Below are 115,343 nucleotides of genomic sequence, written 5' to 3' on the forward strand. Positions count from 1 at the left end.
ATGGACTACCACGTGTTCGTGGTGTCCCGGATCCGTGAGGCGCGGCTGCGCGGGCTGACGACGAAGGACGCGATCCGGCACGGTGTGGTCACCACGGCCGGGGTCGTCACGAGTGCCGCGGTCATCATGGTCGCCGTGTTCGCCATCTTCGGGACGCTGTCCATGCAGTCCATGAAGCAGATGGGCGTGGGTCTCGCGGCGGCGGTCCTCATCGACGCGACGATCATCCGGGGCGTGCTGCTCCCGGCGGTGATGGCCCTGCTCGGGGAGCGCAACTGGTACCTGCCGAAGTGGCTGCACCGGATGCCCGACCTCACGCACGACGAGGCGCCGCAGGCGGTCGCGCGGGCGGCGGCACGCGACGACGAGGGCGAACCGCTCAGGGTGTGAGGCGGAACCCTGCTGCGCGGCGGGTCCGTCCGGTTCACAGAACCGGACGGACCCGCTTCGGCGAACCGGCCGGTCCCGCTACGGCATGTTCCGTCAGGCGTGACGTACGCGCAGTTCCGCCTCGATCAGATCCGCCGCGCGCCGCGTGCCGCCCTCCCGGGCCGTTTCCGCCTGGATCTCCTTCAGGCGCCGGGCGACCTCCGGGTCGCCGACGAGGGCGAGGGCCGCTTCGCGCAACGCCTCTCCGGTCGCCTGCTCGGTCGGCAGGTACCGGGCGACGCCCAGCGCCTGGAGCATCTCGGCGTTGCCGAACTGGTCCACGGCCTGCGGTACGGCGATCATCGGCGTGGCCGTGGCCAGGCCCTCCTGGCTGCCGCCCGCGCCGGCGTGCGTGACGAACAGGTCCGCCTGCCTCAGCACGGCCAGTTGCGGCACCCAGGAGTGCACCTCGACGTTCGCGGGGACGTCCCCGAGGACGGCAGGGTCGATGTGCCTGCCGATGGAGAGCACCAGGTGCCAGTCCGGCAGGCCGCCGAAGGCCCGCACGCACTCCCGGTAGAAACCGGCCTGCTTGGTGAAGGCGGACCCGAGCGAGACCAGCGCGACCTTCCCGGCCCCGGCCGGCCGCCGCCAGTCGCCCTCGGCGGTGCGGTCGCCCTGGCAGGCGCCGACGAAGGAGTACACGCGCTCGTCGACCCGGTCCGCGTTCGGCTGGAGCGCCTTGGGGATCAGGACGATCGACCGGTCGGGCCGGCCCGCGAACGCGTCGGGGTGCAGCGCGATGCCGTTCTCCTCCAGCCAGGCGCCGAAACGGGCGTAGTAGGCGCGGCCGCGCTCGGTCTTCCTCGGCTCCTCCCACAGGGGCTCGGCGACCTCCTGCTCGTACCCCTCCCAGGCGACCATGGCCGGGGAGAGGGAGATCGCGGGCACGCCCCAGCGGTGGGCGAGCACCCGGCCCGGGTACGAGGCGATGTCGTGCAGGACGAGGTCCGGCTCATCGCCCTCGTACGCCTCGGCCAGCTGCGGGAGGGCCTGGATCGCGTCGTCGAGGAACGGCTCCACGTTGTCCAGCAGCGTGCTCCCCCACGCCTCGGGGTCGTCGTCGGGCGAGGGCAGCGTCGAGGTCCAGGGCTTCACCTCGGCACCGGTTTCGGCGACCTTCCCGGCGAACACCGGCGGGATCGCGTAGGTCACCCGGTGCCCGCGGGCCACGAGTTCGCGGATCACCTCCAGGCTGGGGTTCACGTGGCCGTGGGCGGCGATGGAGAACATGGCGATGTGCGCGCGACGGGTCATGCCGGAGACCCTAGGCGAGACGATACGTCTCGTGCAACCTGGTTTCCGCTCACGGGAGCAGCACCTCGTGCAGCCGCAGCCACCGTGCCGGGTCCACCTCGCCCACCAGCACGCCCCGATCCAGACCCGCCGCCCGAAAGGCGGCGTCGACCCGGCGTCGCGGATGGGTCCGGCGCAGCGACGCGTGCAGGGAGCCGCCGACCCCCGAGAAGCCGAGTTCGAACAGCGAGCGCCAGCCGGGCAGGGCGCCGGCGTCGAGCAGCGGGGCCGCCCGCCGCTCGATGCGCAGCACCCCGGCGTCCACACGCGGCACCGGCCGGAAACTGCGCCGGCCGATCCGGCCGAGCAGCCGCCAGGAGTGGCGGGGCCGGCTGCGGACCGTCAGCAGCGTCCAGCTGCCGTAGTCACCGGTGCGCCGGCGGGCGTACTCGAGCTGGGTGAGGAGCGTGGCATCGGTCAGGGCGGGGGCGCGCAGGCACCAGTCGACGACCTCGGCGGTCCGGGAGAACGGCACGTTCCCGGCGACCGAGAAGTCCGTACGCGGCGGCCGCACGGCCAGGAAGTCCCCGGCGACGACGTGGACGCCCGGGCTGCCGGAGAACCGGGCGCGCAGCCCCGGCACGAGCCGCGCGTCGATCTCGTACGCGCGCAGCTCGCCGCAGCGACGGGCGAGGGGCGCGGTCAACGCGCCCTTGCCCGCGCCGACTTCGAGCAGGAGCGGGACGGTTCCGGCGCGCGGGACGGCGAGCCGGGCGAAGCGTTCGGCGGCGGCGCGGTCGGCGAGGAAGTTCTGCGAGAGCGCGCGGGAGGACGGGGTGAGGGGGCGGCCCATGGGCTGCGGTCCTTGTCTTCCGGAGGGAGAAGGGCGGACGAGGGCCCTGACCGGAAGAAAGGTGGGAGGGAGAGATCGCGCGGCGCCGGGATCGGCGGCTCAGCGGCGGTCGGTGCTGCTCCCCGGGCCGGTCAGGGCTCCGGGGCGGCGGCGCGTCCTGGCGGCGTGCGCACAGCCCCGGCCGTGACCGGTGAGGTGGATGGCGTTGATACCCACGGACAGCACGCCAGGCCGGGCTCGGTGGGCGGACAACGGGTTTTCGCGGCAGGGGGAGCCGACCACCCGCCGGGAGACGCCGGGACCGGCCGGCAGGGCGGCGGGGCGGCGGGACGGCACCCGCCGTCGGGAGGGTCTCCCGCCGGGCAGCGGGGCGGGGCTCGCCGGGGCCGGGTCAGCGCTGGTACCGGGCGAGGACCAGGTTGCCGTCCCTCTCCAGCCGTCTGCGCACCTCGCCGAGGCCGATGGCCCCGCTGTAGTACTCCTGGAGTGCCGGTGTCGCCACCTTGTCCTTCCACTCCGGGTAGCCCCGGACCGTCTGCGCGGGAGCCGGGCGCAGGTGCCCGGCCAGGGCGGTGCCGGTGGCCCAGCCGTACCGGGTGGTGCGCAGCGCCGGGTGCCGCAGGGCCTCGGTGCCGGTCGGCAGCATCCAGTCGCCGAGGGCGAGACGGACCATGTTGTCCGGGCGCAGCAGGAAGTCCAGGAACGCGGCGGCCTCGCGCTTGTGCGGGCAGTCCTCGGCGATGGACAGGGTCTGGGGACTGACGCCCTGGGTGAGTCCGTCGGCGCCGGCCGGGGCGGGCAGCACCCGCCACGCGAAGCCCTTCGGTGCCTGCTGGACGATCTGCTGCCGGTAGGAGAAGCCCAGCGGGACCATGGCGTGGCGGCCGCCGAAGAAGCCGGGCAGGGTGTCCGAGCCGCCGCTGCCCAGGGTGGTCGGTGAGGCGCTGCGGTCGGTGTTCACCTGCTCGTGCACGGTGCGCGGCACGACCTGGTCGGCCTCGTCGAAGCGGACGGTGACCTTGCCGTCGGGCCCGCGGTGGAAGAGCCGGCCGCCCTCCGACAGCGAGAGGTTGAGCGTGGCGGAGACGGGCTCCTTGAGCGGCCAGGCGACGCCGTACTTCCCCGGGCCGCTCAGGCGCGCGGTGATCCGGCGGAATTCGGCCCAGCTCCACGGCCGTTCGGGCGTCGGGATGCGCACCCCCGCCCGCTCCAGCCACGCCGAGTTCGCGATCAGCACGCGCGGTTCCTGAAGGAACGGCACGCCGTAGACGCCGTCCCCGAACGTGGTGGTCGCCCAGCTGCGCCGCGGGATGTCCTCGGTGAGCCGGGCGGGCAGCAGACCGGTGAGGTCGGCCAGGTGGCCGCCGTAGGCGAAGTCCGCGAGGTCGTCGGAGGCGTCGTGGATGATGTCGGGCGCCTCGCCGCCCTCGAAGGCGGTGAGGAGCTGGTCGTGGACGCTGTCCCAGCTGCCCTGCACGTACTCGACGCGCACCCGGGGGTGGCCGGCGTTCCACTCCTCCACCAGTGCCTCGGTGGCCCGGACGGACTCCTCCTGCCAGGCCAGGGACTGGAAGCGGAGGGTGATGCGGCCGTCGTCGTCGCGGACGCCGCCGGCGGAGCAGCCCGCGAGGAGCAGCAGCGTCAGGACGAGGGGAAGAAGACGGGCGCGCATCAGCTCTTCACCGCCCCGGTGAGCATGCCGCCGGTGATGCGCCGCTGGACGATCGCGAAGACGACCAGGGAGGGCAGGGTCGCGAGGAACGCGGCGGCGGCCAGCGGCCCGAGGTCGGCGACGCCCTCCGCGCCGATGAAGTGGGTGAGCACGACCGGCAGCGTCTGCTTCTCCGGTGTCTTGAGCAGCACCAGCGCGAAGAAGAACTCGTTCCACGCGGTGATGAAGGCGAACAGCCCGGTCGCCACGATGCCCGGCGCGAGCAGGGGCGCGGTGACCGAGACCAGGGTCCGCATTCGGCCCGCCCCGTCGACGGCGGCGGCCTCCTCCAGCTCGGGCGGCACGGCCCGGACGTACCCGGTGAGCATCCACAGCGCGAAGGGCAGGGCCCACACCACGTACACCAGCACCAGCCCCGCCGCGGAGTCGATCAGCCGGAGGTTCTTCAGCACCAGGAACAGCGGGATGATCAGCAGCACGAACGGGAAGGCCTGGCTGACCACCACCCAGCCCGTCACCGCCCGGGCGAGCCGGGTGCGGCGCCGGGCGAGCACGTAGGCCATGGGCGTGGCGATCACGACAGCGACGACCGCCGCCGATGCCGCGGCCAGCAGGGAGTTGAGGGCGGCGTGCAGCAGCGGCTGCTCGTCGAAGGCCTGGCGGAAGTTGTCCAGGGTGGGGTCGCGCGGGATCCAGGTGGGGTGCAGGCTGCCCAGCTCGCGCGGCGGCTTGAACGCGGTGGAGACGAGCCACAGGAACGGGAAGGCCAGGAAGACGAGGTAGGCGAGCAGCGCGGTGTACTGGCCGGCGCGGGCCGGGGTGCTGGTCCTCACGTGCCGTCACCCGCCCTCAGGCGCCCGGCCAGGAACACCGCCAGCGCGATCGAGACGAGGGCCACCATCACGCAGCCCATCGCCGCCGCGTAGCCGAACTGCCCGTAGCGGAAGGCCTCCTCGTAGGCGAACAGCATCGGCAGGCGGGTCCGCCCGCCCGGGCCGCCGCTGGTGAGGACGTAGACCAGGGCGAAGGAGTTGAAGTTCCAGATGAGGTTGAGGGCCGTGACGGCCAGGGCGACGGGTCTCAGGGCGGGCCAGGTGACCGTGCGGAAGCGGCGCCAGGCGCCCGCGCCGTCGACCGCCGCGGCCTCGTGGAGTTCGCGCGGGGTGTTCTGCAGCCCGGCGAGCAGGGCGACCGTCGTCTGCGGCATGCCCGCCCAGACGCCCACGAGGATCACCGCGGGCAGGGCGGTGGCCAGGCCGCTGAGCCAGTCCCGCCCGCCGCCCAGCCCGACGTCGCGCAGGGTCTCGTTCAGCACTCCCGCGTCGGGGTGGTAGACCAGCCGCCACATGACGCCGACGACCACCTCGGGCATGGCCCAGGGGACGATCGCCAGGGCGCGGGCCAGCCAGCGGAGCCTGAGGTCCTGGTCGAGCAGCAGGGCGAGCCCCAGGGCGAGCAGGAACTGCGGCACGGTCACCCCGACCGCCCAGACCAGCCCGATCCGGAACGACTCCCAGAACAAGGTGTCGTGCAGCAGGTCGCGGAAGTTGAGGGCGCCGATCCACTGCGTGGCGCGGGTCCGGCCCGACTGGGCGTCGGTGAAGGCCAGCAGCACGCCGTACAGCAGGGGGCCGACGCTCAGGACGAGGATCGGGATCAGGGCGGGCAGCACCAGGAACCAGGCACCGTGGTCGACGGCCCGCCGGGACGGGGCCCGGCCGGGCCCGGGGCCCGCCTGCCGGCCCGGGGGCCGCGCCTCGGTCACGGACGTCACGGAATCAGCCCCTCTGTGCGGCTCGGCCGGCCCGCTCATGGTCGTGAAGGCCGTCCGCCTCGTCAAGGGAGCACACATGCCCTGTGACCTGTACCGATGCGACACTGTCGACGGCGGTGGCCGGAAAGGGCGGCCCCGGCACGGACGACGGAGGCGGACGATGGACGAGGCACGGGCGCGAGACGTACTGGCCGGGGCCGGGGTGCTGCCCGGCACGGCACGCGAGGCGCGGCTGCTGGCCCTGGGCGAGAACGCGGTGTTCGCCGCGGGTGACCTGGTCGTCAAGGTCGGCCGGGACACCGAGCTGCTGGACCGGGCCCGCCACGAACTGGAGGTCGCGGCATGGCTCGCCGGGGCCGGTGTGCCGGCGGTGCGGGCGGCCGAGCCGGAGGCGCTGCTCGTCGACGGGCACCCGGTGACGGTCTGGCACCGGCTGCAGGACGCCGTACGGCCCGCCGAGCCGCGGGATCTGGCCGAACTGCTGCGGATCGTGCACGCCACGCCTCTTCCTCCTTTCACGCTGCCGGCCCGGGACCTGCTGGGCGGGGTGGAGCGGTGGCTGCGGCTCGCCGGGGACGCGGTCGACCCGGTGGACGCGGCCTATCTGCGGGCCCGGCGGGACGGGTTCGCCGCGCAGGCCGCCGCCCTGACACCGCAGCTGCCGCCGGGGCCGATCCACGGGGACGCCCTGCCGCGCAACGTCCACGTCGGGCCGGACGGCCCGGTCCTGGTGGACCTGGAGACGGTCTCCGCCGACCTGCGCGAGCACGACCTGGTGGTGATGGCGCTGTCCCACGACCGGTACGGGCTGCCGGATGCGGACTACGCGTCCTTCACCCGCGCCTACGGCTGGGACGTGCGCGAGTGGGAGGGCTGTTCGGTGCTGCGCGGGGCGCGGGAGACGGCCAGTTGCGCATGGGTCGCGCAGCACGCGCCCGGCAACCCGAAGGCACGCGCCGAGTTCGAGCGGCGCGTGACGTCGCTGCGCGAGGGGGACGAGACCGTGCGGTGGTATCCGTTCTGACCGAGCCGCCCGGCCGTTCAGACCGGTTCGCCGGCCAACTCCCGCAGGGGCCACGCCCCGTCGACGCGGGCCGCCGGGTCGCCCTTGGCGCGCAGGAAGTCCTGGAAGTCCGCCGCCCACTGCGCGTGCCACTCGATCTGGCGGTGGTGCAGGTCCGCCGGGCCGAGCATCGCGATCTTGGGGTGGCGGTCGGCTATCGCGCCCGCCAGACGGGCCGCGGCCAGGGCGTCCGCCAGGGCGTCGTGCGCCGCGTCCAGGACGACGCCGTACTCCGCGCAGACCGCTTCGAGGTTGCGTTTGCCGCGGCGGTAGCGGTCGACCCGGCGGTCGATGGTGTACGGGTCGATGACCGGGGCCGGGTCGGCGCCGCCCAGCCGCTCACGCAGGGACGGCAGGCCGTGGCGTCTCAACTCGGCGGAGAGCAGGGTGAGATCGAAGGTCGCGTTGTAGGCGACGACCGGCACGCCCGCCTTCCAGTAAGAGGTGAGGACGTCCGCGAGGGCGTCCGCCACCCGGTCGGCCGGTCTGCCCTCGGCGGCCGCCCGCTCGCTGCTGATGCCGTGCACCGCCACCGCGTCCTCGGGGATCGGCACCCCCGGGTCGGCGAGCCACTCGCGGCGGCCCCCCGGCTCCCCGCCCCGGACCTCGATCACGGCCCCCGTGACGATGCGCGCCTCGCGCGGATCCGTGCCCGTCGTCTCCAGGTCGAAGCCGATCAGCAGCTCCCGGTGCCAGCCCATGGACGGGCCCCCCTTCTTGTGGTGCGTTCCCCCAGTGGTCCCCACCTTCCCACGCACCACTGACAATCGAAGGACCGCGCTCCGCTTCCACGGGGCCCCGCGGGCGGCCGCCTGGCGCCCGGGGGGCTCACGACACGGGTCGCGAATCCGCCCACATCACCTCGAACTCCTCGCGATAGGTGGGGAAGAGTCCGCTTTCGTCGCTCTCACCCGGCTTGACCACCCTGCCGCTGTTGCGCAGCACGAACACGGGCGCCTCCATGCCCCGGGTGCGGCGCAGGTAGTTCTGCACGACCGCGATGCCGTCCGCCCCGTCGCCGTCGACGAGGTAGGCGGTGAAGCGGGGCGTCTCGTCGAAGACCTGGATCTCGAAGGCCCCCGGGTCGCGCAGCCGCGCGCGCACCCGGCGCATGTGCAGGATGTTCATCTCCACGGCCCGGCCGAGCTCGCCGCGCTTGATGCCGAGCTCCCGCTCGCGCCGCTTGACCGCGCTGGAGGCCGGGTTGAGGAACAGCAGCCGGACGCGGCAGCCGGACTCGGCCAGCCGCACCAGGCGCCGGCCGGAGAAGTTCTGCACGAGCAGGTTGAGGCCGATGCCGATGGCGTCGAGGCGGCGGGCGCCGCCGAAGATGTCCTCGGCCGGGAACTGCCGCATCAGCCGCACACGGTCCGAGTGGACGGCGACGACGTCGGCGTAGCGGTCGCCGACCAGGTCCTCGACGGCGTCGACGGGCAGCCGCCGGGCGGAGGGCACGTCACCGCCCGCGCCGAGCATCTCCAGCAGGCGGGCCGAGGCGCGCTCGGCCTGGTTCAGCACCGCCTCGGACAGGGCCCGGTTGCGGGAGACGACGTTGCGGGTCACCTCGAGCTCGTCCAGGGCGAGTTCGACGTCACGCCGGTCGTCGAAGTAGGGCTCGAAGCAGGGCCAGTGCTGCACCATCAGCTCGCGTAGCTGGGGCAGGGTGAGGAAGGAGAGCACGTTGTCGTCGGCCGGGTCGAGCAGATAGCCCTTGCGGCGGCTGACCTCGCGGACCGCGACCGCCCGCTGCACCCACTCCTGGCCCGCCGGGCCGGCCGCGGCCACCACCCAGTCCTCGCCGTGGACGGGCTCGTAGACGGGACGCAGCACGGCGGCGACGACCGCGCGCAGCCGCTGCTCGACGAGGTTCAGCCAGATGTAGGCCCGGCCGGCCCGCTGGGCCCGGGTGCGGACCTCGCGCCAGGCGTCGGCGCCCCAGTCCAGCTCCGGGCCGATCGAGCCCGCCGCGTCCATCGGCCGGGCCAGGGACACGGCACCGGGCGGGACGTCTGCGGAGCTCCCCTCGTGACCCGCGTCACCAGGGGGCAGCTCCAGCCCTCCCGAGCCCACCCGCGCACCGCCTTCCGCTCCCCCGAGCTCTGCCGAGGGGCCCGGCGTCGCACGTCCCGGAGCCCCACCCAACGATCAAGGAAGGGTACTCCGGGAGCGGTCGGCGGTGCAGCCGGATGGGCGGCATCTTTCTCAACTGCGCGGCTGCCAGTGCCCGTTCTGCCAGTCGAGCTCGGCCGGGGTGAGCGGGTTCATCGCGGTGACGTCGCGCGGGGCGATGGAGAATCCCTGCCAGTGCACCGGCATGGGCTGCTGGTCCTCGTCCCGGGCTATGTGGTGAAAACCGATGTTCGTCCAGACCACCGGGTGGGTGAGGGTCTGCCCGTCGACCCACTTGTCGACGGACTTTCCGGCGCCGGCACCGCAGTTGCCGGGGTTGTGGCTGGCGAACAGTTCGCACTTGTTGTACTGGGTGACGTACACGTCGTGCTTGGTGTAGGCGCGGCCCGGGTATCTGGTGGACGGCCCCGGGACGATCTCGTAGGAGCGCGCGTGTCCGTCCTTGTTCTTGCCGGCCGCGCTGACCACGCGCCACCACCGGTAGTTCTTGCTGTCCCCGGCGAGTTCCTTGGTGACCTTGGTGCGGGTGGTCTTCGTGGTGGGGGCGCGCTGTCCCCGGGTGGGCGCGGTGACCGTGGAGTCGTACTGCTCGACGGTGTTCTTCGTGGAGCCGTCGAGGGCGAAGTCCAGCCGCCAGAACGCGTTGTGGCTGTGGCTGGTGGCCTTGGCCCTCGCGCCCTTGCCGATGGGCCAGCCGCGGCCGTCGCCGGCGTCGTAGTCGTCGTAGGACAGGCTGCCGGTGGCGCCGACGTTCATGGTGATCGTGCCGTCGTCCTGGAAGCGCCACTCGGACATGTACTCGTACCAGCCGACCTGGTTCACCGTGTAGACGAGGAGGTCCTTGCCCGCGGTCTGGAAGACCTTGTTCGCCGTGTCGCCCTGCATGCGGTAGGCGTGGCCGCGGGAGCGGGTGGTGGTGCACAGGCCCTTGACGTTCGGGTCCTCGTTCCAGGAGTCGGGGACCTTGACCGTCTTGATCGTGCCGCCCGGGCACTCGCCGGGGGCCAGGTTCATCAGCCCCTGGGCGAAGTCGAAGCCGGTCAGGTCGTCGTACTCGACCTTGCCGTCGTCGTAGGGGACGTGGATCTGGCCGAGCCGGGCGCTGTTCAGGACTTTGATCGGTTTGGCCTCCCCCTTGGGCTGGTACGTGATGTTCTCCAGGACGAGGCCGGCCTTGCCGTCGTAGCGCCAGCACATCCGCCAGGTGGTGCCGGTGGAGAGCTTCTGCTCGATGCGGTAGGCCGCGCTGCAGTCGGCGGCCGGTGCGGGGGCGGCCTGCGGGCGGGCGGCGGCCGGTCCGGCGCCGGTGGTGACACCGGCCGCCAGGGCGGCCACGGTCAGGCCCGCGGCCACGCGGGTACGGGCCGTGCTGGTGCTGTTCACACGCATGACGAGATGACTCCCTGCCAGGGAAGCGAGGTGGACGGGTGAGCGGAGGGAGCGGCTCAGTGGTCGAGCCGGGCGACCCTGCGGGCGCTCAGGTCGATCACGAGCGACCGGGCGTCGACCCACGGCCCGTTCTTGATCTTCGGGAACAGCCGGACGCAGCGGTGCTCGCCGCAGCGGTCCAGCGCGGCCGGCTGGGCGCCCGGCGCGGCCCGGTAGACGGCGCCGCTGAGCCGGAGCTGGTCGGCCGAGGTCAGCGGCCGTCCGGTGGCGTCCTTGTAGTCGGCCTTGAGATCCGCCCCGAGCGGGTCGGCGATGAGGAGGGCGGCGGCCTGGGCCTTCTCGGCGAGGCTGAGCGGCGGCTGCACTCCGTGCTGGGTGCCGGTCCGCACCACCTTGCCGGTGCCCAGTTCGACGGTCCGGGTGACGAGGGTGTCGTCCCGGTAGTCGTAGAACGTCACGTCGGCGCGCCGCGGCGCCGCCGGGTCGCCCACCTCGTCCGCCTCGGGCTCGGCGAGGTCGACGCCGAGCAGCTGCGGTCCCCGTTCGCCGTCCACGCCCTCGCCGCTGCGGAACAGCTGCCGGCTGAGGGCGATCTTCGCGACCCGTTGCGTCTCGTCGTCGGTCAGCGGGTCCCGGCCCGTGCCCTTCTCCCCTTCGGCCGGCGCCTGCTCGACGACCCCCGGCGCCACCGCCCGGCCCGCCCCGTCCGCGCCGGCTTCCTGTGGGACGGACCGCCCCGCCCCGGGCCGCGTCTCGTCCGCCCCCGCCGTGCCCGGGAGCGTGATCCCGATCATCACGGCGGTGCCGGCCACCGCGACGGCCGTCCCGGCCACCACCTTGCCCAGATGGCGGTGCACTCTGCTGCGCACGTATGTCCCCCTACTCCCCCAACCGCTCCGGGAGTATGTGATTGCCCCAACGTTTCGGCATACCGCGTATGCACTGGTCACACGGTAAGAGGGAGATAAGTCACAGGAGGTTCCCTCACTTTCGGGGAGACTCGGGACCTAGGCGTCCCCACCGGCGCCGCACACCTGAAAGAGTCGTAAGCATGCAGGTCTGGCCTGGAGAGGCGTATCCACTCGGTGCCACGTACGACGGCGCCGGTACCAACTTCGCGGTCTTCACCGAAGCCGCGGACCGAGTAGAGCTGTGTCTGCTGCACGACGACGGCTCGGAGACGGCGATCGAGCTCCGCGAGAGCGACGCGTTCGTCCGGCACGCGTACGTGCCCGGGATCATGCCGGGACAGCGGTACGGGTTCCGTGTGCACGGACCGTACGCGCCGGAGCACGGACTGCGCTGCAACTCCGCGAAGCTGCTGCTCGACCCGTACGCGCGCGCGATCAGCGGTTCCGTCGACTGGGGCGAGGAGGTCTACGGCTACCACTTCGACGATCCCGACCGGCGCAACGATCTGGACTCGGCGCCGCACACCATGACGTCGGTCGTGGTCAACCCGTACTTCGACTGGGGCGACGACCGGCGCCCGCGCACCGAGTACCACCACACGGTGCTCTACGAGGCCCACGTCAAGGGCCTCACCATGCGCCATCCCGGCCTCCCGGAGGAGCTGCGCGGCACCTACGCGGCCCTGGCGCACCCGGCGATCATCGAGCACCTCACCGAGCTCGGGGTCACCGCCCTGGAGCTGATGCCCGTCCACCAGTTCGTGAACGACCACCGCCTGGTCGACATGGGCCTGAACAACTACTGGGGCTACAACACCATCGGCTTCTTCGCCCCGCACAACGCCTACGCGTCCTGGGGCGACCGGGGCCAGCAGGTGCTGGAGTTCAAGTCGGCCGTGAAGGCCCTGCACGAGGCCGGCATCGAGGTGATCCTCGACGTGGTCTACAACCACACCGCCGAGGGCAACCACCTGGGCCCGACCCTGTCCTTCAAGGGCCTGGACAACCCGCGCTACTACCGGCTGACCGACGACCCCCGCTACTACATGGACACCACGGGCACGGGGAACTCCCTGCTCATGCGGTCCCCGCACGTCCTCCAGCTGATCATGGACTCGCTGCGGTACTGGGTCACGGACATGCACGTCGACGGGTTCCGCTTCGACCTGGCGGCGACGCTCGCCCGGCAGTTCCACGAGGTGGACCGGCTGTCGTCGTTCTTCGACCTGGTGCAGCAGGACCCGGTGGTCTCCCAGGTGAAGCTGATCGCCGAGCCGTGGGACGTCGGCGAGGGCGGCTACCAGGTGGGGAACTTCCCGCCGCTGTGGACCGAGTGGAACGGCAAGTACCGGGACACCGTGCGCGACCTGTGGCGGGGCGAGCAGCGCACCCTCGCGGAGTTCGCCTCGCGGCTGACCGGCTCCTCGGACCTGTACCAGGACGACGGCCGCCGTCCGCTGGCCTCGATCAACTTCGTGACCTGCCACGACGGCTTCACCCTGCACGACCTGGTCGCCTACAACGACAAGCACAACGAGGCCAACGGCGAGGACAACCGGGACGGCGAGAGCCACAACCGGTCCTGGAACTGCGGCGCCGAGGGCGAGACCGACGATCCGGACGTGCTGGCGCTGCGGGCGCGGCAGATGCGCAACTTCATCGCGACGCTGATGCTGTCCCAGGGCGTGCCCATGATCAGCCACGGCGACGAGTTCGCCCGCACCCAGGGGGGCAACAACAACGCCTACTGCCAGGACAACGAGCTGTCCTGGGTGCAGTGGCCGGAGGAGGGCGAGGAGGGCGAGGAGGGCTCCGGGGGCGGCCGGAGCACCGAGATGCTGGCCTTCACGCGCGCGATGGTGTGGCTGCGCCGCAACCACCCCGTCTTCCGCAGGCGGCGCTTCTTCCACGGGCGGCCCGTGGAGGGCACCCACGACGACCTGTCCGACATCGCCTGGTTCACGCCCGAGGGCGGGGAGATGACGCAGGAGGACTGGGACTCGGCCCAGGTGTCGGCGCTGACCGTGTTCCTCAACGGCAACGCCATCTCGGAACCGGACGCGCGCGGTGAGCGCATCAGCGACGACTCGTTCCTGCTGATGTTCAACGCCTCGCCCGAGCCGCTGGAGTTCGAGATCCCGGTCAATCACGGTCGGCAGTGGGAGGTCGTGATCGACACGGCCCGCCCGCGGGGCGCGCCCGCCGACACCGGCCTGAAGGTGCAGGCCGGGGACCGGCTGACCCTGACCGACCGGAGCATGACGGTGCTGCGCCGGCCCGTCTAGCCCCGCCGCGGCCCACGGGCCGCTCCGCCGCCGCGTCGTCCGGACGAAGCCACTCGTCCGGGCGACGCGCGGCGCACCCGGCGGCGCGGGAGGCACGAACCCCGGCGGTGCGGGTACGTAGGTCTGCATGACACCTGAGCGACCTGACCCGGTGGTGCCCACGGCCACCTACCGGCTGCAGTTGCAGCCCGATTTCCCGTTCGGAGCAGCCGAGGCCGCCGTGCCGTACCTGGCCTCGCTCGGCGTCTCGCACCTGCACCTGTCCCCCGTCCTGGAGGCGGTGCCGGGCTCGACGCACGGCTATGACGTGGTCGACCACGCGCGCGTGCGCGAGGAGCTGGGCGGCGAGGACGGGCTGCGGGCGCTGGCGCGCACCGCCGGGAGCCACGGGCTCGGCCTGGTGGTGGACATCGTCCCCAACCACATGGCCATGTCCCCGCGCCACAACCGCGCCCTGTGGGAGGTGCTGCGCGAGGGCCCGAAGTCCCCCTACGCGCGCTGGTTCGACATCGACTGGGAGGCCCAGGGCGGGCAGCTGCTGGTGCCGGTGCTCGGCGGGCCGCTGGGCGAGGTGCTCGACGAGCTGCGCGTCGACGGGGACGTCCTGCGCTACCACGACCACGTCTTCCCGCTGCGCGAGGGCACCGAGGACCTGGCACTGCCGCATCTGCTGGACGCGCAGTGGTACCGCCCGGTGTGGTGGCGGCTGGCCCGGACCGAGCTCAACTACCGGCGGTTCTTCAGCATCTCCGAGCTGATCGGCGTCCGGGTGGAGGACCCGGAGGTCTTCGAGGCCACCCACGACAAGATCCTCGAGCTGCTGCACGAGGGCGTGTTCGACGGGCTGCGCATCGACCACCCCGACGGGCTGGCCGACCCCGACGGCTACCTCACCCGGCTGCACGAGGCGACGGGCGGCCGCTGGACGGTCGTGGAGAAGATCCTCGCCGACGGCGAGCGGCTGCCGCCCTCCTGGCCCGTCGCGGGCACCACCGGCTACGACGCCCTTCGGCACATGGACGCGGTGTTCGCCGACCCGGCCGGCTGCGGGGACCTGCTCGGGCAGTACCGGCGCTTCGCGGCCCCGCAGACCGACCGGGGCGGCCAGTGGGAGGCGACCGTGCGGCGGGCCGCGTACAAGGTCCTCACGCACGAGCTCGCGACCGAGACGGACCGGCTGACGCGGACGGCGACCCGGCTGTGCGCCGCGTCGCCGGAACCGGCGCTGCGCGACCGCGCGCCCTGGGCGCTGCGCACCGCACTGCAGGAGCTGCTGGTGCGCATGGAGGTCTACCGGCCCTACGAGTCCACCGGCGCCGCGTCCGTGGTCACCGAGGAGGCGGCCGCCGAGGCCCGGCACGCCTTCGCCGTGCCCGAGGAGGCCGGGGCGGTGGACGTCGTGCGCGACCTGGTGCTGGGGCGGTACGGCGACGGGCCCGCGCACGTGGAGTTCCGCACCCGGTTCGCGCAGACCTCCTCGGCGCTGCGGGCCAAGTCCGTGGAGGACACGGCGTTCTACCGGTACGTGCCGCTGCTGTCGGCGACCGAGGTGGGCGGCGACCCCGGCCGCCCCGGCCTGACGCCGGAGGAGTTCCACGCGTACTGCGCGCGCGTGCAGCGCGACTGGCCGCTGACCGGGACGGTGACCTCCACGCACGACACCAAGCGCAGCGCCGACGTCCGGGCGGCGCTGAACGTGCTCACCGAGTGCCCCGAGCGCTGGGCCGACGTCCTCACGGAGGTCACCCGCGACGGTGCGGGCGTGCCGGACGCGCAGCTGGCCTGGGCGGCCTGGCAGACGGTGTTCGGCCTGGGGCCCGCGGAGCCGGAGCGGGTGCAGGGCGCGCTGCTGAAGCACGTGCGCGAGGCGGGCCTGTTCACCAGCTGGACCGAGCAGGAGCCGCCGTACGAGGAGGCCGTGGAGCGGTTCGTCGCGGCCGGGCCGTGCGGGGTGCCGGGCGAGCGGGTCGCCGCGTTCCGCGCGTCCCTGGAGGAGCACATCCGGGCCAACGTGCTGGGCACGGCCCTGGTCCATCTGACGATGCCGGGTGTTCCGGACGTCTACCAGGGCACGGAGGCCGAGTCCCGGGCCCTGGTCGACCCCGACAACCGGCGGGCGGTGGACTATCCGCCCCGTGAGCAGGGCGGCACGTCCGCGGCCAAGGCGGCGCTCACCCGCGCCGCGCTGGCGGTGCGGGCCCGCCGCCCGGAGGCCTTCGGCGACACGGCGACCTACCAGCCGCTGTCGGCCCAGGGCCCGGCGGCCGGGCACTGCCTGGCGTTCGCACGCTCGGGGCAGGTGGTGACGGCCGTGACCCGGCTGTCGCTGCGGCTGGCGGAGGCGGGCGGCTGGCGGGACACCTCGCTGACGCTGCCCCCGGGCCGCTGGTCGGACGCCCTGCGGCCGGGACGGGAGTTCACCGGTCACGTGCCTCTGGCGGAGCTGTTCACCGACCTGCCCGTGGCCCTGCTGGAGCGGGCGGGCGACTGAGGCCGGGCGGCGTGCCGGGTCACCGTCCGGGTGGCCCGGCACGCCGTCCCCCGGCAGGGTCGGCCGGTGCCTCCGGGCGCCCCCGGGAGCCTCCCCCGACGCGCCCTTGACTTCGCACCATGGCCGTGGGGTACTGCGAAGGCGAACTCGGGCGGATGTGACGGGGGTGAGTGTCCTGCCGGAGCTGCGCTACCCGACGGTGACCGAACTGGTGTCGGCCGCCCGGGCGTTGACCGCCCAGCGCCCGGGCGTGTGCACCCTGCGGCAGGTGGGTGCCTCGCGCGCGGGGCGGCCCCTGCACCTGCTGTCCGTGGGCCGTGCGCCCCGCGCCGTCCTGGTGGTGGCCGGCGCCCACGCCAACGAGCCGACCGGCTCCTGCACCCTCCTCGCGGTCGCCCGCCGGGTGCTGGAGCAGCGGGAGCTGCGCGACGGCATCTCCTGGCACTTCCTGCTGTGCGCGGACCCCGACGGGGCCAGCCTGCACGTCACGCCCGCGCCGCGCAGCCTGCACGACTACCACCTCGGCTTCTTCCGGCCCGCGGGACCCGAGCAGCCGGAGTGGGCCCCGTCCCTGCTGCCGCCGGACCGGCTGCCGCCCGAGACCCGGGCCCTGACCGGCGTCATCGACGAGCTGCGCCCCTACCTCCAGGTGACGCTGCACGGCACGGACCTGGGGGGCAGCTGGGTGCAGCTGACGCGGGACGTGCCGGGGCTGGCCGAGCCGTTCGCCAAGTCCGCGGCGGAGTTGCACATCCCGGTGGAGACCGGCGCCTCGGACGCCGCGGGCTGGCCCGCCTCCGGGCCCGGCGTGCACGTCATGCCCGCCCCCGACATCGGCCCGGCGTACCCGAGCCTGCCGGACGACGCGCGGCTCAGCACCTGGTACCACGCCCACCGCTACGGCGGGCTCACCGCGGTGGTGGAGGTGCCGATGTGGGCCAGCGACCTGGTCGACGACCCGGCTCCGCACCCGTCACCGGCGGCTGCCATCGGCCGGCTGGCCCGGCGCCTCCAGGCCGACGCGCTGGAGGTGACGCGCGTGCTCGACGGCGCGCTGCCCCGGCTCGCCGGGGTCGACGGGCCGCTGCTGCGGGCGGCCCGGTGGGGTCTGGAACTGGTGCCGGGCCTGGCCTCGGACCTGCTCCACACGCCGCCCCCCGACCTCACCCGGGCCTACGTCGGCAGCGTCGACGCGTTCGTGCGCCGGGTGCCGCTGCGGGCGGCGGCGATGCTGCTGCGGGTGCTGCGCGGCACCGACGAGCGGGCGGCGGCGCAGCTGGAGACGCTGGTCGCCACGTGGAGCGACGCGTTCGCCGAGCGTTTCCGGGCCCGCTGGGTACCGCTGGAGAACCAGGTCGAGCACCAGGCCCGTACGGTCGTCACGGCGGCGCTGCACGCGCGTGAGGAGACGCAGTAGCCGCTCCCGGCTCGTCCCCCGGGCCCGCGGCCGGGGTCGCCCGGCGGGCGCGGCGGGCGGCCAGTTCGAACGCCGAGAGCACCACGCGCGCCTGGTACTCGGCCTGCCGGGCGACCGGGACCCAGCGCGCCCGGCAACCGTCACGGTAGTCGGCGCACCAGGTGTCGATCAGCCGGTCCAGCTCGGGCAGCACGTCTGCCGTGTCGCGTCCGGTGGCCCGTACGAGCTGGTGCAGCAGCCCCGCCGTGCGCAGGGCCAGCCGGCGGCCGGAGATGCGCAGGGCGGCCAGGTGGGCGGAGGTCAGGGGCGGCATGCGGTGCGGCCCGTCGTCCGTGTCCGGGTCCCAGGCGTCGGCGAGGCCGGGGCACACCAGCAGGTAGTCGCCGACCGGGGCGAGCAGCCGGGCCGCGTCCGGCACACCGGCGAGCTGCGGGCGGATCCTGGCCAGCAGCAGGCGCAGCAGGTGCGTGTCGTGGCGCAGGGTGCGGCTGACCTCCCGCAGCACGGCGTCCCGCGCCGGGGGCGGGGAGCCGTCCGACACGGCCGCCACGCCCCACATGGGGGCCTCGACGACCGCGGTCACGGTGCCGTGGCGGTGCGGGTGGTACCAGGTCGACTCGACCGCGGCCTCCGTGATGGCGGCGGCGAGCCCGGCCCGTCGCGGCGGCGGTATGCGGTAGACGGCGGGTTCCAGACCGGGCCAGTACAGCGCGTCGTAGGCGCCGAGTTCGCGGGGGATCCCGAGCCGCGCGGCGGTGTGTGCCAGGCGCCGGCCGAGGCCGGGCAGGTCGTGGGTGAGCTCGACGAAGCCCCCGCCCACGTCGACGCCGTGCAGGGAGCACTGCAGCACGGGCCGCAGCTCGTCCTGGACGTCGAGCAGCGCCCGGGTCTCGGGCAGGGCGGCAGCGTCCGCGCCGTCGGGCAGCCACTCGGGCTGCTCCAGGAACCCGGGCCGGAAGAAGTGGCGGAAGTACTGGCCGAGGGTGTACGGGCCGGTCAGCCAGCCCTCGTTGCGGCGCAGCCCGTCCGGGTCGAGGCACAGCAGCAGGTTCCAGGTGGCGTCGGCGCCCTCGGTGAGCCGCGGGTCGGCCAGGGTCCGCTCGGCCAGGCGCAGCACGGTGGCCCCGCCCACGGGCTCGTTGGCGTGGGGTCCGGCGACGACGAGGGCGTGGCGCTCGCCGTGACCGATGGACAGCAGCCACAGCGGGGTCCCGGCCCGGGAGGTGCCGACCCGGCGCAGCCGGGCGTCCCCGGGGTGGCGGGCGACGAGGGCGGCGGCCCGGGCGCCGAGTTCGTCGACGGTGGGATAACGGGGCAGGGGCGGCAGGGCACACCTCCCCGATGCGGCGCCGTGGCTTCACCCCATGTGCAGGGCGTACGCACAGTCAGTCACGAGTTCGAGGGCGCGTCAACACCGTGGACAGCACCGGTATTTGAGCCAGCTCCGGTCGATCGACAACCGGTGCATCCCAGGCCAGGGCTGAGTGGTGGGGCGGTTTCCGGTCAGGGGGCTGCCCGGGGGCAGGCCGCAGTGGTGCGGACGCCTGGCCGTCGTGGCGCGCTGGGTGGGGGGTGTGCGTGTGTGGTGCCCGAGGGGGGGTGGGGGGCCGTTGAGCGGGGGTGCGGGGGCCGCCGGGCGGGGGCGCCGGGCGCGAGGCGGCCGGGCCGGGGGCGCCGGGCGCGAGGCGGGAGCCCTCCGGGACGTCAGGCCGCCGGGCCGATGGGCGTACGGGCTGCCGGGCCGATGGGCTTGTGGGCCGCCAGGCCGTCGGGGTCGGGCCGTCCGTCAGGCCGTCGACAGCCGGAACATCATGCGGCCGAAGCCCACCTGGTCGCCCTCGCGGACGACGGCCGCGCCGACGACCCGCCGCCCGTTCACGGTGGTGCCGTTGGTGGAGCCCAGGTCGCGCAGGACCCACAGGCCGCCCTGGTGCCGCAGCTCGGCATGCACCCGGGAGACCGTCTCGTGGCTGAGCCGCAGCCCGCTGGCGGGATCGCGGCCTATCCGCAGCGGATGGCCGAGCTGCGGATGCGGCAGCAGCAGCTTCGGCAGTCGCTCCGCCTGCCACGCCCGCCGCAACCGCACCGTGAACCCGGAGACCGCCTCGACGCTGCCGAACACCAGCCGGGAGAAACGGCTCTCCGTGGGCAGGTCGGCGGTGAGCACGGCCAGTTCGTCGGGACGGCGGGCGGCGAGCGCCAGTTCCATGCGGCGGACGAACGTGTCGTGGGACAGGCGGCCCATGGCGGCGCCGTCCCGGAGCACCTTCAACGCCCTGTCGCGCTCCGCGTCGGACAACCGCGCGGGGTACGTGTTGAACTCGAAGGACGACGTCACCCGGTGATTGTCGGGCAGCGCGAGCGGGCTGTCCAGGAAACGGGAGGACGGCCGCCCGGCACCCGGTACCGGCGAGACCCGCCGCAAATGGGTGGATGGGCCAGCGGATTGATCGAGTTTGACGCACCATGGACGGGCTACATCACGGTGAGCAGACGAAGGGGAACCGTCCGTGCAGTTCGAGGTGTGGGCACCGCAGGCCGACCGGGTGACGCTGGAGTGCGACGGCGTCACGCAGGCGTTGGAGCGCGATCCGGAGCGGCCGGGGTGGTGGTGGGGCGAGGCGGACGCGCACGAGGGGTCACGGTACGGCTTCGCACTGGACGACGGCCCGGTGCTGCCCGACCCGCGCTCGCGGCGGCAGCCGGACGGTCCGGACGGACTGAGCGCCGTCGTCGACCACGAGCGGCACACGTGGCGCGCGCAGTGGCGGGGACGCCCGCTGGCCGGTGCGGTGCTGTACGAGCTCCACGTGGGCACGTACACGCCCGAGGGCACGCTGGACGCGGCCGCGGAACGACTGGAGAACCTCGCCGAACTGGGCATCACCCACGTGGAGTTGATGCCGCTCACCCCCTTCCCCGGCACGCATGGCTGGGGCTACGAGGGTGTCTCGCTGTGGGCGGTGCACGAGCCGTACGGCGGCCCCCAGGCACTGAAGCGCTTCGTCGACCGGGCCCACGAACTGGGCCTCGGGGTGGTGCTCGACGTGGTGCACAACCACTTCGGCCCCTCCGGCAACTACCTGCCGGTCTTCGGGCCGTACCTCACCGACACCCACCACACGCCGTGGGGCGCCGCGGTCAACCTGGACGCGCCCGGCTCGGACGAGGTGCGCGACTTCCTGATCGGCAGCGCGCTGGCGTGGTTGCGGGACTACCGGCTCGACGGGCTGCGGCTGGACGCGGTGCACGCCCTGGTCGACACGCGTGCGCTGCACTTCCTGGAGGAGCTGTCGACGGCCGTGGACGCCCTGGCCGCCGAGGTCGGCCGGCCGCTGTTCCTGGTCGCGGAGTCGGACCTCAACGACCCGCGGCTGATCACCCCGCGCTCCGAAGGCGGGCTCGGGCTGCACGCGCAGTGGAACGACGACTTCCACCACGCCCTGCACACCACGCTGACCGGCGAGGCGCAGGGCTACTACGCGGACTTCGCGCGCGCCTCGCTCGGCGGTCTCGCCAAGACCCTCACCGGCGGCTACTTCCACGACGGGACGTACTCGAGCTTCCGTGAGCGGCACCACGGGCGGCCGCTGGACCGCGCCCGGGTGGCGGGGCACCGGCTGCTCGGCTACGGCCAGACGCACGACCAGATCGGCAACCGGGCGCAGGGGGACCGGCTCTCGGCCCTGCTCTCCCCCGGCCTGCTGGCGTGCGCGGCCACACTGGTCCTGACCGCCCCGTTCACGCCGATGCTGTTCATGGGCGAGGAGTGGGCGGCGGGCACGCCCTGGCAGTTCTTCACCGACCACACCGACCCGGAGCTCGCGGAGGCCGTACGGCAGGGCAGGCGGCGGGAGTTCGCGGCGCACGGCTGGAAGGAGGAGGACGTTCCCGACCCGCAGGACCATGCCACGCGGGACCGTTCCTGCCTCGACTGGTCGGAACCGGAGCGCGAGCCGCACGCGCGCATGCTCGCCTGGTACCGGCAGCTCCTGGCTCTGCGCCACGCGCAGCCGGACCTGACCGACCCCGACCTCGCCGACACCAAGGTCGCCTTCGACGAGGAACGGCGCTGGATCGCGTTCCGGCGGGGGGACGTCCTCGTGGCCGTGAACCTGGCCGCCGAACCGGCCGACCTGCCGCTCGGCGTACCGCACGCGCGCGTGCTGGCCGCGTGGGAGCCGGTGGACCCACCCGGGGAGGACGGGGTGGTGCGGGTCCCCGGCGAGTCGGGCGTGGTGCTGCTGCAGGCGTGACGGCCGGCGGCCCGGCAGCCCCGCGCCTCGCCGGCGACCCTTCCGTCAGAGGTACGGCAGAAACGGCTCCGGTGACGACGCGGCCCTCATCGACCGGAGGGCAGGGGCATGACGGTCACCACGTGCGTGGTGAAGACTGGGTGGATGCGACCTCATGCTCCAGGCGGACTCCTGTTCGTAGCGCTCGGTCTCATCCTTGTTGCCGCCGGCTACATCTGGAGAGGACGTGTCCTGCGTCCCCTCTCGGCGAAACGCGCCCAGGCAGCCGTGATGCGGGATCGTTCCAGAAATCTGCTGCGCTCCGCGGACATGGCAATCGCCGGAGCACGTCGACGGGCCGCACACGGCGAACCGGCCATCGTCACGGTCGCAGACGTGACCCGGGTGGCGCGCCGGCACTACGGGTACCTCTCTGTGGAGCGCGAAGAAGCAGCTGCCGCCCTCCGCCAGCGCTTCGAGGCTGCCGACTGCCGGGTGGACTGCATGACCGACGCTTTCAACTAACTACCCAGACACCGGAGTTGTTGCCTGACAGCTGCGTCGCTTCCGGCTACTTGCGCTTACGGACCTGTGTCACACCGAAAATGATGAAAGCCACGATCACGATTCCGAACGAGAGCCAGACAGGTACGCCATCAAGCCCCTTGTAGGCGAGCGACGTCGAAGCGATGTGTGAGTGCACGGTATCTCCTCCATGCAGCAGTTTCCGAGGGTTTCGACTGCGGGTCAGGTAGGTGCAGCCAGCTGTGAAAGCGGAGGATGCCGAACACAGCCAGGGCGCGGCAGCAGCTTCTCGCCGTGGCCTAGAAGCCGGACTATCGCCTGTCCGACTTCCGGTCCGACGCCAGGACAGTGAGAGGCACTGCAAGTGTGACGCCGAACAATGCACCGGCACCGTCACCGAACCGCCCACATCACTGCGACTGACGGCTCGGTGGCCTGGGGAGAGTACCCAGGCCACCGCGGTAGTTCTGCTCTACTAATTTCCGGTGGTGAGGGCCCCTCTATCAGGGAGGCCCTCACTCGTGTCCTTAGAGGGACTCAGCGAGGCCGTTTGGCATACATGACACCGACGAAAATCATGGCTGCGATGAACAAGCCGATGGCCAGGTAAGGAGACCAGGACGGCCCGTCGGGTCGGTCATTGGCGAGTTCAATAAGAGCAAGCATGCAGGTTCTCCCGAGCTGTCAGAAGGTGTATTTGGCCGCACCTGAGCACTTTCCGGTGCTGCTACCTGTACCCACGCCCTCGCTTCCATCAGTAGCCACTGACAATTCAAGCGGCCCGAAGCCACAAGCGACTTCACCGGTCCACCCCTTGTCAGCTGATCCGGACGCGAGACTTGCATCGAAGCTGCCACCAGGCGTGCCGACGCCAGCACTGACATAGGGATGAATGCCGCCGTCCTCGTTGACGCTCACACCGGCACCGCAGATCCAGAAACAGGCTTCGCCACCCACGTCGAGCGACAGCAGCCCGTTGGGGTCGATGCGGTTGACCGGGTCGCCCTCGGTGTAGAGGTAGGGGTTCTCCTCCTGGCCGGAGGGGTCGGGCTGGGTGAAGCGGCCGATGTCGGCGTCGTAGTAGCGCTGAATAATTCTGATCGGCCACCGCGTCGGGCCTCCGCTGTTCACGAACACCCGAACCGCATCGCCCGACAGTTGCTTTTCGATGACGCCTCAGCGCCGCAACCGAGGTGGCGAGGCTAACTGTTTCCCTTAGCGTGGCGAAGCAATAGCAAGCCGCAGCCCGCCGCAACCAGTGGGGCTGTGTGAATGACTGCGGGGCCGGCTCCCATGGCAAGCATAACGACGACCGACAAGGCCATTATGGATGCACATACAAGGAGGAAGTAGGCCAAGATGCGCAAAGACTGATTAGATCCATTTCTCACTACATGCCTCACTTCCGATGCCAACGGGCGACAGCAACCGTTGCGAACACAACGACCTTTCAGCAAGGGAGCAATGGAATTTCTCAGCCACCAGGCATTCAAGCTCCTCTTCCTGAAGCGGGGCCAAGCGCTGATGATGGTCAAGCCACCGAACCAGCAAGGAAATGCAGTCGATCGGGTCTTGCTCACGTAGCCGTGCCAACCGATTTCGATTGGGGTGGCACTTGTCGACGGGAGCCATCCCCACCACGTCCTGCACTTACCTGCTCTCCGGCGGGGAGGACGGCGCAGGAGTGCGCAGCAGCCCAATCAGGATAGATTCAGTGCCTCTGCTGGTAATGATCAGAGCCTCAAAACAGAATGGCGCTTGGCGATGACAGCGGGATGCCTGGACTCATTGGCCTTTGCCATCGCGCTCCTCGTCACCGAACGCACCTCACTTCTGCCGTCTACGATAGTAGACAACAATAGCGAATACGCACGCGACGGCAGCGACGAAAATCAGAGGCCCCCATCCTTCGGGAATCCACCATCCTTTACCCTCTGAGGCGATCTGAATCACGACTTCTCCTCGAAGTGAGCGGGGCGGCGCATGGTGACGCCGCCCCGTCTGGGACTATCTAGGACCAGGCTTTCACCGTCTGTTCCTCTGCGAAGGAACCGGCGTACTCGCCAGCCACCATGCAGGGAACGGCAGCAGCCGCTGCTCCGGCACCTCCTGTAAGGTATCCGGCGACACCGATGCAGGTTCCCTCGACCGATTTACCGAAGGCCAGACCGAAGGTGATTCCGGCGGCCCTGCCGTAGTCACCGTCAACAGCCGCATTCCATGCTTTACCCACGGTTGCAGCGTCGTTACCCAAAGAGATGGCGTCCAGAACCGGCCCGAACGACAGTGTTCCGTTGGGATCGATCCGGTTGACCGGGTCGCCCTCGGCGTAGAGGTAGGGGTTCTTCTCCTGGCCGGAGGGGTCGGGCTGGGTGAAGCGGCCGATGTTGGCGTCGTAGTAGCGGGCCTGGAAGTGGTACAGGCCGGTGGGGTCCTGGTAGCCGCCGGCGAAGCGGTAGGGCTGGGCGACCGGTTCGGACGACTGGGACAGGATGCGCACGCCGCGGGGGCTGTAGGCGTAGGTGTTGACCTTGTTGCCGTCACCGTCCGCCAGGGCGACCACGCTGCCGATGGCGTCCGTGAGGTAGTAGTACGTCTTCCCCCCGGTCGTCATGGAGTTCAACGTGCCCCCGGGTTCGCGGTTGAAGCCCATGTCCGCACCGGCAGTTGTCTTCGCGGACAGCCCCAGCGGGCCGTTGTGGAAGTAGGTGTCGCCAAGCTTGATGCGTTCACTCTGGTCGGTCGAACCGTACTGACCCGCGTAGGCCTTGCCGCCCACCGTGATCGACTTCAGCTGCGAGTGGTCCGTGTACGACTCCCCCGTGCGGGCGTACTCGTCCGTGGAGGCGCCGGCCGTCTCGTTGCCGATCGCGTCGTAGGACCAGGGGCCGCTCGTGGTGGACTTGGCCGTGAGCTGCTGGGCGTCGTTGTAGGTGTAGGTCGTGCCGCGCGGGCAGCCCTGGTCGGCTCCCTGGGAGGTGAGGTTGCCGGCCAGGTCGTAGCAGTACTGCCAGGAGTCCGTGACCGCACCGGACTTCTCCTCCTTGGCGTAGGAGAAGCGGCCCGCGCCGTCGTAGGAGTAGGTGCGCTTGGTGCCGCGGACGTTGTCCGTCGAGGTGCGGATCTTGGAGCCGTCGGTGCCGGCGTTCGTTCCGTAGCCGTAGGTATAGGCGAGGTCGACCAGGGTGCCCTGCGGGGAGGTCGCCTTGATGGTCTTGGGACGGCTGGAGTTGTCGACGTCGACCTTGTGCACCGTGCCGCCGGGGTAGGTCGTCGTGGTGCGGACGTCGTTGTTGTTGTACTTGTACGTCGTCACACGACCCTGCGGGTCCTTCAGCTCGGTGAGCTTGTTGACCTCGTTCCAGGTGTAGTCGGTCGTGCCGGCCGGGTCCCGGTAGTAGTCGACGTTGCCGGCCGGGGTGTAGGCGAGCAGGGTCTGGGAGCCGTCCTGCAGGTGGCGGACCGTCTCGCGCTGCAGCGGGTCGAACTCGTACTTCACCGTCCCCGTGCTGTCCGAGCGCTGCACGAGGTTGCCGTCGCCGTCGTACCAGTAGCGCACGGTGTCGTTGGTGGTGGACACCGTCGTGACACGGTCCAGCTCGTCGTAGACGAACACCTTCTTGATGCCGCGGGCGTCGGTGACGGTCTCGGTGCGGCCCAGCGCGTCGTAGGTGAACGTCGTCTCCCCCAGCGGCGCGGGGGCCTTGACCGACTTCAGGTTGCCCTTGGTGTCGTACTGGAAGTCGGTGGTGACCGTCTTGGTGGAGGTCATCTTCGTCTTCGCCTTGCAGCGCTGGCCCTCGAAGCCGCCGCAGGTGGGTGTGGCGGGGTTGTACTCGAAGGAGAGGTTGCCGCCGCCGGTTCCGGTCTGCGCCACCGAAGCGGTGTTGCCGGCCGTGTCGTAGGTGAAGCTGGTCTTCTCGCCGTCGGCGTTGGTGGAGTCCTTGGGCACGTCACCGCCGGCGATGGTCTGCCAGCTGTTGACCGTCTTGCCGCCGGTGGGCAGCGTGACGGTCTCGAGGTTGTTGCGGGTGTTGAAGCCGTAGTCGGTGACGTTGCCCGGGGTGGTGCCCGAGCCCATCGCGTCCGTGCTGGTGTCGATGTTGTTGTTGGCGTCGAACTTCGTCGACCGCTTGCGCTCCAGCGCGTCGAACACCTCGGTGACCCGGCCGTCACCGTCGTGGACGTACTTGGTGCCGTGCAGCTCCGGATCCTTGGCCGTGGTCGTCCCGGCGGCCGTCGGGGAGGCGGCGCTGTAGCTGTAGGTCCAGGTCGGGCCGGTGTGGCCGTCGCTGTTGAGGGCGGTGCCGCGCAGCATGGAGGTGACGCGGTTGGTGTCGTCGTAGGTGAAGACGGTGACGCGGCCCTCGGCGGTGGTGATCTTGTCGATGCGGCCGGAGGAGTCGTGGCGGAAGGTGACCGTCTTGCCCTCGGTGTCGGTGGTGGTGGCCAGATTTCCGTCGGCGTCGAGGTTGTAGACGGCCGTGCGGCCGGTGTTGTCCTTGGCCTGCCACTGCGAGGGGTAGGTCTTCACCAGGTCGATGAAGCGGCCCGAGCGGGTCTCGGTGAGCTTGAAGCCCTTGTTCTCACCGTTCTCGTCGTGCTGAGTGACGGTGATCGTGCCCTTGTTGCGGTCGGTGATCTTCGTCAGGGTCCCGTACTGGTTGTAGGTCTCCTTCGCACCCGACTTCCACTTGGTCAGCGTGTAGGTGCCGTCCGCGTTCTTCTTCAGGTCCTGCGAGTAGCCCTTGGGCGTGGTGAAGGAGCCGTCGCTGTTCTGGGTGAAGCGGACCGTCGCGCCGGAGGCGTCGTAGAAGATCACTTCCGAGGAGCCGATGGACAGGTAGCGCTCGTACTGCTGCCACCAGCGCTGCGAGACCCGGCCCCAGGGAGCGTCGAGGGAGTTGTAGGTGCGCGCCAGTTGCAGGCGCTGGCCGACGCCGGCGATGTCGAAGTCCGTCGCCGTCAGCATCAGATTGCCGGTCGAGTAGTCGATCTTCGCGGTCAGCGCGTCCGTGATCGCGAAGCTGGTGGAGCGGTGCCAGGGCACATTGCCCTGGCCCTCGGGGACGAGGCTCTGCGTGGAAGCGTCGGCGGCCGCGGACCGGGACGGCGCCTGCTTGCCGCCGCCCGCCTTGCCCGCGGGGCCCTTGACGCGTTCGCGCTGCTCGCGCTGCCAGGGCAGCAACGCCTCGTCCGTCGGATTCTCGGAGCGCTCGGACGCCACCGGCCGGTTCGCGCCGACCTTCACCGGCGGCATCTCGAAGTCCGGGCTGTCCTTGCCCCAGGCCGACACCGGCTTGTCGTCGGCCGCCGCCACGCCCGCGCCGGGCAGGACGGAGACGGCCAGGGCGATCGAGGCGATCGCCGCCAGGGAGACACCCGTTGCGGATCTCTTGCGGGCACGCCGGAACGGCATGCCGAAGGCACGCTCATGCATGGACTTCCCCCCACAGGAAGACGAGCACCGGCGACCCCAGCGGCCACCGGGCGCACACAAGTTGTCACAGGAGTCGCACAAACTTCCGGGCCGTTCCCGGCAATTCACCTGTCATACGGGCAGGAATCGGCCCCTCCCTTTTCGATCATGGAGGCTGAGAAATACGGCCGAACCGGGCAACCCGAACGCGCCCCGACGCGGGAGGAGTTGGGTGGGGGTTCCGGCGCATCAGGCCGAAAATCGCCGTACGGCAAGGGTCGTTACGGGACGTCCTCGGGGGCTCCCAGGTCCGTCACCCGTTCCAGCAGGATCGGTTCCCAGGCGTGGCGCAGGCGGGTGCGCAATGCGGTGATGCCCTCGGTGGTGAGGTCCTCGGTGGAAAGCGCCTCGGTGGAAAGGGCCTTTGCGGTGAGGGCTTTTCCGGTGAGGGCCTCGGCGAGGTGGACGACGGTGTCGCAGCGGGCGAGCCACAGGCCCCGCAGGCAGGGGCGGGCACCGTACCCGGCGAGGGTGGCGGCGCGCACGGCGGCCGGTGAGCCGACGGCGGCGGCGAGCCCGGCGATGTCCTCCGCCGGGTCCCCGACGACCGCCCCGCCCCAGCCGAGCACGCCGCGCACCCGCCCGTCGGCGCTCACCACCAGGTGAGCCGCGGTGAGGGCGTGGTGCGTGAGGACCGCCGAACCGGGCTGGGCGGCGAGCTGGGCCGCGGCGGGCGCCGTGAGCCGGTCGAGCCCGGCGGCGTCGAACTCGTCGGACTCGGCGAGTCGTTGCGCCGCCCGGGCGGCCACCCGCCGCAGGGCCTCCAGGGAGCGCGGCGCGGCCCGCGGCACCCCCAGGGTCTCGGCCTGCCGGACGGGCACCTCGCGCAGGCCGGTGAGCAGCGCCGCGAGGTCCGCCTCGCCTACGGCGGACACGTCGTGCCGCTCTGCGGAGCCGCCGGGCACCTTGGTGTCGAGGGTGTAATGCAGCCCCGGCGCCCATTCCCCGGTCGCCACGCTGACCGGCACCGTCATCGGCAGGTGCGGGCGGACCAGGTCGCGCAGCCGCAGCTCGCGGCGCTGGCGAAGGGTGGCCTCGCGGTCGGGCGCCAGGCGCAGCACGTGACGGGAGCCGACCCACCAGGTGGCGGCCGACACCGCCTCACCGGCGGGCCCTGCGTCCGGGCCGGCCGGTCTGACGCCGGGGCCGGCGGGCCGTACGTCCGGGTCGGCGCCCCGCGCGGTCGCCGCACCACCCCGGCCCTCCTCGCCGCGCGACTTCTTGCCGCCGCCGCCGTCCTTGAGCAGGGAGCGGACCAGCCGGCGAACGGTGTCCGCGGAGGGGGTGGGTGCCTGGGTCATGGTCGCGCCGTTGCCGTTCGGGAGGCTTCGTGGGGACATCGGGGGCGTCATTCCACTATGACCAGCTCGCGGGTGGTGGTGTTCAGGCGCCGCCCGCCGTCCTCGGTGACGGTCACGATGTCCTCGATGCGCACGCCGAAGCGGCCGGGCAGGTAGATGCCGGGTTCCACGGAGAAGCACATGCCCGGCACCAGGGGCTGCTCCTCGCCCTCGATCATGTACGGCGGCTCGTGGGTGGTGACGCCGATGCCGTGCCCGGTGCGGTGGATGAAGTACTCGCCGTACCCCGCGTCCGCGATGACCGCCCGGGCCGCCCGGTCCACGTCCTGGCAGGCGGCGCCCGGCCGCACCGCGCGGAAGCCGGCCTCCTGAGCCGCGCGCACGACGTCGTGGACGCGGCGCTCCTCGTCGGTCGGTTCGCCCACGTGCACCGTGCGGGAGGTGTCGGAGCCGTAGCCGTGGCGCAGGCCGCCGAAGTCGAGCACGACCGTGTCGCCGCGTTCGATGACCCGGTCCCCGGCCTCGTGGTGCGGGTTCGCGCCGTTCGGGCCCGAGGCGACGATGGTGAAGTCCACCTGCTCGTGGCCGTGCCGGCGCAGCAGCCGGTCGAGGTCGGCGGCCACCTCCGCCTCCCGGCGCCCGGCGAAGGGGACGGTGCGGATCTCCTCGAAGGCGGCGTCGGCGGCGGCTCCCGCGGCCGCCATGAGCTCCAGCTCGGCCGCGTCCTTGACGGCCCGCAGCATCGGCAGGGCCTCGGTGAGCGAGACGTAGGCGCTGCCGGGCACGGCCCGCTGGAGGGCCAGCAGGTGCAGCGCCCAGGCGTTGTCGCTCACCCCGAACCGGCCCGCCGGGGCGAGCAGCGCGGCCGTGGCGGCGTAGGGGTCCTTGCCGTCGGTCCAGTCGCTCAGCTCAAGGGCCGAGGCGCCGGCCGCCTTGCACGCGTCCGGGGCCTCCAGGGCGGGGACGACGAGGACGGGGTCCTGGTCCCCGGCGAGGACCAGCAGGGTGAGCCGTTCGGTGACGGCGGGGGGTGTGTATCCGGTCAGCCACGTCAGGTCCGGCCCGGGGGCGACCAGCAGACCGGCGAGTCCGGCCTCGGCGGCCGACCGCGCTGCACGCTCCATGCGGGCCCGGTAGTCGTCGGCGGTGAAGGACGCGGCCGTGCTTCCGGTCATCCGGGCCTCCCAGGACGGACGAAGGGGTACGGGCAGCATCCTGCCCGGCGGACGGGGGCCGCGCGAGCCGTCTGCGGGCTTTCCCCCGGCCCCGGCCGTACGGAAGGGGCTCGAAGCGCGCACGGGGCGGGCCGCCGGCCGCTCGCACGCCCCCGATACCCACTCGCACGCCCCCGATACCCGCACGGGCACCCCCGGCACCCGCACGCGACCGCGGTGCCCCTCCTGTGCGGCGGTGCGGCGGTGCCCGGCGGGCGAGGCGGCGGTCACCGGTGGCGGATCGCCGAGCAGTCGGGCCGGGGGGCGCCGCACAGGGCACTGCCCTGCGGCCGCTCGCCCACCGGACCGAAAGGTCACGCGGGGATGCTGTCCGGGCCCTAACCCGTGCTCCCGGCGGCGGATCATCCCGCACCGGAGCAGGACAACCGCACAAGGCACTGCCCTGTCGCCGGTCGCCGACCGGGCCGAGGCACCACGGTGAGAGCCCGTCCCACGGTCGGTCACCCCGGGCAGCCGAAGAGGCCCGCGGTAGCGCCCGGCGGCAGATCGTCCCGGCCCGAGGGACGGCTCCGCCGTGTGAGTCCTCCGCCGCGGAGCACGCTCACGCGGCGACCGCCGGTACGGCCGTGAGCTGCTCGTAGCCGCCGCTGCGGTGCCGCACGGTCAGTGTCACCTCGCGGCCGGGGCGCACTCGCGCGACGGCGCGTACGAGGTCGGCCGCCGTGTCGATCCGGGTCCGGTCGAGGGTCAGCAGCACGTCGCCCCGGATCAGCCCGGCCCGCTGCGCCGGACCGGGGACATGGAGCCCGACCACCACGGCCCCCGGCCCGCGGGCGTCCATGACCTGCACGCCGAGGGTCGCCGCCGCGGGCGACGGGACCGCGGGCGACGAGGCCGCGGGCGACGGTGAGGGGACCGGGGAGGCCGGTGCGTGCGGCCCGCGCTGGCCGAGGAAGGCGCCGTGGGCGGCCACCGTGGAGCCCATCGCCCCGAGCCCGACACCGGACAGCACCAGGACCGCACCGGCGAAGCCGCCGAACAGCACGTTCAGCAGCCGCCGCCCGCGCCGCCGGGCGGCGTGCGGGCGGGGCCGGGAGGAGCCGCCTTCCTTCCGCGGTGGCGCCCCGCCGGGGTCCTGGCCCGGCATGGGCTTGGGTCGCAGCGCGGTCTGTTCCATGGCTCGCCTCCGGGTGGTGCCGATCGCCTCCGGCGGACGCGGGACGATCACGGCAGATGCTCTACCCAACGGTTCTGCGGCCGACGAGCCACGAACGAGTGAGACTGAGCGGCCCCTGCACGGGACAGGGAGGGGGCGGAGGGCCGGAGGGCCGGAGGGCGGACGCGGTTCGCCCCGCACCCGTGGGGGGTGCGGGGCGAGCCGGCAGGACGGCGGGCCCGGGCCAGCCGACAGGACGGCGGGCCCGGGCCGGGCCGCTCAGTGGAAGGCCGGTACCGGCACGGCCGGCGGCCGGTCGGGCAGGAAGCCGTGGGCGCGCCGGGACAGCCAGGCCTCCTTGTAACGGTCCACCTGCTGGTGCCAGTTGAGGATGCCGGACATCCAGTTGCGCAGGTCGTCCACGTACGTGCCCATCGCGGCCCGCGCCTCGTCCGACAACCGGAAGTCGTCGTACAGCACGGGCAGTTCGTGCTCGACCACGTGCTCGAACTGGCGCATGCGCTGGCTCATCAGGTCGTGCACGATGCCGAGCCCCGTCGGGTAGTCGCAGCCGAAGAACGACTGCACGACGAGGATCGCGTTGTGGATCTCACCTTCGAACTCGATCTCCTTCTGGTACGAGAAGACGTCGTTGAGCAGGCACGCGAAGTCCATCGCGGCGTTCTCCAGGGAGCGGACCGGGCCGCTGCGGTACACCTCGGGAGGGACCGCCGGGCCGTGGCCCATCCGGCACAGGCTCAGCGTCAGGTCGGAGCCGAACGTCGAGCGGCGCATCTCGAGATAGTCGACCGGGTCGGGGACGCGGTTCTGGAGGTGGTTCGACAGCTCCCACACCCAGCTCTCGGTCATCGAGTCGATCGCGTTCTTGAGTGTGCGCCGCTGGTCGGGCGTCATCGTGGCGGTGGTGCGCAACCACAGGTCGATCAGGCTGCGTTCCATGGCGTTGACCGGTGCCGGTGGCGTGCTGCCGTCGACCGGCATGCAGTCGGACAGCCGGGCCGTGGTGATCCGGGCCGCGGCCAGGTCGCGGCGGTGGCCGTACACCAGGGGGTAGTAGTCGTCGCCGTAGGTGCCCCAGGCCAGCCACTGCGAGCTGAGGTCGAGGGCCTCCTCGGTGGCGTCCGGGTCGAGCCCGGCGGCGCACAGGGGCAGGTCGTAGGCGCGGAGCTTGTCCTCGTCCCAGACGCCCTCGGAGAGGATGCCCATCCGGGTCACCCAGGCGTGCAGGGTGGCGCGGGAGTGGTCCAGGTGCGGGCTGAGCTGCAGGGGGAACGGCATCCGGATGTCGGGGATCCGCGACGGCCCGACCTTCTGGTAGGGCACGTGCGTGTAGGACCGCGTCCGGTCGGCTCCGGCCGAGGCGAGCAGGGCGCGCACGTCGGCGGCGGAGGTGCCGAGGCCGGTGCAGCCCGGCCAGGGGCCGCCGCCGCGCACGGCGTTCTCGTTCATGTAGCGACTGGAGCGCAGGTGCCACTCGTGGCCGCCGGACTGCCAGTCCTGCAATCCCTTGGTGTAGGCCGCCACGGCCGCGACCTCGTCCGGCCGCAGTCCCTTCTCCAGGGCCAGGGCGGGCACTTCGGTGAACGCCGTGTGCTCGAACTGGTGCAGCCGGGAGGTGAGGACGTCGTTGACGGTGTCGGCGGCCTCCTGGGTGGTGCACCCGAAGAAGGTCTCCAGCACGAGGACGCCGTTGCTGTTCTCGCCCTCGTCCTCGACCTCGCGCTGGTAGGAGAAGAGGTCGTTGCGCAGGTGCACGGCGTCGGAGAACGTCTCCATGAGCACCCGCAGCGGCCTGGCCCCGGCGACGGAGGCGGGCACCTCGGCGGTGGCGTACTCCACGAGCCCCGCCGACCAGGGGGCGCCGCCCACCTTGCGGCGCATCTCGATGTACTCGACGGGGTTGGCGATGCGCCCCTCGTTGATGTTGGACAGCTCCCACATCGACTCGTTGAGCAGGTGCTCGGTGGCCACGGCGAAGCGGCGGCGCCAGTCCTCCGACATCGCGGGCACCGTGCGCGCCCAGAGGTCGGCGAGACCGGCCTCGACCGGGTTCTCCGGTTCGGGCACGGGCGCCGACAGGTCGAGCGGCATGAACAGGGGCAGCCGGTCCAGGTGTGCCTTGCCGGCGGCCCGGTCCTGACTGCGCTTGTACTTCTCCAGGAAGTGGTCGTCGAAGAAGAAGACCCACACGTACCAGTCGGTGACGAGGGACAGCGCGGGTCCGTCGCAGTCGGGGTGGGTGTAGGCGCAGAGCAGGCCGTAGTCGTGCGCGTCGAGGTCGGCCTGCTCCCACACGCCGGATCCCTCCAGCATGCCCATCTCGCGCGCCCACTCGGTCGAGTGGGCGCGGGCCTGGTCGAGATGGGGATTGAGCCGCGCGGGGTGCGGCATGTAGAAGTGCGGGAGCTCGAACGGCTGCGTCATGGCCGGGGGCTACCCGCGGTCCGCGGGCGGCATCCGCGGCCGCGGACATGATCACACCATCGCGTGAATCGGGAGTGATCCGGCAACTTCCGTCCGGCACTGCCGCGTTCCTGCGCCGGTCGCGGCCGGTGGGCTGTTCGCTAGCCGGGGACGCGCACCTGGATCAGGGCGTGGGTGCCGCCGGTGCGCCAGCGTGCGCCCTCCGTCGCGTCCAGCCGGGCCTCGGTGTCCGCGTCGAGGCCGGTGATCACGTCGGACTTCAGGGTGCGCAGTGCGGCGACCGGCCCGGGGAACCAGGCGGTGACGTCCGTGAAGGGCGTGGTCGCGGGCCAGAGCCGGTCGCCCACCAGGCGACGGTAGTTGAGGTCGCCCTTGAACACCGTCAGCGTGGCGGAGGCGAATTCGGCGCGCAGGTCGCCGGGCATCTCCTCGTAGGGCAGCGGCGCGCAGGAGAACGGGTGGGCGCGCAGGACGAGCCGTCCGTCGGCGCGGGCGGACCACAGCTGCCGTCCGTACCGGGCGGCGGCTCCCCCGGCGCCGGTCAGGCGGCGCAGGGCGTCGACCACGTCGGCGGTGGTGGCGTCGGAGACGTAGTACGGGTGGGGCTTGACGTGCAGGACGGCCCGGTCGATGCCGCCGGTGGCCAGCAGGTGGGCCAGGAGCAGCAGGTCCGGGACGAGTTCGCGGCCGGCGTTGTCGGCGACCAGGCACAGGGTGCGCGGGCCCGGGGCGCCGGGGGCGTCGAGCAGCGACCGCAGCAGGTCGCCGTCGTCGGCGACGAGACCGGGTACGGCGTCCGTCTGCCGGGCGCCCTCCGCCGACAGGCGGAAGCCGAGGTCGGCGCGGTTGCCCCAGAGGGAGCCGTGCAGCAGGGCGCGCCACCGCTCGTCGGCGGGGCGGGCGTCGAGGGTGTCGAGTGCGGACAGTTCCTCGTCGGTCTCGGCGGAGTCGAGTTCGGCCTGCTTGAAGGGCCGGAAGGGGTCGATGCCCTGCCAGGGCCCGGGGCCGAAGTAGCCGACCGCCTGGAGCAGGCGGCGGTAGAACCAGCTCTCCGACCACAGCCACGGCACCTCGAACCACGACCGTCCGGTGTACGCGCGCAGTCCCCAGTCCTCCCAGAGGGCGCGGTCGTGCGCGTCGGCGGGGAGGGACTCGATCCGGCCCTCGGTGCAGCCGGCGAGCAGCTCGTCGAGCGCGCGGTGCTGCTCCGGTCCGTACGGGAAGGCCTCGCGGACCTGCCGGATGATGGCGGGGTGCCGCTCGGCCAGCACGCTGTGCGGGAAGGAGCCCGGCCGGTCGCCGAGGAGCACGGGTGGGCGGGAGGTGTCGGGCATGGGGCTCACCGTAACGCGCACGAGGGGTGCGCCGGGCCGGTCACACGGGTGCGATCTCCCGCTCCAGGCGGGCGGCGAGGCTCAGGTAGCGGGCGCGGCGGGTGACCGGGACCAGGCCGCGGATGAGTATGGTCCACATCTCGGCCGTGCGGCGGGGCTGGCGGGCGACGGGTTCCCGGGAGCGTCCCACCACGCGCGTGCCGACGAAGAAGCAGACGAGCGAGTGGGCGACGACGTCGATGTCGATGTCCGGGTGGACGTCGGACTCCTTGACCGCGCCGACGAGCCGGGCCGTGACGATGTCCAGCCACTCGGTGAACGGGTGGCTCAGCGGGGGGCGGGGGCGGATGCCTCCGGTGGCGAGCCTCAGTCCGGCGCGCAGCACGGGGTCGTCGACGGACTGGCGCGTGATGCCGAAGGTGAGGCGCATCAGTGCCTCCAGCGACGTGTGGCCGCGGTTCTCGGTCTCCGTCGCCAGGCGCCGGGCGGTGAGCGACTGGCGTTCGAGGATCGCCTGGGCGAGGTCCTCCTTCGCCGCGAAGTGGAAGTACAGGGCGCCCTTGGTGACGCGGGCGTGCTCCACGATGTCGCTGAGGGAGGTCGATTCGTAGCCGCGGCGGTCGAACAGGTCAGCGGCGGCCGTGATGATCGTCGAACGGGTCTGCTCGGCTCGCAACTGCCTCGCCATCGGCTGAACTCTCCCGGGACGGAAATGAACGGGTCATGCCGTTTGTTTTTACCCCCCGCACACGATAACTCACCCTGAGACGGCGCTCATCGGGCAGGGGGGCTTGTTTTCGGGGGCACTTCCGGCATAGCTCGCCGGGCCGCCGACAGGAAACAGCGCATCCGGTTTCCGAGGAGCGGGTGTCCGCGGGCAGACATGAAGGCGGGCCGGCCGGTGCCCCATCCGCACCGGCCGGCCCGCCCGCTCGTGGCCCCGCCCTGTTGTGAGTTCCCGTCAGGGAAGGATCGAAGGATCGAAGGACCGAATAGTCGACGAGTCGACGAGTCGATCGAAGGATCAGAGGAGAACAGCAGGGATCAGAAGGTCAGTTTCCAGCCGTTCAGCGTGCCCGTGTCCTGCGCCGCGGTGTCCTGGACGCGCAGCTTCCAGGTGCCGTTGGCGACCTCGCTGGAGGCGTTCACGGTGTAGGTGGTGTTCACGTTGTCCGCGGAGTCCGACGCGGCGGACTTCAGGCGGTACGCCGTGCCGTCCGGGGCCATCAGGTCGATGACGAGGTCACCGCGGTAGGTGTGCGTGATGTCGACGCCGACCTGGAGGGCCGAGGGGGCGTTGCCGCTGCGGCCGGTGACGCTGATCGGGGACTCGATCGCGCCCCCGTTGTCCGGGATGGCGACGGCGGTGGTGCTGGAGAAGGTGGTGCCGGTGGAGGTGCCGCCCTTGACGGCCTGGACCGTCTTCGCGGCGTCCGCGAGGCCGGCGCCGCAGCCGCCGGAGCAGGTGCCCGGCAGCGGACGGGCGTTGGCCTTGACGGCCGACTCGATCTGCGCCGGGGTGAGGGCGGAGTTGGCCGACTTCATCAGCGCGACGAGGCCCGCGATGTGCGGGGTGGCCATGCTGGTGCCCTGGTAGTAGGCGTAGTTCTCGGTCGACGGCGTCTTCGTACCCGAGTTCAGCGTGGACAGGATGCCGTTGGCGGTGGTCGTCCGGGTCTCGCCGCCGGGGGCGGAGATGTCGACGATCGAGCCGTAGTTGGAGTACGAGGCCCTGCTGCCGGCGCGGTTGGTCGCGGCGACGGTGATGACGCCCGAGCAGTTCGCGGGGGAGGCGGTGGAGGCGTTCGTGTTCTCGTTGCCGGCGGCGACGACGACCGTGGTGCCGCGGCCGACCGCGCCGTTGATGGCGCTCTGGGTGGCGCTGGAGCAGGCGCCGCTCCCGCCGAGGCTCATGTTGATGACCTTGGCGACGTTGGTGTTGGCGGGGACGCCGGACACCGAACCGCCGGACGCCCAGGTGATGGCGTCGATGATGTCGGAGTCGTAGCCGCCGCACTTGCCGAGGACGCGGAGCGGGGAGATCTTCGCCCCGTACGCGATGCCGGCGACGCCCTTGGAGTTGTTGGTGGCGGCCGCGATGGTGCCGGCCACGTGCGTGCCGTGCCAGGAGGAGGTGGAGGCCGGGACGCCGGCGCCGCACTCGCCCGCGTTGTACCAGTCGCCCGGGTCGGCCGGGTTGCTGTCGCGGCCGTTGCCGTCGACGGAGACGGCGGTGTCGGATATGAAGTCGTAGCCGCCGACGATGTTCGCGGCCAGGTCGGAATGCGTGACGTAGCCGGTGTCGATGACGGCGACGGTGACGCCGCTGCCGGTCGTGGTGTCCCAGGCGCCCGGGACGTTCATGCCCGCGGTGGACTCGAAGAGGTCCCACTGCTTGCCGTACTCGGTGTCGTTGGGGGTGACGGCCGTCGGCTTGTTCAGCCGGTCCGGCACCACGTAGGCGACCTGCGGGTCGGCCCGGTAGGCGGCCACGACGTCGGCGACGGACGACGTGGAGGGGGCGGCGCCCAGGTCGACGAGGGCGGCACCGGTGCCGAGGCGGCGGCGGAAGTCGACGTCCTCGCCGGTCTTCTCGGCCTTGGCGGCGGCGTCGGCGGCGGCGGCCTTGTCGGACGCGGCCTCACCGGCGCCGGCCTTGTAGCCGACGATGAGGCGCTCGGCGGGAGTGCCCGGGGCGGCCTCCGTCTGGGCCGCGGGGACGGCGGCGGGGCGCGGGGCGGACTCCTGGGCGACGGCGACCGAGGCGGGGGCGGCGGTCAGCAGGGCGACGGAGACGACGGCGACGGACATCAGCTTCCGTCTGAGCTCTGGGGAGGTACGCACGGTCGTTGCCTTTCGTGGCCGGACTCCGGCGCGGCGGAGCGGCGGTGGGGTCGCTTCGTCCTCGAAGCGGAGGGGGGGTGGTTCGAAAAGCGGAGAGCGATGCGATGGCCGGCCAGGCGCGGGTGGGGGGCGGACCCGTTCGGGGTTACCTGTGGGTCAGCTGTGGTCGAACATTAGGCAACGGGCCGGTCACCGGGATACGGGGGAAACCCTCGATCCGATCGCGAACCGACCCTCGGTGAAAGGCGATCGAGCGGGAATGGCCCGATTCGAACGGGTCGTGGCGAAGTGAACGCGGCGGCCCGGTTTCCCGTACTGCATGACCGACCCTCCGGCCCGCCGAGGAGAGATCCGGACATGCTCGCTACGACCGTCCAGCGCACGGCGCTCGCCGCCGCCCTGACCATCCCGTTGCTGCTGCCGCTGTGGACGGCGGCGCCGGCCGCGGCGCACGGTGCGCCGACGGATCCGGTGAGCCGGGTGGTGGCCTGCTCCCCCGAGGGCGGTGAGCGGGCCGCCACGCCGGCCTGCCGGGCGGCCGTCGCCGCGAACGGCGGGCCGTTCACGGCCTGGGACAACCTGCGCGTGGCGAACGTGGCCGGACGGGACCGCGCGGTCGTCCCGGACGGGAAGCTGTGCAGCGGCGGCCTGCCCGCCTACCGGGGTCTGGACCTCCCCCGCACCGACTGGCCGTCGACCCGGGTGGCGCCCGGCGCGCGGCTCGGCCTGCGGTACGCGTCGACGATCCCGCACGCCGGCACGTTCCGGATGTACCTGACGAAACCCGGATTCGACCCGGGGCGCCCGCTCACCTGGTCCGACCTGCCGGAGAAGCCCTTCGCGCAGGTGACCGACCCCGCGCTGACGGACGGCGCCTACCGCTTCTCGGCGACCCTGCCGTCCGACCGGGTGGGACGGCACGTGCTGTACACGGTGTGGCAGAACAGCAGCACACCGGACACCTACTACTCCTGCTCCGACGTGGTGTTCCCGGCGCGGCGGGCGAAGGCGCGCACGGGCGACGAGCAGAGCGGTGGGGGCGAGGCGTCCGGGGCGGGGGGCAAGGCACGCGAGGCCAGAGGCAAGGGGACGACCGCCCCGGCCACCGAGGCTTCCGAGGCTTCCGAGCCGGGCGGAAGCGCCCCCGAGGGGGCCGCCGGCGGCGCCGCGGCTCCGCGCTCGCGGCCGCAGGATGCCCGGACCCCGTCGGCCTCGGCGGCCGCGGCCGGCTCGGGGCCGTCCTCGGGCACGCTCGCGGGCGGCGCCGCCGCGGTGCTGGTGCTCACCGGCGGCGCCGCCCTGGCCCTGCGCCTGCGCAGGCGCTGAACGCGGCCTCGTGCGTGATCAGTTGACGGTGACGGCGGCGCCTCCCGTGGTCACCGGGGCGTACTTCGCGGTGAAGAAGGCGTTGGCGAAGCACAGGGAGGAACCGGACGCCTTCGTGAACTGCTGGTTGGTGAACGAGATGCTGTGGTCGGCGTTGCTCGCCGTGCCGGTCAGGGCGGGCGCCCGGTAGACGCAGGTGACGGTGCCGAGCAGGGTGCGCAGTTTGACGGTGGACTGGAGCGTGGAGCCCGCCGCCGGCGTCACGGTGAGGGTGCCGTCGGACGACACGCTCGCCGTGTAGGGCAGGTTGTCGACGGTGATGCCGCTGACGCCGAGCACGCCGACGACGTTGGCCGAACAGCCGCTGGTGGCGAAGCTGTGCGAGTTCAGCGACTCGGTGGCGGTGCCGGGCGCGGCGGGGTTGTCGGTGACGGTCGCGGAGAACGCCGACGAGGTGCACGAGATGCCGTTGGTGCCGGTCGCGCTGGAGCGGAAGGTCGCGGCGGTGCCCTCGGCCAGGGACGCGTCGAGGACGGCGCCGACCTCGACGGCGGCGCCGTCGGCGGTGGTCAGCACCGGGGTGTCGGCCGCCGAGGCGGGGGCGGCCAGCCCCAGGGCGGCGACGGCGGCGGTGAGGGTGACGAGGGTGCGTGTGCGCATGCGGGTGTACCTCTTTCGCTGGCGTGGGGTGGAGGGGGTCGGGGAGACCGGCACGTCCGCCGCCGGGCCGTCACGCCTTCTCCGTACGTGACGGACCGGCGGCGGCCGGCCGCGGGCGCCGGGGGGCGCGCACGGGTCGGCCCTCCGGCCGGGCCGGGCAGGGGGGTGGCTGGTGTCACGGTCCGGGCGATACGGCCGTGCCGTACGAGGGAACGCGGGCGTGGAAAGCCCGTTCGGACGCGCCGGGCGACGAGCTGCGGTGCGGTGGCAGCGGAGTGCGGAACGCGCGGACGGCGCCGCGCGGCGGATCCGGCGCCACGGATCCGGTGGGACGAGGGAAGTTGTAGACCTGGCGCCGAGCCAACGTCAAGGCAGCGTAAGGGAGTTGTGCGCCGGGTGAGTCTTTCGGAACACGGCGGACTCACCTTCGGGACACCGTCCTCACTCGGTGTCCACACCTCCCTTGACCCTTCATGTAACCGCCGGTAACTTCCTGGTCGGCTACTGCGGCGTAACGGGAAAGCCCTTGCGACGGCCGGACGTCGCGAGGAGACGTGCGCACGCGGTCGGTGTCCGCGCCAGGACAGCGCGCCAACGACGTCCGATCCGCACCGACATGCACCTGGAGCTGACATGACCACCTCCTCCACCGAGCACCTCCCCGAGAGACCGGACGGCTCCGCCGCCCCGGGCGACGCCCCCGCGCGGCGCGGAAGGGTCCGGGCGCGCCGAGCCGCGGTCATGGCGGTGCCGGCCACCCTGGCCGCCGCGACCCTCGCCGTCCTCACCGCGCAGGGCGCGCTGGGTGTGCAGTTCGCCATCTCCGGCATGCCGTTCACCGTCACCGCGACCGAACTGAACGGCACCGGCTTCGCGCAGTTCGGCGGCCTGGACGAGATGGCCGAGGACAGCCCGAACGCGGGCGACACCGGCGGCCAGGTCCTGGTCATCACGTCGGTGATCAAGAACGCGACCCTCACCAAGCTGTGCCAGAGCGTCGACCTCGGAGGCACCAACCTGGTCATCCGGGCCGGCGGCGGCGCCCAGAAGGTCACCGCGAGCGATCTGACGACCGACTCGACGGAGCTGTCGGGCGACGCGGCCTTCAACAACATCGAGATCGGCAACGACGCCAGCACCCTGGACAAGGCGGGGCCGCAGGGCCGCGGCCCCAAGGGCGTGTTCAGCCAGCAGTCCGACACCGTGCACATCGCGAATCTGCGCCAGACCAACTACGCCACCACGGCAGGGGTGTTCAAACTCCCCGGCCTGAAGCTGGGCTTCAGCGGGTCGGGCTGCTGATGCCGGGCGCCCCGCGCGACGGGCTCCGGCCCGCCTTCCGCCGGTGGCGGGCCGGCCGCCCCTTCTGGGGCGGGCTGCTGCTCGCCCTCGGCGGGGCCGAGATCCTGCTCACCCTCAAGGCGTCGCTGGACGTCGTCCTGCACGTCGGCATGCAGGGGCTGGCCGGCTACCTGCTGCCGGTGGTGATGCTGCTGTGCGGCGTGCTCGTGCTCGGCAACCCCGCACAGCGGCTGTTCTACTCGGTCATCGGCGTGCTGGTCTCGCTGGGCAGCTGGGTGACGTCCAACCTGGGCGGCTTCTTCGTCGGGCTGCTGCTGGGCGTCGTCGGCAGCTGCCTCACCTTCGGCTGGCTCCCCGACCAGGAGCCCCGGATCAGCCGCCGCAGGCGCCGGAGGGAGGCCAGGGCCGCGAAGTCCGCCGTGACCGGCACGATCCCCGCGCAGCGGGCCTGACCTGCTACGGCCCCGGCCTGCCCCGGCCCCGGCCCGCCCTGGGGGCGGTACGGGCCTCCTGCCCTGAGGGGGAACCGGCCCCACCACCCCGGCCCGGGCGAGACGGGCCGGGGCCGCGGCATGCCCGCGCGCGCCCCGCGGCCGGGACGACTGTTCGGCCGGTCGGACAGATCATCACGATGCGGCAGCATCAACTCACGGCTCGTGGCTGCTCACTTGACGACCAGTGGTCACACAGGGTTGGCTCCGGCCAGCGAGAGTCGTCCGGCCGGTGTCCACCCCGCGGCCCCCGTGCGCACTCTCCACCTGCTCTTGCTCGGCCGCACAGCGAGGTCCGCCCCTCATGAACACTCCTCCCCCGCCGCACACCCCGGCCGGACACGTCCGGGCCGCGGCCCTGGCGTCCGTCGTGTGCCTGCTGCTGTCCGCCTGTTCGGCCCTGGGCGACGACGGGAACGGTGCGGACCCGGCGGGCCCCGGGGGCGGGATGCGGGTGGCCCTGGTCACGCACGGCGGGGAGGGCGACGCCTTCTGGGACCTGGTGCGCAAGGGCGCCGAGGCGGCGGCCGCCAAGGACGGCATCGACCTCACCTACGCCGGGGACGCCGACCCGGCCGCCCAGGCCGAACTGGTGCACGACGCCGTCCGCGACAAGGTCGACGGCATCGCCGTCACCCTGGCCAAACCCGCGGCGATGCGCGGCCCGGTCGCCCGGGCGAAGGCCGCCGGCATCCCCGTCGTCGGGCTCAACTCCGGTATCGACGCCTGGCGTCCGGCGGGGCTCCTGGAGTACTTCGGCCAGGACGAGTCGGTCGCCGGCCGGGCCGTGGGCGACAAGCTGGACGGCCTCGACGCCGAACACGCCCTGTGCGTGGTGCACGAGCGGGGCAACGTCGCGCTGGAGGCCCGCTGCGCCGGTGTGAAGAAGACGTTCGGCGGCGAGACCGACAACCTGTACGTGGACGGCACCGACCGGGACGCCGTGACCGCCGCCATCGCCGCCCGGCTGCGACAGGACCCCGGCATCGACCAGGTCGTCACCAACGGCGCCCAGTACGCGCTCGGCGCGGTCGAGGCCACGCGGCAGGCGCGCAGCAAGGCGAAGGTGGCCACCTTCGACCTCGACAAGGACCTCGTCAAGGCCGTCCGCGGCGGCGAGGTGCAGTTCGCCGTCGACCAGCAGCCGTATCTTCAGGGCTATCTCGCGGTGGACGCCCTGTGGCTGTACCGCACCAACGGCAACGTCAGCGGCGGCGGCACCGCTCCGGTCCTCACCGGCCCGGCCTTCGTGACGAAGTCCAACGTCTCGGCCGTGGCACGGTTCGCCGCCGCCGGGACCCGGTGACCGGACGCCTCCGTGACGCCCGAGTTCCGCCCGCGCGGGGTCCGCGCGTCCGCCCGGGCGGATAGCATCCTGCGCATCCCGCGTGCGGTGCCCGGACCCCCACCGCGCCCCGTCCCCGCCCTCCCCGACCGCTCCCCCGCCCAGCCCCCCGCCTCCCGCTGATCGCCCTAGGACGACGATGTCTCGACGGACAGGTGCCCGGCGCCACCTCGGCTCCATACGCATCTCCCTGGTGCTCCTGGCCCTGGTGCCGAGCGTCACCCTCGCCGCGATGTGGGGCGTGACGACCATCCAGATGTTCTCGGAGGGGCGCACGCTGCGCGAGCAGACCGAGCTGAGCCGGTCGACCGGCGCGATGGGCACCCACGCGACCCTGGCACTGCAGCGGGAGCGCAGCATGTCGGCCGCCTGGCTGGCGTCGCCCACGGGCTCCCGGGCCGCCCTGGAGGCACAGCGCGAGGAGACCGACGAGGCGGTCGGCCGGCTGGTCGCGCAGGCGGACGCCATCGGCGAGGCGCCCGCCCGCATCTCCGAGCGGCTGTACTCGGTGCTGGGCTCGGTCGGCAGTCTGGAGTACTACCGGGACCAGGTGGACGACCCCACCGACATCACCCCCCAGCAGGCGCTGGACCAGTACTCCTCGATCGTCGACGACCAGATCCACGCCTTCCAGGCGCTGTCCCAGGTGGACGACGGCGACCTCACCTCGCAGGCCGGGCCGCTGGTGGGGCTCGAGCACGCGGCGGAGCTCGTGTCGCGGGAGGACGCGCAGCTCACCCTGGCGTGGCCGTCCGGGCACATGGACGACGAGGCGTGGTCCCGGTTCACCGAGCTGGTCCACACCCGGCGCTGGCTGGTGCAGGACCAGGTGCTGCCGCAGCTGACCGGCAGCGCCAAGGCGCAGACCGAGCGGATCATGGCGGGGCCGCACTGGCGGGCCCTGGAGTCGGTCGAGGACCGCGTGCTGGCGGCCCGCAACTCCTCCGCCGCGCGCGACCGGATCGCCCTGCCCGACGAGCGGCAGCGGTGGGACGCCGCCATGGACCGGCTGTCCGAGCAGTACGCGTCCCTCATCGAGCAGCAGACGACGGGCCTGCTCCAGCGCAGCGCCGACCGGGCGGACGCGCTGCTGCTCAAGGCCGCGCTGCTCAGCGCCGGCGGGCTGATCGCCATGCTGCTGTGCGTCGGCATGTCCTGGCGGATCACCCGCTCGCTGTCGCGGCGGCTGCGCGGCCTGCGCCGGGCCGCCGTCAGCCTCGCGCAGGAACGGCTGCCCGACGTGGTCGCCCGGCTGGAGCGGGGCGAGACGGTGGACGTGGAGTCGGCGACGCCTGCGCTGGACTACGGCCACGACGAACTCGGCCAGGTGGCGCGGGCGTTCCACACCGCCCAGCGCACGGCCGTGCACACGGCGGTCGAACTGGCCGACACCCGGCGGGGCTTCCAGAAGGTCATCCTGGGCATCGCCCGGCAGAGCCAGAACCTGGTCAACCTCCAGCTGAGCAAGCTCGACACCCTGGAACGCCGGCACACCGACCCCGAGATCCTCCAGGGTCTGTACGAACTGGACTCCACCGCGAGCCAGTTGCGCCGCTACGAGGAGAACCTCGTCATCGTCAGCGGTGAACGGCCGGGCCGCAGCTGGACCGAGCCCGTGGCGCTGATCGACATCCTGCGCAGCGCGATCGGCGAGGTCGCCGAGTACCAGCGGGTGGAGGTGCACACCGAGGAGGAGGTGTGCGTGGCGCCGCCCGCGGTGGCCGACGTCATCCATCTGCTGGCCGAGCTCATCGACAACGCGACCGCCTACTCCCCCGCCCCGAGCCCGGTCACGGTCCGGGCCGCCATGGTGGCCAAGGGACTGGCCGTGGAGGTCGAGGACCGCGGGCTCGGCATGTCGGAGGAGGACTACGCCTCCTTCAACGAACAGCTGGCGGTGCCGCCGCAGTTCGACGTCGTCGCGCTCGCCGACGACCTGCGCCTGGGCATGTTCGTCATCGCCCAGCTGGCCCACCGGCACGGCATCACCGTCACCCTGCGCTCCTCGCCGTACGGCGGCACCACGGGCATCGTGCTGGTCCCGCACGAGATCGTGGTGCGCGGGACGGACGGCGACGACGCGCCCGTGGCCGGGCCGGCCGGGAGCGCGGCCGGTGCGCAGGGCCCGGCGGAGCGGCCCGGCGCCGACGGCGCGGGTGACGCCCCCGCGGACGACGCGGCCCCCGCGGCCGGCGGCGGGACGGACGCGGAGCGGCCCGCGGCGGCACGGCAGGCCGACCGCCCCGCCGGTCCCGCACGGGCGCGGGAGCCCCGGCCCCTCGTCGCGGCCCGCACGGCGCCGTCCGTGGCGTCCGCCGCCCGCGAGGTCGTCCCCCGCACCGACGGTCTCGCACCGCTGCCCCGCCGCGTGCCCCAGACCAGCCTGGTGGAGGAGCTGCGCGAGGACGCCGCGCCCGCCCCCGGGGACGACTCCCCCGACGACTTCACCGCCGAGGCGGCCGCCTCCTCCCTGGCCGGCTTCCAGCGCGGCACCCTCCGCGCCCGGGACGGCGGCGACGAGCCGCCGTCCGCCGGGGAGGAGGCCGCACCACCCCGGCAGGCCGCCCCCGGCCCCGTTCCCTCGACTCCGCCCGCCGACCGCTGACGAAGGACACCGCAATGACACGCCCCATCCCCGCCACGCACACCCAGCTCGACCAGCTGCTGACCGGACTCGTGGAGCGGGTCGCCGACGTGAACCAGGCCGTGGTGCTCTCCGAGGACGGCCTGGTGGTCAGCAAGTCCACCGGTTTCCTGCGCGACGACGCCGAACGGCTCGCGGCGACCGCGTCGGGGCTGATGAGCCTCAGCAAGGGCGTCAGCATGGACTTCCGGGGCGGCCCGGTGCGCCAGGCGCTGATCGAGATGGCCAACAGCTACCTGATCCTGACCTCCGCCGGGCCCGGCGCCCACCTGGTGGTCCTGACGGGCCCCGGCGCCGACGTGGGTGTGGTGGCCTACCAGATGAACATGCTGGTGAAGAAGATCGGCGAGCACCTCAGTGCGGCACCGCGCGGCACCGCCGGGCCCGCGACCGATCCCGGCGTGTGAGGTGGGCGAGGGCGATCCGGCGGGCCGGCTGGTCAGACCGTTCACCCTGACCGGTGGCCGGACGCGGCCCAGCCGCGGCGACTTCACGCTCATCTCGACGGTCACCGCGGTCGATCCCCCGCCGGCCGCGGCGGTCCGCTGCCAGCCCGAGCACCTGAGGATCCTCCGGCTGTGCGCCGAGCCGGTCGCCGTGGCCGAGATCGCGGCCCGGCTGGACCTGCCGGTGAGCGTGGTCGTGATCCTGCTCTGCGACCTGCTGGAGGCGGGCCGGATCACCGTCCGCCCGCCGCGGCTCGTCACCCGCACCACACCGGACCTGGACCTGCTGCAGAAAGTGAGGGACGGCCTTGGCCGGCTCTGACGTCGTCACCGACGCCTCCGCACCCGACACGGTCAAGATCCTCATCGCCGGGGGCTTCGGCGTCGGCAAGACGACCCTGGTCGGATCGGTCAGCGAGATCGCCCCGCTGCGCACCGAGGAACCCCTGACCATGGCCGGTCTCGGGGTCGACGACCTGGACGGCATCGAGGAGAAGCGGGCCACCACGGTGGCCCTGGACTTCGGCCGCATCACCATCAGCCGGGACCTGGTGCTGTACCTGTTCGGCACGCCGGGCCAGCAGCGCTTCTGGTTCATGTGGAACGACCTGGCCCTCGGCGCGCTCGGCGCCGTGGTGCTGGTCGACGTCCGCCGCCCGGAGTCGAGTTTCGCCGCGATCGACTTCTTCGAGCGCCGGGGCATCCCGTTCGTCGTCGCCGTCAACGGCTTCTTCGGCGAACATCCCTATCCGCCCGAGGACATCCGGGAGGCCCTCGCGCTGCCGGAGCACGTGCAGGTGCTGCTGTGCGACGCGCGGGACAGGGAGTCGTGCCGGGACGTGCTGATCGCCCTGATCGACCAGCTGATCGCGTCGGCGGTGCGGGCGTAGGGCTGCTCGCCGCCGGTGGTGGGCACCCCGGGCGGTCCGCGCCGCCCGGGTGCTCACGTACGGTCCGTCAGCTCAGCCCCGCCGACTTCAGCCACGCCTTCGCGACGTCGAGCGGGTCCTTCTTCTCCAGCTGGACCTGGGCGTCGAGGTCCCGGAGCGTCTCGGTGTCCAGCTTCGCGGAGACCGCGTCGAGCACGTCGGCGCCCTCCTTCGGCAGTCCGCTCCGGTTGACCAGCGGCGTCACGTTCGCGAAGCCGAAGAGGTTCTCCGGGTCCTTCAGGACGACGAACTTCTCCTTCACGATGGCCGGGTCCGTGGTGAAGACGTCGGCCGCCTGGACGGTGTTGCGGGTCAGTGCCGCCTGGGTGAGCGGGCCGCCCGCGTCGAGCGCCTTGAAGGACTTGAACTCCAGCCCGTACTCGGACTTCAGGCCCTTCAGGCCCTGGTGCCGGGTCTGGAACTCGGGCGAGCCGCCGATCACCAGCTCGAGGGCCGCGTCCTTGAGGTCGGCAAGGGTGGAGGAGGAGGTCAGCCGGTACTTCTTCGCCGTCTCGGCGTTCACGGTGACCGAGTCCTTGTCCTCGGCCGGCGAGGACTTCAGCAGCGTCAGCTTCTTGTCCAGCTTGGCCTTGACGGCCTCGTTCACGGCGTCCGCCGACTTCTGCTCGGCCTTGGGGTCGAGGTAGGCGAGCAGCGAGCCGTTGTACTCGGGGAGCACGGTGACGGAGCCGTTCTTCATCAGCCCGTAGGTGGTCTCGCGGCTGCCGATGTTGTGCTTGTACTCGACCTTGATGCCCTTGGCCTTGAGCGCCTCGCCGTAGAGGTCGGCGAGCAGGGTGGACTCGGCGAAGTTGTTGGAGCCGACGACGACGGTGCCCTTCTCGGCCTTCTCGCCCGCCAGCGGGTCGTCGGAGGTGTCACCGGACGAACAGCCGGCGAGCAGTGCCGCCGCGGCGAGCGCGACGGCCGCCGCACCGGTGTTCCTCGTCCTGGACCTGCTGTTGCGCACGGTGGAAGTCATCCGTCGATCCAATCCAGCGGCCTCACGATGAGTCAAGGTCGCCCTTGTCACGGTTTTCCTACGAAATCGGTGGGGAATTCAGCGCCTGCGCACACCGGGCGACACGGCCAGGCGGCCCGCCGCCCAGAAGAGCGCCAGCGTGACGAGGGCCAGGACGGCGACCAGCGTGGCGCCGCCGACCACCTTCTCGTAGTCGCGCTGGTAGAGCCCGTCGACGATGTACCGGCCGAGGCCGCCGAGGCTGACGTACGCGGCGATGGTGGCGGTGGAGACGATCTGGATGGCCGCGGAGCGCAGGCCGCTCAGGATCAGCGGCAGGGCGACGGGCAGTTCGACCTGGAACAGGATCCGCGACTCCCGCATGCCCATCCCGCGGGCGGCGTCCACGGGGGACGGGTCGACGGTGCGCACCGCCTCGTAGGTGGTCACCAGGATCGGCGGGACGGCCAGCACGACCAGCGGGATCATCACCGGCAGCAGACCGAAGCCCATCACGATGACGATGAGCACCAGCAGGCCGAAGCTGGGCAGCGCGCGGGCCGCGGTGGCGATGAGGGCCAGGGCGTTGCCGCCGCGTCCGGTGTGCCCGGTCAGCAGTCCGACGGGCAGGCCGATGGCGGCGGCGAGGGCGAGGGCGAGCAGCGAGTACTGGACGTGTTCGAGCAGGCGCTGGGGGATGCCGTCGTAGCCGTGCCAGTGGGCGCTGTCGCCGAAGAAGGCCTGGACGAAGGTGAGGACGTTCACCGGGCGGCCTCCTGTGCGGCCGGGACGGCCGCCCCGCGGGTGCCCGCCGCACGGCGGTCGCGCCGGGCGTTCGGCATCCAGGGGGTGAGCAGGACGCGCAGCAGGACCAGCAGCGCGTCGCACAGGATGGCCAGGACGGCCGTGGTGAGCACGGAGTTGACGGCCAGCTCGGGGCGGTCGTACTTCTGCGCGTCGGCGAGCAGGTTGCCGAGGGCGCCCTGGTTGCCGATGAGGGTGCCCACGCTGACCAGGGAGATGCTGGAGACGGTGGCGACCCGGAGCCCGGCGACGATGGCGGGCACGGCGATCGGCAACTGCACCTGCGCGTAGCGGCGTACGGGACCGAAGCCCATGGCGGTGGCGGCGGCCAGCGTCTCCTGCGGGACCGAGCGGACCCCGTCGACGATGGCCGGGACGAGCACCACGAGGCTGTAGACGGCCAGCGGGATCATCACGGTCAGTTCGGTCTGGCCGGTGTAGTCGATGAGGACGACGAAGAAGGCCAGGGACGGCACCGCGTAGAGGACGGTGGTGACGCCGAGGACGGGCGGGTACAGCCAGCGGAAGCGGACGCAGAGCTGGGCGAGCGGCAGGGCCAGCAGCAGGCCGGCGAGGACCGGCAGCAGGGCTTCGCGCAGGTGCAGCCCGACCAGGCCGAGCCAGCTGTGCTGGAGGTCGCTGGGGATGTCGAAGAAGCCGTTCACGAGGCGACCTCGGCCACCTCGGCGGCGTGGGCGCTGCGGATGGCCTCGCCGATGGTCTGCTGCGAGACCACCCCGGTCACGCGCCCGGTGCCGTCCACGGCGACGGCGTGGCCGGCCGGGGAGAGCACCGCGCAGTCGAGGGCGACGCGCAGCGAGTCGGTGCCGGGCAGGAACGGCCGCCCGGGCGGGAGGAGCCGGTCGGCCCGGATGTCACCGGCCGTCAGATCGCGCCGCTCGCCCCAGCCGAGGGGGCGACCGTCGGCGTCGGTGACCAGGAGCCAGGGGGCGTCGGGGGCGGTGATCTGCGCGGCGGTGGCGTCGAGCGGGATCACCGGGCCGGTGCTCAGCGTGAGGTGCGCGGAGGGGAAGAACGACAGGCGCCGGATGCCGCGGTCGGCGCCGAGGAAGTCCTCGACGAAGGCGTCGGCGGGGTTCGACAGCAGCTCGGCGGGCGGTGCGTACTGGGCGAGGCGGCCGCCCTCGCGCAGCACGGCGACCGTCGTGCCGAGTTTGATCGCCTCGTCGATGTCATGGGTGACGAAGACGATGGTCTTGCCCAACTCGTCCTGGAGTCGGAGCAGTTCGTCCTGGAGTCCCTTGCGGACCACCGGGTCGACGGCCGAGAACGGCTCGTCCATCAGCAGGACGGGCGGGTCGGCGGCCAGCGCCCGGGCCACGCCCACGCGCTGCTGCTGACCGCCGGAGAGCTGGTACGGGTAGCGCCCGGCGAGGGCGGGGTCGAGACCCACGCGCTCCATGAGTTCACCGGCCCGTGCCCGGGCCTTCTGCTTGCCCCAGCCGAGCATGCGCGGCACGGTCGCGATGTTGTCGGCGATCGTGCGGTGCTGGAAGAGGCCGGCGTTCTGGATGACGTACCCCATGGACCGGCGCAGGGCGGTGACGGGGCGGCGCTGGATGTCCTCGCCGTCGAGGAGGATCGTTCCCTCGCTCGGTTCGACCATCCTGTTGATCATGCGCAGGGTGGTGGTCTTGCCGCAGCCGGACGGTCCGACGAGGACGGTGATCGAGCGGTCGGGTATCTCCAGGGACAGGCGGTCGACGGCCACCGTGCCGTCGGGGTACCGCTTGGTGACTGATTCCATCCGTATCAAGACGCCGGGGCCCTTCGGGTTGGCGGACGCTGCTGGCCGTGGTCGTGCGGGCTGTTGTCCGGTGCGAGTCTAGAGGGCGCACGTCACGGGGTTGCGGGGGCCGCTTCCCGCACCGGCAGGCGGACGGTGAACACCGTCGCCCCGGGCTCGCTCGTGACCTCGATCCGGCCGCCGTGGGCGCGCACCAGGGAGCGGGCGACCGCGAGGCCGAGGCCGCTGCCGCCGCGGTCGCGGCTGCGGGCCTTGTCGACGCGGTAGAAGCGGTCGAAGACCCGGGCCCGGTCCTCCGGCGGGATGCCCGGGCCGGTGTCGGCGACCCGTACCTCGGCCGCGCCGGGCACGAGGCGCACCTCCACCGACACCCGCGTCCCCGCCGGGGTGTGCACGGCGGCGTTGGCCAGCAGGTTGTCCAGCACCTGGCGGATGCGCAGCGGGTCCATCCGCAGCCGTACCGGGCCCGGCCCGGCCGACACGGTCAGCGGGTGGCCGGGGCGGCCGGCGCGGAAGGCCTCGGCGGCCTGGCCCACCAGGTCGGTCAGGTCGGCGTCCTCCAGGCGCAGGGGCGTGTCCACCTCGGCCGCGTCCAGCCGGGCGAGCAGCAGCAGGTCGTCGAGCAGGACGCCCATGCGGGCCGCCTCGGCGCGCAGCCGGGCCAGGTGCCGGTCGCGTTCGGCGGGGGCGTTGGCGGCCGCGTACTGGAAGAGGTCGGCGTAGCCGCGCACCGACATCAGCGGGGTGCGCAGTTCGTGCGAGGCGTCGGCGACGAACCGGCGCAGCCGCTGCTCGGCCTCGGCGCGCACGGCGAGGGAGTCGTCGATGTGCTCCAGCATCGTGTTGAAGGCGGTGCGCAGTTCGTCCACCTCCGGCCCGCCGTCGCGGCCGTCGGCGCGCAGCGGCAGCCGGGCCGCCGACTCGGTCAGGTCGTGCGAGGCGATGCCGTGCGCGGTGGTCGCCATGTCGCTGAGCGGCTTCAGGCCCCGGCGCAGCATGCGGCGGCCGAGGACGACCAGGGCGAGCAGCGCGAGGGCGAAGGTGACGACCTGGATGGTGATCAGCTGCCCGACGGTGTCCTGGATCTCGTCCATGGGGGCGGCGCTGACCAGGACGACGCCGGGCTCGACCTCGCAGGCGCGCAGCCGGTAGGTGCCGGCGCCCTTCAGGTGCTCGGTGCGCAGCAGTTCGGTGTGGGCGGCGGTCTGCGCCGAGGCCAGGGCGGTGAAGTCGTCGACGTCCTGCGGCAGGTCGACCGGGTCCTCGGGCCGCCGCAGCGCGGGCCTGCCGTCCGACACGTCGTACACGGCGTAGAACCAGCTGTAGTACTTCTTGCCGGTGAGGGTGCCGTGGTCGGCGATGCTCTTGGACTGGGCGATCTGCGCCTGGGCGAGCTGGGTGTCGAGCTGGGCCGACAGGTAGTCGCGCATGTACGTGGTCAAGGCGGTGCCGACGACGGCGAAGACGACCAGGGACAGGGCGCCCAGGCCCAGGGCGAGCCGGGTGCCCAGGCGCATCCTGCGGTAGGTCCGCCTGAGCCGTGCGCTCACTCGGCGGCCTGCCGCAGCACGTAGCCGAAGCCGCGCACGGTGTGGATCAGCGGGGCGGCGCCGTCGCCGGACTCGTCGAGCTTGCGGCGCAGCCGGCTGACGACCAGTTCGACGACGTTGGAGCGGCCGCCGAAGCCGTACTCCCAGACGTGGTCGAGGATCTGCGCCTTGGTGAGCACGGTCGGGGACTTGCGCAGCAGGTAGCGCAGCACCTCGTACTCGGTCGGGGTCAGCGACAGCAGCCTCGGGCCGCGCCGCACCTCGCGGGTGTCCTCGTCCATCGTCAGGTCGCCGACGCGCAGCACGGACCGCTGGAAGGACGGCCCGGCACTGCGCCGCAGCACGGTCCGCAGCCGGGCCATCAGCTCCTCCACCGCGAACGGCTTGACGAGGTAGTCGTCGCCGCCGCGGGTCAGGCCCGCGACCCGGTCGGCGACGCCGTCGCGGGCGGTGAGGAACACCACCGGCACCATCGTGCCGGAGGCCCGCAGCCGGTCCAGGACGCCGAAGCCGTCCACGCCGGGCAGCATCAGGTCGAGCACCACGATGTCGGGGTGGAACTCGGCGGCCCGCCGCAGCGCGTCCTCGCCGGTGTACGCGGTGACCGCCTCCCAGCCCTCGTAGCGGGCGACGGTCGCGACGAGGTCGGCGATCGGCGGGTCGTCGTCGACGACGAGAAGTCGTACTTTCTCCACGCCCCCATACTGCGGCACGGTTCCGGGACCGCCACAGCCGCCCGGCGCCCGCCCCCGGGATCGATAACCACTTGAAAGACGGGCGACAGCTTCCCGACAGCTCCCCCGCGCCAAGCTCGGTGTACCCAGGACCCGATCAAGGAGCTGCCGACGGTGACCACCCTCCGACAACCCCCCGTGGCGGCCCGGCCGGTGATCCGCCCCCGCGTGGTGGGACGCGCCGGCCTGTACGCGGTGCTGCTGGCCAACGCCGTCGCGGTGGCGGTGTTCTTCGTCCAGGCCGGATTCGCCTCGAACGCGCTGCTCGTGCTGGGCCGGCTGACCGGCCTGTACGCGTCCCTGCTCATGGCGTTCCAGCTGCTGCTGGTGGCCCGGCTGCCCTGGTTCGACCGGCGGATCGGCATGGACCGGCTGACGTCCTGGCACCGCTGGACGGGCTTCACGGTGCTGTGGCTGCTGCTCGCGCACGCGGTGTTCGTCGTCCTCGGCTACGCCGCGTCCTCGTCCCTGGACCCGGTGAACCAGCTGGTGGACCTCGCCGAGACGGTCGAGGGCGTGCTGCGGGCGATCGTCGCGCTGGCGCTGCTCCTGGTGGTCGGCGCGGTCTCGGCCCGGTACGCCCGGCGCCGGCTGGCCTACGAGACCTGGCACTTCGTCCACCTGTACACCTACGTCGCGGTGGTGCTGGCGTTCACCCACCAGGTCGCGGCGGGGACGACGTTCGCCTCGTCCCCGGCGGCGACGGCGTACTGGTACGCCCTGTGGGGCGCGGCTCTGGCCTCCGTGGGTGCGGGCCGCCTCGTGCTGCCGGTGTGGCGCAACCTGCGGCACCGGCTGCGCGTGACGGCCGTCGTCCCCGAGAACGACGACGTGGTGTCGGTCTACGTCACCGGCCGTGATCTGGACCGGCTGCCCGCGCGGGCCGGGCAGTTCTTCCTGTGGCGGTTCCTGACCCGGGACCGCTGGTGGCAGGCGAACCCGTTCTCCCTGTCCGCCGCGCCGGACGGCCGCACGCTCCGGCTGACCGTGAAGCGGGCCGGCCGGGGCAGCGCGGCCCTGCGGCACCTCCGGCCGGGCACGCGCGTCTTCGCCGAGGGCCCCTACGGCGCGTTCACCACCCTGCACCGCACCCGCCCGGACGCGGTGCTGATCGCCGGGGGCGTGGGGGTGACGCCGATCCGGGCCCTGCTGGAGGAGCTGGACGGGCACGCGGTGGTGATCTACCGGGTCGCCACGGACCGGGACGCGGTCCTGCGCGGCGAACTGAGCGAGCTGGCGCGGGCCCGGGGCGCCGAGCTGCATGTGGTGACCGGCCCGCCGGTGCCCGACCGGCTGGCGCCCGGCGAACTGGCCCGGCTGGCACCGGACATCGCCGACCGGGACGTCTACCTCTGCGGCCCGCCCCCGATGACGACCGCGGTGCTCGGCTCCCTGCGCGCGCTGGGCGTGCCCCGGCCGCAGATCCACTTCGAACGCTTCAGCCTGGCCGGATGACGAGGAGACCGTCGTGAAACGAGCCGTGCCCGTCCTCGTCCTCAGCGTCGCGGGCCTGATCCCCGTCTGGCGCTACACCCCGTCGCCGGGCACCGGTTCGCCGCCGGCCGCCGCCCAGGCCCCGGCGTCCACGCCCTCGGTGTCCTCATCGGGCGGCGGGGCCACGGTCGTCGCCGGTCCCACGGTGGACACCGAGAAGGGGCCGGTGCAGGTGGAGGTGACCTTCGAGGGCGACGCGATCGCCTCGGTGCGGATGCTGCGGCAGCCGGACCACCCGCAGACGACGGCCGCGGTGCCGCGGCTGATCGAGGAGACGCTGCGGGAGCAGAGCGCCGACGTCGACGCGGTGTCCGGGGCGACGGTCACCAGCGACGGCTACCGGGAGTCGCTCCAGGCCGCCCTCGACGCGAGGGGCTGACCCGTGCGGCGCGTGGAGCACGTCATGGGGTTCCCGGTGTCGGTCCGTGTCGACGACCCGGGGTTCCCCGCGGGCCCGGTGGAGGAGCTGTTCGCGTGGCTGCGCGAGACGGACGCGCGGTTCAGCCCGTTCCGGCCGGACAGCGAGGTGTCCCGGCTGGACCGGGGCGAACTCCGCGTGGTCAGCCCGGCGTTGCGGGAGGTGCTGGACCTGTGCGAGGAGTACCGGCTGGCCACCGGGGGCGCCTTCGACGCCCGGCTGCCGGGGCGGGGTCTCGACCCGTGCGCCGTGGTGAAGGGCTGGTCGGTGCAGCGCGGAGCGGAGGTGCTGCGCGCCGCCGGCGCCCGCCGCTTCTGCCTCAACGCGGGCGGTGACGTCGTCGTCGCCGGCGGTCCCTGGCGCGTCGGCGTGCGCCATCCCGAGGACGCCGGCCTGCTGTGCGCGGTCGTGGACCTCACCGACGGCGCGATAGCGACCTCCGCGCGCTACGAACGCGGGGACCACATCCTCGACGGGCGCACCGGCCGTCCGGCGACCGGGCTGCTCGCCGTGACCGTCGCGGCCCCGACCCTGACCGAGGCCGACGCGGTGGCGACGGCGGCGTTCGCGCTCGGGGCCGAGGGCGCCCGGTGGGCGGCGTCCCGGGAGCAGTGCGAGGTGTTCGCGGTCGAGGAGGGCGGACGGGTGCTGCGCAGCCCGGGCTTCCCGGTGGCGGACACCGGGGTGCCGGTCCGACGGTCCGCGCGGCACGCCCGGGAAGCGGAGTCGGTCCGTCACCCACTCGCACCCCATCCGCAGCGGTTAACCTCGTAACTCACCGAAGGTGAACGGGGGTTGCCCATGGTGAACAGCGACCGCACGCCGCCGGTCTGTCCCGGAGGGCACGACGGGACGCCGGACACCGGTGCCGGCGTCCACCTCCAGAACCAGCTCGAGATCCTCATCCAGGACTTCCGCACGAGCACCGAGCCGCCCATGCCGGTCTTCGTCGTCCACGCGCAGGACGCCGCCGACGACGAGGCGGTGGCCGCGCTGGTGCGGCAGCTGCACACGGGCCAGGGGGCGCACGGCACGCGCTGCGCGGTCGCGCAGGACGCCTACGAGGGCGGCACGGAGGTGCGCCGGGCCGCGGCCATGGTGCGCGCGCTGAGCGACCCGAAGAAATGGGGCGGCCCGAAGTCGGTCTACCGGCGCTACGCCTTCCCGCGGCTGCGGCTGGTGCACGCCGTCGAGGACGCGGTCACCGCGCTCGGCGACCAGTGGCCGGCGCCCGCCCCGGACAGCCCGGGGGCCGGCCAGGACCAGCGGCAGCTGCTGCTCGACCAGCTGGCCGAGCAGCGCTGGCGGCCGCGGAACACCGCGCGCTGGCGCTCGGGCCTGCCCCTGGTCGACATGGCGCACATCTTCCCGGCCAGCCTGGTCACCGTGCTCGCCGCGCTCCTGGCGCGCAGCGAGTGGTACGTCGCCGTCGGTGCCGGTCTGGTGTTCCTGCTGCTGCTGACCGTCCTCAACTACGTGCTGCCCGGCCGGGCGCCGATCTTCCTGTGGCTGCGCCGGGAGAGCCGCTGGTTCATGACGACGACCTTCCTCAGGGCGGCGGACCAGGACCAGCCCACCGAGGCCTCGCTGCTGCGACCGGTGCGCTCCTGGAAGGCGATCGCCGCCCGGGCCCACGGTGTGGCCGAGGCGCTGAAGTCGGGCGGCGACTTCCACCTCCAGCTGTGCGTGCTGGCGCTGCGGGAGGACCTGCGCGACAACCACCGCAGGTGGAGCTGGGACCTGCGCGGCTTCAAACGGCCGCGTCCGCCGGTGCTGTTCCTGCCGCGGGCGGACGACCGCAACGGCGGCATCGAGCTGATCCGCGCGATCAGCGACGTGCGCAGCCGGCGCAGTGAACTGGACCCGCTGCTCGTGGTCGCCGCCGTGCGCGCGGACGACGTGCCCCGGCTGGAGCGCAGCGTGGTCCGCACACCGCCCGCGCCGGCCGCCGAGCCGCCCAAGTTCGGCGACCGGCTGCGCACCTGGTACCGGGAGTGGGCGCACAATCTGCGGGCCGAGCAGTCGCCCAGCCGGGAGCGGTCCGTGCTGCCCTGGGTGATGAAGATCCCGCTGCCGCACGACCAGCTCGGCCCCGTCGAGGAGGGCCGCCCCCACCGGCGGGCCTCGGCCCGCCCGACGTTCGCCCGGCTGGTGTGGGCGCTGCACACCCTGGTCCTGGTGGTCGCCCTGCTGACCGCGGGCACCGTGATGCGGGCCGACGCCCTGCACGACCGGTACTGCTCGGCGTCGGTGCTGACCGCCAACCGGGACACCAGACGCGCCCAGACCCCCGGCGGGTCCGCGGAGTGCATCGGCATCGCCACGGGTGACGTCCGCTTCGCCGACTGGCTGCCCGCCCCCGTCTCCGGGGACGACGACGCCGCCCTCACCGCCGGCGGCGGCCGCCCGTGGACGGTGGCCGAACTGGAGGACCGCATAGCCCGGCAGAACGCCGGTGTGCTGGCCCGCCACGGCGGCGCGTACGTCACCGTCGTCTACGCCGGGCCGCTCAGCGCCGACACCGACTCCGGGTCCTCCCTCGTGAAGGGCGCCGAGGAACTGGCCGGGGTGTACCTGGCGCAGGCGGTGGTGAACGAGAACTCCAGCGTCAAGCTGCGGGTGCTGATCGCCAACGGCGGGCTGGACCTGGGCCACCAGGAGGAGATGGCCGAGGCGATCGCCGCGTACGCCGCGCACGACCCCACCGTGGTGGGGGTGGTGGGCACCGGCCGGGACCTGAAGTCCAGCCGGGCGACGACACAGACCCTGATGCGGGCCGGGCTTCCGGTGGTCTCCGGCACCAACTCCGCGACGTATCTGCCGCGCGAGTTCGCCAACTGGTTCAGCCTGGCCGCCACCGACGAGTGGCAGACCCGGCAACTCGGCCTGATAGCAGCACAGTTGCGCACTCCGGACCGGCGGCAGTACGCCCTGGTCCTCGCCCGGGACACGACCCGCACCGACGACCTGTACACCGACGAGCAGGCCCGCTACGGCCGGCGCATGCTCCAGCGGCAGGGCTTCACCCTGCACCCGGAGCGCCGCTACAACCTCAGCGGCGGCAAGCCGGAACTGCGCTCGCACGCGCAGGAGATCTGCCGGAGCGGCCGGGTGCCGTCGGTCATCTACTTCGCGGGCCGGGTGGAGGACGTCGACCCGCTGATGACGCAGCTGGGCACCGAACCGGGCTGTGCGGGCAAGCCGCTGGCGATCCTGACCGGCGACGACCTGTCCAAGGCGGACTTCGCGGGCGGCGGCCAGTCCGTCGCGCCGGACGTCACGCTCTACCACGCGGCCCTGGCCGAACTGGAGCAGGCCGCCACCAGGACGGCCTTCTACCTGGACGCGGCCGAGCACCTGCCCGGCCTGCGGGGCCACCGGCTGCGCCACGACAGTCCCGCCCTGGCCAGTGGCCAGACCGCCCTCGCCCACGACGCGACCCGTGCCCTGTTCTGGGCGGCCACCCGGGGCGACCGGCCGCAGAGCCGCGCCTCGACCTGGGTGAACCTGCGCAGCGTCAAGATCGAGGGCATGGCGACCGGCACCATCGACTTCACCGGCGCCGCGCTGTACGGCGACCGCACCGGGCACAGCATCGTCCTGAAGGCGGTGCGCCGCGCGGACGACGGCACCACCGACACCGTCGTGCTGTGCCGGCGCACCGCCGGGGACACCCGGCGCCTCACCGAGCGGGAGTGCCGGCTGCGGTGAGGCGCCCGGGCTCAGCCCTCCTGAGGCTCCAGCCGCAGCGCGATGCTGTTGATGCAGTACCGCTGGTCGGTGGGCGTGGGGTAGCCCTCGCCCTCGAAGACGTGCCCGAGGTGCGAGCCACAGCGCGCGCACCGCACCTCGGTGCGCACCATGCCGTGCGAGCGGTCCGCGATCAGCTCCACGGCGTCGGTGTCCTTCGGGTCGAAGAAGGACGGCCATCCGCAGTGCGACTCGAACTTGGTGTCCGAGGTGAACAGCTCCGCACCGCAGGCGCGGCAGGAGTAGACGCCCCGGGTCTTGGTGTCGGTGTACTCACCGGTGAAGGCGGGCTCGGTGGCCGCCTGCCGCAGTACCGCGTACTCGCCCGGGGACAGTTCCGCGCGCCACTGCTCGTCCGGCTTCTGAACGTCGTACGGCATGAGCCTCCAGCCCCTCGGTTCTACAGACGGTCCAGGATCAGCGGGCCGAGGTCGGTGACGTCGCCCGCTCCCATGGTGAGAACGAGATCACCGGGCTTCGCCATTCCCGCGACGACCGAGGGGACGTCGGCCTTGTCGTGCAGCGGCGTCACGTCGGCGCCCGCCGCCCGGGCCGCCTCGATGATCAGCTCGCTGGTCACCCCGGGGATCGGGTCCTCGCGGGCCGGGTAGATGTCCAGCACCACGGAGGCGTCCGCGAGGGCCAGCGACTGCCCCATCTCCTTGCCGAGCTCCTGGGTGCGGGAGAACAGGTGGGGCTGGAAGACGACCAGGATCCGGGCGTCGCCCGCCGCGGCGCGCATCGCCTCCAGGTCGGCCGTCATCTCGGTGGGGTGGTGCGCGTAGGAGTCGATGACCTGCACGCCCCCGGCCTCGCCCTTGAGCTGCAAGCGGCGCTTGACCCCGGTGTACGCGGCGATCGCCCCGGCCAGGCCGGCGGCCGGGATGCCCAGCGCCACGCCCGCGGCGAGGGCCGCGACCGCGTTGTGCGCGTAGTGCCGCCCGGGGACGGAGACGGTGAAGGTCAGCCGCTCGCCGTCCAGGTCGACGGTGACCTCGCTCTTCAGGCCCTGCGGCACGACGGACAGGATCCGCACCGCGGCGTCCTCGGACTCGCCGTAGGTCACCACCCGCACACCGCGGCCGGCGACCCGCCGGGTCAGCTCGCGGGCGCCCTCGTGGTCGGCGGCGATCACCAGGGTGCCGCCCTCGGTGATCCGGTCCACGAACGTCTCGAAGGAGGCGTAGATCTCGTCCATCGACGCGTAGTTGGCGTGGTGGTCGAGCTCGACGTTGAGGACGATCGCCACCTCGGGCGCGTACTTGTGGAAGCTGCGGTCCGACTCGTCGGCCTCGGCGACGAAGATCTCGCCCTCGCCGTGCAGCGCGTTCGAGCCGGGCGCGTCCAGGTCGCCGCCGATCGCGTACGAGGGCTTCAGGCCCAGCTCGCTCAGCGACACGGCCAGCATCGAGGTGGTGGTGGTCTTGCCGTGCGTGCCCGCGACGGCGATCGGCCGCAGCCCGTCCATCAGCGCGGCGAGCGCGTCGGAGCGGTGCACGACGGGAATGCCCAGCTCGGCGGCGCGGGCCAGCTCGGGGTTGTCCGGCCGGATCGCCGAGGACACGACCACGCAGCTGGCGTCGTCGGCCAGGTGCGCGGCGGCGTGCCCGATGTGCACGGTCACGCCGAGTGCCCGCAGCGCCTCGGCCGTGGCCGACTCCTTGGCATCGCTGCCCGCGACGACGGCCCCGCGCTGGGCGAGGATCTTCGCGATCCCCGACATGCCCGCACCACCGATGCCGATGAAGTGCGGTCGGTCCATGGCGGTGGGAAGGCCGGGTGCCATGCGGTTCTCCAAGTGCGGCGCGACGGTGTGGGCGGCCCCCACCCTATTTCAGCGGCGCCCGGGGCCGCGCCAACCCCGGACCCGGTGCCTTCGGGGCTACGCCTTGCTGTGCGAGAACAGCTTGAGCACGGGCACGCCGACCTTGTGCCGGGCGCGCGAGGCCCAGTCCCGGTGGAAGAACTCCTCCACGTAGTGCGGATCGGTGAGCACGATCACCTCGTCCGCCCCGACCTCGGCGACCAGGGACTTCAGGGCGTCCAGCGGATGGTCCTCGATCAGCCGGCCCTGGGCCCGGCTCCCGGAGGCGCGCAGCGCGGCGAGGGACACCTCCAGCGCCCGCTGCCCCACGCTCAGCGCCTCCTCGCCCTCCGGGGTCTCGCCCTCGCGCACGGCCTCGTCCAGTTCGCCGAGCGCCACGTCGTCGATGGCCCGCAGCAGCCGGTCCGCCTGCTCGCCGCGCGGCTGGAGGAGCACCTGGAAGGACACCTCCTCCTCGCCGTGCAAGGTCGTGACGAACTCCACGTCGGCGGACGTCAGGGCCTTCTCGATCATCAAAACGCTTGTGAACACCAGGCGCCCCTTCTGCTCCGGGGGCCTCGGGGCCCCACCTCCTGCGTGGGCCGCGGCGGGCCCTGCGGAAACCATCCTGCCCCGTGATCGCACGGGTACTGCCGGATTCAGTGTGCCCTGCGGAAACCGAACAGAACGGAACATTCCGCTCACACCCGGTCCGGCGGCGGCCCTCTGCGCCGCCCGCGGCCGGACCGGCGGCCGCACTCCCGGCCGCCGGCACCTTCTACCCCGGCTTCGGCGGTTCAGTGCGCCGGGAGCCTGCCGTACCGCGTGAAGAGGAAACCGTCCTCCTCCAGCATCGACAGCAGCGCAAAGCGGTGCGGGACGGTGACGGCCGGCCCGCCGGCGATGCGCTGCGCGTCGCCCGCGGTGAGCATCGGCGAGAGGGTCAGGCACAGTTCGTCGAGCACGCCCGCCGCCACCAGCTGGCCCAGCAGTCGCGGACCGCCCTCGGTGAGCAGCCGGGTGTGGCCGAGAGCGGCCAGCGCCCGCACGGCCCGGGCGGGGTCGACGCCGATGCCCTCCCCGGCGGTGACCACCCGGGCACCCGCCTTCTCCGCGGCGGCCACGCGGTCCTGCGGGGCCGCGGCGCCGGTGAGGACGAGTGTGGGCACCAGCGGGGAGGTGAACAGCGGCAGGGAGAAGTCGAGGTCGAGCCCGGCGGTGACGACCGCGATGGCCGGTGCGGGACCCTGGCCGGCCGCCTCCCGGGCGGCGGCGAAGTCGGCACGCGCGCGTGCGGGCCGGTACCCCTCCTGGCGCACCGTCTCCGCCCCGACGACCACGACGTCGGCCAGCGCCCGCAGCGTGCCGAAGATCCGCATGTCGGTCGCGCCGGAGATGGGCTGGGAGCGCCCGTCGTGCTGGGCGGCCCCGTCCAGCGTGGACACCATGTTGGCCCGCAGGTACGGCGCCGGCCCCTCGGGGCCCGGCTCGGGGTAGGCGTAGGCGGCGGCCAGTTCGGCCAGGCTCCACTCCCGTCCGCTTCCCCCGCCGGACGCGCCGCCGGGCGCCGGAGCTGCTGTTTCATCGGTCACAGGGAACAGACGTCGCATGCCGTGCAGTGTTCCACGCGCCGTAGCATGGTGAACCGTGTCCTCTTCCCCCGCCGCATCCGGAACCGGCCCCGTGACCGACCCGGCCCCGCTGTCGCTGTGCGCCCGTGAGCCGCACGTGCCCGCGGACCGCCTGGTCGCCGAGATGGTGCCGCCGCCCCGGTTCGACTCCGTGCGCTTCAGCACCTACATCCCGGACCCGAACCAGCCCAGCCAGACCGAGGCCGTCGAGGTCCTGGAGCGTTTCGCGGCCGGGCTCGGCGGCGGCTCCGCCCCGGGCAGGCGGCGCCTGTTCGGTTTCGGCAGGGCGGCCAGGCAGGCCCCCTCGGGCCCGCGCGGCGTCTACCTCGACGGCGGCTACGGCGTGGGCAAGACCCACCTGCTCGCCTCCCTGTGGCACGCCACCCCCGCGGAACCCTCGCTGAAGGCGTTCGGCACGTTCGTGGAGCTGACCAACCTGGTCGGCGCGCTCGGCTTCCAGCAGACGGTGCGGACCCTGTCCGGCCACCGCCTGCTGTGCATCGACGAGTTCGAGCTCGACGACCCGGGCGACACGGTGCTGGTGTCCACCCTGCTCGGCAAGCTCGTCGAGGCGGGGGTCGCGCTCGCGGCCACGTCCAACACGCTGCCCGGCAAGCTCGGCGAGGGCCGGTTCGCCGCCGCCGACTTCCTGCGCGAGATCCAGGGCCTGTCGGCGCACTTCCGCGCCCTGCGCATCGACGGCGAGGACTACCGCCACCGCGGGCTGCCCGAGGCGCCGCCGCCGTTCTCCGACGAGCAGGTGACCGCCACGGCGCACGCCATCGAGGGCGCCTCCCTCGACGCGTTCCCCGCCCTCCTGGAGCACCTGGCCCGTGTCCACCCCAGCCGTTACGGCGCCCTGACCGACGGGGTGAGGGCGGTCTGCCTCACCGGGGTGCAGCCCGTGCCGGACCAGTCGACGGCGCTCAGGCTCGTCGTCCTCGCGGACCGCCTCTACGACCGCGAGGTGCCCGTGCTGGCGTCGGGGCTGCCGTTCGACCGGCTCTTCAGCGAGGAGATGCTGAAGGGCGGCTACCGCAAGAAGTACTTCAGGGCCATATCCCGGCTCACCGCCCTCGCCCGTGACGCGGGCACCTTGGCCGACTCCGGGTGACCGTCGCCCCAACCGTGCAGCGAAAGCCGTGAGGTGGGCGCCGCTTCAGGCCACCCACCCACGATTTTCAGGCTCTCTTCAGCCGGAAACTTTAAGTTAACCCTGCAAACAACTTTGCAGGGTTAATGTTGTTTCTTGACCAGCCGTTGACCAACTGCTGGTGCGTGCCGGGCGTGTGACGCGGTGACGGGGGGCGCATGTTCCGAGCTACGGCGTTCCGGACCGTGGTGTCGGTCCTCGCCGCCGCCGCGCTGGCCCTCGTGCTGTTCGCACCCACGGCACCGTTCGCATCCGCGCACACTTTCAGCGAAGCCCAGGCCAAGGCCGCCCCCGGAGCCACACCTCCCCACGCCTTCCCGGGCCCCGGAAGCACCTCCGCCGGACAGGCCCTGCGGGACGAGACGACCTCGTGCCGCGCAGCACACCCCGGGGACCCGACCGGTCCCCTGCGCACCCGTGCCCGGTCCCACCCCGCCGACCGCGCACCCGCGGCGTCCGGCCGGCCGCTGCCGCCGCACGTCACACCGGCGCCGGCCGAACCGGCCCGCAGCGGCACCGCGCACGCCTCCAGACCCCTCGTGCCGCACACCCCGGCAGCGCTGCAGGTCTTCCGCTGCTGAGCCGCACAGCGCTCCCCCCACCCTTCGTCATGCCCGTCCGACGCGCCCCCACTGCGCGCCAGGAGGATTCATCACGCCATGCAGCCCCTCATCGACAACGCCCGTACGTTCGGACAGCGCCCTGAGGAGTTCGCCCGCCTCGCCGAGGGCCAGTCCCCCGACGTCCTGTTCATCACCTGCTCCGACTCCAGGGTCGTGCCGGCCCTGATCACGGGCGCCCGTCCCGGCGAGCTCTTCGAGCTGCGCACCGCGGGCAACGTCGTCCCCCCACACACCCTCGGCCACCCCACCGCGGAGGCCGCCACCATCGAGTACGCCGTCGACGTGCTCGGCGTCTCGGACATCGTCGTCTGCGGCCACTCGCACTGCGGCGCCGTGGGCGCCGTGGTGCGCGGCGACGACCTCGACGCGGTCCCGGCGGTGCGCGACTGGCTCGCGCACTCCACCGGCCGGCCCGACTGCGCCGACCCGGCCGACCCGACGGTCGCCGAGGCCGTGCAGAACCACGTCCTCACCCAGGTGCTGCGGCTGCGCTCCTACCCGTGCGTCGAACGGGGGCTGGCCGAGGGCCGGCTCCGGCTGCACGGCTGGTACTACGAGGTCCACACCGGCGTGGTGCGGGAGCACCGCGCGGATTCCGACACGTTCGAGACGCTCTGAGGAGGCCGGTGACCATGATGTCCGTCATGTCGAAGTTCCCTCATCTGAGGCAGGACTTCCTCGCCTCCATCGTCGTCTTCCTGGTCGCGGTGCCGCTCTGCGTCGGGGTGGCGGTCGCCTCCGGCGTCCCCGCCGAGCTCGGTCTCGTCACCGGCATCGTGGGCGGGATCGTCACCGGGCTGCTGCCCGGCAGCAGCCTCCAGGTGTCCGGGCCCGCCGCCGGTCTCACCGTGCTGGTCTTCCAGGCCGTCACCGAGTTCGGGGTGGCCACGCTCGGGGTGATCGTGCTGCTCGCCGGGCTGCTCCAGCTCGCCATGGGCTTCCTCGGCATAGGCCGCTGGTTCCGGGCGATCTCCGTCTCGGTCGTCGAGGGCATGCTCTGCGGCATCGGGCTGGTGATCATCGCCGGCCAGATCTACGCGGCGGCGGGCCTGAAGGCCCCGGAGTCCGGACTCGGCAAGATCGCAGGTCTGCCCGGGGCGTTCATCGACGTGTTCGGCAGCACCAAGGCCCTGACCTCCCTCGCGATCGGTGCGGGCACCATCGCCGTCATCGTGCTGTGGAAGAAGGTGCCCAAGGCCGTCCGGACGGTGCCCGGCGCCCTCGCCGCGGTCGTCCTGGCCACGGTCGTCACGCTCGCCTTCGGGCTGCCCGTCGCCACCGTCCGGGTGGAGGGCCTGCTCGGGGTGGTCCAGCCGCCCGGGGCGGAGGCCTTCGGCGAGCTGGCGAGCCCGGCGATCTGGGGCACGATCATCGCGTTCGCGCTGATCGCCTCGGCGGAGAGCCTGTTCAGCGCGGCGGCCGTGGACCGGCTGCACAACGGTCCGCGCACCGAGTACAACAAGGAGATGGTCGCCCAGGGCGCGGGCAACACCCTGTGCGGTCTGCTCGGCGCGCTGCCGATGACCGCGGTCATCGTGCGCAGCTCCGCGAATGTGAACGCGGGCGCCCGTACCAAGGCGTCCCGGGTGCTGCACGGCGTGTGGCTGCTGCTGTTCGCCGCCGCCATGCCGTGGGCCCTGGCACTGATCCCGATCCCCGCACTGGCCGGCATCCTCGTGCACGCCGGCTGGAAGCTGATCCCGTTCCGCCAGATCAGGGCGCTGTGGGGGGCTCACACGGGTGAGGCGCTGATCCTGGTGATCACGGCCGTGTCGATCGTCGCGGTGAACATGTTCGAGGGGGTGCTCATCGGTCTGGCCCTGTCGGTCGTCAAGACCGCCTGGGACGCCTCGCACCTCAAGCTCGACATCATCGACAAGGGCGCCGGGCCGATCCAGGTGTACCTGTCGGGCAACGCGACGTTCCTGCGGCTGCCGAAGATCCTGGACAGCCTGGAGTCCCTCCCGCAGGACCGCCCCGTCGAGCTGGACCTCTCGGGCCTGCACCACCTGGACCACGCCTGCCGCACGGCCCTGGAGAGCTGGGCCGCCCGGCACAGCACCGCGGGCACCGAGCCGGTGAAGGTCACGCAGGGCGAACCGGCCGTGTCCCCGGCGCAGGAGGTCACCCCGGCCTAGCCGGCCCCCTCCCCGGCCCGGGGTGCGCGCGACGGCCTCCGCTCGCACCCCGGGCCGTCCCGCGTCCAGCCCCGGCCGCCGGGGCATGGCCTCGCGCCCAGGTGCGGGCATATCGTTGCAGAAAGGTACGAAAACCCGGACCTCGAACCGGGAGGTCGGCATGGTCGAAGAGCTGATCGCCACCGCGGCGGCGGTGGGGGCCGGTGCCCTGGTGTACGTGGCGTCGGCGGCGCGCGTGGTCAAGCAGTACGAGCGCGGGGTGGTCTTCCGCCTCGGCCGGCTGCACGGCGACGTGCGGCGGCCCGGCTTCACCCTGGTCGTGCCGGCGGTCGACCGGATGCGCAAGGTCAACCTGCAGATCGTGACCATGCCGGTCCCCGCGCAGGAGGGCATCACCCGCGACAACGTGACCGTGCGGGTCGACGCCGTCGTGTACTTCAAGGTGGTGGACCCCGCGGCCGCGGTCGTCAACGTCGAGGACTACCGCTTCGCCGTCTCGCAGATGGCCCAGACCTCGCTGCGCTCGATCATCGGCAAGAGCGAGCTGGACGATCTGCTGTCCAACCGGGAGAAGCTCAACCAGGGTCTGGAGCTGATGATCGACAGCCCCGCCGTGGAGTGGGGCGTGACCATCGACCGCGTGGAGATCAAGGACGTCTCCCTGCCGGACACCATGAAGCGCTCGATGGCCCGCCAGGCCGAGGCCGATCGCGAGCGGCGGGCCCGGCTGATCAACGCCGACGCCGAGTACCAGGCGTCCAAGAAGCTGTCCCAGGCCGCCCAGCAGATGGCCGACACGCCCTCGGCCCTGCAACTGCGGCTGCTGCAGACGGTGATGGCCGTCGCGGCGGAGAAGAACTCCACGCTGGTGCTGCCCATCCCGGTGGAGCTGCTGAGGTTCCTCGAGAGGGGCGGCCATGAGGGTGGTTCGCAGGCGGCCGTGGAGGACACCCTCGACCGCGCCGAGCAGGCCGGCCAGGCCCTGGAGGAGCTGCGGCGCTCCGTCGAGGGGTGACCCGCCCGGCCCGCGTGGTTCCCGCCGCCCGCACCAGGTGGTAGACACAGCGGGATCACAGTTCCTGTCCGCCAGCAGGAAGGTTTTCCCATGACCGAAACCGGTCGTTCCGCCACACGACGTCAGGTGCTCGCCGGGACGGGGGCCCTGGGTGTCGGGATCGCGTTCTCCGGCGCCCTCTCCGAACTCTTCGCCGGTACCGCCGCCGCCCAGACCCTCGGCCGCACCGGCTACGGCCCGCTCGTCCCCGACCCGAAGGACGTCCTCGATCTGCCGGAAGGTTTCCGCTACCGGATCCTCTCCCGCGAGGGGGACCGGCTCCGCTCCGGCGAGGGCGAGGTGCCCTCCAACCACGACGGCATGTCGGCCTTCGCCGGCCGGGGCGGCCGGGTCCACCTCGTCCGCAACCACGAGAACCGCGCCAACGGCAAGATCCCCGTCCCGACGGTCGAGGGCCTCACCTACGACCCGGCGGGCAAGGGCGGGTGCACCGCGCTGACGTTGGACTCCCGCAACCACGTCCTGTCGGAGCGCGTCGCCATCGCCGGCACGGCCGTGAACTGCGCGGGCGGCCCCACCCCCTGGGACACCTGGCTGACCTGCGAGGAGACCGAGGACAAGGCCGGCACCAACGGCTACACCAAGGACCACGGCTTCATCTTCGAGGTCGACCCGGTCGATCCGCACCGCACCGGGGCCGTGCCGCTGACGGCGATGGGCCGCTTCCAGCACGAGGCGATCGCCGTCGACCCGCGCCGGGGCGTGGTCTACGAGACGGAGGACGCCTTCGAGAAGCCCTTCGGCCTCTTCTACCGCTTCCTGCCGAGGAAGCCGCTGGGCGGCCGCGGTTCGCTGCGCGCGGGCGGCCGGCTCCAGGCGATGCGGGTGCCGGGCGTGCCCGACCTGTCGACCGTCCAGGAGATCGGCGCCGAGTTCGACGGCATCGAGTGGGTGGACGTACCCGACCCGCTGGCCGCGCAGACGCCCATCCGGTTCCAGGACTTCGGCCGCGGGGGCATCACGCACGCGCAGAAGCTGGAGGGCTGCTACTGGGGCGGCCGGTCGGTGTACTTCGTGTCGTCCTTCGCGCACCGGTCGGACGGTTCGGCGGCCGACCACTACGGGCAGGTCTGGCGCTACGACCCGGAGCGCCGCCGGCTGACCCTGGTGATCGTCTTCGGCCCGGACACCGACGTGCAGATGCCGGGCGAGTCCCCGGACAACATCTGTCTCGCGCCCAGCGGCGGCCTGATGGTCTGCGAGGACGGTGACGGCGCCCAGCACGTCTTCGGCGTGACCCGGCGCGGCCAGGTCTACCCGATGGCCCGCAACCGGCAGAACATCGGCACGCCCGGAGAGCCGGAGTGGGGGGAGTTCGCCGGTGTGACCTTCTCCCCCGACGGCGAGACGATGTACGTCAACTGCTACACGCCGGGAACGACGTTCGCGGTGACGGGGCCCTGGCGCCGCTGACCGGGGACCGCTTCGGCACGAGGGGCGCCGGGTGCCCGGCCCGATGCCCCTCGTCCCGTGCGGGACGGCACTGACGCGGGCCGACCGGGGTACTCGATGGTCCATGAGCGAGAAGCAGCAGGTCAGGGGCTCGTACTGGCTCGAGACGGCACCGGAGGGTCACCACCCGGCGCTGGCGGAGGACCTCGACGTCGACGTGGCGGTGATCGGCGCCGGGATCGCGGGGCTGTGCACCGCCTGGGAACTGGCCCGGGCCGGGCGCAGCGTCGCGGTCCTGGAGGCCGGCCGGGTCGCCGCCGGGGTCACCGGGCACACCACCGCCAAGGTCACCGCCCAGCACTCGCTGGTCTACGACCGGCTGCGCCGCACCCGCGGCCCCGAGGGGGCGCGCCTGTACGCCCGCTCCCAGTCCGAGGCGATCGAGCACGCGGCCCGCGTGGCCGCCGAGTTGGGTGTCGACTGCGACTGGGAGACCCGCAACGCCTACACCTACGCCAGTGACCCGAGCCGGGTGGAGGAGCTGCGGGCCGAGGCGCGCGCCGCGGCCGAGGCGGGGCTGCCGGCCTCCTTCGTCACGGAGACCGGGCTGCCCTTCGAGGTGGCCGGCGCGGTCCGGGTCACCGGGCAGGCGCAGTTCCATCCGCGCAAGTACCTCCTGGCCCTCGCCGCCGATCTCGCCGGGCACGGCGGGCGGATCTTCGAGGACACCACCGTCCTCGGCATGGAGGAGGGCGAACCGTGCCGGCTGTCGACCTCGACGGGGGCGGCCGTGCGCGCCCGGGACGTCGTCGTCGCGACGCACTACCCGATCTTCGACCGGGCGCTGCTGTTCACCCGGCTCACCCCGAAGCGGGAGCTGGTCGTCGCCGGGCCCCTCCCCGCCGGGCAGGACCCCGACGGCATGTACATCACCCCCGACGAGAACACCCGCTCGGTCCGCACGGCGCCGTACGACGGGGACGGGGACCGGCGGCTACTCATCGTCACCGGGGAGCACTTCACGCCGGGCACGGGTGACACCCGGGACCGCTTCGAGCGTCTCACCTCCTGGGCCACCGGCCACTTCCCCGGCCTGCGGGTCACGCACCGCTGGGCGACGCAGGACAACACCCCGACCGACACCGTGCCGATGGTCGGCCCGCTGCACCCGGGCGCCCGGCACTCCTACGTGGCCACCGGCTTCGGCGGCTGGGGCATGACCGGCGGCATCATGGCGGGACGCCTGCTCGCCGCGCAGATCACCGGCGAGGAGTGCGAGTGGAGCGGGCTGTACGACCCGCGCCGGGTGAAGCCGGCCGTGCGGGAGGCGCCGTCCTTCCTGAAGACCCAGGCCAAGGTGGCCGGGCACTTCGTGGGCGACCGGCTGCGGCCGTCGCCGCCGGTGGAGTCCCTGCCGCCCGGCGAGGGGGCCGTGGTCCGCGCGGGCGGTCACCGGGTCGCGGTCTACCGGGACGACGACGGAGCCCTGCACGCGGTGTCCGCGCGCTGCACCCACCTGGGCTGCCTGGTGGACTTCAACGCCGCCGAACGGGCCTGGGAGTGCCCCTGCCACGGCTCGCGTTTCGACACCGACGGCAAGGTGATCCAGGGCCCGGCGACCAAGCCGCTGGACAAGCGCGACATCTGACGGCCGGGTGACACCGGCGGCAGGCACGCATGGCGGGACGCTCCCGGTCACATCTTCATACGGTGAGCGTCCCCCTGTGCCGCCCGGCTCTGCGCCGGGCCGCCGCCCTCTGCGCCCTGACCGCGACCCTCGCCGCCTGCGGCGCCGAGCGGCCACCGCGTCCCGCCTCCACCGCCGTGCAGGTCCCGGCGCCGGCGGCCAAGCCGCCGACCCTCGCGCCCGGCCCCGCGGGCCTGACCCCCGTCTTCGAGCACGGGCCCCGCACCGGCGGCGCGACGGTGGCGCTCACCTTCGACGCCGACATGACCGCCGGCCAGGGGCAGCGGGCGGCGGCGGGCGAGCGCTTCGACCATCCCCGGCTCATCGCGACCCTGCGGGCGCTGAGGGTCCCGGCCACCGTGTTCATGACCGGGCGGTGGGCCGAGGAGTACACCGGCCAGGCCCGCTCCATCGGCCGCGACCCGCTGTTCGAGGTCGCCAACCACTCCTACAGCCACCACGCCTTCACCGGCGACTGCTACGGACTGCCCGAGGTGGCGGCCTCGCGCATGCGGCTGGAGGTGGAGCGCGCGTACGCCGCGTTCCGCACGGCGGGCGTGCCCGATGCGATGCCGTACTTCCGCTTCCCCGGCGGCTGCTACGACCGGCGGGCCCTGAAGGCGCTGGCCCCGGCCGGGGTGACCGCCGTGCAGTGGGACGTCGTCGGCGGCGACGCGTTCGAGACCGACCCGGAGGTGGTGGTCCGGCAGGTCCTGGACGGGGTGCGGCCGGGGTCCGTGGTGGTGCTGCACTGCACCCGCAGCGCCGCCCCGGCCACCGAGCGGGCGGTGCGCACGATCGTGCCCGAGCTGCGCCGCCGCGGCTACCGGTTCGTGAAGGTGTCCGATCTGATCCGGACCGCGGATGCCCGCCGCTGACCGTCCTACGCTGGAGGCATGAGCGAGGAGAACGACTACTGCCTGATCGACGCGACCAGGCCGCCCCGGGCGGACGGGCCGCCGTACGCGGAGTGTGTGCTGTGCCGGGAGCCGACGGAGTACCCGGAGTCGTACAAGGGCATCACCTACTGCCCCACCTGCGAGTGGCGCGAGGCCGAACGCACGTCCTGCTCGGGCTGAGCGCGCGTTCGTACGATCTTCCGGCTGGCAGACTGGGGGCGTGAGCGCAGATCCGACGCCCGTGAGCGACAGTCCCTTCCGGTCCGACCCCTCCGCGCGCGACGCGGCGCCGCAGTTCGTGCTGCCGCTGGTCGTGCGGATCGAGCGGGCGGACCCGCCGGCGCGCACCGACGCACTGGAGACGGCCGCCCGTGCCGTGCTGACGATCCTGGCCGACGAGCGGTCGCAGGGCGACGGCGCCTGGGCCCGGGCCGTGCGCGACTGGCAGGACGCCCGGATCCGCAAGGTCGTGCGCCGGGCGCGGGGCGCCGAGTGGCGCCGGGCCGCGGCCCTGCCCGGGATCACGGTGACCGGCACGTCCGCCGAGGTGCGGGTCTTCCCGCCGGTCCCCCTGGACGGCTGGCCGAAGGACCTCGTGCGGCTCCAGGTCTCCGGCACCGATCTGGACGATCCGCGGGAGCCGGCCGGTGCCGACCCGGACGCCGTCGTGCTGTGGCTGAACCCGGAGCTCGGCATGTCGGCCGGCAAGGCGATGGCCCAGGCCGGTCACGGCGCGCAGCTGGCCTGGTGGGAGCTGTCCGGCCCCGAGCGGGCCGCGTGGCGGGACGCCGGCTTCCCGCTGGCCGTGCGCACGGCCGACCCCGCCCGCTGGTCCGCCCTGACCACCGCGGGGCTGCCCCTGGTCCGGGACGCCGGGTTCACGGAGATCGCTCCCGGCTCGTGCACGGTCGTCGCCGACCATCCGGCGCTGCGCCGGTAGCGGCACACTGCGCGGCCGGCGGTCACCACCCGTTCGGAGCAGTCGCGGGAGCGCCGGACGCGGCCGGGTGCTCCAGTGGGGTTACGGACAACCCCGACCCAGGAGGCTGCCATGTCCAGCGCCGCGCCCCCTCCCCCCGCCCCTCCCGCCGACGACCGGAAGCCGGGCGGCTCCGGCGGCTCCGGCGACCCGTGGGCGGCCGGCGGTCTCGCCCTCGGCGCCACCCTGATGATCGTCTACGGCTTCTTCGCGATCTTCCAGGGCATCGCGGCGATCGCCAACGACGAGGTGTACACGAGCTTCGGCGACTACGTCTTCGAGTTCGACCTCACCGCGTGGGGCTGGATCCACCTGATCGTCGGCCTGCTCGTGATGATCGCCGGGTTCGGCCTGTTCACCGGCGCGACCTGGGCGCGGGCCGTGAGCGCGGTCGTGGTCGGCCTGGCGCTGATCGCGAACTTCCTGTGGCTGCCGTACCAGCCGTTCTGGTCGATCATCATGATCGTGACCGGCCTGTTCGTCCTGTGGTCGGTGTTCAACTACCACTCCTCGCACCGGGTGTAGCCCCTCGCCGGGTCAGGGGGACGGTGGCCGCCGGGCGCGCCCGGCGGCCACCGCGTGCGCCGAACCTCAAATGTTGCTCTGAAGCCGGACCGGGGAGGGTTCGGGCGCGGGCGGCTGGGCCATACCCCCGTCACGTCCGGGGATCGGCCGGGTGGAGGAGGGGGAACGATGGAGCGACTGGGGACGGGCATCGGGTGGCGGCCGGAGATCGCGGACGCCGTGGAACGCATGCCGGGCATCGACTGGGTCGAGGCCGTGGCCGAGAACGTCTGTCCCGGGCATCTGCCCGAGTCGCTGCTGCGGCTGCGCGAGCGCGGCGTCACCGTGGTGCCGCACGGTGTCTCGCTGGGCCTCGGGGGCGCGGACCGGCCCGACCCCGGCCGGCTGGCCGCGCTCGCCGAACGGGCCCACGTCCTGCGGTCCCCGCTGGTCACCGAGCACATCGCGTTCGTCCGGGCCGGCGGAGCGCTGACGGCGACGCCGCATCTGGAGGCCGGTCACCTGCTGCCCGTGCCGCGCACCCGTGACGCGCTGGACGTGCTGTGCGAGAACGTGCGGATCGCGCAGGACGCCCTGCCGGTGCCGCTGGCCGTCGAGAACATCGCCGCGCTGCTGGCCTGGCCGGGCGAGGAGATGACGGAGGGCCAGTTCCTGTACGAGCTCGCGGACCGCACGGGCGTGCGACTCCTCATCGACGTGGCCAACCTGCACACCAACCACGTCAACCGCGGCGAGGACCCGGCCGAGGCCCTCGCCGAACTGCCCCTGGAGGCCCTCGCCTACGTGCATGTCGCCGGCGGCTTCGAACGCGACGGCGTCTGGCACGACAGCCACGCCCACCCCGTCCCGCAGCCGGTCCTGGACATCCTGACCGACCTGGCCCGCCGGGTCCGTCCGCCGGGTGTCCTGCTGGAGCGCGACGAGAACTTCCCCGCCCCGGCGGAGCTGGAGGGCGAACTGGCCGCCGTACGCCGGGCCGTGGAGGTGGGAGCGGTGCAGCGGGTGCCGGCCGGGGTGTGCGCCACGGCCGACGCGCCCGCCGTACCCGGCCCCGGCGAGTCGCCCCTGCCGGTGGGCGGCCCGGCCGGGGGGCGTCCGGCCGGGGCGTCGGGGGGCGTCTCCGGTCCGGGGGCCGCAGGCGAGGCGGACGAGGCGCGGGAGCGGCTCGGGCTCGCGCAGGCCGCGCTGCTGTCGGCGCTGGTCGCGGGGACGCCCGTGCCCGAGGGGTTCGACCGGGTGCGGATCGGTGTGCAGGCCCGGGCGCTCGCCGCGAAGCGGGCGGACGTCGTCGCGAAGGTCGCGCCCGAACTGCCGGAGATCCTCGGCCCGCGGTACCGCCCGGCGTTCCTCGGCTACGCGCAGGCCCGGCCGATGACCGGCGGCTACCGGCGCGACGCCCTGTCCTTCGCCGCGCACCTGCTCTCCGCAGGGCTGCCGGAGGACGGCGCGGCCCGGCGGGAGCTGCGCGCGTGGTGGCTGGACCGGTCGGGGCCGAAGCCGCGTTCGCGCCGCCCGGTGCACCGGCTGGCCCGCGCCACGCGCAGGGTGCTGCTGCGGCGCTAACGCCCGGCCTTCCGGCTCTCCCCGGGCACCGCGTCACCCGCGGGCGCGTCGCTGCGGCCGTAGTGGTGCGTGGTGAACATGTACAGCAGCCCCGTGCCCAGCACGACCGCGCCGCACAGCAGGACGATCCAGTTCTCCCACCACGGCTTCTCCGGGGTACGGGCCCAGCAGATGTTGACGATGGCGAAGATGCCGTACGCCAGCGCGCCGACGTTCACGGCCGTGCCCCAGCGGCCCAGGGTGAACTCCCCCGCCGGACGCCAGCCCTTGAGCCGGGCGCGCAGGGCGGCCAGGACGACCATCTGGAACGAGGCGTAGATGCCGAGGATCGCGAAGGAGACGATGTTGGTGAGCGCGTCCTCGGACAGCAGTGAGGCGAACGCGATCAGCAGCGGGACGGCCGCGGACACCAGCAGCGCGTAGCCGGGCACCGCCCGGGCGTGGTCGAACCGGCGCAGCAGCCGGTGCCCGACGACCATCTCGTCGCGTGCGTAGGAGTAGATGAGGCGCCCGGCGGCGGCCTGCAGGCTGATGGTGCAGGACAGGAAGGAGATCAGTACGACGGCCATGACGAGCCGGGCCCCCGTCTCGCCCATCGCGTCGTACAGCACGTCAACCACCGGGTCCGCCTGCTCGCCCGAGATGACCGCGTCGTAGTCGGTGACCGACAGCAGCAGCGACATGCAGGTGAACGTGGCCGCGGCCCCGCCGATGTAGATGGTGCGGCGCATCGCCTTGGGGATGACGCGGCCGGGGTGCTCGACCTCCTCGGCGGTGTCGCCGCACGCCTCGAAGCCGTAGTACTGGTAGAAGCCGATGATCGCGGCCGCCAGGAACACCGGGAGGTAGGAGCCGTCGCCCTCGGTGCCGTAGGTGTCGAAGATGACGCCGAGGTTGTGGTGCCGGTGGGTGGCGAGCAGGTAGATGCCGACGACGAGGGCGCCGATGAGCTCACCGGCGAAGCCGATGACGGCGGCCGCCGACAGGGCCCTGGTGCCCAGGTAGTTGACGGCGATGGCCACCACGATGAGCACGGCCGTGCACAGCACGGTGGTGTGCACGGTCGGATCGAAGCCGAAGAGGATGGCGATGTAGGGCCCGGCGCCGTAGGCGACGGACGTGATGGTGACCAGCAGCGCCCACATGTAGACCCAGCCGGTCATCCATGCCCAGCGTGTGCCCCACAGCCGCCGCGCCCACGGGTAGACGCCGCCCGCGATCGGGTACTGGGCGACGACCTCGCCGAAGACCAGCGCGACGAGGAACTGGCCGGCACCGGCCATGACGAAGGCCCAGATCATCGGCGGCCCGCCCTCGGCGAGCGCGGTGCCGAAGAGGGTGTAGGTGCTCACCACCGGGGAGAGGTACGTGAAGCCGAGGGCGAAGTTCGCCCAGGGGCCCATGTCCTTGCGGAACTCCGAGCCCCGCTCGCCCTCCGGGACGGGTCCGGAGGCGGCGGCAGAAGGCTGTGTCACCGCGAGGCTCCCTGCTCGGCCGGGCCCGGGCGGCCGGTGACGAGGTCGGCGGCCCGTTCGGCGGCCAGCAGGACGGTCACCATGGGGTTGATGGTGGGCATCGTCGGGAACACCGACGCGTCGACGATCCGCACGCCCTCCGCGCCCAGCAGCCTCAGGTCGGGGTCGCAGACGGCCATCGGGTCGTCCGGCGAGCCCATGCGGCAGGTGCCGGCCGGGTGGTAGACGGTGTGCGCGGCGCGGCGGCCGTACTCGGACAGGTCGGCGTCCGAGACGACGTCCGGGCCGGGGGCGACCTCGCGGACCAGCCAGTCGCGCAGCGGGGCGGTCGCGGCCACCTCGCGGGCCACCTTCAGCCCGTCCACGATGGTGCGCTCGTCGTGGCCCTCCGGATCGGTGAAGTAGCGGAAGTCCAGCGCCGGATGCTCGGCGGGGTTGCTGCTGCGCAGCCACATCCGCCCGGTGGAGCGGGCGCGCGGTACGTTCGGCGTCATGCACACCCCGTACGGCGGCGCGGGGTAGCCGAGGCGTTCGGTGTTGACGGTGAACGGCACCTGGTAGAAGTGGAACATCAGGTCGGGGCGCGGCTGCGCCGTGTCGCGGCGCAGGAACAGGCCCGCGTCGGAGTCCATCGCGGAGTTGGGCGGCAGCGGGCCGTCGGTCTCCCAGACGATGACGGACTCGGGGTGGTCCAGCAGGTTCTCGCCGACGCCGGGCAGGTCCACGCGGACCTCGATGCCGAGCGCGCGCAGGTCGTCGGCCGGGCCGATGCCGGAGAGCATCAGCAGGCGCGGGGTGTCGATGGCGCCCGCGCACAGCAGCAGTTCGCATTCGGCGCGCACGGTGGCGGGTTCGCCGTCGGCGCCCCGGACCGCGACGCGGGTCAGCCGTCCCGACGCGTCGGGGACGATGCGGTGGGCCCAGGTCTCCAGCAGCAGCGTGAGGTTGGGCCGGTGCAGCACCGGGTGCAGGTAGGCGACGGACGCGGAGGAGCGCAGGTTGCCCTCCGGCTGGTAGGCCAGGGAGAAGAAGCCGGCGCCGTCGGCGAAGGGTTCGGCGTTGAAGTCGTCGACGACGGGCACGCCGAGGGCGCGCGAGGCGGCGGTGACGAAGTCGGCGGCGATGGGATTGCGGTCGGCCTCGGCCACCGGGACGATCTCGGTCAGCAGCCGCTCCCGGTAGGGCAGGATCGTGGCCGGGTCCCAGCCGGCGCATCCGCGGCTCACCCAGTCGTCCAGGTCCTGCGGCAGCGGCAGGAAGCTGATCAGGGTGTTGTGCGAGGAGCAGCCGCCGAGGACGCGGGCCCGGGAGTGCAGGATGTGGGAGTTGCCGCGGGGCTGCTCCACGGTGGTGTAGCCGTAGTCGAACTCCGAGCCGAGCAGGTTGATCCAGTTGCGCAGGCGCAGGATGCGCTCGTCGCCGACGTCGCTGGGGCCGCCCTCGATGACGCAGACGCGGCAGTCGGGGTCCTCGCTGAGCCGGGCGGCGAGCACACAGCCTGCGGTGCCGCCGCCGACGATGACGTAGTCGTAGGCGGACTCGGCGCCGTGCGCGGGAGGGGTGGCCATGCGGTGCCTTTCTCGGGGTGCGGTGCGTGGCGGCGGTGCCGGACGCGGGTCAGCCCTTGAACCAGCCGGAGGGTGCGGGGGCGAGGTTCTGGTAGATGTGCTTGGCCTCCTGGTACTCGCGCAGTCCGGTGGGGCCGAGTTCGCGCCCGACGCCGGAGCGGCCGAAGCCGCCCCACTCGGCCTGCGGCACGTACGGGTGGAAGTCGTTGATCCACACGGTGCCGTGGCGCAGCCGCTGGGCGACGCGCTGGGCGCGGCTCGCGTCGGAGGTCCACACGCCGCCGGCCAGTCCGTAGCGGGTGTCGTTGGCCAGGCCGATCGCCTCGTCCTCGGTGGCGAAGCGCTCCACGGTGACGACCGGGCCGAAGACCTCCTCCTGGACGATCCGCATGGAGCGGTGGCAGTCCGCGAAGATCGTCGGCAGCAGGAAGAAGCCGCGGCTGAGGGCGGGGTCCTTCGGCCGGGTGCCCCCGGTCACGAGGCGGGCGCCCTCCTCCCGGCCGAGTGCGATGTAGCCCTCGACCTTCTCGCGGTGCTCGGCGGAGCTGAGCGGGCCGCTCTCGGTGCCGTCCTCCATGCCGTCGCCCAGGCGGATGGCCTGGGCGCGGCGGGCGAGGGCGTCGACGAACCGGTCGTGCAGCTCGTCCTGGACCAGCAGCCGGGAACCGGCGGAGCAGACCTGTCCGGAGTGCAGGAACGCGGCGTCGAGCGCGTAGTCGACGGCGGCGTCGAAGTCGGCGTCCGCGAACACGACGTTGGGGTTCTTGCCGCCCAGTTCCAGGGCGATGTTCTTCGGGCCGCCGGCGGCCGCGGCCATGATCCGGCGGCCGGTGGCGAGGCCGCCGGTGAAGGACACCAGGTCCACGTCGGGGTGGTCGGTCAGGGCGGCGCCGACGGTCGCGCCCGAGCCCAGCACGAGGTTGGCGACGCCGGCCGGGGCACCGGCCTCCTCGATGAGGCGCATCATCATGACCGTGGTCAGGGGGGTGGTCTCGCTGGGCTTGAGGACGAAGGTGTTGCCCGCGGCGAGCGCCGGTGCGACCTTCCAGGAGGCCTGGAGCAGCGGGTAGTTCCAGGGGGCGATGAGCGCGCAGACGCCGACGGGCTGGTAGACGACGCGGCTGAGGACGCCGGGGCCGACGTCGACGACCCGGCCGCCGTCCTTCCCGGCGAGTTCGGCGAAGTAGCGGAAGGCGTTGGCCACGTCCTCGACGTCGATCCGCGCCTCGGTCAGCGTCTTGCCGGTGTCGAGGGTCTCGGTGCGGGCGATGTCCTCGCGGTCGCGCAGGAGCAGGTCGTGCACGCGCAGCAGCAGATCGGCCCGCCGGCGGGAGGGGGCCTCCGCCCAGTCGCCCTGGTCGAAGGCCCTGCGGGCGGCGGTCACGGCCCGGTCGACGTCGGTGGCGTCCGCCTCGTCGACGGTGGTGACGACGGAGGCGTCGTAGGGGTTGATCACGTCGCGGCGGCCGCCGGCCGCCGCCCGGGTCCACTCGCCGCCGATGTACAGCTCACCCACCGCGGGGCCTCCTTCGCTCTCGGCCGTGAGCCGTTCGGCTCGACCGTCAGCAACATGGCCCATGGGAGGGGCGGCGGCCACGGGACGCACCGCCGCGGCGGGGCGCGGGCGGCGGCAAAGGACCCGGGTGGGCTAGTGGCCGAACACCCCGTGCGGGCGCCCCGACCGGTACACGACGTCACATCCCGGCAACACTGCGTCCGTATCGTGGACGAGGCATGGTGTTCTCGCGACGGTGTCACATACAAGAGACATATGCTCTGGGTCCTTCTCCTCCTGGCGGCCTGGGCCGTGGCCGGCACGGCGTGCACCCGCCTGTGCCTGGCGGCCGTGCGGGCCGCGGCCGGTGGCTCCGACACCGGCCGGGACCGTGAACTCACCCTGTACGAGGCGGCGTTCCTCTCCGGGGGACCCCGGCGGGTCGCCGACGTGACGCTGGTGGCGATGGCCCGGCAGCGCCGGCTGCTGCTGGCCCACACCGGCTGGGCCACGGTCGTCGACCCGCGTGGGCGGGACGACATGGAGCGCTCGGTGATAGGGGCCATCGGCCCCGAGGGGCAGTGCCGCATCGCGCCGGTGCGCACCACGGCCGCCGCGGCGGAAGCGGTGCGGGGCATCGCCGACGGGCTGGTCCGCGCGGGCCTCGCGGTGCCCGACAGCGCGCGTACGACGGTGGCTTCGGCGGTCCGTCAAGTGCGCCGGGCCGCCCTCGCCGTCCTCGGTCTCGGGCTCCTCGCGCTGCTGGTCCCCGTCCCGCCGGAGCTGCCGCGGCATCTGGTGGCGCTGTGGTTCGCGCTGCCGCTGGCCCTCGCCCTGAGCTGCCTGGCCCTCGCCCGGATCGAGGTGCACCCGTACGCGCGCTGGGCCTCCCCGGCCGGTCAGCGTCTGCTGGGCGCGCTGACCCGCACCGCGGACGGCGCCGCCGACGACCGTGCGTACCTCACGTCGGTGGCCGTGCGCGGCGTCCAGGCCGTCGGCGAACCGGAGTTGCGCGCTGCCTTCGCGCAGCGGCAGGCGCGCGGCTGACGCGCCGGCCCCCGACGCGCCGGCCCCCGACGAGCCGCCCTCCTCCGCTCGGCAAGGGCGGCTGCCGGGGCTGCGCGCCGCGCGGCCGGGGCCGGTCAGGCCAGGCCGGCGACCAGGTCGGCGATGTCCTTGCGGCGGCCCGTGTAGAAGGGCACCTCCTCGCGGACGTGGCGGCGGGCCTCCGAGCCGCGCAGATGGCGCATGAGGTCGACGATGCGGTACAGCTCGTCGGCCTCGAAGGCGAGGATCCACTCGTAGTCGCCCAGGGAGAACGAGGCGACGGTGTTGGCGCGCACGTCCGGGTAGCCGCGGGCCATCTTGCCGTGGTCGGCGAGCATGCGGCGGCGGTCCTCGTCGGCCAGCAGGTACCACTCGTAGGAGCGCACGAAGGGGTAGACGCTGACGTAGTCGCGGGGCGTCTCGTCGGCGAGGAACGCCGGGATGTGCGAGCGGTTGAACTCGGCGGGGCGGTGCAGCGCCATGTTCGACCAGACGGGCTCCAGGGCGCGGCCCAGCTTCGTGCGGCGGAAGAGGTTGTACGCCTCCTGCAGGGCGTCGCTGGTCTCCGCGTGCCACCAGATCATGACGTCGGCGTCGGCGCGCAGGCCGGACACGTCGTAGGTGCCGCGGATCGTCACGTCCTTCGCGGCGAGCTGGTCGAACAGCTCCCGGACCTCGTCGGCGTACCCGGCGCGGTCCTCGGGCAGGACGTCCTTCAGCTTGAAGACGGACCAGAGCGTGTAGCGGATGACCTCGTTGAGGTCCTTGGCCAGCTTGCCCTTGTTCGGGATCCTGCCGGGTTCGGTGGTGGAGGCGTCGTCACTCATGTCCCTCATTCTCCCGCTCCCCCGTGCAGGCTCTGCACCGGGTGCGCGGTGAGCTGCTGCACACCGCTCAGGTCGCCGTGCACCTGGTCCACGGCGGCGCGGGCGCTCGCGATGCAGGCCGGGATACCCACGCCGTCGTACGGGGCGCCGCACACCGCGAGGCCGGGCAGCGCGGCGACGTGCTCGCGGATGCGGGCCACGCGCGCGTGGTGCCCGACCGGGTACTGGGGCAGACCGCCGTCCCAGCGGGTGACCCGGGTGGCGACGGGCGCGGTGTCCAGCCCGGTCGCCTCCTTCAGGTCCCGGCGGGAGACCTCGACCAGCTCGGCGTCGTCGCGCTCGAGGATCTCCGTCTCGCCGTGGCGTCCGACCGAGGTGCGCACCAGGAGCAGGCCGGGATTCTCCTCGGCGATCCAGCCCCACTTGTGCGAGGCGAAGGTGGACGCCTTGATGGTGCGTCCGTCCACCGGCGGCACCAGGAAGCCGCTGCCCTCGGGCAGGGCCGCCTCCTCACGGCGGTAGGCCAGGGTGACCAGGGCCATGGAGGCGTACTCGACGGCATCGAGCTCGGCGGCGGCCCCGGGGCTCTCCGCGCGCAGCAGCCGCGCCGCGGCCGGGGCGGGGACGGCGACGATCACGGCGTCCGCCCGCCAGGAGCGCTCGCCGGAGGCCACCTCCCAGTCGCCCTCGGGGGTGCGGCGCAACCGCGTCGCCGGCGTGCCGGTGAGGATCTCGCCCCCGCGGGCGCGGACGGACTCGGCGACCGCGAGCGGCAGGGTGCCCACACCGCCGCGCAGCCCGGTGAACACCGGGCCGGTCTGCCGGGCGGCGGCCGCCCGCTGCTGGATCTCCCGCACACCCTCCGTCAGGGAGGTGTGGGTCCGGGCGACCTGGAAGAGCTGGGGGACGGCCGAGCGCAGGGAGATGCGGTACGCGTCGCCCGCGTAGACACCGCCCAGCAGCGGTTCCACCAGCCGGTCCACGACCTCGCGTCCGAGGCGGGCCGCCACGTACGCGCCGACCGCGACGTCGTCGCCGACCTCGGTGCGGGGCAGTTCGGCGTCGCGTCCGATGCGGGCCAGCCCTTGCTCGGACAGCACGCCGGACAGAGCGGCGGCGGTGCCGGGAACGCCCATCACGTGGCCCTTCGGCATGGGCCGCAGCGCGCCCCGGGTCCACAGGGAGGCCGTCGCGGTGGCGGGCGGCTGGAGGTGGTCCGTGAGCCCGACCTCACGGGCGAGCTCCACCGCCTCGGGGCGGCGGGCCAGCATCGACTCGGCGCCGAGGTCCACGCGCGCCCCGGCGACCTCGCCGGGCAGCAGCTTGCCGCCGACCCGGCCGGAGGCCTCCAGCACCGTCACCCGCGCCCCGCGTTGCAGCAGCCGGTGCGCGGCGGCCAGCCCCGCGATGCCCGCCCCGACCACGACGACCCGATCCGTGCCCTCGCGGGCTTGCACTTCGCGCATGCCCCCAGCCTCTCAGACCCCGCCGGATGTGCCGCCGCGCCCCGGTGTCCGTCCCGAGTCCCGGTCGTGACCGCATCGGAACCGTCCCGGGCCGAACGCCGGCCCCCGCCCGGGCGTCGAAGAGGCGTCAGGCGAATCGACCCCGGGGGATGCCCGCATGCGCACACGACGACCCGTACGACACACCGTCCCGCCGCTGGCCGCCGTGCTGCTGGCCGCGGCCCTGGCACTCACCGGGTGCAGCGGCTCCGCCGACGACTCCGGCGGCAAATCGGCCGCCGACCGCCCGGCCGCCGGGCCCCAGGCCGACGACAAGGCCTTCGGTGACGGGGCCGCCGGCGCCGAGGCCGGGGCGGGCGGCGCCGCGAGCGGTGCCCGGGCGACCGCTCCGCCGAAGCTCACCGGCAGCGCCGTCATCCGTACCGCCGAACTGACCGTGCGGGTCGAGGACGTCCCGAAGGCCCTGGACCGGGCACGCGCCCGCGTCGAGGAGGCGGGCGGCTACGTCGGCAACGAGACCACCACCCGGGACGGAGAGGGCCGTGAGCGCACCCGTGTGGTGCTGCGCGTGCCGGTGGAGGAGTACGAGGAGGTCCTCACCGACCTGGAGGGCTCGGGCAGGCTCCTGGAGCGCAGGGCCAAGGCGCAGGACGTCACCGACCAGGTGGTGGACGTGGAGAGCCGCATCAGGACGCAGCGGGCGAGCGTGGCGCGCATCCGGGAGCTGATGGACCGGGCGACCAAGCTCAGCGACGTGGTCACCCTGGAGGGCGAACTGAGCACCCGCCAGGCGGATCTCGAGGCGCTGCTCGCCCGGCAGGCGTCCCTGAAGGACCGCACCAGCCTGGCCACCGTCACCCTGTCCCTGTCCCGCGCCCCGGTGGCGGAGGCGGCCGGGGACGACGACCCCGGGTTCCTCGACGCGCTCGCGGGCGGCTGGCACGCGTTCCTGACCGTGCTGCGCTGGCTGGCCGTCGCCCTCGGCGCGGTCCTGCCGTTCGCCGCGGCCGCGGCGGCCCTGCTGCTGCTGTGGCTGCGGGTCGTCCGCCCGCGCCTGCCGCGCCGCCCCGGGCCCGCTCCGGCGACGGGCGCCCCGGGGCCGCTGCCCACGGCCCGTCCGGTGCCCGCGTCCGAGTCACGGCAGCCGGGTGGGCGGGACTGAAATGCCCTGCTCCCGTAGCGTGTTCGCATGAGCATGAGCCGTACGCGCAGGGAGCGACTGGTCGTCGTCGGAGGCGACGCCGCGGGCATGTCCGCGGCGTCGCAGGCCCGCCGTCTGAAGGGCCCCGACGAGCTGGAGATCGTGGCGTTCGAACGGGGGCACTTCACCTCGTACTCGGCGTGCGGCATCCCCTACTGGGTGGGCGGCGCCGTCACCGGCCGGGACCGACTCATCGCCCGCACCCCCGAGGAGCACCGCGCCCGCGACATCGACCTGCGGCTGCGCACCGAGGTCACCGCCCTGGACGTCGAGGGCCGGCGGGTGCGCGCCCGCGACCTCGACTCGGGTGAGGAGACCTGGACGGCGTACGACCGGCTCGTGATCGCGACCGGCGCCCGCCCGATCCGGCCCGACATGCCGGGGGCCGACGCGGAGGGCGTGCACGGCGTGCAGACGCTCGACGACGGCCAGGCCCTGATCGACACGCTGGAGCGCACCCCCGGGCGGCGGGCGGTGGTCGTCGGGGCCGGTTACATCGGCGTGGAGATGGCCGAGGCGCTCATCAACCGCGGTTACGAGGTGACGGTCGTCAACCGCGGCGCCGAGCCCATGTCGACCCTGGACCCGGACATGGGCCGCCTGGTGCGCGAGGCGATGGTGGGTCTCGGCATCACGATGGTCGGCGACGCCGAGGTGACGAAGATCCTCACCCGTGAGGACGGCCGGGTGCGGGCGGTCACCACCCAGGACGCCGAGTTCCCCGCGGACGTCGTCGTGCTCGGCATCGGCGTGCGTCCGGAGACGTCCCTGGCGCGGCGGGCCGGGCTCCCGCTCGGCGCGCACGGCGGACTGCTCACGGACCGCTCGATGCGGGTGCGCGGTCACGAGGACGTCTGGGCGGGCGGCGACTGCGTGGAGGTGTTCGACCTGGTCTCGGGCCAGGAGCGGTACATTCCGCTCGGCACCCACGCCAACAAGCACGGCCAGATCATCGGCACCAACGCCGGCGGCGGCTACGCCACGTTCCCGGGCGTGGTCGGCACGGCGGTGAGCAAGGTGTGCGACCTGGAGATCGCGCGCACGGGCCTGCGCGAGAAGGACGCCCACCGGGCCGGGCTGCGCTTCGAGGCGGTGACCGTCGAGTCGACCAGCCGCGCCGGCTACTACCCCGGCGCCTCCCCCATGACCGTCAAGATGCTCGCGGAGGTGCGCACCGGCCGCCTCCTCGGGGTGCAGATCGTCGGCCGGGAGGGCGCGGGCAAGCGCGTCGACGTCGCCGCGGTGGCCCTGACCGCCGGGATGACGGTCGAGCAGATGACCGCCCTTGACCTCGGCTACGCCCCACCGTTCTCCCCCGTCTGGGACCCGGTCCTGGTGGCAGCCCGCAAGGCGTCCACAAAAATCCACAACCCGTCCTGACACCGCCCCCGAGGGCGGTGTCAGGGGCGCGGGGAACTGCGCGAACGCCCGGTCGACCGACACCCTCAGGGGCGCGGGGAACTGCGCGAACAGCCCCCACGCGCCCGCACCCGGCAACGGACACACAGCCCTGCGGCGAAGCCCAACGGCGAAGCCCTACGCCGTGCCCGCCGTCCCGTTGATCCGGTCGATGGCCTGCCGCGCCTGCTCCGCCGGCGGCCGGGCCGGCAGGGAGGACACCGACCCCGACGAGGCCGTCCCCGACGAGGCCATCACCGCCGCCGGCTGCTCCCCCGCCGGCTTCGCGTGCGCAGCCACCCGCGTCGAGCGCAACCGGTGGCTCACCGCCTCGTCCAGCGTCACGGGCCGCCGCATCTGGGTCGCCAGCCGCCCGGCCTCCTGGCCGAGCCGGGCCACGTCCTCCCAGGGCAGCCGCACCACCAGTGTCAGTTCCGCCTCGCCGTCGGGCAGGGCGTGCATCGGAGGAGTACCTCGGTCGTTCATCGCCTGTTCCTCACGTCGGCCCCGCGATGCGCCTTCCCCGCGCCGCGGGCGGTTGACGCTTCATACGCACGCCCGTGCGGCCGCGTTCACCGGACCGCCCGATCGACACCGACCCCGCGCGCCGACCCCGCGCGGATTCAGCGCGCGGTGTGCGTGTGCACGTGCTCCACCAGGCGCGTGAGGGCGTCCGGGTCGGTGGACGGCATGACCCCGTGGCCGAGGTTGAACACGTGGCCCTCCAAGCCCTCGGCCGACTCCAGGACCTCGCGCGTCTTGGCCTCGACGGCCTCCGTGGGGGCGAACAGCACCGTCGGGTCGAGGTTGCCCTGGAGCGCCTTGCCGGGGCCGACGCGGCGGGCGGCCTCGTCGAGCGGGACGCGCCAGTCGACGCCGACGACATCCGCGCCCGCCTCACCCATGAGGCCGAGCAGTTCGCCGGTTCCGACGCCGAAGTGGATGCGCGGCACGCCGTAGCCGGCGACCGCCTCGAACACCTTCGCCGACGCGGGCAGCACGGAACGCCGGTAGTCGACGGGGGCCAGGGCGCCCGCCCAGGAGTCGAAGAGCTGCACCGCCGAGGCGCCCGCCTCGATCTGCACCTTCAGGAACGCGGCGGTGATGTCCGCGAGGCGGTCCAGCAGGTCGGCCCACAGCTCCGGGTCGCCGTACATCATCGCCTTGGCGTTCTCATACGTGCGGGACGGGCCGCCCTCGACCAGGTAGCTGGCGAGGGTGAAGGGGGCTCCGGCGAAGCCGATCAGGGGCGTGGCCCCGAGCTCCCGGGTCAGCAGGCCGATGGCCTCGGTGACGTAGGAGACGTCCTCGGGGGTCAGGTCGCGCAACTGCGCGAGGTCGGCGCGGGTGCGGATCGGCCGCTCGACGACGGGGCCGACGCCGGGCTTGATGTCCAGGTCGATGCCGATGGCCTTCAGGGGTACGACGATGTCGCTGAAGTAGATCGCCGCGTCCACGCCGTGCCGGCGCACCGGCTGGAGCGTGATCTCGGTGACCAGCTCGGGCCGCATGCAGGACTCGAGCATCGGCACGCCCTCGCGGACCTTGCGGTACTCCGGCAGTGAGCGCCCGGCCTGCCGCATGAACCACACCGGGGTGTGGGGTACGGGCTCGCGCCGGCAGGCCTTGAGGAAGGCGGAGTCGTACGTGGCGGACGGCTGCGGGGCCCGGGGGGCGTCGTTGGCACTCACGGGGCAAGTTTCGCACGCGGCCGGACGGCGTGATCCAGCCCCTGGACGGGCGCGGGGTGTCTAGCCCCGCGCGGGGCTCCGGTCACCGTAACCTTCCCGCATGGCTGCGGCTCAGGGACCCATGTCGGACGGCGCTGGCGGTATGGACGAAGCGAAGGACACCGGGAACGACCGGCGGGAGGCGGACTCCGCCCCGCTGCCCTTCCGGGCCGCCGTCGAGGCGCTGCGGGCGGCGCGTCTGCGGCCCCAGATCGAGGTGGAGCCGACGCCCGCCCCCAAGCGTCTCGCGCCCTGGGCCCACGCGCTGGAGGCCGCCGTCGTCGACGGCGACCAGGACCTGGCGGACGGCCGGCTGGTGCTGCTGCACGACCCGGCGGGACACGACGCCTGGCGCGGCACGTTCCGCCTGGTGACGCTGGTGCGCGCGGAGCTGGAGCCGGAGATGGCGGCGGACCCGCTGCTGCCGGAGGTGTGCTGGTCCTGGCTGACCGGCGCGCTGCAGGCCCGCGGGCTGACCTGCGGGGAGCCGAGCGGCACGGTCACGCGTGCGAGCTCCCACTACTTCGGCGGGATGTCCGCCCGCCCCGCCGCCTCGCAGATCGAGATCCGCGCGTCGTGGACGCCGCGCGAGGGCCTGGGCGGCGTGCCGGACACGGCCGCGCACCTGGCCGCCTGGTGCGACCTGCTCGCCCAGGTCGGAGGCCTGCCGCCGGCCGTGCCCGGCGACGCCTCGGTGGTGACGCTGCCCCAGCGGCGCGGCCCCCGCTCGCACTGACCGAGCCGCACGAACCCCCTTCACCGACCCCGTACTGATCGAACCTGTACGGGGCGGTCAACCATGCCCTGCCGACGATCACACCTGAGTCCCCCTCTTGGCCGAATCACTTTGTCGATACGGCCACTTTCGACCGCGTACCGACGCAGACCGAAACCGTCCGGCCTTCGAATGATCGACCGCGTGTCCGAATTGCACGGATTGTTATCACTGGATCGTGATCTTTCTCTAAAGGCGGACGGGGTCGGTGCCGAAGACGACTGTGACCTTGAAAGCACGGTTCGTCCCGGCTTCACCCCCCACGAGCCGGCCCCGTCCCGCACCCCAGGAGGCCTGGTGTCCGTTCTCCTCGAGCAGCCCGCAAGCCTGGTCGCCTACCGCCCGAACAAGCCGACCGCCATGGTGGTCGTGGCCGACCCGCGCGTCCGCTCCACCGTCACCCGCCACCTGTGGGCGCTCGGTGTGCGCGATGTCATCGAGGCCTCGTCCATCGCGGAGGCTCGTCCCCGCATCGGCAACCCCCGCGACATCTGCGTCGCCGACGTCCACCTGCCGGATGGCTCCGGCCTCACCCTGCTCTCCGAGACCCGCGCCGCGGGCTGGCCCAACGGGCTCGCCCTGTCGGCGGCCGACGACATCGGCGCCGTGCGCAACGCGCTCGCCGGCGGTGTGAAGGGGTACGTCGTCACCGGCACCCGCACCAACGTCGGGCTCCCCACCCGTCCGGGCGCCGCCCCCATCGGCGCCGCCGCCGCCCGCCTGCACCGCCGCCCCCCGGGTGCCCCGAGCCACCCGGGCGGCTACCGCGAGCTCTCCGGCCGCGAGGTCGAGGTGCTGCGCCTGGTCGCCGAAGGCCAGTCGAACAAGGCGATCGGCGTCTCGATGGGCCTGTCCGCCCTGACCGTCAAGAGCCACCTCGCCCGTATCGCCCGCAAGCTCGGCACGGGCGACCGCGCCGGAATGGTCGCGGTGGCCCTGCGGACCGGGATCATCCACTGACCCCGGTCGCGTCACACACGGATCGCGAACCCGCCTCTTCCCCGGCATGACTGGTTTGCGACCCCCGGGCGCCCGCCGACGGAACGTTCCGTCGGCGGGCGCTCTCCATCCATGGATACCCTTGACAGGTGACCGACGCCCACGACACCGCAGCAGACAGCTCACTGCGAACCACCGGAGGCGCTCCTCCGGACGACGGCGGATCTTCTGCTACGGAGGCGCCGATCCCCCTGCTGGAACCGCGTGAGGGCATCCCGCCCGTCGTCGCGGACGAGACCGCCCTGGCCCGGGTGGTCGCCGCCTTCGCCGCCGGCTCCGGGCCCGTCGCCGTCGACGCCGAGCGGGCCTCCGGCTACCGCTACGGCCAGCGCGCCTACCTCGTGCAGCTGCGCCGCGAGGGTGCCGGGACGGCCCTGATCGACCCCGTGGCCTGCCCCGACCTCTCCGGCCTGGGCGAGGCCCTGTCCGGCGTCGAGTGGGTGCTGCACGCCGCCACCCAGGACCTGCCCTGCCTGCGCGAGATAGGCATGGTGCCCACCCGCCTGTTCGACACGGAGCTGGCCGGCCGGCTCGCCGGATTCCCCCGCGTCGGCCTCGGCGCGATGGTCGAGGGCGTCCTGGGCTTCGTGCTGGAGAAGGGCCACTCCGCCGTCGACTGGTCGACCCGGCCGCTGCCCGAGCCGTGGCTGCGGTACGCGGCGCTGGACGTCGAGCTGCTCGTCGACCTGCGGGACGCGCTGGAGAAGGAGCTGGACCGGCAGGGGAAGCTGGAGTGGGCGCGGCAGGAGTTCGACGCGATCGCCTCGGCGCCGCCGCCCGAGCCCCGCAAGGACCCCTGGCGGCGCACCTCGGGGATGCACAAGGTGCGCCGGCGGCGGCAGCTGGCCGTCGTGCGGGAGCTGTGGCAGACCCGGGACCGGATCGCGCAGCGGCGGGACGTCTCCCCCGGCAAGGTGCTCGGGGACGCGGCGATCGTCGAGGCGGCCCTGGCCCTGCCCGCCGACGTGCGCGCCCTGGCGGCGCTCCCCGGCTTCGGGCACCGGATGGGCAAGCGCCAGCTGGAGCAGTGGCAGGCGGCCGTGGACCGGGCGAAGGCGCTGAGCGAGGCCCAGCTCCCCCAGCCGGGGCAGCCGGTGGCCGGGCCCCCGCCGCCGCGCGCCTGGGCCGACAAGGACCCGGCCGCCGCGGCGCGGCTGTCCGCGGCGCGGGCGGGGGTGTCGGCGCTGGCCGAGCGGCTCACCATGCCCCAGGAGAACGTGATCACCCCGGACACCGTCCGGCGGGTGTGCTGGGAGCCGCCGAAGGAGGTCACGGCCGAGTCGGTCGCCCAGGCGCTGGCGGGACACGGCGCGCGCCCCTGGCAGGTCGAGCAGGTGACACCGGTGCTGGTGGAGGCGCTGTCCGCGTAGTCGCCGTGACGAGTGCTCCCGTCCGGGGTGGAGGCGACGTCGAGATCACGCCAAGATCCTCGATGTCGCCGTCCTGCCTCCCGGTACGGTCCGCACCGCCGATGGTGTGACCTTCACCGCTCCGCCTGTCAGGGCTGTGCAGCTACGTTACTCATAAGTAGCATGGGGACTGAGCGCGCGCTCAGCGCACCGCAGCAGCACTGCAATCCTGACCCTGGAGGAGAGCCATCGTGCCTCGTACCGTCAGGGACGTCGTCTTCGTCGACGGCGTCCGCACCCCGTTCGGCAAGGCGGGCCCGAAGGGCATCTACCACGAGACCCGCGCCGACGACCTCGTCGTGAAGGCGATCCGGGAGCTGCTGCGCCGCAACCCCGGCCTCGACCCGAAGAAGATCGACGAGGTCGCCATCGCCGCGACCACGCAGATCGGTGACCAGGGCCTGACCATCGGCCGCACCGCGGGCATCCTGGCCGGCCTGCCGCAGTCCGTGCCCGGCTACTCCATCGACCGCATGTGCGCCGGCGCGCTGACCGCCGTCACCACGGTCGCCGGCTCCGTGGCCTTCGGCGCCTACGACATCGCCATCGCCGGCGGCGTCGAGCACATGGGCCGCCACCCCATGGGCGAGGGTGTCGACCCCAACCCGCGGTTCGTCTCCGAGAAGCTGGTCGACGAGTCGGCCCTGTTCATGGGCATGACCGCGGAGAACCTGCACGACCGCTACCCGCAGATCACCAAGCTGCGCGCCGACGAGTACGCCGTGCGCTCCCAGGAGAAGGCCGCCAAGGCGTACGCCAACGGCAAGATCCAGGCCGACCTGGTGCCGATCTCGGTCCGCCGCACCTCGCCCGAGGCCGGTGAGACGGGCTGGGGCCTGGTCACCGCCGACGAGCCGATGCGCCCGGGCACGACCCTGGACAACCTCCAGGGCCTGAAGACCCCGTTCCGCGTCCATGGCCGGGTCACCGCGGGCAACGCCGCCGGTCTGAACGACGGCGCCACCGCCTCCCTCATCGCCTCCGAGGACTTCGCCCGGGAGCACGACCTCCCGGTGAAGATGCGCCTGGTCTCCTACTCCTTCGCGGGCGTCGAGCCGGAGGTCATGGGCTACGGCCCGATCCCGGCCACGGAGAAGGCGCTGGCCCAGGCCGGCCTGTCGATCTCCGACATCGGCCTGTTCGAGATCAACGAGGCCTTCGCCGTCCAGGTCCTGGCCTTCCTCGACCACTACGGCATCGCCGACGACGACGAGCGCGTCAACCAGTACGGCGGCGCCATCGCGTTCGGCCACCCGCTGGCCTCCTCCGGCGTCCGCCTGATGACGCAGCTGGCCCGCCAGTTCGAGGAGCAGCCGCACGTCCGCTACGGCCTGACCACCATGTGCGTCGGCTTCGGCATGGGCGCGACGGTCATCTGGGAGAACCCGCACTTCGAGGGGGACAAGTGAGCACCACCGCCGAGCTTCTGAAGCAGGCTTCCGAGCTGTTCCCGGACGAGGTCGTCACGAGTGCGCACGTACGCCACTTCGACCTCCCCCTGGGTGCCGGGCGCTTCGCCCTGATCACCCTGGACAACGGCCACGACCACACCAAGCCGACCACCTTCGGCCCGGCCTCGCTGGCGAACCTGAACGCCGCGATCGACCAGGTCGAGAAGGAGGCGGCGGACGGCGGGATCGTCGGCGTCGGCATCACCGGCAAGCCGTTCATCTTCGCGGTCGGCGCCGACCTCAAGGGCGTGGAGATCCTCAAGGAGCACGAGCACGCGCTCGCCATCGGCAAGGGCGGCCACGAGGTCTTCAAGCGGCTCTCCGGGCTGGCCGTGCCGACCTTCGCCTACTACAACGGCGCCGCGATGGGCGGCGGTGTCGAGGTCGGTCTGCACTGCACCTACCGGACCGTCTCCGCGGCCGTGCCGGCGTTCTCCCTGCCCGAGGTCTTCCTGGGCCTCGTCCCGGGCTGGGGCGGCTGCACGATCCTGCCGAACCTGATCGGCCCCGAGAAGGCCGTCTCGGTGATCATCGAGAACAGCCTCAACCAGAACAAGCAGCTCAAGGGCAAGCAGGTCTACGAGCTCGGGATCGCCGACGCGATCTTCGAGGGCGCGGACTTCCTGGAGCAGTCGCTGATCTGGACCGCGACCGTCCTCAAGGGCGAGCTGAAGATCGAGCGCCCGGTGATCGACCGCGGCGAGGGCTGGGACCAGGCCGTCGCCAAGGGCCGCTTCATCGCGGACTCCAAGGTGCACGGCGCCGCCCCGGCCGCCTACCGCGCCCTGGACATCATCGACGCCGCCAGGAACGGCGACCTCCAGCAGGGCTACGACGCCGAGGACCAGGCCCTCGCCGACCTCATCATGGGCGGTGAACTGCGCGCCGGCATCTACGCCTTCAACCTGGTGCAGAAGCGCGGCAAGCGCCCGGCCGGCGCCCCGGACAAGAACCTCGCCCGCCCGGTCACCAAGGTCGGCGTCGTCGGCGCCGGTCTGATGGCCAGCCAGCTCGCGCTGCTGTTCCTGCGCCGCCTCGAGGTGCCGGTCGTGCTGACCGACATCGACCAGGAGCGCGTCGACAAGGGCGTGGGCTACGTCCACGGCGAGATCGACAAGCTGCTCGGCAAGGGCCGCATCAACCAGGACAAGGCCAACCGCCTCAAGGCGCTGGTGTCCGGTGTGCTGGACAAGGCCGAGGGCTTCTCGGACGCCGACTTCATCATCGAAGCGGTCTTCGAGGAGATGGGCGTCAAGCAGAAGGTGTTCGCGGAGGTCGAGGCGGTCGCCCCGGCGCACGCGGTCCTCGCCACCAACACCTCCTCGCTGTCGGTCTCGGAGATGGCCTCGAAGCTCAAGCACCCCGAGCGGGTCGTGGGCTTCCACTTCTTCAACCCGGTCGCCGTGCTGCCGCTGCTGGAGATCGTCCGCGGCGAGCAGACCGACGACGCCTCCCTGGCCACCGCGTTCGGTGTCGCCAAGAAGCTGAAGAAGACCGCGGTGCTCACCAAGGACGCCCCGGCGTTCGTCGTGAACCGCATCCTGACCCGCTTCATGGGCGAGATCCAGAACGTCATCGACGAGGGCACCCCCGTCGAGGTCGCCGAGAAGGCCGTCGAGCCGCTCGGTCTGCCGATGTCGCCGCTGGTCCTCCTGGAGCTCGTCGGCCCGGCCATCGGCCTGCACGTCTCCGAGACGCTCAACCGGGCCTTCCCGGACCGCTTCACGGTCTCCCCGAACCTCAAGGCGGTCGTCGAGGCGGGCAAGCGCGGCTTCTACGTCTACGACTCCGGCAAGCCGGAGCTGGACCCCGAGGTCGCCGCGCTGCTGAAGCAGGGCGACACCGTCCTGACGGAGGAGCAGGTCCGCGACCGCGTGCTCGACGCGGTGGCGCAGGAGATCGGCATCATGCTCGACGAGGGCGTGGTCGCCGAGGCGCAGGACATCGACCTCTGCCTCATCACCGGCGCCGGCTGGCCCTTCCACCTGGGCGGCATCACGCCGTACCTGGACCGTGAGGGCGTCTCCGAGCGGGTGAACGGCAAGCGGTTCCTGGCGCAGGGCGTGGCGTCCGTCCCGGCGTGAACCGTGCGCTGAACTGACCGTCAGGAGGGCCTCTCGCGCCATGCGGAGGCCCTCCTGTCATGCCCGGGTGCTCTCCCGTGCGCCCGCGGGCGGGTGGCTCACAGTTCGCGCCAGGCGGTGAGCGCCAGGCCCGGCTCGTCCTTGCGGCGGGCGAGGAGGAGCGTGCCCGTCGAGGGCGAGAACGTGGCGGCGACGACCTCCTCGTGCTCGTCCAGCGCCAGCGCCACCAGGGCGTCCGACGGCAGCTGCGGACCCGACTCGGTCCACCAGGCCCCGGCGGGCTCCTGCTCGGTCGGGTAGGCGGCGAAGGCGACCCGGCCGCTCGCCGACCGCTGGGCGAGCACCGTGCAGTCGTGCCCCTCGATGACGCACCGCACGGCGCTGACCGGCCCGGGCCCGGCGGCCGCGACAAGGCTCACCGGCTTCCCACCGGGGCGCCAGGCGCACAGGTCCCCGGACCCGTCCGTGAAGAAGACGCTGGTGTGCTCGGCCGAGGTGGCGAGCGCGCGCAGGGTTCCCGGCCGGACGTCGACCTCCACCGTGTCGGCCAGCACCGGCTTCTTCCCGTCGCCCTCCTGCACCCAGTGCAGGATCATTCCGGGCGCCGAGGCGTACAGCTCCATCCGGCCCGACTCCCCCGCCACGGGCGCCAGTTGCTCGCCGACGTCCTCGCCCCCGAGGTCGTGCCAGCCGCCCCAGCCGCCCCTGACCTTCTGGTTGCGCAGGCCCACCCCGCCGCGGGCGTTCCGCACGAAGACGTAGCCGCGCCCGGGGCCGTCGACGGCGACGGCCGGCGGGCCCGTGCGCTCACCCTGCTTGTCCGGGTGCCCGATCGGCACCCAGTCCAGGGGCGCCAGGCGGGGCCGGAAGTGCGTGGTGTGCACGAGGCCGGACTCCCCCGGCACGGTGGGCCGCCAGGCCGCCAGGTGGGCGTAGCGGTCGGCGCCCTGTCCGACGGCCCCGCCCGGGTGCAGCTTCTGGCTGCCGCCGACGGTGCGCGGGACGTCCTCCCAGGGGCCACCGGGGCCGCGCTCCGCGCGGCACAGGACGGCTTCGCCGGAGGGCAGGTAGACGGTGAGGCGGCCGTCGCGGCCGCGGATGAACCAGTCGCCGTTCACCCGTTCACCTTATGCGGGTCCGGTGACCCGGTGCGCGGCCCACCCCCGGGTACGGTGCCCGGCGCCGTGCGATCCTGGCCGGATGAACGCGCCCGAGCCGGTCCTCGTCGTCGTCGACGCCGCCAACGTCGTCGGATCCGTGCCGGACGGGTGGTGGCGGGACCGCAAGGGGGCGGCGGAGCGGTTGCGGGACCGGCTCGCGTCGGACGGGATCGCCGGGGTGCCCGGGCCCGTGGAGATCGTGCTCGTGGTGGAGGGGGCGGCGAGGGGAGTCGAGTCGGTGCCCGGGGTGCGGGTGTCGCCGGCGCGGGGCAGCGGCGACGACCACATCGTGGAGGTGGTCGCGTCGGCGGGCGACCGCCGGGTCCTCGTGGTCACGGCGGACCGGGAGCTGCGCGGCCGGGTCGGTGCACTGGGGGCGGACGTGGCGGGCCCCCGGACGGCCCGTCCGTAGAGCGCCCCCGCCACGGCGGGGCCGCGGCCGGGGCGCTGCTCACCGCGGGCTACCGCAGGTCCACCGGCTCCGCCGGCTCCTCCCCCTTGGCCAGGCGGCTGTGCGAACGGCCGTACAGGAAGTACACCAGGAACCCGGCGGCCATCCAGATGCCGAACCGGACCCACGTCTCGGCGGGCAGGTTGATCATCAGCCACAGCGAGGCGCACACCGACAGGATCGGGATGACCGGCACCCACGGGGTGCGGAAGGAGCGGGGCAGGTCCGGGCGCGTCCGGCGCAGGATGATCACGCCGATCGCCACGACCACGAAGGCGAACAGCGTGCCGATGTTCACCAGGGCCGCCAGCTCGGTCAGCGGCGTGAAGCCGGCCAGGACCGCGATGATCACGCCCAGCAGGATCGTCGGCCGGTGCGGGGTCTTGAAGCGCGGGTGCACGTGCGAGAAGAAGCGCGGCAACAGCCCGTCCCGGCTCATCGCGAAGAACACCCGCGTCTGCCCGAGCAGCAGGATCATGCACACCGTCGTGAGGCCGACCGCGGCGCCGAAGCTGATGAAGCCCGCGAACCACGGGTGCCCGGTGGCCTTGAACGCGTCGGCGAGCGGCGCGTCGATGGACAGCTTGGTGTAGTTCTGCATCCCGGTGACGACGATCGACACCAGGACGTAGAGCGTGGTGCAGATGATCAGGGAGCCGATGATGCCGCGCGGCATGTCCCGCTGCGGGTTGCGCGTCTCCTCCGCCGCCGTGGCCACGACGTCGAAGCCGATGAACGCGAAGAACACCACCGAGGCGGCGGTGAAGATGCCCATCACGCCGAAGTTGGAGGGCGCCCAGCCGAACATCAGCTGGATCAGCGGCGAGTCGAGACTGGACCCGGCGTCCACCGGCTTGGACTTCGGGACGAACGGGTCGTAGTTGTCGCCCTTGATGAGGAACGCGCCCGCGATGATCACGACCATGACGACCGTCACCTTGATGGCGACGACGACCGAGGTGACGCGCGCCGACAGCTTCATGCCGAGCACGAGGATGCCGGTGAGGACGAGGACGAGCGCGGCGGCGAGGATGTCGAAGCCGAACACGTCGGCGCCCTCGCGGCTGCCCAGGGCCGCGGGCATCGTCCAGCCCGCGTTCTCCATGAGCGACTGGATGTAGCCCGACCAGCCGACGGCCACCACCGCCGTCCCGAGCGCGAACTCCAGGACGAGGTCCCAGCCGATGATCCAGGCGGGCAGTTCGCCGAGCGACGCGTACGAGAACGTGTAGGCGGACCCGGCGACCGGAACGGTGGAGGCGAACTCGGCGTAGCAGAGCGCGGCGAGCGCGCACGCGATGCCGGCCGCGACGAACGCCAGGGCCACCGCGGGCCCGGCGTTGTTCTTGGCGACTGTGCCGGTGAGTACGAAGATGCCGGTACCGATGATCACACCGACGCCGAAGACGGTCAGATCCAGCGCGGACAAGGACTTCTTGAGCGCGTGCTCCGGCTCCTCGGTGTCACGGATGGACTGCTCGACCTTCTTCGTCCGGAAGAGGGTACTGCTCACGGGGTACCTCCCACGCTTGTCGTCCTCGACATGATCGAGAGGTGGCACCCTCCGTATGCCCCGGCACGGGCGCATTCACGCCAATGGGCCGGTTACACCACCCTCACGGTGGGGTAACCGACCCATTCCGGTCTGCCCGGTTGCGTCCGTCGTCGCGGGCGCCCTGCGGCGGTCAGTCGCGCGCGGACTCCACGGTCTCCGCGGCGCCGCGCTCGTACCGGCCGTCCAGCTTGGCGACCAGCCCGGTCACCTGGCGGGCGATGTCCGGCGCGGTCAGCCCGATCTCGGCCATGACCTCGGCGCGGGAGGCGTGGTCGAGGAAGCGCGGCGGGATGCCGAAGTCCCGCAGCGGCACGTCGACACCCGCGTCGCGCAGCGCCTGGGCGATCGCCGAGCCGACACCGCCGACCCGGCTGTTGTCCTCGACGGTGACGACCACCCGGTGCTGCTCGGCGAGCGGGGCCAGGGCCTCGTCGACGGGCTTGACCCAGCGCGGGTCGACGACGGTCGTGGAGATGCCCTGCCTGTCGAGCAGCCCGGCGATCTCCAGGCACATCGGCGCGAGCGCGCCGACGGAGACCAGGAGCACGTCCGGCCGGTCCGTGCCCGGCTCGCGCAGCACGTCCATGCCGCCCACGCGGCGCACGGCCGGCACGGCGGGGCCGACGGCGCCCTTGGAGAAGCGGACCACCGTCGGCGCGTCCTCCACGGCGACGGCCTCGCGCAGCTGGGCGCGCACCTGGTCGGCGTCGCGCGGGGCGGCCAGCCGCAGGCCGGGCACGACCTGGAGGATCGACATGTCCCACATGCCGTTGTGGGAGGCGCCGTCGGTGCCGGTGACCCCGGCGCGGTCGAGCACGAAGGTGACGCCGCACTTGTGCAGGGCCACGTCCATCAGCACCTGGTCGAAGGCGCGGTTGAGGAAGGTGGCGTACACGGCGAACACCGGGTGGACGCCGCCGGTGGCGAGACCGGCCGCGGAGACGGCGCCGTGCTGCTCGGCGATGCCGACGTCGTAGACCCGCTCGGGGAAACGCTTGGCGAACTTGTCGAGGCCGACCGGCTGGAGCATGGCGGCCGTGATGGCGACGATGTCCTCGCGCTCCTCGCCGAGCTTGACCATCTCCTCGCCGAACACGGAGGTCCAGTCGGCGCCGGAGCTGGCGATCGGCAGGCCCGTGTCGGGGTGGATCTTGCCGACGGCGTGGAAGCGGTCGGCCTCGTCCTGGAGGGCGGGCTGGTAGCCGCGGCCCTTCTCGGTGAGGCAGTGCACGATGACCGGCCCGCCGAACCGCTTGGCCTTGGCGAGCGCGGACTCCAGGGCCTCGACGTCGTGCCCGTCGATGGGGCCGACGTACTTCAGGCCCAGGTCCTCGAACATGCCCTGGGGGGCGATGAAGTCCTTCAGGCCCTTCTTGGCGCCGTGCAGGGTGTCGAACAGCGGCTTCCCGACGACCGGGGTGCGGTCCAGGATGTCCTTGGTGCGGGCGAGGAAGCGCTCGTAGCCGTCGGTGGTGCGCAGCGTGGCCAGGTGGTTGGCGAGGCCGCCGATGGTGGGCGCGTAGGAGCGCTCGTTGTCGTTGACCACGATGACCAGCGGGCGGTCCTTGGCCTCGGCGATGTTGTTGAGCGCCTCCCAGGCCATGCCGCCGGTGAGGGCGCCGTCGCCGATGACGGCCACCACGTGGCTGTCGCGCTGGTGCAGCTCGTTGGCCTTGGCGATGCCGTCGGCCCAGCCGAGGACGGTCGAGGCGTGCGAGTTCTCGATGACGTCGTGCTCGGACTCCGCCTGCGAGGGGTAGCCGGACAGGCCGCCCTTCATCTTCAGCTTCGAGAAGTCCTGGCGGCCGGTGAGCAGCTTGTGCACGTAGGACTGGTGGCCGGTGTCCCAGAGCACCTTGTCCTTGGGCGAGTCGAAGACCCGGTGCAGGGCGATGGTGAGCTCCACCACGCCGAGGTTGGGGCCGAGGTGACCGCCGGTCTTGGAGACGGCTTCGACAAGGAAGGTCCGGATCTCCTCCGCCAGCTGGTTCAGCTCCTCCAGGTTGAGCCGGTCCAGATCGCGCGGTCCCCTGATACGGGTCAGCAGCGGCACCCGTGCCTCCTTGCAGTAGAGCTGTTGCCGGGCTTGTCGAGTCTAATGTTCCGCCCGGGCGGGCGGCGCCGTGGCTCCGGGCCGTACGTCACGCGTTCGGCTCTACCCATGATGCGCCCCGCCCACGACACACGAGTGCCCGGTACCGGGTGGTACCGGGCACAGGTGTGCGGTTCGGGGTTACGCGCGACCCGCGGTCTTCTGCGTCTTGCGCGTCACGGCGTCGATGACGACCGTGGCCAGGAGCACGCCACCGGTGATCATGTACTGGACCGGGGAGGCGATGCCCTCCAGGGCCAGCCCGTACTGGATCGACACGATGACCAGCACACCGAGCAGCGCGTTCCAGGTGCGTCCGCGGCCGCCGAAGAGCGACGTACCGCCGATCACCGCCGCGGCAATCGCGTTCATCAGCAGGTCACCGCCGCCGGCGCCCTGGTTGGCCGCGGCGATCTTCGAGGCGATGAACAGACCGCCCACCGCGGCGAAGGTGCCGGAGATCGCGAACACGGAGATGCGGACCATCTCCACGTTGATGCCGGCGCGGCGCGAGGCCTCGACGCTGCCGCCGAGGGCGAACACCTTGCGGCCGTACGCGGTCCGGCGCAGGACGAAGTCCGTCACCAGCAGCACCGCGATGAAGATCACCACGGCCAGCGGCAGGCCCTTGTACTGGTTGAAGACGATCGCCACGGCGAACGCCAGGACCGCCAGCAGCACGGTCCGCACGATGGTCTCGCTCAGCGGCCGGGACGGCACACCCGCGGCCTCGCGGCGGCGGTTGCCCAGGAAGGAGCTGAGGAAGTACCCGGCGGTCACCACCGCGGCCAGTGCGTACGCGGCGGCCACGTCGGAGAAGTAGTAGCTGGTCAGCTGGGCCACGACCCCGTCCGGGTCGAGGTTGATGGTGCCGTTGTCGCCCAGGATCTGGAGCATGAAGCCGTTCCAGAACAGCAGACCGGCCAGGGTGACGGCGAAGGCGGGGACGCCGATCTTCGCGAAGAAGAAGCCGTGCAGCACGCCGGCGACCGTGCCGGTGAGGATGGCCAGCACGAAGGCGAGCCACTCGTTCATGCCGTTGGTGACGTTCAGCACCGCGAAGCTGGCGCCGGCGACACCGGACACGGAGCCGACCGACAGGTCGATCTCGCCGAGCAGCAGCACGAACACGATGCCGACGGCGATCATGCCGGTGCCGACCATCGCGACGGACATGTCGGAGAGGTTGCCGGCGGTGAGGAAGTTGGAGTTCAGGCTCGCGAAGATGATCCAGATGATCGCCAGGCCGATGACGACCGGGAGGGACCCCAGGTCACCGGACTTCATCTTGCGCTTGAACTCGCTGACGTAGCCCTTGAGTCCCTGCTCGCGCACCAGCAGCCGGGGGTCGACCACCGTGACGGCGGCCTTGGCCGCCTCGGGGTTCTCCACGACGTGGTCTTCCGGAGCCGCGGAGGTCTTGTCGATGCTCACTTGGATACCTCCCCGTTCGTGCGCGCCGCACGGCGGGTCACGGCGTTGTCGGTGGCGCCGGTGATGGCGGAGATGATCTCCTCCTGCGAGGTCGACTTGACCTCGAAGACGCCGTTGTTGCGGCCCAGGCGCAGCACGGCGACCTTGTCCGCGACGGCCTTCACGTCGGCCATGTTGTGGCTGATGAGGATGACGGCGTGGCCGCGCTCGCGCAGCCGCTCGACGAGGTCGAGGACCTGCGCGGTCTGCTCCACGCCGAGTGCGGCGGTGGGCTCGTCGAGGATGACCAGCTTCGGCTCGCCGAGCATGGACCGGGCGATGGCCACGGTCTGGCGCTGACCGCCGGACAGCGAGGCGATCGGGATGCGCACGCTGGGAATGCGGATCGACAGCGTGTCGAGCAGCTCGCGGGAGCGGCGCTCCATCTCCACCTCGTCCAGGACGCCGCGCTTGCGGATCTCCCGGCCCAGGTAGAGGTTGCCGACGACGTCGATGTTGTCGCAGAGCGCGAGGTCCTGGTAGACGGTCGCGATGCCCAGGTTCTGGGCGTCGTGCGGCCTGGTGATCTGGACGGGCCTGCCGTCCCACTCGATGACGCCTTCATCGATGGGATGCACGCCGGCGATCGTCTTGACCAGCGTGGACTTTCCGGCGCCGTTGTCGCCGACCAGGGCGACCACCTCACCGGCGTGGATCTCGAGCTCTACGTCGGTGAGCGCCTGGACGGCACCGAATCGCTTGGAGACCCCGCGCAACGCCAGCACGGGCGTAGCGGACACGTGAACCATCTCCTTCGCCGCCTGACCCGGCGGGAGGTTGTGCAGAAGTGTGGGAGGAGTGATCACTCCGGCGCCCCGCATAGCTTGCGGGGCTGGTGTGGCGGGGCGCCGGAGGAACTCGGGGCAGCCGGTCCCCTGGTGGGCGCGGGAGTCCGGGGGCGGACTCCCGTGTCCCGGGGACGGGAGGGCTGCTTACTTGAGACCGATCTTGTCGCAGGCGGCCTTGTACTTGCCCGTGCAGATGTCGTTCACGGTGTAGATGCCGTCCTTGATGACGGTGTCCTTGATGTTGTCCTGGGTCAGGGAGACGACCGGGACCAGGACGGACGGGACGGCCTTGGTGGTCGGGCTGTCGACCTTGTCCTTGGCGACCGAGTCGAGCGACTTGCCCTGGGCGAGGGCGACGGCCATCTCGGCCGCGACGTCCGCCTCCTGCGGGTAGGGCTTGTAGACGCTCATGTACTGCTCACCGGTGACGATGCGCTGCACACCGGCGAGTTCGGCGTCCTGGCCGGTGACCGGGATGTCGTCGATGCCGGCGGCCTTCAGGGCCGTGATGATGCCGCCCGCCATGCCGTCGTTGGCGGAGTAGACGCCGACGATCTTGTTCTTGCCGAGGGCGGAGATGGCGCCCTCCATGTTGGCGTTGGCGTTCTCCGGCTTCCACTCCTTGGTGTCGTACTCGCGGCCGATCTTGACCTTGCCGTCGAGCACGGAGTGCGCGCCCTTCTTGAACTGGGCGGCGTTGGGGTCGGTGGAGGAGCCGTTCATCATGACGATCTGGCCGTCCTTGGCCTTGTCGCCCAGCGCCTTCAGCAGGGCCTCGCCCTGGGTCTTGCCGACCGTCTCGTTGTCGAACGAGGTGTAGGCGTCGATCGGGCCCTCGGCCAGGCGGTCGTAGGCGACGACGGGGATGCCCGCGTCCTTGGCCTTCTTCACCGAGCCGGCGATCGCCTTGGAGTCCACCGCGTCCACGATCAGCACGTCGACCTTGTTGGTCACCATCGTGTCGACCTGCTGGTTCTGCGTGCTGGCGTCCTGCTTGGCGTTGGCGTAGACGACCTCGCCCTTGCCGTTGGTGAGCTCCTTGACCTTCTTCTCGATGAGCGGACGGTCGAACTTCTCGTAACGGGCGGTCGCGTTCTCGGGAAGGAGCAGACCGACCTTGATGTCGTCGCCCTTCTTGGCGGACCCGGAGGAGTCGGCCTTGTCGCCGGACTCCTTGGCGCTGCCACAAGCGGCGAGCGAAACAGCCATGGCACCGGCGGCAATCGCAACGGCGGCGCGACGCATACGCGTGTTCACTTCAGAAACCTCCCTGACGAGGCCGCGACATTGCGGCCGAGGTGGCTGGAAGTCAACTCGGCCGCGCGTGCGACGTCAAGAAGTAAATCCTTAACGAGATGGCAACGGTGCCATCCGTTCTCTAAGTGAAGGCAGGGCTGACCGCCTGCCGGGGTGCCCCGGCAGTCCCGTCCAGAAGGGTCGAATCGCCCATTTCACTGAGGGCCAGAGCGAGCGCCCCGAGCACCTCCGCGCGGCCCCCGAGAGCGCCGGGAAGGACGGTCAACTGCCGTGCGGCGCTGGGGATCGCGTAGCGTCCGACGGACTCCCGTATGGGCCCGAGCACCAGCTCGCCGGCCTCGGCGAGATCACCGCCGAGCACCACGCGGCTCGGGTTCAGCAGGTTGCACAGGTTGGCCACTCCGCTGCCGATGTGGCGGCCGACGTCGGCGATCACCCGACGGCAGCCCGGGTCTCCGTCCCGCGCCAGCCGCACGACGCCCTCCATGGTCAAGTCGGTGCCGTGGCTGGACTGGAGGAGCGGGAGCACGTAGCGCGCGGCCGTGAAGGTCTCCAGGCAGCCGCGGTTGCCGCAGCGGCAGACGGGGCCTGATTCGTCAAGTGTAATATGCCCGATTTCTCCGGCTGTGCCGCCGGGACCGCGGTAGATCTTCCCGCTGATCACGAGCCCGGCGCCGACACCACTGGCGACCTTGATGTACGCCAGGTCGCGCACGCCCCGGCCGCTGCCCCAGACCATCTCGCCCAGGGCGCCGAGGTTGGCGTCGTTGTCCACGTGGACGGGGACCCCGAGGCGGCCGTGGAGCTCCTCGGCGGGGTTGGTGCCGGTCCAGCCCGGGAGGATGGCGGTGGAGCCGAGGGTGCCGGACTCCACGTCGATGGGGCCGGGGACGCCGAGGCCGATGCCGGCGATCTTGGAGCGGTCGACGCCGGTCGCCTTGATCAGGCGACTGACCAGCTGTTCCGCGCGGTCGAAGCCCTGGGCGGACGAGGCGTCGACGTCCAGCGGCTCGGACTCCTCCGCGAGCACCTGGTGGGCGAGGTTGCCGACGGCGACGCGCAGGTGGGTGTGGCCGAAGTCGACGCCGATGACGATGCCGGCGTCGCCGCTGAGGGACACGCTGCGCGCCCTGCGGCCGCCGGCGGAGGTCGGGGTGACCTCGACGGTGCCGCCGTCCTTCAACTCCCGGACGATGTTGGAGACCGTCGCCGCGGACAGACCCGTCGTCCGGGCGATCTCGGCCTGGGTGAGGGAGCCCGCCAGGCGCACGGCTCGTACGACACGCTCCAGGTTGGCTCGGTGCAGCGACGACTGCGACCCCGGAGTCTCCACGACGACCTCCTGCGCACGGGGCCGCATCGGTGAGGCCCCGTCTATGTCCAACTAGTGAACTCTAAGCTGAGCCGTTAGGGTCGCCTCCCGTCAAGAGGTTGAACCGATTCCGGGGTGTGCGCGGGCGATTGCGGAGTGCCACGCGTGGTGCGCGCTTTCTGGCGCGGCCGCCTGTGGGGGGTGCGCGAACGCGGGGTCAGCGCGGGTAGCGCCTTCCGGACCCGGGGCGGGCCGGAGGCCGCGCGGCGGCGCTCCTCCCCGGAGGGGCGCGAAGGGGCTGTGGGCCGACTCACTCCCCACGGATCCGCCGCCGGGAGGCGGGCCCGCAGCGGGTGGACCAGTGGCCACTCACCGACAGCCGCGCACCACCGGCCCGTTCGACGACGAGCCGGTCACCGTCCAAGGTGATCCGGTCGCCCGCGGCCAGGAAGAGCGGGCCGGCCGGCTCGAAGACGTACCCGTCGTCGGTCTCGAGGTTCTCCACCAGCACCGATCGCGAGATCGGCGTGACTCCGTCGGCTGCCAGGCGCATCCGGGAACCATCCCACGGGACTTCCCGTCGTCTCGACCTGGTCCGGCGGCGACGGCCTGCGCGGGTGCTCGGGGGTGCGCGCTTCGCCTGCCGGCGGGTGGGGGGTCGGGGCCGCGCCGGGGGGTGTCCGTCCTCGGAACGGCGCGATCGACTTGCGTGCCGACTGACTGTCCGTTGACGCGCCAACCAGCTGCGGGCGGACACCCCCCGGCACGGCCCCTTCTCGCCGTACGCGGGTGCCGGTGTGTCCCGCCGTCCCGCCCGGGCTGCGGGCATGCGCGCCGGCAGAGCGATGCTCGGGCCGAGCCGAGACGGTTACTTCAGCGCACCCGCCGTCAAACCCTGCACCACCTGCCGCTGGAAGACGATGTACGCGGCCAGGACCGGCAGCATCGCCATCACCAGGCCCGCGAAGAGGCCCGACCAGTCGCCCTTGTAGCCCTGGCTGACCGCCAGCTGGACCAGGCCCTGGGTGAGGACCCTCTTGTCGGGGTCGGTGTTGAGGACCGTGGGGAGCATGTACTGGTTCCACTGGCCCAGGAAGTTGAAGATGCCCACGCTGATCAGGCCCGGCTTGGCCATGGGCAGCATGATCTGGAAGAACGTGCGGCTGTGCGAGGCGCCGTCGACGAAGGCCGCTTCGGCGATCGACGTCGGGAGGGTACGGAAGAACGCCGTGAGGAAGAACACCGTGAACGGCAGCGAGTAGGCGATGTAGACCAGGATCAGGCCGTGGATGGTGTTCAGCAGCCCCATGTTGTTCACGACGTAGAACAGCGGGACCAGGGCCAGCATGATCGGGAAGCTCATGCCGCCGATGAACAGGAAGTAGATGAAGCGGTTGCCCGGGAAGTCGAAGCGGGCCAGGACGTAGGCCGCCATGGAGCCCAGGACCAGGGTGCCGATGAGCGATCCGCCGACCACGAGGACCGTGTTCAGGAAGTAGTCGCTCATGTTGGCCTCGGTCCACGCCCGCGACCAGTTGTCGAAGTGCAGCGAGTCCGGGAGGGACCAGGGCGAGCTGAAGATGGAGCGGTCGTCCTTGAAGGACGTCATGACCGCCCAGAGCAGCGGCATGACCACCATGATCGCCCAGATGACCAGCACGCCGTGCGAGAAGACGTTGAGGACCGTGCCCTCTTTCCTCGCCCTGGGCGGTGCGGCCGGCGGCAGGTCCTCCTTGGTGAGGACGGCACCGGACTCGGCCGGGAGCGGAGCGGGGGTTTCGGTGGTCTTCATCAGTACTCCAGCCGCTCGCGGCGGCCCAGCCGCATCACGACGGCGGCGAAGGCCAGCGTGACGACGAGCAGGGCGACACCGATGGTCGTGGCGTAGGCGGCCTGCCCGTCCCGGAACGCCTTCTGGTACACGTACAGGACCATGACGGTGGTCGAGTAGTCGGGACCGCCCGGCCCGGTCGTCATGATCTGCACGACCGCGAACGACTCGGCGCCCAGGGCGAGGATGCCCATGTAGACCCAGCCGGACTGCACCGTGTCCCACAGGAGGGGCAGGGTGATCCGGAAGAACGTGGTGACGCGGTTGGCGCCGTCCAGCAGGGCCGCCTCGTACATGTCCGCGGGGATGGAGGCCATGCCCGCGGAGAAGAGGACCACGAAGAAGCCGACCGTGGACCAGACGAGGACCCCCATCACCGCCCAGAGGGCCAGATCGGGGTCGCCCAGCCAGAGGGGCTGGACGTCGTCCAGGCCGATGCCGCGCAGGAGCGAGTTGATCGCGCCGCTGTCCGGGTTGTACGCGAACGCGAACAGCAGCGCGACGATGGCGATCGAGAGGACCTGCGGGAAGAAGTAGACGATCTTGTAGAAGGAGGAACCGCGGACGCCGGTGACGACCGGGCCGTTCCTCCTCTTCCGGCCGCCCACGTTGATCATGAAGGCGAAGAACAGCGCGAGGCCGATCGTCACCACCGGCAGCAGGAGGGCGAACAGCAGGCTGTGCTGCAACGACTTCCAGAAGATGTCGTCGTCGAGCATCCGGCTGTAGTTGTCGAAACCGACCATCTTGAATTCCGGGCTCAGGCCGGTCCAGTCCGTGAACGAGTAGTAGATGGACTGGATGAACGGCCAGACCACGAAGAGGGCGTACAGTCCCAGGGGCAGCGCGAGGAAGCCCACGATGAACCGGTACTTGCCGTGCTGCATCGCCACTCCGGTGCCGTTGCGGAAATTGGTTTTCCGGTGCCGTTACTGGTGCTTGTAGTGCTTGATGGAGTCGTCCTTGGCGGCCTCGTCGGCGAAGCCCTGGATCTTCTTGATGGCTTCGGCCGGGGTGAGGCGGCCGGCCATCATCTCGCCGAGACCGGACACCCCGATCTTCTCCTTCTGCAACTGCACGTACCAGTCCTGCAGACGGGGATTCACCACGTTCTCGCCCGCCTTGTCCAGCGCCGCGACGCCGGACTTGAGGCCGGGGGTGAGGGGGATGCCGTCGGTGCCGCCGTTGTAGGCGGTCAGCGACTTCACCTTGCCGGTGAAGTTCTTCGACGACGCCTCGCTGAGCATGATGCGCAGCTGCTCCATGCCGCCGGCGGCGTTCTTCGCCTTGGCCGGGACGATGAAGGGCTCGCCGCCGGAGGCCCAGATGGTGCCGAACGGCATCTTGTCGGAGGAGTCGAGGCCGGTGGGCGCGGAGACCGCCAGGTTGAAGTCCTCCGGGATGACGTTCGCCGACTCGTTCTCCACCCAGGAGCCGTTCGGGAGGAACAGCGCCTTGCCCTCGGCCCACGCCGTCTGCGACTGGATGTGGTCCAGACCCGGGGTGCCCTTGAGGACGTAGCCCTTCTTGTAGAGCTCGTAGTAGGCCTCGAAGCAGGCCTTGACGGCCGGGTGCTTCCAGGCGTTCGGCTCCAGGTTGTCGATGGCGTCGAGGACTTCGCGGCCGCCGACCTTGCCGATCATCGGGTAGAGCGAGAAGGGGATGTAGTAGGGGTACTTGCCCGCGTACGTCCAGCCCGCCATGCCCTTCTTCTTGGCCTTGGCGCAGACCGCGAGCATCTGGTCCCAGGTCTCCGGGTACTGCTCGTCGAGCGAGTCCAGGGCCTTCTGCGAGTACCACACGCCGTAGACCGTGTAGGCGTAGTACAGGATCCAGACCTTCTCGCCGTCGAACTGGCCCATCTCCACGATGCCGGGGCGCAGCGTGTCGCGGACCTTCTTGGCCGGGTCGTCGTAGGAGGGCGCGTCCAGCAGCGGGGTGAGGTCGGTGAGCTGGTTCTTGCCGACGAGGACGCCCATGTCCATCTGCTCGGCGCCGGAGTTGTCGATGAGGTCCGGCGGGGTGCCCTGGTTGAAGCGGGGCTGGAGCGTGGACTGGATCTTCTGGGTGGCGGAGAACTTCACCGACGCCTTGGGGAAGTTCTTCTCGTAGATCTTCACGGCGTCCTCGGCGTACTCCTTGCCGAAACCACCGTCGAACAGGACGAATTCCATGCCCGCCGTGTCATTGACGGCGAGCGGGTTCTTCGCGGTCTTCTTGCCGGCCTTGGCCTTGTCCCCGCTGTCGTCCCCGCCGCTGCTCGCGCAGGCGGACAGGAAACTCATGGTGGGGACGGAGATCAGCCCGAGCGCGGCGGACCTTTTGATCAGATCACGGCGGCCGACACCCTCGGTGCCGTGGTGCTCGGCGGAAGTGGATCCCATGCTCAAGTCCTCGCCTTCTCCAGGACTCAGGCGGTGAACCGGATCCTTGCCGGCACCGCGATCGGGTCAAGCTGGGTCGTGCAGGAAAGTGCGGTTGGTGACGTGCGGATCGTGTGAATCGCCCGACAGGTATAGTCCACTTCCCGCCAACGGATCAAGATCGAACACAAGGTTCCTCGCGGGTCTTATCCGAGTTGAGACCTCGCGGAAGTATGCGCGGCCTGTACGTTTCCCAGTGGAAAAATCCCGGTCGCGGCCCTCGAATGCCACAGACAACACCCTTGACACATCGCGGCACTTGGGCAACTACTGGTCCTTGCGCATTGAAGCTGACAACGTTGTCCACTGCGCAGGGAGGGTACCCGTTGATGCAGCGGAAAGCTCGGCACAGATGGGGTTCGGCGGTCGTGTCGGCGACCGCCTTCGCCATGGCCTTGGGTTCGCAGGGAGTTGCGGTCGCACTGCCCCAGGCCCCGGCGAAACCCGATCGGGGATTCGCGTCCTCCTTCGAGGCGGACGACCCGCTTCCGGACTGGACGAACACGGTCGACACCGGCCCCGGCGGCGCCGAGCGCGCCTCGGGCGTCGACGGCGGATACAGCAGCGGCATACCGGGCAACGTGACCGACCGGGTCACCGACGTCCGGGCGAGCGCCGAGAACACCGGCGGCGGCGAGGTGAAGGAGAACCTCGTCGACGGCGAGCCGAGCACGAAGTGGCTGGCCTTCGAGCCCACCGGCTGGGTGGAGTTCGACCTGGACAAACCGGTCGAGCTCAAGCGTTACGCGCTGACGTCCGCCAACGACGCCGAGGGGCGCGACCCGCAGGACTGGACCCTGAAGGGTTCCACCGACGGCAAGGAGTGGACGACGCTCGACACCCGCTCCGGGCAGTCTTTCGCGGAGCGGTTCCAGACCAGGACGTACGACCTGGCCGAGCCCGGCGCCTACGCGCACTTCCGGCTGGAGGTGACGCGGAACAACGGCGCCGACATCCTTCAGCTCGCCGACCTCCAGCTCTCCACGGGCGGCAGCGACGACCCGATCCCGAAGGACATGCTCTCGCTGGTCGACCGGGGTCCGAGCGGCTCCCCCACCGCCAAGGCCGGTGCCGGGTTCACCGGCAAGCGGGCGCTGCGCTACGCCGGCCGGCACACCGCCGAGGGCCGGGCGTACTCGTACAACAAGGTCTTCGACGTGAACGTGGCCGTCGGCCGGAACACGCAGCTGTCGTACCGGATCTTCCCGTCCATGGCGGACGGCGACCTCGACTACGACGCCACGAACGTCTCGGTCGACCTGGCCTTCACCGACGGCACCCAGCTGAGCGAGCTGCGCGCCACGGACCAGCACGGCTTCCCGCTGACCCCGCAGGGGCAGGGCGCGTCGAAGGTCCTCTACGTCAACCAGTGGAACAACGTGGCCGCGCGGATCGGCTCGGTCGCGGCCGGGAAGACCGTGGACCGGATCCTGGTGGCGTACGACTCCCCCAAGGGTCCCGCCAAGTTCCGCGGCTGGGTGGACGACGTGAGCATCGCCTCCGTCGCGCCCGAGCGGCCGAAGGCGCATTTGTCGGACTACGCGGTGACCACCCGCGGCACCCACTCCAGCGGCGGCTTCTCCCGGGGCAACAACTTCCCGGCGACGGCCGTCCCGCACGGCTTCAACTTCTGGACGCCGGTGACCAACGCCGGTTCGCTGAGCTGGCTGTACGACTACGCGCGGTCGAACAACGCGGACAACCTGCCCACCATCCAGGCGTTCAGCGCGAGCCACGAGCCGAGCCCCTGGATGGGCGACCGGCAGACGTTCCAGGTGATGCCGTCCGTCGCGTCCGGCGCCCCCGAACTGGGCCGCGAGGCACGGGAGCTGGCCTTCCGGCACGAGAACGAGACGGCGCGGCCGTACTACTACGGCGTGCGGTTCGAGAACGGGCTGAAGGCCGAGATGGCGCCGACCGACCACGCGGCGGCCCTGCGCTTCACCTACCCGGGCGACGACGCGAGCGTCGTGTTCGACAACGTGACCGACCAGGCCGGTCTGACCCTCGACAAGGACAACGGCGTCGTCACCGGCTACTCGGACGTCAAGTCCGGGCTGTCGACGGGCGCGACACGGCTGTTCGTCTACGGCGAGTTCGACCAGCCGGTGACCGGGGGCGACTCCAGCGGCGTCAAGGGCTACCTGCGCTTCGACGCCGACGACCGGACGGTCACCCTGCGCCTGGCGACCTCGCTCATCAGCATCGACCAGGCGAAGGACAACCTGCGCCAGGAGATCCCGCAGGACCGGTCCTTCGAAGCGGTGAAGAAGAGTGCCCAGCGGCAGTGGGACCGGCTGCTCGGCAAGGTCGAGGTCGAGGGCGCGACCCCCGACCAGCTGACGACCCTGTACTCCAGCCTGTACCGGCTGTACCTGTACCCGAACTCCGGGCACGAGAAGGTCGATGGCGAGTACAAGTACGCCTCGCCGTTCTCCCGCATGCCGGAGCCCGACTCCCCGACGCACACCGGCGCCAAGATCGTCGACGGCAAGGTGTACGTCAACAACGGCTTCTGGGACACCTACCGCACGACCTGGCCCGCCTACTCGTTCCTGACCCCGTCCCAGGCCGGTGAGCTGGTCGACGGGTTCGTGCAGCACTACAAGGACGGCGGCTGGACCTCCCGCTGGTCCTCGCCCGGCTACGCGGACCTGATGACGGGCACCTCCTCGGACGTGGCGTTCGCGGACGCCTACGTCAAGGGTGTGGACTTCGACGCGAAGGCGGCGTACGACGCGGCCGTGAAGAACGCGACGGTCGTGCCGCCGAGTCCGGGCGTCGGCCGCAAGGGCATGGCCACCTCGCCGTTCCTCGGCTACACGAGCACCGAGACCCACGAGGGCCTGTCCTGGGCGCTGGAGGGCTACCTCAACGACTACGGCATCTCCCGCATGGGCCGCAGACTCTACGAGGAGACCGGCGAGAAGCGCTACCAGGAGGAGTCGGAGTACTTCCTGAACCGCGCGCAGGACTACGTGAAGCTCTTCGACGGCAAGGCCGGGTTCTTCCAGGGCCGTGACGCGAAGGGCGACTGGCGGGTCGAGTCCTCGGCGTACGACCCGCGGGTGTGGGGCCACGACTACACCGAGACCAACGGGTGGGGTTACGCCTTCACCGCCCCGCAGGACAGCCGGGGTCTGGCCAATCTGTACGGCGGGCGCAAGGGCCTCGCCGACAAGCTGGACGAGTACCTCTCCACCCCCGAGACGGCCTCCCCCGAGTTCGTCGGCTCCTACGGCGGTGTCATCCACGAGATGACCGAGGCACGGGACGTGCGGATGGGCATGTACGGCCACTCCAACCAGGTGGCCCACCACGCCCTGTACATGTACGACGCGGCCGGGCAGCCCTGGAAGACGCAGAAGAACGTCCGCGAGGTGCTGTCCCGCCTGTACACGGGCAGCGAGATCGGCCAGGGCTACCACGGGGACGAGGACAACGGCGAGCAGTCGGCCTGGTACCTGTTCTCCGCGCTCGGCTTCTACCCGCTGGTGATGGGCAGCGGCGAGTACGCGATCGGCTCGCCCCTGTTCGAGAAGGCGACCGTGCACCTGGAGAACGGGCGCGAGCTGGTGGTGAAGGCGCCGCGCAACAGCGCGAGGAACGTCTACGTGCAGGGGCTGAAGGTCAACGGCCGTACCTGGTCGAAGACGTCCCTGCCGCACTCGGTGGTCGCCCGGGGGGGTGTCCTGGAGTTCGACATGGGGCCGCGGCCGTCGTCCTGGGGCACCGGCAAGGACGCGGCGCCGGTGTCGATCACCGAGGACGACGAGGTGCCGGAGCCCCGGGTGGACGCGCTGAAGGGCGACGGCGCCCTGTTCGACGACACCTCGGCGACGGATGCCCAGGTGACGTCCGTGGACCTGCCGGCCGCAGCGGGCACCGAGGCCGTGCAGTACACGCTGACGTCGTCGAAGGACCGCACGAAGGCACCGGCCGCGTGGACCCTCCAGGGCTCCGCGGACGGTGAGACCTGGCGGACGCTGGACCGGCGCTCCGGGGAGTCCTTCGCCTGGGACCGGCAGACCCGGGCGTTCTCGGTGAAGTCGCCGGGCGCGTACGCGAAGTACCGCCTGGTCCTCGACGGCGAGGCGACGCTGGCGGAGGTGGAACTGCTGGGCTGAACCGACGACGTCGAGGGCGTCGACCGGCCGGAATCGGGCCGGGTCGCGCGGGACCGCCGGACGGCGGCACGCGCGGCCCGGCCCTGCCGCCTCCGGCGGCACCGAGCCCCGGCCGGCGCGTAGTCCCGGCCGGCGCTGAGTCCCGGTCACGCCGCGGATGAGCCACCTCGCCCCATATGTCGGTGTTCTTCAGGTATGCGATTCTGAGGTGTGGGTGCCCTGCCGCTCATGCGCGGCGTGGATCCGTCGTGGGAGGCGCGGTCCGGCGCCGCCGGTCCCGGTCCCGTGTCGTGTCCGCGTCGGCTCCGCCGGAGTCCCGGGACTCCCACCCGCCGGTGGCCGCGGCACGGACGGGAGGTGGCGGCGCACATGCCCCAGGACGGCGACGCCCGCTCCGCGCCCCCCGGCGGACAGCCGCCGGGCGACGGCGGGACCGGCACGCCCCGCCCCTCGGCAGACGGGGGCGGCGGCCCGTCCGGCCACCCCCGCCCGTCCGGTCCGGCATGCGGGTCGGCCGCCGGAGGACGGGTCCGGGCGTTCGCCGGTGTGACCCTGGCGGCCGTGTTCGTGCGCACGGAGAGCGGGGCCGGGCTCCGGGCGGTGGAGTGGGCCGGGGATGAGCCGGACCGGTACGGGATCGCGCGTGACGTGCGGCTTCCCGATCAGCTGCGGGGGTCGCCCGGCGGGGGCCGGGGCGGGGCGAGCGGGCCGGGAGCGCGTGCGCCGGAAGCCCTGGTCGTCGACGCCTATCTGCGCGGGCGGCCCCTGTGGCGTGAGGGGGCGGGGGGCACGGAGGAGGGCGGAGCCCCCTCCCCGCCCCTCGGGGCGCTGCCGCTGGGGGCGGCGGGTGGGTGGCTGGGGTGTCTGCTGCTGGTGGGCGAGACCGGGGAGGGGTTCGGGGCCGAGCAGCGCGAGTTCCTGGAGCGGTACGCCGAGGCCGTCGCCGGGCGGCTGCGGGGCGAGGCCGACCGGTCGGCGCCCAGCCCCCTGCTGGACTCGGCGCTGCGTGCGATGGGCGTGGGGTCGTTCGCGCTGACACCCGGCACGGGGCTGGTCGAGACGGACCCGGCCCTGCTCGAACTGCTCGGCATCCCGGACGGCGCGTTCGACGGCAAGAGCGACACCCTGCTCGCGTGCAGCGTCCCGGAGGACGTCCCCGCCCTGCTGTCGGTCATCGAACCGTCGGCGCAGGCGCCGGGCCGCCGTGAGCTGGAGTTCCGTATCCGGCGGCCCACCGGCGAACTGTGCTGGCTGCGGCTGGAGTGCCGGGTGCGCAAGGGGGCCGAGGGCGTCCCGGAGCGGGTGCTGGGGGTGGTGAGCGCGGCGCCCGTCCTGCGCCGGGGCGCCGGCGACGTGGCCCGGCTCCAGTGGCTGACGGCCGCGCTCGACGACGCGACGACCGTGCGGGACGTCAGCCGTGTCGTCGTCGCCGCGCTGCGCGAGCCGCTGGGCGCCGATCGCATCGCGCTCGCCGAGCTGCTGGAGGACCGGCTCGCCGTCACCGTCCTCGATCCGCCGGGGCCCGCTGCCTGGCCGCAGCTGTGGCGCACCGAGTGGCGCTCGGAGTGGCCGGACGCGCCCGTCGGTGCCCTGCCCACGCTCCAGGCGGCGCTGCGCGACGGGCGGATGAGCCTGTGGCCGGCCGGCGCGGCGCTGGAACCGGGGCTCACGGGCATCGGCCCGGGCGGCCTCGCGGTGCTGCCGCTGCCGGCCCGCAACCGGGTGGCGGGTGTGTGCCTCGTCGGCTGGGACGCACCGCACGAGTTCGCCCCCGACGAGCGGGCCCTGCTCACCGCCACGGCAGGGCTGGTCGGGCAGGCTCTGAAACGCGCCCACGCCTACGACGCCGAGCAGGAGCTGGCGACGATGCTCCAGCGCAGCCTGCTGCCCCGCCGCCTCCCCCGGCTGCCCGGCGGCGTCGCCGTGGCCCGCTACCTGCCCGCCCGGCGGGGGTTGCAGGTGGGCGGCGACTGGTACGACGTGATCGCCCTGTCGGAGGCGAAGGTGGCCCTGGTCATCGGGGACGTGCAGGGCCACAGCGCCGCGGCCGCGACCATCATGGGCCAGATGCGCACCGCGGTCCGCGCCTACGCCGTCGAGGGCCATCCGCCGGACGTGGTCGTCGCGCACGCGAACCGGCTGCTCGTCGGCATGGAGACCGACCTGTTCGCCACGTGCTGCTACGTCGAGCTGGATCTGGAGGAGGGCGACGCGCTGTTCGTGCGGGCCGGGCACCTGGCCCCCCTCGTGCGGCATCCCGACGGCGGCACCGAGGAGATCGCGGTCGAGGGCGGGCTCCCGCTGGGCGTCCTCGCCGACGCGGACTTCCCGCTCACCGCGCGGGCGCTGGCCCCGGGTTCGGTGCTCGCGCTGGTGACGGACGGCCTGGTGGAGTCGGCCGACCTCCAGGTGGACGAGGGCATGCGGCTCGTGCGCGAGACGCTCGCCGCGGCCGATCCGGGCGACCCGGGGCGGATGGCCGACGAACTGCTCGGTGAGGAGGGCCGCCGCGAGGACGACGTGGCGTTGCTGCTCCTGCGCTACGACGGCATGCGCGTGCGCCCGGTGCGGGCGGGGTGGGTGGTGTGGCGGCTGCCGGACGCGGTGATGCACGCCCGCCGGTTCAGCGCGCGCACCCTGCGCTCGTGGGGCGTGGTCGAGGAGGCCGACACCGTGCTGCTGGTGGTGTCGGAACTGGTGACCAACGCGCTGGTGCACACGCAGGGCGCCGTCCGCGTGGACCTGACCCTGGCGGCGGACCGGCTGCGGGTGACGGTGAGCGACTCCTCGCCGCGCGCACCGGCCAAGCCGGTCGTCGTGGACTGGGAGTCGACGGGCGGCCGGGGCCTGTTCCTCGTCGAGGCGGTGTCGGCGGCCTGGGGCTCGGTGCCGGTCGGCGGCGGCAAGCAGGTGTGGAGCGAGCTGGTGGTCGACCGGGCCGAGCCGGATCCGGAACCCGGTGCGGACGAGGAGCCGGAGGCCGGGCCGCGGGAGGGGGCGGACGGGGGCCGCGGGCGGGGCTGGGGCATGGGCCGCGCCCGGAACCGGGGGCGGGGCCGGGACGCCGGGCGGGCGCGGCTGCGCAGGCCGGGGCGGGAGGAGCGGGGGCCCGGTGAGGCGGGCCCGTGGTGAGGGGGCGTGCGTGGCGTGCGGCCGTCGCCCTGCTGGCGGTGCTGCTGGCGGTGTCCCTCGCCGGGTGCTCGGAGGACGGGGGCGGCGGCGAGGGACTCTCGGTCGGGGTGCTGCTGCCGAGCCGGGCGGTGCCGCGCTGGGAGCACGCCGACAAGCCGTTGCTGGAGAAGCGGCTGAAGGAGCTGTGCCCCGACTGCACGGTGATGCACGCCAACGCCGAGAACGACGCGGCCAGGCAGCGGCAGCAGATGGCCGCCATGCTCACTCGGGGTGTCTCGGTGCTGATCCTGGACGTCGTCGACCCGGGCGCCCTGCGCTCGTCGGTCCGTCAGGCGCGGCGCGAGGGCGTCCCCGTGGTCGCCTACGACCGGCTCGCGGAGGGCCCCATCTCCGGCTTCGTCAGCTTCGACGGCGGCACGGTCGGCCGGCTCCAGGGCGAGGCCCTGTTGCAGGGCATGGGCGCACGGGGCGTCGGCGGCGGTGTCGTGATGATGAACGGCGACCCCTCCAGCCCCAACGCCGCCTGGTACGAGGCGGGCGCCTCGGCCGTGCTGCGGGACCGGGTCCGCGTCCTCGGGTCGT

The 115,343-nt window shown here is 72.6% G+C and carries 91 protein-coding genes and 1 pseudogene (2 of these 92 running past the window's edge); 43 read left to right on the plus strand and 49 right to left on the minus strand.

All coding sequences use genetic code 11. The features are described 5' to 3' along the window. Window positions 1-390 carry the final stretch of an MMPL family transporter gene (locus ACZ6ZN_RS05330; RefSeq protein WP_451877845.1) on the plus strand. 1,860 nt of this gene lie to the left of the window's left edge, so the window shows 390 of its 2,250 coding nt (coding positions 1,861-2,250); its start codon lies off the left edge, out of view; the stop codon is at window positions 388-390. A 93-nt stretch (window positions 391-483) separates the two neighbouring features. Here ACZ6ZN_RS05330 and mgt read toward each other — a convergent pair whose 3' ends face one another. The 5 genes from mgt to ACZ6ZN_RS05355 form a co-directional block, all read right to left on the minus strand. Continuing rightward, the gene (gene mgt / locus ACZ6ZN_RS05335; protein WP_469643194.1) at window positions 484-1,686 is read right to left on the minus strand and encodes a macrolide-inactivating glycosyltransferase; all 1,203 of its coding nucleotides are present in this window, start codon (window positions 1,684-1,686) and stop codon (window positions 484-486) included. Window positions 1,687-1,735: 49 nt separating this feature from the next. After that, on the minus strand, window positions 1,736-2,518 hold the full coding sequence (gene erm, locus ACZ6ZN_RS05340; RefSeq protein WP_469643196.1) for an ErmE/ErmH/ErmO/ErmR family 23S rRNA (adenine(2058)-N(6))-methyltransferase: 783 nt from the start codon (window positions 2,516-2,518) through the stop codon (window positions 1,736-1,738). Window positions 2,519-2,909: 391 nt separating this feature from the next. Continuing rightward, the gene (locus tag ACZ6ZN_RS05345) at window positions 2,910-4,190 is read right to left on the minus strand and encodes an ABC transporter substrate-binding protein (RefSeq protein WP_469643198.1); all 1,281 of its coding nucleotides are present in this window, start codon (window positions 4,188-4,190) and stop codon (window positions 2,910-2,912) included. Then, window positions 4,190-5,023 (minus strand): carbohydrate ABC transporter permease, encoded by an 834-nt coding sequence (locus ACZ6ZN_RS05350; protein ID WP_469643200.1) that lies wholly within the window; start codon window positions 5,021-5,023, stop codon window positions 4,190-4,192. Before ACZ6ZN_RS05350 ends, ACZ6ZN_RS05345 begins: the two co-directional genes overlap by 1 nt. Then, entirely contained in the window at window positions 5,020-5,964 is a 945-nt protein-coding gene (locus tag ACZ6ZN_RS05355) for a carbohydrate ABC transporter permease (RefSeq protein WP_398109664.1), read from the minus strand. The genes ACZ6ZN_RS05350 and ACZ6ZN_RS05355 overlap by 4 nt, the downstream gene beginning before the upstream one ends. 160 nt (window positions 5,965-6,124) lie before the next feature. On the opposite strand from ACZ6ZN_RS05355, the gene ACZ6ZN_RS05360 reads away from it, so the two are divergent. Next, on the plus strand, window positions 6,125-6,988 hold the full coding sequence (locus tag ACZ6ZN_RS05360; protein ID WP_469643202.1) for a phosphotransferase enzyme family protein: 864 nt from the start codon (window positions 6,125-6,127) through the stop codon (window positions 6,986-6,988). Between the two features lie 17 nt (window positions 6,989-7,005). On the opposite strand, the gene ACZ6ZN_RS05365 is transcribed toward ACZ6ZN_RS05360, so the two are convergent. The 4 genes from ACZ6ZN_RS05365 to ACZ6ZN_RS05380 form a co-directional block, all read right to left on the minus strand. After that, the gene (locus ACZ6ZN_RS05365) at window positions 7,006-7,728 is read right to left on the minus strand and encodes a 3'-5' exonuclease (protein ID WP_398109666.1); all 723 of its coding nucleotides are present in this window, start codon (window positions 7,726-7,728) and stop codon (window positions 7,006-7,008) included. Window positions 7,729-7,855: 127 nt separating this feature from the next. Continuing rightward, a complete protein-coding gene (locus tag ACZ6ZN_RS05370) occupies window positions 7,856-9,097 on the minus strand; it encodes an SAV2148 family HEPN domain-containing protein (RefSeq protein ID WP_398109667.1) in 1,242 nt (413 codons plus the stop codon). A 132-nt stretch (window positions 9,098-9,229) separates the two neighbouring features. Then, entirely contained in the window at window positions 9,230-10,546 is a 1,317-nt protein-coding gene (locus ACZ6ZN_RS05375; RefSeq protein WP_398109668.1) for a copper amine oxidase, read from the minus strand. A 56-nt stretch (window positions 10,547-10,602) separates the two neighbouring features. Continuing rightward, entirely contained in the window at window positions 10,603-11,415 is an 813-nt protein-coding gene (locus ACZ6ZN_RS05380; protein WP_469643205.1) for a Tat pathway signal sequence domain protein, read from the minus strand. Between the two features lie 182 nt (window positions 11,416-11,597). Here ACZ6ZN_RS05380 and glgX point away from each other — a divergent pair, with 182 nt between their 5' ends. The 3 genes from glgX to ACZ6ZN_RS05395 all read left to right on the plus strand — a co-directional run bounded on the left by glgX (window position 11,598) and on the right by ACZ6ZN_RS05395 (window position 17,650). Continuing rightward, window positions 11,598-13,742 carry a glycogen debranching protein GlgX gene (gene glgX / locus ACZ6ZN_RS05385; protein WP_469643207.1) on the plus strand — a complete coding sequence of 715 codons (2,145 nt, stop codon included), beginning with the start codon at window positions 11,598-11,600 and terminating at the stop codon, window positions 13,740-13,742. A 127-nt stretch (window positions 13,743-13,869) separates the two neighbouring features. Beyond that, window positions 13,870-16,233, plus strand: a complete 2,364-nt coding sequence (treY, locus tag ACZ6ZN_RS05390) for a malto-oligosyltrehalose synthase (protein WP_469643209.1) — start codon at window positions 13,870-13,872, stop codon at window positions 16,231-16,233. A gap of 166 nt (window positions 16,234-16,399) precedes the next feature. Next, the gene (locus ACZ6ZN_RS05395) at window positions 16,400-17,650 is read left to right on the plus strand and encodes a M14 family zinc carboxypeptidase (RefSeq protein WP_398109672.1); all 1,251 of its coding nucleotides are present in this window, start codon (window positions 16,400-16,402) and stop codon (window positions 17,648-17,650) included. Here the strand turns inward: ACZ6ZN_RS05395 and ACZ6ZN_RS05400 are convergent. Next, window positions 17,613-18,977 carry a M14 family zinc carboxypeptidase gene (locus ACZ6ZN_RS05400; protein WP_469643969.1) on the minus strand — a complete coding sequence of 455 codons (1,365 nt, stop codon included), beginning with the start codon at window positions 18,975-18,977 and terminating at the stop codon, window positions 17,613-17,615. The genes ACZ6ZN_RS05395 and ACZ6ZN_RS05400 overlap by 38 nt on opposite strands. Window positions 18,978-19,436: 459 nt before the next feature. After that, the gene (locus tag ACZ6ZN_RS05405; RefSeq protein WP_398109673.1) at window positions 19,437-19,988 is read right to left on the minus strand and encodes an FHA domain-containing protein; all 552 of its coding nucleotides are present in this window, start codon (window positions 19,986-19,988) and stop codon (window positions 19,437-19,439) included. A 172-nt stretch (window positions 19,989-20,160) separates the two neighbouring features. Here ACZ6ZN_RS05405 and treZ point away from each other — a divergent pair, with 172 nt between their 5' ends. Both treZ and ACZ6ZN_RS05415 read left to right on the plus strand, forming a co-directional pair. Then, the gene (treZ, locus tag ACZ6ZN_RS05410; RefSeq protein ID WP_469643212.1) at window positions 20,161-21,906 is read left to right on the plus strand and encodes a malto-oligosyltrehalose trehalohydrolase; all 1,746 of its coding nucleotides are present in this window, start codon (window positions 20,161-20,163) and stop codon (window positions 21,904-21,906) included. A 108-nt stretch (window positions 21,907-22,014) separates the two neighbouring features. After that, on the plus strand, window positions 22,015-22,410 hold the full coding sequence (locus tag ACZ6ZN_RS05415) for a hypothetical protein (RefSeq protein ID WP_469643214.1): 396 nt from the start codon (window positions 22,015-22,017) through the stop codon (window positions 22,408-22,410). Window positions 22,411-23,094: 684 nt separating this feature from the next. Here the strand turns inward: ACZ6ZN_RS05415 and ACZ6ZN_RS05420 are convergent. From ACZ6ZN_RS05420 to ACZ6ZN_RS05460, 9 genes and pseudogenes are all read right to left on the minus strand, one after another. Continuing rightward, window positions 23,095-23,496: pseudogene (locus ACZ6ZN_RS05420) on the minus strand (RHS repeat-associated core domain-containing protein); the annotation flags it as partial. Between the two features lie 925 nt (window positions 23,497-24,421). Further along, a complete protein-coding gene (locus tag ACZ6ZN_RS05425) occupies window positions 24,422-27,850 on the minus strand; it encodes an RHS repeat-associated core domain-containing protein (RefSeq protein ID WP_469643216.1) in 3,429 nt (1,142 codons plus the stop codon). A 260-nt stretch (window positions 27,851-28,110) separates the two neighbouring features. Further along, window positions 28,111-29,190, minus strand: coding sequence for an aminoglycoside phosphotransferase family protein (locus ACZ6ZN_RS05430; RefSeq protein ID WP_469643972.1), 1,080 nt, complete (start codon window positions 29,188-29,190; stop codon window positions 28,111-28,113). A 47-nt stretch (window positions 29,191-29,237) separates the two neighbouring features. Next, entirely contained in the window at window positions 29,238-30,365 is a 1,128-nt protein-coding gene (locus ACZ6ZN_RS05435; RefSeq protein ID WP_469643218.1) for an aminopeptidase P family protein, read from the minus strand. Window positions 30,366-30,966: 601 nt separating this feature from the next. Further along, window positions 30,967-31,542 (minus strand): PDZ domain-containing protein, encoded by a 576-nt coding sequence (locus ACZ6ZN_RS05440; protein WP_469643220.1) that lies wholly within the window; start codon window positions 31,540-31,542, stop codon window positions 30,967-30,969. A gap of 258 nt (window positions 31,543-31,800) precedes the next feature. Continuing rightward, complete coding sequence (cyc2, locus tag ACZ6ZN_RS05445) at window positions 31,801-33,966, minus strand: germacradienol/geosmin synthase Cyc2 (protein WP_469643222.1); 2,166 nt, start codon at window positions 33,964-33,966, stop codon at window positions 31,801-31,803. 140 nt (window positions 33,967-34,106) lie between these two features. Further along, window positions 34,107-35,300 carry a damage-control phosphatase ARMT1 family protein gene (locus ACZ6ZN_RS05450; RefSeq protein ID WP_469643224.1) on the minus strand — a complete coding sequence of 398 codons (1,194 nt, stop codon included), beginning with the start codon at window positions 35,298-35,300 and terminating at the stop codon, window positions 34,107-34,109. A 40-nt stretch (window positions 35,301-35,340) separates the two neighbouring features. After that, window positions 35,341-35,988, minus strand: a complete 648-nt coding sequence (locus tag ACZ6ZN_RS05455; protein ID WP_369195256.1) for a ScbR family autoregulator-binding transcription factor — start codon at window positions 35,986-35,988, stop codon at window positions 35,341-35,343. Between the two features lie 356 nt (window positions 35,989-36,344). Next, entirely contained in the window at window positions 36,345-38,144 is a 1,800-nt protein-coding gene (locus ACZ6ZN_RS05460; RefSeq protein WP_469643226.1) for a S8 family peptidase, read from the minus strand. A gap of 357 nt (window positions 38,145-38,501) precedes the next feature. Between ACZ6ZN_RS05460 and ACZ6ZN_RS05465 the strand changes: the two genes are divergently transcribed. Next, window positions 38,502-39,470 carry a lytic polysaccharide monooxygenase gene (locus ACZ6ZN_RS05465; RefSeq protein WP_469643228.1) on the plus strand — a complete coding sequence of 323 codons (969 nt, stop codon included), beginning with the start codon at window positions 38,502-38,504 and terminating at the stop codon, window positions 39,468-39,470. A gap of 18 nt (window positions 39,471-39,488) precedes the next feature. Here the strand turns inward: ACZ6ZN_RS05465 and ACZ6ZN_RS05470 are convergent, their stop codons facing one another. After that, window positions 39,489-40,130 (minus strand): Tat pathway signal sequence domain protein, encoded by a 642-nt coding sequence (locus tag ACZ6ZN_RS05470; RefSeq protein WP_469643230.1) that lies wholly within the window; start codon window positions 40,128-40,130, stop codon window positions 39,489-39,491. A gap of 633 nt (window positions 40,131-40,763) precedes the next feature. Here ACZ6ZN_RS05470 and ACZ6ZN_RS05475 point away from each other — a divergent pair. The 7 genes from ACZ6ZN_RS05475 to ACZ6ZN_RS05505 all read left to right on the plus strand — a co-directional run bounded on the left by ACZ6ZN_RS05475 (window position 40,764) and on the right by ACZ6ZN_RS05505 (window position 47,248). Continuing rightward, window positions 40,764-41,432, plus strand: coding sequence for a DUF6230 family protein (locus ACZ6ZN_RS05475; RefSeq protein ID WP_398109686.1), 669 nt, complete (start codon window positions 40,764-40,766; stop codon window positions 41,430-41,432). Further along, window positions 41,432-41,884 carry a DUF6114 domain-containing protein gene (locus tag ACZ6ZN_RS05480; protein ID WP_469643232.1) on the plus strand — a complete coding sequence of 151 codons (453 nt, stop codon included), beginning with the start codon at window positions 41,432-41,434 and terminating at the stop codon, window positions 41,882-41,884. The genes ACZ6ZN_RS05475 and ACZ6ZN_RS05480 overlap by 1 nt, the downstream gene beginning before the upstream one ends. Before the next feature lie 343 nt (window positions 41,885-42,227). After that, on the plus strand, window positions 42,228-43,229 hold the full coding sequence (locus ACZ6ZN_RS05485; RefSeq protein WP_451879416.1) for a substrate-binding domain-containing protein: 1,002 nt from the start codon (window positions 42,228-42,230) through the stop codon (window positions 43,227-43,229). A gap of 178 nt (window positions 43,230-43,407) precedes the next feature. Beyond that, the gene (locus tag ACZ6ZN_RS05490; RefSeq protein ID WP_469643235.1) at window positions 43,408-45,873 is read left to right on the plus strand and encodes a sensor histidine kinase; all 2,466 of its coding nucleotides are present in this window, start codon (window positions 43,408-43,410) and stop codon (window positions 45,871-45,873) included. Window positions 45,874-45,887: 14 nt separating this feature from the next. After that, window positions 45,888-46,319, plus strand: coding sequence for a roadblock/LC7 domain-containing protein (locus ACZ6ZN_RS05495; protein ID WP_333934841.1), 432 nt, complete (start codon window positions 45,888-45,890; stop codon window positions 46,317-46,319). Between the two features lies 1 nt (window position 46,320). Then, window positions 46,321-46,680 (plus strand): DUF742 domain-containing protein, encoded by a 360-nt coding sequence (locus ACZ6ZN_RS05500; protein WP_369195264.1) that lies wholly within the window; start codon window positions 46,321-46,323, stop codon window positions 46,678-46,680. Further along, window positions 46,667-47,248, plus strand: a complete 582-nt coding sequence (locus ACZ6ZN_RS05505) for a GTP-binding protein (protein ID WP_398109691.1) — start codon at window positions 46,667-46,669, stop codon at window positions 47,246-47,248. Before ACZ6ZN_RS05500 ends, ACZ6ZN_RS05505 begins: the two co-directional genes overlap by 14 nt. A 67-nt stretch (window positions 47,249-47,315) precedes the next feature. Here ACZ6ZN_RS05505 and ACZ6ZN_RS05510 read toward each other — a convergent pair whose 3' ends face one another. The 6 genes from ACZ6ZN_RS05510 to ACZ6ZN_RS05535 form a co-directional block, all read right to left on the minus strand. Continuing rightward, a complete protein-coding gene (locus ACZ6ZN_RS05510; RefSeq protein WP_469643239.1) occupies window positions 47,316-48,269 on the minus strand; it encodes an ABC transporter substrate-binding protein in 954 nt (317 codons plus the stop codon). Window positions 48,270-48,347: 78 nt separating this feature from the next. Continuing rightward, a complete protein-coding gene (locus ACZ6ZN_RS05515) occupies window positions 48,348-49,013 on the minus strand; it encodes an ABC transporter permease (protein ID WP_398109693.1) in 666 nt (221 codons plus the stop codon). Continuing rightward, complete coding sequence (locus ACZ6ZN_RS05520; protein WP_469643242.1) at window positions 49,010-49,717, minus strand: ABC transporter permease; 708 nt, start codon at window positions 49,715-49,717, stop codon at window positions 49,010-49,012. The genes ACZ6ZN_RS05515 and ACZ6ZN_RS05520 overlap by 4 nt, the downstream gene beginning before the upstream one ends. Next, the gene (locus ACZ6ZN_RS05525) at window positions 49,714-50,829 is read right to left on the minus strand and encodes an ABC transporter ATP-binding protein (protein ID WP_469643245.1); all 1,116 of its coding nucleotides are present in this window, start codon (window positions 50,827-50,829) and stop codon (window positions 49,714-49,716) included. The genes ACZ6ZN_RS05520 and ACZ6ZN_RS05525 overlap by 4 nt, the downstream gene beginning before the upstream one ends. 83 nt (window positions 50,830-50,912) lie before the next feature. Then, the gene (locus ACZ6ZN_RS05530) at window positions 50,913-52,370 is read right to left on the minus strand and encodes a sensor histidine kinase (protein WP_469643248.1); all 1,458 of its coding nucleotides are present in this window, start codon (window positions 52,368-52,370) and stop codon (window positions 50,913-50,915) included. After that, window positions 52,367-53,065, minus strand: coding sequence for a response regulator transcription factor (locus ACZ6ZN_RS05535; RefSeq protein ID WP_451879422.1), 699 nt, complete (start codon window positions 53,063-53,065; stop codon window positions 52,367-52,369). Before ACZ6ZN_RS05535 ends, ACZ6ZN_RS05530 begins: the two co-directional genes overlap by 4 nt. A 207-nt stretch (window positions 53,066-53,272) precedes the next feature. Between ACZ6ZN_RS05535 and ACZ6ZN_RS05540 the strand changes: the two genes are divergently transcribed. From ACZ6ZN_RS05540 to ACZ6ZN_RS05555, 4 genes are read left to right on the plus strand one after another with little or no spacing between them, the layout of a single operon-like run. Further along, window positions 53,273-54,559: a ferredoxin reductase family protein gene (locus tag ACZ6ZN_RS05540; protein ID WP_469643974.1), complete on the plus strand. Its 1,287-nt coding sequence runs from the start codon at window positions 53,273-53,275 to the stop codon at window positions 54,557-54,559. A 13-nt stretch (window positions 54,560-54,572) separates the two neighbouring features. Beyond that, complete coding sequence (locus tag ACZ6ZN_RS05545) at window positions 54,573-54,977, plus strand: FMN-binding protein (protein WP_469643251.1); 405 nt, start codon at window positions 54,573-54,575, stop codon at window positions 54,975-54,977. A 3-nt stretch (window positions 54,978-54,980) separates the two neighbouring features. Further along, window positions 54,981-55,790, plus strand: coding sequence for an FAD:protein FMN transferase (locus ACZ6ZN_RS05550; protein WP_469643253.1), 810 nt, complete (start codon window positions 54,981-54,983; stop codon window positions 55,788-55,790). Window positions 55,791-55,817: 27 nt separating this feature from the next. Beyond that, complete coding sequence (locus ACZ6ZN_RS05555; protein WP_469643256.1) at window positions 55,818-58,727, plus strand: type 1 periplasmic-binding domain-containing protein; 2,910 nt, start codon at window positions 55,818-55,820, stop codon at window positions 58,725-58,727. An 11-nt stretch (window positions 58,728-58,738) separates the two neighbouring features. Here ACZ6ZN_RS05555 and msrB read toward each other — a convergent pair whose 3' ends face one another. The 4 genes from msrB to ACZ6ZN_RS05575 all read right to left on the minus strand — a co-directional run bounded on the left by msrB (window position 58,739) and on the right by ACZ6ZN_RS05575 (window position 62,180). After that, the gene (msrB, locus tag ACZ6ZN_RS05560; RefSeq protein WP_398109701.1) at window positions 58,739-59,146 is read right to left on the minus strand and encodes a peptide-methionine (R)-S-oxide reductase MsrB; all 408 of its coding nucleotides are present in this window, start codon (window positions 59,144-59,146) and stop codon (window positions 58,739-58,741) included. Between the two features lie 20 nt (window positions 59,147-59,166). Beyond that, window positions 59,167-60,552, minus strand: a complete 1,386-nt coding sequence (gene murC / locus ACZ6ZN_RS05565) for a UDP-N-acetylmuramate--L-alanine ligase (protein WP_451879426.1) — start codon at window positions 60,550-60,552, stop codon at window positions 59,167-59,169. 96 nt (window positions 60,553-60,648) lie between these two features. Further along, window positions 60,649-61,122, minus strand: a complete 474-nt coding sequence (locus ACZ6ZN_RS05570; RefSeq protein WP_398109703.1) for an indole-3-glycerol phosphate synthase — start codon at window positions 61,120-61,122, stop codon at window positions 60,649-60,651. 245 nt (window positions 61,123-61,367) lie between these two features. Then, window positions 61,368-62,180: a pyrimidine reductase family protein gene (locus tag ACZ6ZN_RS05575; RefSeq protein ID WP_398109704.1), complete on the minus strand. Its 813-nt coding sequence runs from the start codon at window positions 62,178-62,180 to the stop codon at window positions 61,368-61,370. Window positions 62,181-62,217: 37 nt separating this feature from the next. On the opposite strand from ACZ6ZN_RS05575, the gene zapE reads away from it, so the two are divergent. The 12 genes from zapE (at window position 62,218) to ACZ6ZN_RS05635 (ending at window position 74,235) form a co-directional block, all read left to right on the plus strand. After that, window positions 62,218-63,315, plus strand: a complete 1,098-nt coding sequence (gene zapE / locus ACZ6ZN_RS05580) for a cell division protein ZapE (protein WP_469643260.1) — start codon at window positions 62,218-62,220, stop codon at window positions 63,313-63,315. Window positions 63,316-63,512: 197 nt separating this feature from the next. Further along, the gene (locus ACZ6ZN_RS05585; RefSeq protein ID WP_469643262.1) at window positions 63,513-63,935 is read left to right on the plus strand and encodes a hypothetical protein; all 423 of its coding nucleotides are present in this window, start codon (window positions 63,513-63,515) and stop codon (window positions 63,933-63,935) included. A 78-nt stretch (window positions 63,936-64,013) separates the two neighbouring features. Next, entirely contained in the window at window positions 64,014-64,595 is a 582-nt protein-coding gene (locus tag ACZ6ZN_RS05590; RefSeq protein WP_451879429.1) for a carbonic anhydrase, read from the plus strand. 26 nt (window positions 64,596-64,621) lie between these two features. After that, window positions 64,622-66,115, plus strand: coding sequence for a SulP family inorganic anion transporter (locus ACZ6ZN_RS05595; protein ID WP_469643265.1), 1,494 nt, complete (start codon window positions 64,622-64,624; stop codon window positions 66,113-66,115). 160 nt (window positions 66,116-66,275) lie between these two features. Next, on the plus strand, window positions 66,276-67,130 hold the full coding sequence (locus ACZ6ZN_RS05600) for a slipin family protein (protein ID WP_398109709.1): 855 nt from the start codon (window positions 66,276-66,278) through the stop codon (window positions 67,128-67,130). 90 nt (window positions 67,131-67,220) lie between these two features. After that, window positions 67,221-68,603, plus strand: coding sequence for a PhoX family protein (locus ACZ6ZN_RS05605; protein ID WP_398109710.1), 1,383 nt, complete (start codon window positions 67,221-67,223; stop codon window positions 68,601-68,603). A 103-nt stretch (window positions 68,604-68,706) separates the two neighbouring features. Next, the gene (locus ACZ6ZN_RS05610) at window positions 68,707-70,230 is read left to right on the plus strand and encodes an FAD-dependent oxidoreductase (RefSeq protein WP_469643268.1); all 1,524 of its coding nucleotides are present in this window, start codon (window positions 68,707-68,709) and stop codon (window positions 70,228-70,230) included. A 62-nt stretch (window positions 70,231-70,292) separates the two neighbouring features. Further along, entirely contained in the window at window positions 70,293-71,147 is an 855-nt protein-coding gene (locus ACZ6ZN_RS05615; protein WP_469643270.1) for a polysaccharide deacetylase family protein, read from the plus strand. A gap of 18 nt (window positions 71,148-71,165) precedes the next feature. Then, entirely contained in the window at window positions 71,166-71,348 is a 183-nt protein-coding gene (locus tag ACZ6ZN_RS05620) for a hypothetical protein (RefSeq protein WP_469643272.1), read from the plus strand. Between the two features lie 40 nt (window positions 71,349-71,388). Next, entirely contained in the window at window positions 71,389-72,108 is a 720-nt protein-coding gene (locus tag ACZ6ZN_RS05625; protein WP_469643274.1) for an aminoacyl-tRNA hydrolase, read from the plus strand. 111 nt (window positions 72,109-72,219) lie between these two features. After that, on the plus strand, window positions 72,220-72,672 hold the full coding sequence (locus tag ACZ6ZN_RS05630) for a DUF7144 family membrane protein (RefSeq protein WP_469643277.1): 453 nt from the start codon (window positions 72,220-72,222) through the stop codon (window positions 72,670-72,672). Between the two features lie 168 nt (window positions 72,673-72,840). Next, window positions 72,841-74,235 carry an MbnB/TglH/ChrH family RiPP precursor modification enzyme gene (locus tag ACZ6ZN_RS05635; RefSeq protein ID WP_469643279.1) on the plus strand — a complete coding sequence of 465 codons (1,395 nt, stop codon included), beginning with the start codon at window positions 72,841-72,843 and terminating at the stop codon, window positions 74,233-74,235. On the opposite strand, the gene ACZ6ZN_RS05640 is transcribed toward ACZ6ZN_RS05635, so the two are convergent. Genes ACZ6ZN_RS05640 through ACZ6ZN_RS05650 form a run of 3 tightly spaced genes read right to left on the minus strand, consistent with a single transcriptional unit; the run spans window position 74,232 to window position 78,794 of the window. Beyond that, on the minus strand, window positions 74,232-75,710 hold the full coding sequence (locus ACZ6ZN_RS05640) for an APC family permease (RefSeq protein ID WP_469643281.1): 1,479 nt from the start codon (window positions 75,708-75,710) through the stop codon (window positions 74,232-74,234). The genes ACZ6ZN_RS05635 and ACZ6ZN_RS05640 overlap by 4 nt on opposite strands. After that, window positions 75,707-77,278, minus strand: a complete 1,572-nt coding sequence (locus tag ACZ6ZN_RS05645; RefSeq protein ID WP_469643283.1) for a GMC family oxidoreductase — start codon at window positions 77,276-77,278, stop codon at window positions 75,707-75,709. The genes ACZ6ZN_RS05640 and ACZ6ZN_RS05645 overlap by 4 nt, the downstream gene beginning before the upstream one ends. Before the next feature lie 49 nt (window positions 77,279-77,327). After that, window positions 77,328-78,794 carry an aldehyde dehydrogenase family protein gene (locus tag ACZ6ZN_RS05650; RefSeq protein ID WP_398109719.1) on the minus strand — a complete coding sequence of 489 codons (1,467 nt, stop codon included), beginning with the start codon at window positions 78,792-78,794 and terminating at the stop codon, window positions 77,328-77,330. Window positions 78,795-79,049: 255 nt separating this feature from the next. On the opposite strand from ACZ6ZN_RS05650, the gene ACZ6ZN_RS05655 reads away from it, so the two are divergent. Beyond that, on the plus strand, window positions 79,050-79,820 hold the full coding sequence (locus tag ACZ6ZN_RS05655; RefSeq protein ID WP_398109720.1) for a TIGR04222 domain-containing membrane protein: 771 nt from the start codon (window positions 79,050-79,052) through the stop codon (window positions 79,818-79,820). A 95-nt stretch (window positions 79,821-79,915) separates the two neighbouring features. On the opposite strand, the gene hemQ is transcribed toward ACZ6ZN_RS05655, so the two are convergent. Together hemQ and hemG are read right to left on the minus strand one after the other, a co-directional pair. Continuing rightward, window positions 79,916-80,647: a hydrogen peroxide-dependent heme synthase gene (gene hemQ / locus ACZ6ZN_RS05660; protein WP_398109721.1), complete on the minus strand. Its 732-nt coding sequence runs from the start codon at window positions 80,645-80,647 to the stop codon at window positions 79,916-79,918. 5 nt (window positions 80,648-80,652) lie between these two features. After that, a complete protein-coding gene (gene hemG, locus ACZ6ZN_RS05665; protein WP_469643287.1) occupies window positions 80,653-82,113 on the minus strand; it encodes a protoporphyrinogen oxidase in 1,461 nt (486 codons plus the stop codon). Between the two features lie 157 nt (window positions 82,114-82,270). On the opposite strand from hemG, the gene ACZ6ZN_RS05670 reads away from it, so the two are divergent. After that, on the plus strand, window positions 82,271-83,275 hold the full coding sequence (locus ACZ6ZN_RS05670) for a DUF4349 domain-containing protein (protein ID WP_469643289.1): 1,005 nt from the start codon (window positions 82,271-82,273) through the stop codon (window positions 83,273-83,275). A 27-nt stretch (window positions 83,276-83,302) separates the two neighbouring features. Continuing rightward, window positions 83,303-84,694 carry an FAD-dependent oxidoreductase gene (locus ACZ6ZN_RS05675; RefSeq protein ID WP_469643292.1) on the plus strand — a complete coding sequence of 464 codons (1,392 nt, stop codon included), beginning with the start codon at window positions 83,303-83,305 and terminating at the stop codon, window positions 84,692-84,694. Between the two features lie 156 nt (window positions 84,695-84,850). On the opposite strand, the gene ACZ6ZN_RS05680 is transcribed toward ACZ6ZN_RS05675, so the two are convergent. Then, window positions 84,851-85,198: a hypothetical protein gene (locus ACZ6ZN_RS05680; RefSeq protein ID WP_469643294.1), complete on the minus strand. Its 348-nt coding sequence runs from the start codon at window positions 85,196-85,198 to the stop codon at window positions 84,851-84,853. Window positions 85,199-85,335: 137 nt separating this feature from the next. Continuing rightward, complete coding sequence (hemE, locus tag ACZ6ZN_RS05685; protein WP_398109726.1) at window positions 85,336-86,403, minus strand: uroporphyrinogen decarboxylase; 1,068 nt, start codon at window positions 86,401-86,403, stop codon at window positions 85,336-85,338. 100 nt (window positions 86,404-86,503) lie between these two features. Between hemE and ACZ6ZN_RS05690 the strand changes: the two genes are divergently transcribed. The 5 genes from ACZ6ZN_RS05690 (at window position 86,504) to ACZ6ZN_RS05710 (ending at window position 93,160) form a co-directional block, all read left to right on the plus strand. Next, the gene (locus ACZ6ZN_RS05690) at window positions 86,504-87,178 is read left to right on the plus strand and encodes a DUF3000 domain-containing protein (protein WP_398109727.1); all 675 of its coding nucleotides are present in this window, start codon (window positions 86,504-86,506) and stop codon (window positions 87,176-87,178) included. A 336-nt stretch (window positions 87,179-87,514) separates the two neighbouring features. Then, window positions 87,515-88,177: a response regulator transcription factor gene (locus ACZ6ZN_RS05695; RefSeq protein WP_003993737.1), complete on the plus strand. Its 663-nt coding sequence runs from the start codon at window positions 87,515-87,517 to the stop codon at window positions 88,175-88,177. 128 nt (window positions 88,178-88,305) lie between these two features. Next, window positions 88,306-89,586 (plus strand): HRDC domain-containing protein, encoded by a 1,281-nt coding sequence (locus ACZ6ZN_RS05700; protein ID WP_469643298.1) that lies wholly within the window; start codon window positions 88,306-88,308, stop codon window positions 89,584-89,586. A 230-nt stretch (window positions 89,587-89,816) separates the two neighbouring features. Beyond that, window positions 89,817-91,034: a thiolase family protein gene (locus ACZ6ZN_RS05705; RefSeq protein ID WP_398109729.1), complete on the plus strand. Its 1,218-nt coding sequence runs from the start codon at window positions 89,817-89,819 to the stop codon at window positions 91,032-91,034. Continuing rightward, a complete protein-coding gene (locus tag ACZ6ZN_RS05710; RefSeq protein ID WP_469643301.1) occupies window positions 91,031-93,160 on the plus strand; it encodes a 3-hydroxyacyl-CoA dehydrogenase NAD-binding domain-containing protein in 2,130 nt (709 codons plus the stop codon). The genes ACZ6ZN_RS05705 and ACZ6ZN_RS05710 overlap by 4 nt, the downstream gene beginning before the upstream one ends. A 98-nt stretch (window positions 93,161-93,258) precedes the next feature. On the opposite strand, the gene ACZ6ZN_RS05715 is transcribed toward ACZ6ZN_RS05710, so the two are convergent. Continuing rightward, window positions 93,259-94,278, minus strand: a complete 1,020-nt coding sequence (locus ACZ6ZN_RS05715) for a hypothetical protein (RefSeq protein WP_469643304.1) — start codon at window positions 94,276-94,278, stop codon at window positions 93,259-93,261. Between the two features lie 82 nt (window positions 94,279-94,360). Between ACZ6ZN_RS05715 and ACZ6ZN_RS05720 the strand changes: the two genes are divergently transcribed. After that, window positions 94,361-94,732 carry a PIN domain-containing protein gene (locus ACZ6ZN_RS05720; RefSeq protein WP_451877941.1) on the plus strand — a complete coding sequence of 124 codons (372 nt, stop codon included), beginning with the start codon at window positions 94,361-94,363 and terminating at the stop codon, window positions 94,730-94,732. Window positions 94,733-94,781: 49 nt separating this feature from the next. On the opposite strand, the gene ACZ6ZN_RS05725 is transcribed toward ACZ6ZN_RS05720, so the two are convergent. The 10 genes from ACZ6ZN_RS05725 to ngcE form a co-directional block, all read right to left on the minus strand. After that, window positions 94,782-96,284 (minus strand): amino acid permease, encoded by a 1,503-nt coding sequence (locus ACZ6ZN_RS05725; RefSeq protein ID WP_398109733.1) that lies wholly within the window; start codon window positions 96,282-96,284, stop codon window positions 94,782-94,784. Window positions 96,285-96,456: 172 nt separating this feature from the next. Further along, the gene (gene dxs / locus ACZ6ZN_RS05730; protein ID WP_469643307.1) at window positions 96,457-98,379 is read right to left on the minus strand and encodes a 1-deoxy-D-xylulose-5-phosphate synthase; all 1,923 of its coding nucleotides are present in this window, start codon (window positions 98,377-98,379) and stop codon (window positions 96,457-96,459) included. 180 nt (window positions 98,380-98,559) lie between these two features. Beyond that, a complete protein-coding gene (locus ACZ6ZN_RS05735) occupies window positions 98,560-99,852 on the minus strand; it encodes a sugar ABC transporter permease (protein ID WP_398109735.1) in 1,293 nt (430 codons plus the stop codon). Next, entirely contained in the window at window positions 99,849-100,640 is a 792-nt protein-coding gene (locus ACZ6ZN_RS05740) for an ATP-binding cassette domain-containing protein (RefSeq protein WP_451877944.1), read from the minus strand. Before ACZ6ZN_RS05740 ends, ACZ6ZN_RS05735 begins: the two co-directional genes overlap by 4 nt. A 183-nt stretch (window positions 100,641-100,823) precedes the next feature. Next, window positions 100,824-101,924 (minus strand): ABC transporter substrate-binding protein, encoded by a 1,101-nt coding sequence (locus ACZ6ZN_RS05745; protein WP_398109934.1) that lies wholly within the window; start codon window positions 101,922-101,924, stop codon window positions 100,824-100,826. A 133-nt stretch (window positions 101,925-102,057) separates the two neighbouring features. After that, window positions 102,058-103,269, minus strand: coding sequence for an ROK family transcriptional regulator (locus ACZ6ZN_RS05750; protein WP_469643311.1), 1,212 nt, complete (start codon window positions 103,267-103,269; stop codon window positions 102,058-102,060). A gap of 289 nt (window positions 103,270-103,558) precedes the next feature. Beyond that, a complete protein-coding gene (locus ACZ6ZN_RS05755; protein ID WP_469643315.1) occupies window positions 103,559-103,801 on the minus strand; it encodes a hypothetical protein in 243 nt (80 codons plus the stop codon). Between the two features lie 315 nt (window positions 103,802-104,116). After that, window positions 104,117-105,040: a carbohydrate ABC transporter permease gene (locus ACZ6ZN_RS05760; RefSeq protein ID WP_398109738.1), complete on the minus strand. Its 924-nt coding sequence runs from the start codon at window positions 105,038-105,040 to the stop codon at window positions 104,117-104,119. After that, complete coding sequence (locus tag ACZ6ZN_RS05765; protein ID WP_451878778.1) at window positions 105,040-105,966, minus strand: carbohydrate ABC transporter permease; 927 nt, start codon at window positions 105,964-105,966, stop codon at window positions 105,040-105,042. The genes ACZ6ZN_RS05760 and ACZ6ZN_RS05765 overlap by 1 nt, the downstream gene beginning before the upstream one ends. 42 nt (window positions 105,967-106,008) lie before the next feature. After that, window positions 106,009-107,463 (minus strand): N-acetylglucosamine/diacetylchitobiose ABC transporter substrate-binding protein, encoded by a 1,455-nt coding sequence (ngcE, locus tag ACZ6ZN_RS05770; RefSeq protein WP_469643318.1) that lies wholly within the window; start codon window positions 107,461-107,463, stop codon window positions 106,009-106,011. A 368-nt stretch (window positions 107,464-107,831) separates the two neighbouring features. Here ngcE and ACZ6ZN_RS05775 point away from each other — a divergent pair, with 368 nt between their 5' ends. The 3 genes from ACZ6ZN_RS05775 to ACZ6ZN_RS05785 all read left to right on the plus strand — a co-directional run. Further along, window positions 107,832-111,629 carry a GH92 family glycosyl hydrolase gene (locus ACZ6ZN_RS05775; RefSeq protein ID WP_469643321.1) on the plus strand — a complete coding sequence of 1,266 codons (3,798 nt, stop codon included), beginning with the start codon at window positions 107,832-107,834 and terminating at the stop codon, window positions 111,627-111,629. Window positions 111,630-111,998: 369 nt separating this feature from the next. Then, complete coding sequence (locus ACZ6ZN_RS05780; protein WP_469643323.1) at window positions 111,999-114,761, plus strand: SpoIIE family protein phosphatase; 2,763 nt, start codon at window positions 111,999-112,001, stop codon at window positions 114,759-114,761. Continuing rightward, window positions 114,758-115,343, plus strand: partial view of a sugar ABC transporter substrate-binding protein gene (locus ACZ6ZN_RS05785; RefSeq protein WP_469643978.1) — the 5' portion only. Its footprint extends 494 nt past the window's final position; the window shows 586 of its 1,080 coding nt (coding positions 1-586); it begins with the start codon at window positions 114,758-114,760; its stop codon lies beyond the right edge, outside the window. Before ACZ6ZN_RS05780 ends, ACZ6ZN_RS05785 begins: the two co-directional genes overlap by 4 nt.

This window comes from Streptomyces sp. NPDC053665 (assembly GCF_055585285.1).

What these genes read in the sequence shown, in the direction of transcription:
- ACZ6ZN_RS05740 (WP_451877944.1), bottom strand. Translation starts at nt 100,640, where the DNA reads ATGGTTCACGTGTCCGCTACGCCCGTGCTGGCGTTGCGCGGGGTCTCC.
- erm (WP_469643196.1), bottom strand. Translation starts at nt 2,518, where the DNA reads ATGGGCCGCCCCCTCACCCCGTCCTCCCGCGCGCTCTCGCAGAACTTC.
- ACZ6ZN_RS05595 (WP_469643265.1), top strand. Translation starts at nt 64,622, where the DNA reads ATGTCGAAGTTCCCTCATCTGAGGCAGGACTTCCTCGCCTCCATCGTC.
- ACZ6ZN_RS05375 (WP_398109668.1), bottom strand. Translation starts at nt 10,546, where the DNA reads ATGCGTGTGAACAGCACCAGCACGGCCCGTACCCGCGTGGCCGCGGGC.
- hemG (WP_469643287.1), bottom strand. Translation starts at nt 82,113, where the DNA reads ATGCGCGAAGTGCAAGCCCGCGAGGGCACGGATCGGGTCGTCGTGGTC.
- ACZ6ZN_RS05465 (WP_469643228.1), top strand. Translation starts at nt 38,502, where the DNA reads ATGCTCGCTACGACCGTCCAGCGCACGGCGCTCGCCGCCGCCCTGACC.
- ACZ6ZN_RS05775 (WP_469643321.1), top strand. Translation starts at nt 107,832, where the DNA reads ATGCAGCGGAAAGCTCGGCACAGATGGGGTTCGGCGGTCGTGTCGGCG.
- ACZ6ZN_RS05585 (WP_469643262.1), top strand. Translation starts at nt 63,513, where the DNA reads ATGTTCCGAGCTACGGCGTTCCGGACCGTGGTGTCGGTCCTCGCCGCC.
- ACZ6ZN_RS05690 (WP_398109727.1), top strand. Translation starts at nt 86,504, where the DNA reads ATGGCTGCGGCTCAGGGACCCATGTCGGACGGCGCTGGCGGTATGGAC.
- mgt (WP_469643194.1), bottom strand. Translation starts at nt 1,686, where the DNA reads ATGACCCGTCGCGCGCACATCGCCATGTTCTCCATCGCCGCCCACGGC.
- ACZ6ZN_RS05425 (WP_469643216.1), bottom strand. Translation starts at nt 27,850, where the DNA reads ATGCATGAGCGTGCCTTCGGCATGCCGTTCCGGCGTGCCCGCAAGAGA.
- ACZ6ZN_RS05555 (WP_469643256.1), top strand. Translation starts at nt 55,818, where the DNA reads ATGGTGAACAGCGACCGCACGCCGCCGGTCTGTCCCGGAGGGCACGAC.
- ACZ6ZN_RS05365 (WP_398109666.1), bottom strand. Translation starts at nt 7,728, where the DNA reads ATGGGCTGGCACCGGGAGCTGCTGATCGGCTTCGACCTGGAGACGACG.
- ACZ6ZN_RS05510 (WP_469643239.1), bottom strand. Translation starts at nt 48,269, where the DNA reads ATGACTTCCACCGTGCGCAACAGCAGGTCCAGGACGAGGAACACCGGT.
- ACZ6ZN_RS05680 (WP_469643294.1), bottom strand. Translation starts at nt 85,198, where the DNA reads ATGAACGACCGAGGTACTCCTCCGATGCACGCCCTGCCCGACGGCGAG.
- ACZ6ZN_RS05495 (WP_333934841.1), top strand. Translation starts at nt 45,888, where the DNA reads ATGACACGCCCCATCCCCGCCACGCACACCCAGCTCGACCAGCTGCTG.
- ACZ6ZN_RS05485 (WP_451879416.1), top strand. Translation starts at nt 42,228, where the DNA reads ATGAACACTCCTCCCCCGCCGCACACCCCGGCCGGACACGTCCGGGCC.
- ACZ6ZN_RS05415 (WP_469643214.1), top strand. Translation starts at nt 22,015, where the DNA reads ATGACGGTCACCACGTGCGTGGTGAAGACTGGGTGGATGCGACCTCAT.
- ACZ6ZN_RS05480 (WP_469643232.1), top strand. Translation starts at nt 41,432, where the DNA reads ATGCCGGGCGCCCCGCGCGACGGGCTCCGGCCCGCCTTCCGCCGGTGG.
- ACZ6ZN_RS05470 (WP_469643230.1), bottom strand. Translation starts at nt 40,130, where the DNA reads ATGCGCACACGCACCCTCGTCACCCTCACCGCCGCCGTCGCCGCCCTG.
- treY (WP_469643209.1), top strand. Translation starts at nt 13,870, where the DNA reads ATGACACCTGAGCGACCTGACCCGGTGGTGCCCACGGCCACCTACCGG.
- ACZ6ZN_RS05670 (WP_469643289.1), top strand. Translation starts at nt 82,271, where the DNA reads ATGCGCACACGACGACCCGTACGACACACCGTCCCGCCGCTGGCCGCC.
- ACZ6ZN_RS05590 (WP_451879429.1), top strand. Translation starts at nt 64,014, where the DNA reads ATGCAGCCCCTCATCGACAACGCCCGTACGTTCGGACAGCGCCCTGAG.
- ACZ6ZN_RS05450 (WP_469643224.1), bottom strand. Translation starts at nt 35,300, where the DNA reads ATGCCCGACACCTCCCGCCCACCCGTGCTCCTCGGCGACCGGCCGGGC.
- ACZ6ZN_RS05345 (WP_469643198.1), bottom strand. Translation starts at nt 4,190, where the DNA reads ATGCGCGCCCGTCTTCTTCCCCTCGTCCTGACGCTGCTGCTCCTCGCG.
- ACZ6ZN_RS05635 (WP_469643279.1), top strand. Translation starts at nt 72,841, where the DNA reads ATGGAGCGACTGGGGACGGGCATCGGGTGGCGGCCGGAGATCGCGGAC.
- ACZ6ZN_RS05430 (WP_469643972.1), bottom strand. Translation starts at nt 29,190, where the DNA reads ATGACCCAGGCACCCACCCCCTCCGCGGACACCGTTCGCCGGCTGGTC.
- ACZ6ZN_RS05675 (WP_469643292.1), top strand. Translation starts at nt 83,303, where the DNA reads ATGAGCATGAGCCGTACGCGCAGGGAGCGACTGGTCGTCGTCGGAGGC.
- ACZ6ZN_RS05620 (WP_469643272.1), top strand. Translation starts at nt 71,166, where the DNA reads ATGAGCGAGGAGAACGACTACTGCCTGATCGACGCGACCAGGCCGCCC.
- ACZ6ZN_RS05755 (WP_469643315.1), bottom strand. Translation starts at nt 103,801, where the DNA reads ATGCGCCTGGCAGCCGACGGAGTCACGCCGATCTCGCGATCGGTGCTG.
- ACZ6ZN_RS05765 (WP_451878778.1), bottom strand. Translation starts at nt 105,966, where the DNA reads ATGCAGCACGGCAAGTACCGGTTCATCGTGGGCTTCCTCGCGCTGCCC.
- ACZ6ZN_RS05605 (WP_398109710.1), top strand. Translation starts at nt 67,221, where the DNA reads ATGACCGAAACCGGTCGTTCCGCCACACGACGTCAGGTGCTCGCCGGG.
- cyc2 (WP_469643222.1), bottom strand. Translation starts at nt 33,966, where the DNA reads ATGACGCAGCCGTTCGAGCTCCCGCACTTCTACATGCCGCACCCCGCG.
- ACZ6ZN_RS05655 (WP_398109720.1), top strand. Translation starts at nt 79,050, where the DNA reads ATGCTCTGGGTCCTTCTCCTCCTGGCGGCCTGGGCCGTGGCCGGCACG.
- ACZ6ZN_RS05575 (WP_398109704.1), bottom strand. Translation starts at nt 62,180, where the DNA reads ATGCGACGTCTGTTCCCTGTGACCGATGAAACAGCAGCTCCGGCGCCC.
- ACZ6ZN_RS05455 (WP_369195256.1), bottom strand. Translation starts at nt 35,988, where the DNA reads ATGGCGAGGCAGTTGCGAGCCGAGCAGACCCGTTCGACGATCATCACG.
- glgX (WP_469643207.1), top strand. Translation starts at nt 11,598, where the DNA reads ATGCAGGTCTGGCCTGGAGAGGCGTATCCACTCGGTGCCACGTACGAC.
- ACZ6ZN_RS05360 (WP_469643202.1), top strand. Translation starts at nt 6,125, where the DNA reads ATGGACGAGGCACGGGCGCGAGACGTACTGGCCGGGGCCGGGGTGCTG.
- ACZ6ZN_RS05490 (WP_469643235.1), top strand. Translation starts at nt 43,408, where the DNA reads ATGTCTCGACGGACAGGTGCCCGGCGCCACCTCGGCTCCATACGCATC.
- msrB (WP_398109701.1), bottom strand. Translation starts at nt 59,146, where the DNA reads ATGCCGTACGACGTTCAGAAGCCGGACGAGCAGTGGCGCGCGGAACTG.
- ACZ6ZN_RS05440 (WP_469643220.1), bottom strand. Translation starts at nt 31,542, where the DNA reads ATGGAACAGACCGCGCTGCGACCCAAGCCCATGCCGGGCCAGGACCCC.
- ACZ6ZN_RS05760 (WP_398109738.1), bottom strand. Translation starts at nt 105,040, where the DNA reads ATGAAGACCACCGAAACCCCCGCTCCGCTCCCGGCCGAGTCCGGTGCC.
- ACZ6ZN_RS05720 (WP_451877941.1), top strand. Translation starts at nt 94,361, where the DNA reads ATGAACGCGCCCGAGCCGGTCCTCGTCGTCGTCGACGCCGCCAACGTC.
- ACZ6ZN_RS05600 (WP_398109709.1), top strand. Translation starts at nt 66,276, where the DNA reads ATGGTCGAAGAGCTGATCGCCACCGCGGCGGCGGTGGGGGCCGGTGCC.
- ACZ6ZN_RS05475 (WP_398109686.1), top strand. Translation starts at nt 40,764, where the DNA reads ATGACCACCTCCTCCACCGAGCACCTCCCCGAGAGACCGGACGGCTCC.
- hemQ (WP_398109721.1), bottom strand. Translation starts at nt 80,647, where the DNA reads ATGAGTGACGACGCCTCCACCACCGAACCCGGCAGGATCCCGAACAAG.
- ACZ6ZN_RS05435 (WP_469643218.1), bottom strand. Translation starts at nt 30,365, where the DNA reads ATGACCGGAAGCACGGCCGCGTCCTTCACCGCCGACGACTACCGGGCC.
- murC (WP_451879426.1), bottom strand. Translation starts at nt 60,552, where the DNA reads ATGGCACCCGGCCTTCCCACCGCCATGGACCGACCGCACTTCATCGGC.
- ngcE (WP_469643318.1), bottom strand. Translation starts at nt 107,463, where the DNA reads ATGGGATCCACTTCCGCCGAGCACCACGGCACCGAGGGTGTCGGCCGC.
- ACZ6ZN_RS05780 (WP_469643323.1), top strand. Translation starts at nt 111,999, where the DNA reads ATGCCCCAGGACGGCGACGCCCGCTCCGCGCCCCCCGGCGGACAGCCG.
- ACZ6ZN_RS05630 (WP_469643277.1), top strand. Translation starts at nt 72,220, where the DNA reads ATGTCCAGCGCCGCGCCCCCTCCCCCCGCCCCTCCCGCCGACGACCGG.
- ACZ6ZN_RS05645 (WP_469643283.1), bottom strand. Translation starts at nt 77,278, where the DNA reads ATGGCCACCCCTCCCGCGCACGGCGCCGAGTCCGCCTACGACTACGTC.
- ACZ6ZN_RS05745 (WP_398109934.1), bottom strand. Translation starts at nt 101,924, where the DNA reads ATGCGTCGCGCCGCCGTTGCGATTGCCGCCGGTGCCATGGCTGTTTCG.
- ACZ6ZN_RS05610 (WP_469643268.1), top strand. Translation starts at nt 68,707, where the DNA reads ATGAGCGAGAAGCAGCAGGTCAGGGGCTCGTACTGGCTCGAGACGGCA.